A 109695-nucleotide genomic window follows, 5' to 3' on the forward strand; every position below is an offset into this window, starting at 1 on the left:
CACGACGGACGCGTCGCCGCGCTCGGCACGGCCGCAGAGCTCAAGGCTCGCGTCGGCGGCGACACCGTCGAGTTGCACGACGAGCATGGCGCACTGCTGCGCGAGATCGCGACAGACGGGTCCGTGCCCGGCCTGCGGCGAGCGCTCGACGAACTCGACCAGCAGGGCGCCGAGGGCACCGTGACCCTCCGCCGCCCCACCCTCGACGATGTCTTCCTGGCAGTCACGGCATCGGAGCACGCTCCGACCTTCACGAAGGAGAACGCATGACCACCGCAATCGCCGCCGTCGCGGCATCCGCCCCCGCCGTCCGCCCGCCGCTGCGCGGCCTCACCGCGGAGTCCGTCTTCGTCGGCCGGAGCCTTCGCCACTCCCTGCGCGACGGGGAGTCGCTGCTGATGGCGATCTTGCTCCCCGTCATGCTCATGCTCATGTTCACCTGGGTGTTCGGCGGGGCGATCGACCCCTCCGGCGCCTACGTCGACTACGTCGTGCCGGGCATCATCCTGACCTGCGCGGGTTTCGGCGCCTCATCCACCGCCGTGTATGTCGCGAACGACATGCGCACCGGGATCATCGACCGCTTCCGCACCATGCCGGTGCGGTCGGGCGCGGTTCTCACCGGGCATGTGGTCGCGAGCCTGGTGCGCAACCTCGTCGCCACTGCGATCGTGATCGGCGTCGGCGTACTCGTCGGCTTCCGCCCGACCGCGAACTTCGGCGAGTGGGGGCTGATGGCTCTGTTCATCACGCTGTACCTGCTGGCGATCACCTACCTGTTCGCGGCCATCGGGCTCGCGGCAGGCTCGCCGGAGGGCGCCAACGGCTACGGCTTCATCCTGCTGTTCCTGCCGTATCTCTCCAGCGCCTTCGTTCCGGTGGCGAGCATGCCGGACTGGCTGCAGCCGGTGGCCGAGCATCAGCCGATCACGCCGATCGTCGAGACGATCCGGAGCCTGCTGATGGGGACGGATGCCGGAACGCAGCCGATCTGGGCCGTGTTGTGGTGCGTCGGCATCCTCATCGTGGCGGCCGTGTGGGGCGCGTGGCTGTTCCGCCGCAAGGCCGGTCAGCGCTGAGCTGCCCGCGAAGGGTCGGGGTCTGGGCTGCGAGGCTCAGGCCCCGAGGCGCTTGAGGGCTGTGGTGACGACGTGCTTCGCGGATGCCGCGGCACGGCCGACGACCTCGGCGGCATGCGCTGCACCATCCGGCAGAGGGATCAGCGACAGGTCGATATCGGGCGCCTCGTCGCCGAACGCATCGACGAGGAACGGGACCAGCCAGTCGTCGACGACCTCGAGCGGCTCGACCTCGATGCTGTAGAAACGGCGCTGACCGTCCTCGCGGACGCTGACGAGCTCCGCGTCGCGCAGCACCTTGAGGTGCTTCGAGACGGTGGGCTGACTGATGCCGAGTTCGCTGACGATCTGCGAGACGCTGGTGCCGGCATCCCCTTCTGTCGACCGCCGCAGCAGGAGCTGGAGGATGTCGCGCCTCGTGCCGTCTGCGATCACGTCGAAGATGTCCGTCATGAAGTTCAGGGTAGTCGTCCCGCGCCCGGAGTACCATGACGAAGGCTCGGCGTGACCTGCGCGTCGGGCAGTCGCAGATGAGTCCGGGAGGAGCGCGATGTCGAGCATCGGCTGGTCGACCTCGTCGCGCGGGAACACGCGGAACCTCTGGAAGTTCGTACGCCGCTTCATCACGTCGTCGCCGTCGCGCTTCGCGATCCTCATCTTCGCGGCGCTGATCCTGCTGTTCACGGCGCTGTTCTCACTGCCGATCGCATCGGCGGACCGCACCGTGACCCCGCTCAGCGACGCGCTGTTCACGGCGGTGTCCACGATCTGCGTCACCGGTCTCGCCACGGTCGACATGGCGACCCACTGGTCACCGTTCGGGCACGTGCTCGTCTTCCTCGGGGTGAACATCGGGGGCATGGGCGTGCTGACCCTGGCATCGGTACTGGGGTTGGTGATCTCGAAGAAGCTGGGACTTCGGGCGAAGCTGCTCGCGGCCGGGGACAGCAATCCGCTTCGTGCACACGGAGGCGTCGTCAACGAGGGGCAGACCGTGCGCCTCGGTGAGGTCGGACAGCTGCTGACGACCGTGGCGATGTCGCTGATCGTGATCGAGGTCGGCGTGGCCGCGCTGCTCTACCCGGGCCTGCTGATGGCCGGCATCCCCCCGCTTGCCGCGCTCTGGGAGGCGCCGTACTACGCGGCGATGTCGTTCACCAACACCGGCTTCACGCCGAACGCCGGCGGGGTAGCCGAGTTCGCCGACGACTACTTCGTCCTGTCCGTGCTCATGGTGAGCGTGTTTCTGGGGAGCATCGGGTTCCCGGTCATCTACACGCTCCTGAAGCACGTCTGGCACGTGAAGCGCTGGTCGCTGCACTCCAAGCTCACGCTGATCACGACCGCCATCCTGTTCGTTGCCGGTGCGCTGGTGTTCCTCCTCCTCGAATACGACAATCCGAAGACGTTCGGATCGATGGACGCCGTGGACACGACGTTCCAGGCATTCTTCCTGTCTGCGATGACACGATCCGGTGGGTTCAGCGTGGTCGACATCGGCGACTTGAACGGCTCATCGCTGGTGGCGGGGGCGATGCTGATGTTCGTCGGCGGCGGCTCGGCGTCGACTGCGGGCGGCATCAAGGTGACGACGCTCGCCGTGCTTGCGATCGCAGTGTGGTCCGAGGCTCGGGGCCGCCAGTCCGTCGAGGCCTTCGGTCGCCGCATCCCCAGCGATGTTCAGCGCGTCGCCCTCAGCGTCGTCGCCTGGGGCGCGACGATCGTCGCACTGTCGACCATCGTCATCGCGCAGATCACGAAGGCGCCGATCGCCGATGTGCTCTTCGACGTCATCTCGGCGTTCGGCACTGTCGGGCTTTCGACAGGCCTCACCGGGGAGCTGCCTGATTCAGCGACCTACGTCATGGCCCTGACCATCTTCATGGGACGCGTTGGTACAGTGACACTCGCCGCGGCGGTCGCCGCGACGACGAGAACGCAGCTCTACGGGCTGCCCGTCGAAAGGCCGATCGTTGGTTGAAGGTCTCCGCAGCGATGCACCAGTGCTGGTCATCGGACTCGGGCGCTTCGGCGCCGCCTGCGCCGGCGAGCTGGACAGGCTCGACCGCGAGGTGCTCGCGATGGACGAGAATCTCGAGCTCGTGCAGAAGTGGTCGGACCGGGTCACCCACACCGTGCAGGGCGATGCCCGGAACGTCGACGCGCTCAAGCAGATCGGCGCGCAGGACTTTCAGGTCGCCGTCGTCGCGGTCGGCTCGCTCATCGAGGCATCCGTGCTCATCACGGCGAATCTCGTCGACTTGAAGGTGCCGCAGATCTGGGCGAAGGCGGTCTCTCAGTCGCACGGAAAGATCCTCGCCCGCGTCGGGGCCAACCACGTCATCTACCCCGAGCGCGAGGCCGGCGAGCGTGTCGCCCACCTCGTCAGCGGGCGAATGCTGGACTTCATCCGCTTCGACGACGACTTCGTGCTCGCGAAGATGTATCCGCCCAAGTTCATTCGCGGCGTGGGACTGAACGAGTCGGGCGTGCGGTCGAAGTACAAGGTCACGGTCGTGGGAGTGAAGAGTCCCGGCAAGCCGTTCCGTTACGCCGAAGCGGCCACGGTGGTCACCAACCATGACCTCATCATCGTCTCGGGCACTAACAGCGACATCGAGAGGTTCGCGGCGCTCGATCGCTGACTTCGCCGGCTCCGCGCAAGCGAAAACCTGAAAGCTTATTCACATCTGCCGTTCGGGACGATAGAGTCGATCCGGACGCGGCATCGGGGCCGCGTCACGGCATGAAGGATCGGCTGCCATGACGAGCATCCAGGATTCGCTTCTCGACGGCGTCACCACGCGCGTGATCGACACCCCGCGGCTGCGGGTGAATCTCCTGGAGCGCGCGGCGGATGACGCCGACACTCCCCCGGAGCGCACCATCGTCTTCGTGCACGGCAATGTCTCGTCGGCGCTGTTCTGGCAGGAGACGATGCTCGGTCTGCCTGAGGACGTGCGGGCGATCGCGATCGATCTGCGGGGCTTCGGCGACACCGAATCACTGCCGGTGGATGCGACGCGGGGGCTGACGGACTTCAGCGACGACGTGCACGCCACGCTGGATGTGCTGGGTCTTGCGACCGCACATCTGGTCGGGTGGTCGATGGGCGGCGGGGTCGTGATGCAGTACGCGCTCGACCACCCCGTACTCAGCCTGACGCTGCAGGCGCCGGTCTCGCCGTACGGGTTCGGTGGCACGCGTCCGGACGGCTCGCGCCTCACGGACGACGACGCCGGATGCGGCGGCGGCGGCGGGAACCCGGACTTCATCGGGCGGCTGCGTTCCGGCGACATGTCAGCGGATGCGGCGACGTCGCCGCGCAGTGTGTTCCGGGCGAGCTACGTCGCCCCGGGATACACGAGCGACCACGAGGACATCTGGATCGCCTCGATGAACACGACCTCGACCGCTGAGGGCAACTACCCGGGCGACGGCGTTGCGAGTGCGAACTGGCCCGGCTTCGGCGCGGGGGATTCGGGCGTGCTGAATACGATGGCACCCAAGCACTTCAACGTCTCGCGCATCGTCGAGCTCGCGGAGAAGCCGCCGATCCTGTGGGTGCGCGGCACCGAGGACGCGATCGTGTCGGACGCGTCGTTCTTCGACCTCAATCATCTGGGCGCGGTCGGGGCGATACCCGGCTGGCCGGGCGCCGAGGTCGCTCCGGCGCAGCAGATGGTGACGCAGACCCGGAACGTGCTGTCGGCCTATCGGAATGCCGGGGGCTCGGTGACCGAGATCGAGTGGGAGGGCGTCGGACACTCGCCGCACCTCGAGCGCCCTGCGCAGTTCCGCGCCGCGCTGCTCGAGCGGATCGGGTACGCGGGCGCCTGACCCGCTACTTCCCTTCGGCGAGCTCCTTCGCGCGCGCGAGCGCAGCGTCCGTCGCCTCGGCGAACACCGCGTCGAGGTGCGCGCCCTGCAGGACCGCGACCGCCCGCTCAGTCGTGCCCTTCGGGCTCGTCACGCGGCGGCGGAGCTCGGCCGGTTCCTCCCCGGATGCGACCAGCAGCGCGGTCGCGCCGATGAACGTCTGCTCGGCCATGAGCCGGGCGTCCACCTCGTCGAAGCCCTTGCCGATGGCGGCCTTCGTGAGCTCCTCGATGAGCAGGAACACATACGCGGGGCCCGATCCGGAGATCGTGGAGAGCGCGTCGATCTTCTCCTCCGGCACCTCGACCACCGCACCGACGAGTTCGAAGAGCTGCCGCACGAGCGCCAGGTCCTCCGCCGTAGCGGCGACGCCGGCTGCCAGGCCGGTGACGGCCTTCCCTACCGTGGCGGGGGTGTTCGGCATCGAGCGGATGACGCGGACGTCGTCGCCGAGTCCCTCGGCGAAGGTCGCGAGCGTGACGCCCGCGGCGAGGCTGACGACGATGGCATCCTCGCGCAGCGCGGGCGCGATCTCACGGAGCAGGTCGGGGACCATCGCCGGTTTGACTCCGACGAGGACGATGCGGGCGGATGCCGCGGCATCCGTATTCCCGCTGGGGGTGTTCTCCAGGGCGATCGCGGTGACACCCTCGAGGCCGTCGAGGGTCGCGGCCTTCTCCGCCGTGCGATTCGTGGCGACGATGCCACCATCGACATGGATGCCGGAGGCGACCACGCCGTGCAGGATGGCGCCTCCCATGGATCCGGCGCCGAGGAATGCGAGGGACGGAAGCGATTCAGCCATGCGGCAATCCTATGCGCGGCATCCGAAAGCGCCGAGGATGCCTCCTGCGGATAACAGCCGCCGGAACTAGACTCGCGGCATGAGCGGATCTGCCAGCAAACACGACCTCGACCTGATCATGGATGCCGTCCTCGGCTGCTCTGACGTCGAGAAGCTCATCAGCCTCAAGACGTACCAGATCGCAGACGACGAGCTCCTCGTCGCCGTGAAGATCGCCCTTCCGGCGGAGAAGACCGTCCGCGACGTCGCGGACGTCATAGGCGAGATCGAGGAGCAGATCCGCAAGACGGTGACGGCTGCGCGGGCGATCTACATCCAGCCGGACATCTACCGCCCGTCGCTCGATCCCGAGCCCTCGACGGACGTGTTCGTGCTGAAGTCCGAGGACTGAGCCAGCACGCAGAAGACTCAGCGTCGCTGCTCGAAGAACGCGCGAAGCAGGGCGGTCGAGGCATCCTCGGCAACTCCCCCGACGACCTCGGCGCGATAGGGCAGCCGGCGGTCGCGCAGCACGTCGTACATGGAACCGGCGGCGCCCGCCTTCTCGTCCCAGGCGCCGAAGACGACGCGCCCCACGCGCGCCTGCAGGATCGCGCCCGCGCACATGACGCACGGCTCGAGTGTGACGACGAGGGTGTGTCCTTCGAGATTCCATGACCCGATGCATGCCGCGGCCTGCCGGAGCGCGACGATCTCGGCATGGCCGGTCGGGTCGTGGGTCTCCTCGCGGGTGTTGCGCCCCTCCGAGACGATGCCGCCGGAGGCGTCGAGGACGACGGCGCCCACCGGCACCTCCCGCGCCGCGGCCGCTTCTTCGGCGAGCGCGAGAGCGCGGAGCATCCCATCGCTGTCTGCCTGGCGCATGTTCCGAGCGTATCCGGACGCGCGGCGCATTACCCTGTATCTATGCGTGTTCACGTCGCCGACCACCCTCTCATCACTCACAAGCTCACGGTCCTGCGCGACGAGCGCACCCCGTCGCCGGTCTTCCGGCAGCTGACCGAAGAGCTCGTGACCCTGCTCGCCTATGAGGCGACGCGGAACGTCAAGGTCTCGCCGGTCGAGATCCAGACGCCGGTGACGACCACCATGGGCGTGAAGATCTCCGAGCCGCGCCCGATCGTCGTCCCGATCCTGCGGGCAGGATTGGGCATGCTCGAGGGCCTCGTCAAGCTGCTGCCGACGGCGGAGGTCGGCTTCCTCGGCATGGTGCGCGACGAGACCACGTTCGAGCCGACGACCTATGCCGAGCGCCTCCCCGAAGACCTCAGCGACCGCCAGTGCTTCGCGATCGACCCCATGCTCGCCACGGGCGGCTCGCTCGCGGCGGCGATCCAATTCTTCTTCGACCGCGGTGCGAAGGACGTCACCGCGATCTGCCTGCTCGGCACCCCCGAGGGCCTTGAGGCGATCGAGAGGCTCGTGGGCGACCGCGACGTGACGATCGTGCTCGGCGCCCTGGATGAGGGTCTCGACGAAAACCGCTACATCGTGCCTGGTCTCGGCGACGCCGGCGACCGCCTGTACGGCACGGTCTGACCGCGAGGTCTCTGCGGCTACTGCCGCGCCCAGACCCCCAGCTCGTTGCCGCTCGGGTCGGCGAAGTGCAACCGCCGTCCGCCGGGGAACGCGTACGCCTCTTGCACGATCGTGCCGCCGGCGCTGACGATCGCCTGAGCGGTCTCGTCAAGGTCGTCGGAGTAGAGCAGGACGAGGGGGCCGCCGACGGGGCGACCCTCGGGTGAGACCAGCAGCCCGCCGACCTCTTCGCCATCGCCGTCAGGGGACGCGATGCCGGCGTAGTCGGGCCCGTAATCCACGAAGGTCCAGCCGAACGCGGCCTCGTAGAACGCTTTCGCCGCGGCCAGATCCGTCACGGTGAGTTCGGTGTAGTCGAGCGTGTGATGCCGGGGTTTCGATGCCATGACGAAACGCTAACAGCGGGATCAGACATCGACTCGGCCCTCGGGTCTCAGTGGCGGTCGGCACCGACCAGTCGGGCGAAGGCACTCATGCGCGCAACGCCCTCCGGCGTGCGCGGAAGGTCGTCGAGCAGCGCCGGCGAGTAAATCAGGTAGGCGGCGACCTGCGCCCGCGAGATCGCCACATTGAGCCGGTTCTGCAGCAGCAGGAACTCCGGACCGCGCGGCGCATCGCGTCCGCTGGATGCCGCGAGCGTGGTGATCGACACCGCCGCTTCTTTGCCCTGGAAGTTGTCGACCGTTCCCACCGGCACCCCGCCGAATCCTGCCGCGGTGAGAGCGTCGTGGACGAGCTGCTTCTGCGCGTTGTACGGCGCGACCACGATGATGTCGGACTCTGTGAGCGGGCGCGGTGGCGCGCCGGGCTCGGTGAATCCGCGCCCGATCAGGTCGCGCACCAGCCGCACGACCTCGTCGGCCTCCTGGGGTGACTGCGTCGCGTTGCCCCTGTGCCGGAGCGGGACGACATGGAGTCCGGCGTCGACGCCGTCGATCGCGCGGAGCTCGGTGCCGGATGCCGAGGCGAGCTGCCCCGCGTACGCCAGCCGCGACACCGGGCTCGCGACCGCCGGATGCATGCGCCAGCTGCGATCCAGGAAGTAGCCGTATTCGGGCCGGACGACGGCATCGCCGTCCATCACCCAACCGAGCGCCGACGTGTCGACGGGTTCGGGGTGCGCGCCCTGACTGACCTGCGGCAGCTGCTGGGGGTCGCCGAGCAGCAGCAGCCGTTTCGCGCCGGCGGCGACGGCGATGGTGGAGGCGAGTGAGAACTGCCCCGCTTCGTCGATCACGATGAGGTCGAGCCCGCCGCGGTCGACGCGTGCGGTGTTGCTGAAGTCCCATGCGGTGCCGCCGACGACCAACCCCTGGCCCTCGCGCTCGGCGAGGAACGACGCCATCCCGGTCTTCGGGATCGGCGTGTACGTCGGCTCGAGGCCCTTCTCCTTGGGAGACTTCGCGACCTGCCCGGCAGGAACCCCGGCAGCGAGGACGCGCTCGAGCAGCGTCTCGATGATCGCGTGCGACTGCGCCACGACGCCGACGCGGAAGCCGTATTCGTTCACGAGCCGCGCGATCACGTGGGATCCGGTGTAGGTCTTGCCCGTCCCGGGAGGGCCCTGCACGGCGAGGTAACTGTGGTCGAGGTCGCGCACGGCGCGCACGATCGCATCGATCACGTCGCCGTCCGCCGGTGGGAGGCCTGCGCCGGAGATCGTGCGCGGGGGCAGCCTGCGCAGGATGTCGGTGGCGGCGTCCTGCGGGAAGGCCGGGGCGGCCTCGTGCACGGCATCCGCCCACTCGTCTATCGCGCCCTGCAGCGAGACGACCCGCGGCGGGGCGGCGGGGGTGAGGGCGAGCGGGAACTCGTCCCAGGTCTGCCCGCCGGCCGCGTTCTCGGCGATGACGTAGCCGTCGTCGAGAACCTCGACGATCGTCACCGTGCGCGGCACATGCACCGCTCGGGACGGCGCCTCGACGTCGAACGGTGCGGGGAACGGGTACAGCGCGAACGGGCTGCCCCCCTCGCCGAGCGTCGTCCCCGGCGAGATCTCGCCGCGGATCTCGATCTCGCGCGACATGACTCTGCGGCCCTCTTCCACGCTCCAGTCGCGGCGGAGCGCGGACGTCGCCGCATCCACCCGAACGACGTCGCGTGTCTGATCCCACATCGAGACGGGTTCGCGCAGCCGCTGGAAGTGCCCGACCCAGAAGCTCTTCGCCTCCCGCGGGTAGTAGTCGATCGCGGCGGCCGCGACGCGGTGCGCCTCTCCGTCCCCGCCTGCCGCGACGTCCCGCTCCGCATCGGCGAGCAGCGCCACGGAGCGCGGGGACGGCTCGTAGATGAGGTCGTCGGGCTGGTCGGGCGGTGCGGGGTTGACGCCCTTCTCCTTTGCGATCTCGATCAGCCAGTTGCGCAGTCGCCGCGTCGATACGCAGTCGTAGCGGTTGTAGTCCGCGAGGTCGGCCAGCACGGCATCGGCCTCTGCGGCCTCGCCCGCAGCCGCGAGCTGACGCGCCGCGACATACTGCACGATCGAGTCGTCGCCCTTCTGCACGTCACTCGTGCGCACCTCTTCGCCCATGTAGAGCGGCTCGAGCTTCTTGATCGAGTACGAGCGCGACCCGACCCGCACGGTGCGCAGCACGAGCGGATACAGGTCGACGAAGACCCCTTCGCGCAGCAGTCTGTCGACCTCGGCCTCGCGAATGCCGTGGCGCGACGCCATAGCGACCAGGTGCGAGGTCTCGTACGGCGCGTAGTGGTAGATGTGCATGTCGGGATGCGCCGTGCGGCGCGCGTTCACGAAGTCGAGGAACAGCTCGAGCGCACGCTTCTCGTCGGCGAAGGTGTGCGCCCACAGCGGCGTGTACTGGTCGTCGTTGTCGACCCAGCCGAACAGGTAGTCGATGCCCCAGTGCGCGTGACCGTCGGCCGCCGGTTCGGTGTAGAGCGGATCGCCCTCGAAGTCGAAGAAGATGTCGCCGCGGCTCGGCCGCGGGAGGGTGTGGATCGCCTCGGGGTGGTACACGTCGTAGGTCGACTCATCGTCGGCGTCTGCGCGCAGCTGCAGCCGCGCCTGTGCCCGCAGCGACTCGAACGTGTCGATGTTCATCCCCGCAGGAGCCGTCGTCGCCGCGCCCAGGGCGTTGATCGTCTCGATGCCGGCCGCACGGAGCCTGGCCCGTTGCACAGGGCGCATCCGCGCCACCATGAGCAGATCGCGCGCGGCATCCACCTGCTCGGTGCAGGTCGCGCACCGGCCGCAGGCGACGAGGCCGATGTCGCCGCGCTCGTCGCCCCAGGCGAGCGCGACGCCGGCGGCACCTGCCGGGACGTCGCGATCGGCGATCAGGGTGCGCAGGCGCGCGCGGCGCACGTGGAACAGCGGGAGCAGATCGTCGACCTGGTGCGTGCTGATCGTGCCGTCCCCCAGGATGAGATCGACCTCGTCGGACCGCGGAATGCCGAGCCCGTCGAGCTGATCGACATATGCCGCGAGCTGCATGAGGGCCGTTACACGGGCCATTCGTGCGAGTTTGGAGTCCTGCACGCGCCAGCGGCCGTCGTCCTCGCGCAACAGGAAGTCGGCGAATCCGACGAACTCTTCCGTCGCGAATGCGGCCTGGAACAGCAGCTTGGCGTCGGATCGCAGCGCCTTCTGGGTCTCGGCGACGACCGTGGCGAGCGCGTCGGCATCGGCTGAGCTGGCGCGCACGATCTCGTGCACGGCGTTCGCCCCGAGCCGCTCGCGATACGCCACGAGGACCTTCGCCTCGTGCACGTCGCCGAGCTTCGCGGCGCGGGCGAGCGTGGCGTCTTCGGGTTCGACGACCGCGGCAACGCGGCCGAGTTTCGCGTCGATCGCGCGAGCCCACGCGAACTCGCACTCGGCGGCCGCCTTCAGGTCGCTCGCGCTCCAGATGACGCGCTGCGCCTGAGTATCGATCCGCATGTTTCGAGCGTAGCCGGGGGCTCAGACACCGACGCTCGGGGCGGCTTCGACTCGCCTGCAGCTCGCTCACCCCGTTTCGTCTCGCTTCGCTCGCTCAACGACCCATGACAGAGTCCGGCTGGAGCCGCGGGTCGTTGAGCGAGGAGCGCAGCGACGAGTCGAAGCCGCTAACGCCACCAGTCGTCTTCGGGGGTGACGGGCAGCTCGCGCTTGTGCCGAGTCGCAAGGTACTTCTGCTCGATGCGGGCGGCGGCGTCGGCCTCCACCGCCTTGCCCTCGAGGTAGTCGTCGATCTGCTCGTACGCGATCCCGAGCTCGTCCTCGTCGGAGCGTCCGGGCTGGTCGTCGAGCAGGTCGGCGGTCGGCACCTTCATCCACAGCCGGTCCGGCGCGCGCAGAGCGCGCAGCAGCTGCTTTCCCTGGCGCTTGGTGAGTCCGGCCAGCGGCAGGATGTCGGCCGCGCCGTCGCCGAACTTCGTGTAGAACCCTGTGACGGCCTCAGCGGCGTGGTCGGTGCCGATGACGAGGTGCCCGTCGTGACCTGCGAGCGCGTACTGCGTGACCATGCGGATGCGCGCCTTGATGTTGCCGCGGTTGAAGTCCGAGATGGATGCTCCGGCGGCCTGCTCGATGTCCTTCTCGACGCCGTCCACGCCGTTCTGGATGTTCACCTCGACGACCCGGTCGGCGGCAACGAACTCGAGGGCGGCCTTCGCGTCATCCGCATCGTGCTGCACCCGGTACGGCAGGCGGACGCCGATGAAGTCGACCATTCCACCATCCGCGCGCACGCGCTCGACGGCGAGCTGGGCGAGGCGTCCGGCGAGCGTGGAATCCTGCCCGCCCGAGATGCCGAGCACGTATCCCTTCGCACGGCTCTTCTCGAGATAATCGACGAGGAACGTCACGCGACGTTCGATCTCGGCGGCCGGGTCGATCTCGGACTTCACACCGAGCGTCTCTGCGATCTCCTGCTGAAGTGTCATGCCTCCAAGTATCGTCCCGTCGCTGTTACGCAGGTATGACGCAATGGGAATAGCTCCGGAACCGAGCGCCTTGTGGCCAGTGAACCTCTGACGAAAGCGAGAACCATGACCCTCCTCGGCCGCAGTGACCTCGATGTGCTCCCCCTCGCCCTCGGCGGCAACGTGTTCGGCTGGACGGCCGACCGCGACGCCTCGTTCGAGATCCTCGATGCCTTCACTGCGGGCGGAGGGAACTTCATCGACACCGCCGACGGATACAGCGCCTGGGTGCCGGGCAACAGCGGCGGCGAGAGCGAGACGCTCATCGGCGAGTGGCTCGCCTCCCGCAAGCCGTCGGGACTCACGATCGCCACGAAGGTCAGCAGCCACCCGGAGTTCCAGGGGCTGTCGGCGAAGAACATCCGCGCGGCCGCAGAGGCATCGCTGAAGCGCCTCGGCGTCGACACGATCGATCTGTACTACGCGCACTTCGACGATGCCGAGACGCCGCTCGAGGAGACCGTCGCGGCGTTCGGCCAGCTGGTCGCGGACGGTCTCGTCCGGCACACGGCGGTATCGAACTACTCGGCCGACCGCATCCGCTCCTGGATCTCGATCGCGCAGGATGCCGGCATTCCGCTGCCCGTCGCCGTGCAGCCGCACTACAACCTCGTGCACCGCAACGACGTCGAGGAGAGCATCATCCCGGTGGCGGAGGAGTTCGGGATGAGCCTGGTGCCGTACTACGCGCTCGCCAGCGGTTTCCTCACCGGCAAGTACCGGTCGACGGATGCTGCGGGTTCGTCGCCGCGCGCCGGCGGAGCCGCGAAGTACGCCACGCCGCAGGGGCTGAAGATCATCGATGAGCTGGAGCGGGTCGCCGGGGCGCACGGCGCCTCGATCGCGTCCGTGGCCCTGGCGTGGCTGCAGGCCCAGCCGACCGTTGCCGCGCCGATCGCCAGCGCCTCTCGTGTCGGGCAGGTCGCGGATCTGCTCGCGAGCACGACGCTCGAGCTGACCGCGGATGACCTGCAGGCGCTGGATGCCGTGTCGGAGTGGAGCCCGGCGAGGGTCTGAGCCTGGGCTCAGGCTTCGGGCTTCAGGGGAGGCTTCGACTCACCTCCGGCTCGCTCAGCCCGTTTCGTCTACGGCGGCTGCGCCGCCTTCGCTCAACGACCCGCGACCGAAGGCTCATCTATACGCGGGGCGTTGAGCGAGGGCAGCGAGACGAAACGGGTGAGCGCAGGCGCGCAGCGCCGGAGCCGAAACCTTCAGGCCCGGATGCGGCTCGGGCCCGCGGCGGTCTGCTCGACCACGATCTGCGCGGGGATCTGCTCCTGCATCGACTCGACGTGGCTGATGACGCCGACTGTGCGGCCGCCCGAGCGCAGCTCGTCAAGTGTGCGCATGGCGATCTCGAGGGTGTCGGCATCGAGCGAGCCGAAGCCCTCGTCGATGAAGAGCGTGTCGAGCTGGATGCCGCCCGCACGAGCCGTGACGACCTCGGCGAGTCCGAGCGCGAGGGCGAGGGAGCTGAGGAACGTCTCACCGCCGGACAGCGACTGCGCGGGACGTGTCTGTCCGGTGAACGCGTCGAACACGACGATGCCGAGGCCGGACGCGGCGCCCCGCGACGCGAGCGCGTCGGAGTGCCGCAACTGATAGCGCCCCGTCGACATGTCGCTGAGGCGCCGGTTCGCCGCTTCGACGATCTCCTCGAGCTCTGCCGCCAGCACGAACGTCTCGAGGGTCATCTTGTGGGTGTTACCGGCGCGACCGGCGATGGTGTCGGCGAGTCCGCGGAGGACCTCGTGCTCCGCCTGCTGCTCTGCGCTGCGCGCGTGCTCTGACGCGGCGGATTCGATCAGGCTCGCGAGCTGCTCCGTCGCGGATTCGGCGCGCCCCGCGGCATCCAGCGCCGCTCTCCAGGCCGTACGCGCCTCTGCCGCCGCGGACTCGGCGGGGACGAGATCGATCGGCTCCTCCGGCAGAGTGCGCAGCTCGAGGTCGAGCAGCGTGGAGCGCTCCTTCTCACGCCGCACGGCGTGGGCGCTGATGCGCGCCTCGAGCGCTTCCTGCTCAGCCGACGAACGCATCGCCCCGCGCGCCTCCGTGACGCCATCGAAGTCGGATGCCGCCAGCGCGGCATCCTGCTCGTCCTTCGCGGCGGCGTACGACGTCTCGCTGCGCGCACGGTCGGCGAGCGCGGCCGAGAACGCGCGAGCGGCTGCGGACTGCCCGACGACCTCGGCGATCCGCTTCGCGACCGTCTCGAACGTCCCTCTGGCCTCGCCGATCTGCGCAGCCGCCTCTTTCTCCCGCTGCGCGACCAGCGCCAGGGCCTCGCGCGCCGCGGCCAGAGCCGTGGCGGATTCCGCTCGCTTCTCGTCGAGCGCGGCGATGGCGTCGGTGACCTGTGCGACCTCTGCCTCGAGGTTTGCGAGCGCACCAGACGCCTCCGCGGCCCGGGCGTGCGCGTGCACGGCAGCAGCGAGTTCCTCCTCAGCGACCGCGACCGTCCGGCCGTCCGCGACAGCGGCAGCGGCCGCGCGCTCGGCCAGGGCAGTCGCCACCCGCTCCTGCGCGGTCCGCTCGGCGATCTGCGCGGCATCCCGCACGGTCTCGGCCGCGTCGATGTCTTCCGCGGACACCGGGTCGCCGTGCTCGGCGGGCGCCGGATGCTCGGTCGATCCGCACACGGCGCACGGCTGCCCTGCGACCAGCGCGTTCGCGAGTTCCCCGGCGAAGCCGTCCAGCCGCCGTTTCCGCAGCTGTGCGAGCGTCGTCTGAGTCTCGGCCAGCGTCGCGCTCGCGTCGACGAGCACGCGCTCTGCCATCGTCAGCTCGTCATCGACCTTCGCAACTGCGACGGCCGCATCGCGGCGCGATGTCGCGATGGTGAGCGCGCGCGCCAGATCGTCGACGCGGTCGGCGTTGCGCCTGGCGATGTCGCGCTTGTCCGTGAGCTCGGCGAGACGCCTCGGCAGCTCGGCACGCTCGGCTTCGCCCTCGTCGACCAGAGCGGATGCCGCTTCCACCCGCGCACGCGCATCTTCGGCCTCTGCTCGCAGCGCAGGGCCCCCAGCCTCCAGCTCTGCCGCGCGCTCCCAGGCGCCGGCCTCGCGGGTGCGCGCGACGGCCCACGCCTCGAGCGCGCCGGCTGAGAGCTCGTCGAGTTCGACGCCCACGTCGTCCCAGTCGGCGCGCGCGGCGAGCTCAGCCGCCACGGCCGCATCGCGCACCTGTTCGGCACGCGCCGTCGCCGCGAGGGTGGCGCGCAGCGACTCGGCGGCACGCCCCCGCTGCAGGGCGGCCCTGGCCGCGTCTATCTCGGGCTGCTCGGCGTCCAGCCGCGCCATCGCCGTGCGTGCACGATCGCGCTCCTGCTGCGCCTTCTGCTCTTCTCTGACGGCTGTGAGCGCTGCGTCGGCTGCCGCCAGACGCTTCTCGGCGTCGTCTCGATCCGCCCCGCGACGCTCCACCCGGTACTCGGCGCGGGTGAGAGCCGCCCGCAGTGCATCGATGCGCTCCTGCGTCGACGCGGTGACGAGCTCGGCGCCCCGCTCACCCCACAGTTCTGCGGCGGTCACGACACGCTCGGCCTCGCCGAGCCGTGCGTCGACGGTGGCGTGGACGCCGGTGAGGGCGTTCTCGGAGGCGCGGCGGCGTTCGTCGAAGCGCGCCTGCACGTCTTCGAACCGCTCAGTGCCGAACAGCCGACGCAGCAGCCCCTGCCGTTCCTTGCTGTCGGCGAGCAGGAACCGCGCGAACCGGTTCTGCGCGAGCAGGATCACCTGCAGGAACTGCTCCTTGCTCAGCTGCAGGATCTCGTCGAGCTCGTCCGCGACCCGTTTCTCCTTGGCCGCGAGAGTGACCCAATCGCCGCCGCGCGCGTCGAGTGTGTCGAGCTGCACGCCTGAGGCCTGCTTCGTCAGCCCGCCGCCGCGCTTGGCCGGACGCAGGTACTCAGGAGAACGCGTCACCCGGTATCGCCCCGAACCCGTGCTGAACTCGACGACGACCTCGCTCGGATCGTCGGGTTCGCAGTGGTCGCTGCGCAGTCGCTTGTCGCCGCCCTCGTATCGCGGCACGGAACCGTACAGGCCGAAGCAGACGGCATCCAGAATGCTGGACTTGCCAGCGCCGGTGCGCCCGGCGATCAGGAAGATGCCGTCGTCGGCGAACCGGTCGAAGTCGACGGTCTGCCTGCCGAGGAACGGACCGAACCCCTCGATCTCGAGACGGTGAAGGCGCACTAGACGAGGGCCTCCGCGATGACGCGCTCGTCGAGCACCTCGCGGATGAGCTCGCTCTCGCGCTCGCTCGCCCCCTGCCCGGCCCGGACGTGCTCGAGGAACGCCTCGATGCGCTCCGTGTCGGTCACGGCGGACTTCAGCCGCGCCGCATACGAGCGCTCCTCGCCCTCCCCGGTCAGGACAGGAGCGTGCTGCACCATCGCGCAGTGCGGGAAGCGCTCCTTGAGCCGACGCATCGGCTCGGCCTGCGGCAGAGCGTCGGTGTACACGGCGCACACCCAATCGCCGGCATGCGCTGCGACGTTCGAGTCGGCGAGGATCTCATCGAGAGTGCCCGTTAGCGTCACCAGGCGACGCGGCACCGGCAGCGCCAGCCACTCAACGGTCGCAAGCCCCGCGGCATCGAGGTCGACGAGCCAGGAGCCGCGCTCCTTGTGCTGCTCGCCGAAACTGTAGTGCAACGGAGCGCCTGCATAGCGCACGTGCTCGCTGAGCTGTTGCCGACCGTGGATGTGGCCGAGTGCGACGTAGTCGGGCCCCTCGAACACCTCGAGCGGGACGACGTCGAGCCCGCCCTGGCGCACCTCGCGCTCGAGCCCGGCCGTAGTATCCACGCCCGCGGCGAAGCAGTGCGCGATCGCGACCGAACGCCCGTCGTGCGAGGCCATCCCGGCGCGAACCAGGCCCATGGCGTGGGACATGGTCTGCGCCTGCGTGCGCAGGGGCACGCCATCCCAGTGCTGCCGCACGATCGCCGGCTCGAGGTACGGGATGCCGTAGAAGTGAACGGGACCGTCAGCGTCGTGGACAGTGACGGGCTCGCCGATCGAGAGCGGGTCGGTGATCACGTGGATGCCGTCGCGCAGCAGCCGCGCCTGGAACCCGAGCCGCGCCGCGGAGTCGTGGTTGCCGCTGGTGACGATAACGCGGGCGCCGGTGTCGTGGAGCGCCGCGAGCGTGTCACCGAGCAGCGTGTACGCGGACCCGGCCGGAGTCGCGGAGTCGAAGACGTCGCCCGCGACAATCACGACGTCGACCGAATGCTCCTTCACCTGGGCGACGAGCGCACCGAAGACCTCGGCCAGCGCATCCATGGTCGAGTTGCCATGGAAGGTGCGGCCGATGTGCCAGTCGGAGGTGTGCAGGATTCGCATATTCACACCGTACGGACGGCCACCGACATTGCCTCCGAGGCGTGCCGCAGCACGCCTCGGAGGCAGGGTTCAGTGTGCGAGAACCGGCGTCTCGGACTCCGCCGAGCCCTGCGGCAGCAGATCCTCCTTGCGGCCGCGCACCATCGTGGTCGCGATCGCGGAGGCGATCAGCATCCCGATCGCGGCAGCGATGAAGGTGGCGCTGTATCCGTCAGCCAGCACCTCGAGACCGATGCCGCCCTGCGCGTGCCCGCCGACGACCGCGGCGTACACGGCGGTGAACACCGAAAGGCCGATCGAGCCGCCGATCTGCATCGCAGAGTTCGTCACGGCCGATGCGACACCCGCGTCATGCGGCTTCACGCCCGTGAGCGCCACGTTCTGCAGCGGGATGAAGACGAACGCCATGCCGAAGCCCATCACCAGCAGCGCGGGAGCGACCTGCACGAAGTAATTACCGCCCGGGGTGATGAACGACATGTAGAACAGGCCCGCCGCGACCACCAGCGGACCGCCGATCAGCATCGGGCGCGGGCCGATCGAGCTGAGCAGCTTGGTCGCCAGCGGAGCGAGCAGCATGGTGCCCAGCGGCAGCGGCAGGCTGGCGATGCCCGATTCCAGAGCGCCCTGACCGAGCACGATCTGCAGATGGAAGGTGAGGTACAGAGTGGCGCCGATCATGACGCTGCCGGCGACCGCCTGGATGAGGAACGCACCGCCGCGGACCCGATGGGTGACGACGCGCAACGGCAGCAGAGGATTCGAGACCTTCGCCTGCACCCACACGAAGACCGCCAGCAGGACGACACCCAGCGCCAGGAACCCGATGGTGAGCGGGTTGCCCCAGCCCGTCTCGGCGAGACTGAAGCCGTAGACGAGCGAGCCGAGTCCGAGGGTCACCAGCAGCGCGCCCCACAGGTCGTAGCGGTTGTCGCCGCCCGCCTTGCTTTCGGTGAGGAACAGCGCCCCGCCGATCAGGCCCACGGCCACGAAGAACAGGTTGACGAGCAGGCACCAGCGCCAATCGAGGAACTCGGTGAGGAATCCGCCGAGCACGAGACCGACGGCGGCGCCCGCACCCGCGACAGTGCCGAAGACTGCGAAGGCGGTGTTGCGCTCCTTGCCGGACGGGAACAGCGTCGTCAGCAGTGCGAGGGCGGCGGGGGCAAGCATGGCGGCGAAGACGCCCTGCAGGCCGCGGCCGAGGATGAGCTCCCACCCGGCGGTGGCGAGACCGGCGTAGAGCGAGGCGAGACCGAAGCCGATCATGCCGACCATGAAGGTGCGCTTACGGCCCCAGTAGTCGGCGATGCGCCCGCCGAGCAGCAGCAGGGCGCCGAACGCGAGGGCATATGCGGTGACGACCCACTGGCGCAGGTGGTCATCCATATTCAGGGCAACCTGCGCCTGCGGCAGCGCGATGTTGACGATGGTGCCGTCGAGGACGACGACGAGTTGCGTGAGCGAGATGACGAACAGTGCCCACCACTTGGCCGCGGGATGGAAGCGAAGGGGGTGCGAACGCAGGGATGACGACATGGAAAAACCTCCGGTGTCTGGTGAGGATGCCGGAGGTTTCAAGCCTCGGATCAGGCTCCGTTCAAGGGGCTGACCGCCTCAGCGAACGGTGCTGAGCAGACTTCTATTATATCGGATCGATATCGGATGCCGTCGCCGCGAGCGTCAACGACGGCGCAGCAGCCCCGCGTGCTCCGGGTTCTGAGCGAACCACTCCGCGACGTACCAGCACACCGGATCGACCCTGCGCTCGCCGCGGCTCTCGATGTCGGCGACCGCGCCGGCCACCACCTTCGCCGCGTACCCGTGCCCCCGGAAAGTCGGGATCGTGAAGGCTCTGGTGAGGGCGATCGTCTTGCCGTCGTCGCGGTAGTCCAGGGCGCTGACGAGCACTCCGTCGCGCGTGAGGGTGTAGCGCGAAGCATCCTTCTCGTCGGTGACCAGGAACCCGTCGATCATCGTGGAATCCGTCATGCCTCCCACGCTAGGCCACGGCGTCACATCGGGACTCGTTTTGACACGGGGCGACATCGTCAGACATAATCGCCCCCATGACCACCAACGCGCGCCCTTTGTCCGCCCAGGAGGCGAACAGGACTGCCGGGATGATGATGCCCGGCTGCGTTGGCATGTGTTGCCGAATGTGTCGCTGATCACTCAGCCACCCTTCCCGGCTCCGCCCTTCGCCATCTGCGAAGCGTGAGCCCCGAGCACCTACCCCGTGTGCTCGTTCTCGGCCCTCGGGTCATTCACGCAACACATCAGAGCCGTATCGGCTCACCCTTCCAAGGACTTCATCATCATGTCGAACATCGCACTCCTCGAGCGTCCCACTGCCCGCGCCCCTCACCTCCGCCCCGTTCCGCCGATCATCGAGGCCGCCGCGCCCGCCGCGCCTGCCGTTCCGGCTGATCTGCCCGCGACCCGCTCTCCGCGCGGCTTCGCCCTCTACGTCGGGCTCGACGAGATCAAGGCGGCCGAAGCCGGCGTCAGCCTTCCCCTGCTCGTCGACGCTCTGCGCCGCACCCTCGCCGAGCTCGCCCCCGGCGCCGAGACCCACGCCACTGTCGCGCTCGCACCGCACGGCTCCGGCGGACGCGACCTCGACGTCGTGCGCCTCGCCCTGCAGGAGCCGGGTGCGGTCGCCCGCGCCAAGGCCGCCACCGAGACGGAGGAGAAGACCGAGGACTACGGCGTCACGGTCGACATCTCGCGCAAGCGCGTGCTGATCGACGGCGAGTCCGCCGCGTTCACGTACAAGGAGTTCGAGCTGCTGCAGTACCTCGTGCTCCGCGAAGGCCGCACCATCGAGCGCTCCGAACTCGTCGACGCCCTGTGGCAGTCGCCGGAGGACGAGACGCCCGGCGAGCGCACGATCGACGTGCATGTGCGACGCCTGCGCGCCAAGCTCGGCCGCTACGAGGACATCGTGCGCACCGTGCGTGGCGTCGGCTACCGCTTCGACCGCCACGCCGACGTCGTCATCCGCTACGGCCACGGCACGCCTTCGCCCGACCGCTTCTGAGGCAGGCGCGGCTACCTCTGTCGCCGCCAGGGGTCGCAAATGCCCGCCTGAGACGCGAGATGACGACCATTCGCGCCACCTCCCGCCGCCCGCCGAGCCACGCGCACTGGATGCCGCGAGCCACTGTCAGCGGCGCCACGTAGGGTGATCTCATGACCCTGACAGCGGATGCCGCGACCGCCGCCGCGCGCACGGAACCGCTGCACACGGTCTACCGCCCCGCACATCCGCTGCACCTGTTCCGCACGGTCGGCATGCTGATGCGGGGGCCGAAGGACCCGACGATGCTCGTCGACGGATCGACGCTGTGGCGCGCAGCCTGCACGCCCGAAGGCGTCGCAACGCTCGCGCTCAGGCAGAGCAGCGACGGCGCGCACGCGACAGCCTGGGGCACCGGCGCCGACTGGGCGCTCACGCAGCTGCCACGACTGTGCGGTGCCGACGACGATGCGACCGGATTCGACGCGTCGTCATTGACCGCCGCGGGGCATCCGCTGCTCGCAGAGGTCGCACGACGCACGGCCGGCACTCGCCTGACCCGCACCGACCTCGTCTTCGACGCCCTCGCGAGCGCGACGATCGAGCAGAAGGTGACCTCGTACCAGGCGTTCGGCGCGTGGCGCGTGCTCATCAGCCGCTTCGGCGAGCGCGCCCCCGGGCCCACGCCCCGGCCCATGTTCGCCCCTCCTGTCATCGACGGGTGGCGCCGCATCCCGTCGTGGTCCTGGCATCGTGCCGGCGTCGAACCGCCGCAGTCCCGCGCGATCGTGCGCGCCGCCGAACGCGGCCGGCGGATCGCCGACGCGGTCCTCACCGCCGAGACCAGCGACGACCGCGACCGCGTGCTCACCAGCCTCCCGGGAATCGGCGCCTGGACCGCGGCCGAGACCCGCATCCGCGCGCTGGGCGACCCGGATGCCGTCAGCGTCGGCGACTACCACCTCGCCCATCAGGTCGGGTACGCGCTGACCGGCTCTCGCGTCGACGACGACGGGATGCTGGAGTTGCTGTCCCCCTGGGCGGGCCACCGCCAGCGCGTCATCCGCCTCATTCTCGCGAGCGGCGTCGCCGAGCCGCGCCGCGGTCCTCGTCTCGCCCCCGAAGACCACCGTCGCCGCTGAGCGCCGGGCCGTCCCCCTAGGCTGGGGCCATGGCGGCATCCAAGAAGCAGCGCTGGACCTGGCTCGGCGGCACTGTCGTGCTCTTCGTGCTCGGGATCGTGATCGGTCTGATCCTGCAGAACGTCTGGCTCGGGCTCCTGCTCGCCCTGATCGTCTCGGTCGTCTGGCTCATCGCGACCGAGTCACGCAAGGGCGGCAACGCCGGCGTCAACGACGAGTCGCACGGCATCGAGCTCTAGCCGGATCGCGACGCGGTCAGTTGTAGTACAGCGCCAGCCTCTGGCCGTCGATCTCTCGCACGTCGACCGCGGTCCCGTACACCGCCTCGAGAACGTCCGGTTGCATGATCTCGTCGGACGGAGCATCCGCCACCACCCGGCCGTCGCGCATGGCCACGATCCGATCCGCGTAGGTCGCCGCGAAGTTGATGTCGTGCAGCACGACGATCACCCGCTTGCCGAGATCATCGGCCATCCGCCGGACGAGCTTCATGATCTCGGTCATGTGCTTGAGGTCGAGGTTGTTCAGCGGCTCGTCGAGCAGCACGTACTTCGTGTCCTGCGCGAGCACCATCGCGATGAACGCCCGCTGCCGCTGCCCGCCGGAGAGCTCGTCGAGGAATCGTTCGCGGAACGCGCCGAGGTCGAGGTAGTCGATCGCGCGTTCGATGTGCTCGCGGTCGGCGACGGTCAGGCGCCCGCGCGAGTGCGGGAAGCGCCCGAACTCGACGAGGTCGTGCACCGTGAGGCGGGCCGCGATGTGGTTGTCCTGACGGAGCACCGCCAGGATCTTCGCCAGCTCCTGAGATCGCGTCGCCGACACATCCACGTCATCGACGCTCACGGTGCCGGCATTCGGCGCGATGAGGCGTCCGATCAACCCGAACATCGTGGATTTCCCGGCCCCGTTCGGTCCGATCAGCGCGGTCACCCCCTCGTCGCCGAGGGTGATCGTCACGTCGTCGAGGACGGTCTGGTTCTTGTAGCGCTTGGTGGCGCAGTCGAGCACGATCATCGTGCACCCTTTCGAAGGACGAGATAGAGGAAGAACAGGCCGCCGGCGAACTCGATCACCATCGACAGGCTGCCGCCGAAACCGAAGATCTGCTCGAGGATGATCTGCGCGAGCAGCAGGCATCCGACGCCGATGAGGCTCGCCGCCGGCAGCGTCCAGGCATGCCGGAACGTGCCGGCCAGCGAGTAGGCGAGATTCGCGACGATGAGGCCGAAGAAGAGGATGGGTCCGGCCAGAGCAGTGGATGCCGCGACCATGATCGATACGACGGCGAACAGTGCCATCACGGTACGACGGTGATTCACGCCGAGGCCGATGGCGGCGGCATCCCCCAGCGTCAGCACGTCGAGCGTGCGCAGCAGCGGGATCACGGCGCCGACACCCAGCGCGACGAGGATCGCGGTGAACGCCAGGAGGGTCGGGTCCGGACGCGTCAGCGACGCGAACATGGCGTCGGAGAGAATCTGGAAGTCCAGCGGGTCGAGCATCCGCTGCATCCATTCGGTGAACCCGCGGAAGAACGTCCCGAGCACGATCCCGACCAGCAGCATGAGATGGATGCTGCGCCGCTTACCTCCGAACAGCCAGGTGAACAGGACGACACTGAACGCGACCATCACGACGACCTGCACGCTCCAGAGGAGCAGATCGTCCGCCGCCAGGAACGAGTTCGATCCGAAGAAGAACACGATGATCGTCGAGACGAGCATGTAGAAGGCGTCGAAGCCCATGATCGACGGGGTGAGGATGCGGTTCTGCGTGATCGTGTGGAACACCACCGTGGAGACGCCGACGGCAGTGGCGACGACGAGCATCGCGATCACCGTGAGGCTGCGGATCTTCAGGGCGAACGCGAGCGATCCGGGAATGTCGGTGAGCAGATACACCGCGATGAGCACCAGGACGGCAATGGCCAGCACGCCGATCCGCACCTGCGGGGTCGACCAGCGACTGTGCGGGCGCTGCCGTGCCACCGGCGTCCGAGTGAGCGTGTCAGTGGGCATGGCTTCCCGTTCGCAGCAGCAGCCAGAGGAACAGACCCGCACCGACCACGCCCACGATCACCGACAGCGGCATCTCGTAGGGGAAGCGCGCGACGCGAGCGATGAGATCGCAGCCGAGCACGAAGACGGCGCCGAGTCCGGCGACCCAGGGGATGCCGCGTCGCACGTTGTCGCCGATGATCAGGCTGACGACGTTCGGCACGACGAGACCGAGGAAAGGGATGATCCCGGCGGTGACGAGTACAGCGGCGGTGATGATCGCGACGATGACCATGCCGAGGGCTACGACCCTCCGGTAGTCGAGACCGAGGTTCGTCGCGAACTCCTCGCCGAGGCTGATCACGCTGAAACGGTCAGCGGCGAGCCAGGCGACGAGCACCATCACACCGGCGATCCAGAGGAACTCGTACCGACCCTGCATGATTGCCGCGAAGCTCCCCTGCGCCCAGGTGCCCAGCGATTGCAGCAGATCCAGCCGGTAGGCGAAGAACGTGGTGGCGGCTGCGACGACACCGCCGAGCATGATGCCCACCAGCGGCACGAGCACGAGCTGGCGCACCGGCACCGCCCGCACGACTCGCAGGAACACCCAGGTGCCGATGAGACCGAAGACCGCAGCGACGCCCATCTTGCCGATCAGCGCCATCCCAGGCGCGAAGATGATGACCAGGAGCATCCCGAAGGTGGCGAACTCGGTCACCCCTGTCGTGCTCGGCTCGACGAATTTATTGCGCACGAGCATCTGCATGATGAGTCCGGCGATGCCGAGCGATGCACCGGTGAGGAGCACGGCCACGGTGCGCGGGATCCTGCTGGCGACGAACAGGAAGGCCGACATACTGTCCGGACCGCCGCCCAGCAGTGCTGCAGGCGAGACGTCCGAGACGCCGACGAACAGGCTCGTGAGGGCGAGGGCCACGAGGACGACGCCGATGAGCACCCCCACCCAGGTCCGGCGGGGCCGGACCTGGGTGGGGGTGCTCGAAGCCGCTGGGGCGGTGACGGTCATGATGAGACGTGCGAGAAGGCGATCACTCCGCGATCTGCAGGACGTCGTCGATCATGAGCTGGGTCGTCTCGATTCCGCCGTAGACGATGTACCAGGCGGTGGGGTCGAGGTAGACGATCCGGTCGTCCTCGAACGCGCTGGTCTGCTTCACGATGTCGTTGTCGAGCACCTGCGCAGCAGCGGTTCCCTCGGCGGCTTCGCCGGTCGCCGCGTCACGGTCGACGACCCAGAGCGTCGCCGGGTCGTGCTCGAGCAGGAACTCGAACGAGATCGGCTCGCCGTGCGTTGCCGAGGCGATGTCGTCGATCGCAGGCTCCACGCCGAAGACGTCGTAGATGAGTCCACCGCGCACGGCGGCGCTCCCGCCCTCGGCCGGTGCCGGCGATGTGGCCTTGAGCTCGCCGCCGGAGACCATGAGAGCCAGGCCGTCGCCGGCGTCCGCCGTGGCGGCCTTCGCCTCGTCGATGCCGACGGTCAGTTCTTCGAGCGCCGCTTCCGCTTCGTCTTCGGCCCCCAGAAGTTCGCCGAAGAACGTGGTGTTGCGCTCGAGGGTCTCGAGATAGGAACCGGTGATGCCCAGGTCGATCGTCGGCGCGATCTGGCTCAGTTCTTCGTAGAGGCCCGAGGAGCGTCCGCCGATGATGATGAGGTCGGGCTGCTGCGCCTCGATCTCGATGAGGTCGGCCTCGAACAGCGTGCCTGCGTTGAAGGCGTCGTCGGCGAGGTTGTCCTGCAGGTACTCCGGAACCGAATCGAGCGGCGCCCCGGCCACCTCCCCGCCCAAGGCGCCGATCGTGTCGACGCTCGACATCTCGAACGCGACGATCTTGTCCGGGCTCCGAGGCACTTCGACCGTGGTCTCCTCGTACTCGGGCTCTTCGTCCTCGCCGGCGACGTTGCGATCCCAGCTGTAGGTCAGCGTCCCGGGCTCTGCCGGATCCGTCTCGGACTCCGCCTCTGCCGTCGTGGATGTGCAGCCCGCGAGGGCCATGGCCGAGACGAGAACGAGAGCGGCTGGGGCGAAAGCGCGACGTGAGGACATGGATTGCTCCTTTGTGACGTGGACATGAGACCGAACCGATGCAAGCTTAGGTAAGGCTTACCTGACTGTTCGCTACGCAGGCTAGCCTAAGTTCATGACCAACCCGAAATCCTCCTTCTCGTTGGAGCGTCAACGGCTCGACCTCCAGTTCCGCACAGTCACCTTCACCGCCCGGGAGCAGCTCGCCCCGAACTACGTACGCGTGCGACTCGAGGGTGACGACCTGTTCGGCTTCACCTCGCTCGGCAGCGACGACCACATGCGCCTGTTCTTCCCCGATGAGATGCCGGATTCCGTCGAAGAGCTGCGTGCGGCGCCGAGCCGCGAGTACACGCCGCTGGTGTGGGCGGAGAACTGGCTCGAGGTCGAGTTCGCCGTCCACGGCGACGAGGGCGTCGCGGCGCGCTGGGCTGCGACCGCTCCGCTCGGCTCGCAGATCGGCGTCGGCGGTCCTCGCGGCTCGGCAGTGATCACCGGGACACCGGGTTCGTGGTTCCTCGCAGGGGACGAGACGGCGATTCCTGCGATCCGGCGCTTCGCCGCCCTGATCGGTGACCAGCCTGCGCGCGTCGTCGTCGAGGTGCGTGGCTCAGAGGACGAGATCGCGATCGATGCGCCCTCGAAGGCCGAATGGCTGCACCGCGGAAACGCGCCGGCGGGTTCCGCGCTGATCTCGCTCCTCGAGGGCCTGGGCGAATCGGATGCCGTCGGCACTGACCCGTTCGTCTTCATCGCCGCCGAGCAGTCCGTGGTCAAGCCCGGCCGTGCACTGCTCGCGCGCTGGGGCGTCGACACCGACCATGCGACGGTCAAGGGCTACTGGAAGCGCGGCGAAGCCGAGTACCACGCACCGCACTGAGCGGGCGGCCTCGACGATCCCGAGGTCTTCCGCAAGACTGTTCTTCATGCCTGTCTTCGATCATCTCGGCATCACCGTGGACGACCTGCCGCGTGGCATCGCGCAATTCGACCCCGCGATGGCAGCCCTCGCGTTCACCCGCACGGATGCGGAGAACAGCGTCTCCTGGTACCGCGACGACGAGACGGAGCTGATCCTCTTCCCCGCCCGAGAAGCCGGCACCGGGCCGCATCGGCACGGTCGCGTCGGCTGGCAGCACCTCGCCTTCTCGGTCGACTCCAGGGCCGAGGTGGATCGTCTGCACTCGATCGCGATGGATGCCGGGTGGACGGCCGTGCGCGAGCCGAAGGATTATCCGCGATTCTCCGACCGGTACTACGCGTCCTTCGTCGAGGATGACTGCGGCATCCGGATCGAGTTCATGCACAACCCGCCACGCGCGACGGCCGAGGGCTGAGCGTTCACATCACGGCCGGCTGCTGCTCCGCTTCGTTCACCGTCCGGTCTGTGAAGGCCTGCTTGGGCACGAACAGCAGCAGCACCGATGCGGCCAGCGCGGTGACGCCGCACACGATCCAGACGGTGAAGTAGCCCTCCAGGGAGCCGGCTGTGCCCTCCGCTCCCCCGGCCGTCGACGCGACGCCGTGCAGCAGCGCGATGCCGAACACGCACGAGGCGATCGCTCCGCCGACAGTCTTCACGGAGTTCGTGAGTCCGGTCGCAACGCCGGTCTGCGTCTCGGGAGCAGCGGATGCCGCGGCGGCCGGGAGCGCGGCGACGAGGGCGCCCGAGCCGAGGCCGACGATCACCATGTTCGTGATCACCTGCAGGTAGCTGTCGTGGAACGGCAGGAACAGCAGGAACCCGACGGCGACGAACGCCGATGCGCCGATCAGAGTGACCCGCGGGGTCGCGAGCCGGGCGATCACGGGGAACAAAAGGGCGCCGGTGATCATGCCGACCAGATAGATGCCGATGATGAGTGAGGTCGCGAAGCCGGTCGTGCCGAGGCCGTATCCGTACACGTCCGGGTCGGTGCGCGCGAAGGTCGACAACGGCGCCTGCGCACCGAGCACGCTGACGCCGAAGAGACCGGCGGTGAGGAACACGGGCCCGAGCGCCGGCGAGCGGAACATCCGCACGTCGATCAGCGGGTCGCCGTGGCGCAGCTCCCACAGCACGAACGGCACGATCAGCAGCAGCCCGAGAACGACGACCGCCCACGACCACGGATTGACCAGCCCGCCGTCGAGGCGCAGCAGGCTGAGCCCGCCCGTGAAGCAGATCAGCGCGAGCGAGATCAGGACGAGCCCCACGGTGTCGAGCACGCCGCCGGTCTGCTCCGGCGACTCCTTCACCCCGAACAGGATCACGAAGAAGCACACGACGACCAACAGCGCGGGGATGAGCAGTACGATCGTCAGCGGCAGCACATCGATCAGCGCACCGCCAGCCAGCGCGCCGAGGATCGCGCCGGTCTCGAGGGCGGCGACGAGCAGCCCGGCGGCCTTGGCCGTGATCACAGAGCGTCCCTCCAGCCGCCGCGACCGCGACCAGATGAGTGCGATCTCCAGGGGCAGCCACACGACGTAGAAACCCATCAGCGTCCACGCGACCAGGAACACCCAGAACGAATCCGTGAACGGCAGGGCCAGCGCCGCGGCGGCCGTGAGCGCGGTGGAGATCAGCAGCATCCGCTTGTGCCCGATCATGTCGCCCAGCTTCGCGAACGCCGGCACGACGAGCGCCGACAGCATGAGCTGGGTGCCCTCGAACCAGTTCACGTCGGCATCGTGGATCTGCAGGTGCCGAGCGATGTCTGAGAGCATCGGGGTGTAGTAGCCCTGCAGCACGCCACTGGTGAACTCGACGAACGCGAGGAATCCGACGACGGCGGCGAGCGCGCCGAGGGTCGCGGTACGGGGCATCATCGCTCCATTTCGGGTAGTGGCGACGCGCGTCAGGTCAGGTGCCGTAGCAGCGCCCGGTGGAACGTCTCGCCTCGCTCGAGCGTAGCGATCTCGACGCTCTCATCGACGCCATGGATCGCGGCGCGTTGCGCGTTCGACATCTCCAGCGGCGCGAAGCGGTACACGGCGGGCGAGAACCGGTGGAAGTGACGCGAATCCGTGGCCGCCATCATCACGTACGGCACCGGCCGCACCCCGGGGAACGCGTCCGCGAGCGCCCGCCCGAGCAGCGCGAACTGCGCATTGTCGGTGGGTGACTCCGGCGACGGCTCGCTGCCCTCGAGCACGTCGATCGACACGAGCGGATCACGGATCCGGTGGCGCACTCGCGCCACGGCATCCTCGATCGTCTCACCCAGCGCGATGCGCAGGTTGACCGTGGCGGAAGCCTGCGAAGGGATGACGTTCGCCGCCGTCCCTCCGGACTGCATGGTGGGTGCGACCGTGGTGCGCACCATCGCCGCCGGCTCTCCCCCGAGTGCCGCGAAGACCCGTGCGGTGAGGAACGGCACCCGCGCGAGCACCTTCAGCAGCAGCCGCGACGGCCCCTTCGCCTGCTCGGAGAACTGCGCCAGCATCCGGGATATCGCTTTCGGCGTGCGCGGGCGGAACGTGCCGGGGTCGAGGCGGTTCACGGCCCGCGCGACGCGCCGCACCGCGGTGAGCGTGGGCGGCGCGGAGGCGTGCCCGCCGTCGCCGCGCGCGCTGAGCTTCAGCGTCAGCACGCCCTTCTCACCGACGCCGATCATCGCGGCTCGCCCCTGCACGAAGGACAGCGGAGCGTCGACGACCGCACCGCCCTCATCGACGACGAGCCACGGCACGATCCCCCGCTCCTCGAACACGCGCGCGATCTCGACGGCGGCGGCGCCGAACGTCTCCTCGTTGCCTCCGAAGGACAGGTAGACATCGCGGGCGGGGGTGAATCCGGCCGCGAGCAGGTTCTCGACGGCCTCGAGCACGACGAGGAGCGGGCCCTTGTCGTCGAGCGTGCCGCGGCCGTACACCCGGCCATCGGCGATCGCGCCGGAGAACGGCGGATGCGTCCACGGGTCGGACTCGTCGACTGGGACGACGTCGTAGTGCGCCATCAGGACGAGCGGTGCGGCATCCGAGACGCCCTTCCACCGGAACAGGAGCCCGAAGTCGGTGTGCCGCTCGAGCTCGAGGTGCTGATGAGTGAGCGGGTAGAGCTCGGCGATGAGAGCTGCGAAGTCGTCGAACGGCTGCATCCCGCGCTGCTCCAGCTCGGCCGACACGGTCGGCAACTGGATCATCCGCGAGAGGCGCTCGGCGATGCCGGGGCGTGCGACGACGGCGTGCATGGCCTCATGCTAGCTCCCGCGCCGCTCGTTGCCGCACCGCGGAAAGGTGTCGCCATCGCGCCCTGTCATGCACGACACTGAGAGTCGACAGCGAGAAGGAGACCACCAGATGAAGATCGCCATCGCCGGAGGAACAGGGATCGTCGGGGCGCCGACTGTCGAGGCCGTGCGCGCGGCCGGGCACGAGGCCGTGATCCTCACCCGCTCGCTGGGCGTCGATCTCGTCACCGGCCAGGGCCTGGATGCCGCGCTCGACGGCGTCGATGCGGTGATCGACACCGCGAACATCTCGACGCTGAACGCGGATGCCGCCACCCAGTTCTTCACGGCCGCAACGGGCAACCTCATCGCAGCGTCCGATCGCGCCGGCGTCGGTCACATCGTGCTGCTGTCGATCGTCGGGATCGATCGGATCCCGTACGACTACTACGCCGGAAAGATCGCACAGGAGAAGGTGGTGGAGACGTCGCCGGTGCCGTGGACGATCCAGCGCGCGACGCAGTTCCACGAGTTCGCAGCGCAGATGTTCTCGCAGGCGAAGATCGGTCCTCTGCGTCTGGCACCCCGGGCGCGCACGCAGCCAATCGCGGCTACCGAGGTCGGCGCGCGACTCGCCACCGTGGCATCCGAAGCCCCGCAGGGCCGGGCGCGTGACATCGCCGGGCCGCGCGAGGAGGCCCTGGATGCCATGGTCAAGGCCTACGCGAAGGCCATCGGCCATCGCGGCTGGGTGCCGTCGCTCAGCATCCCGACCAAGCAGATGAAGGGCATGCGGGATGGTCTCGCGCTGCCCGGCCCCGATGCCGACCTCGGCACGCAGACGTTCGCGGACTGGGTCGCCACGCAGCATCCCTGACGTCCAGGTCGCGAATTCTGCCGCATACGCCTGCTCAGAGCGGCAGAATTCGCGACTGGAAGAGTGTCCGTATCCCCGAATGCGCGGCCCGAGACGCGAGAGAATGGACGGGTGAGCCTGTTCGCCTTCGCCCCGTCCCGTGGCCCGCGGTGGCAGCTGGGGCTGCAGGCCGCGATCGGCATGGCCGTACCGATCGCAGTGATGACTCTGCTCGGCCACCCGACGCTCGGCTACATCGCGGGCTCCGGCGCGTTCACCGTCCTCTTCGCCGGCGCCGCACCCGTCGTCGAGCGAGCGCGGGTGCTGCCCATCGTCGCGGCCGGGCTCATCGTGAGCGCGTCGCTCGGCGCGTTCGCCGGGGCGAACCTCTGGCTAGTCAGCATCGGCATCGTGATCGTCGCGCTCGTCGCAGCAGCGCTCTCGTTCGGATTCCGGCTCGGCCCGCCGGGGCCGATCTTCTTCGTCCTCGTCTTCGGACTCTCCGCCCAGGTGACCGCGCACGCCGGGATCCTCCCGCTGACCTATTCTGCGGTGATCGCCGCCGGTTGCCTGTTCTCGTACGTCGTCGCGCTCTCGCCGCTGCTCATCCGTCGCGTCCGCTCGCATCCGGCGCGTCCGCTGCGCGAGCTGCTTCCCGGGCCCGCCTTCGACGATGCCTCCCGGATGCTGCTCCTGCGCGTCGCCATCGTGTCGGTCCTCGGAGTCGCGCTCGGCCTCTTCGTCGACCCAGGACGCAGCTACTGGATCGTCGGTGCCGCGATCGCCGTGATCGGCGTCGCCGCCGACCGCCGGGCCGCATTCGAGCGTGGACTGCACCGGATGCTGGGGACGATCCTGGGCGTCGGCGTGTACGCGCTGCTCGCACTGCTGCATCCGTCCGGCCTCTGGATCGCGCTGATCCTCGGCATCATGCAGTTCTCGGTGGAGCTCGTGGTCGTGCGTCACTACGCGCTCGCGCTGATGATCATCACGCCGCTCGTTCTGCTGCTCACCGGCGCCGCGACCGGGCAGATCGGATCGATGGACGTTGCCCTGGAGCGCGTCATCGACACCATCGTCGGCGCCGCCCTTGGCGCAGCATCGGGAGTGCTGCATCCACGAACGAGGGTCTGACCGTTCAGGTCGCGAATTCCGCCGCTTTCGCGCGCTCAGAACGGCAGTCTGTGCGACCCGAGCACTCGGTGTGCGTCCAGGTCGCGACCCGACTCGCGAGAGTCAGACCGGATGCAGTGTCTCGGGCGAGCGGGCGGCGAGGTAGTCAGCGGTGTGCACGATCACGGCGCGCATCGCGGCGGCCGCTCGGGTCGGGTTCACGTCGGTGCGGTGTGCAAGCACGATGGTGCGCTCGAGCTGCGGGTTCGTGAGCCGCACCGAGCGCAGCGTGGGCCGGTCGACAGGCACGGTGGCCGGCACGACCGCCACCCCGATCCCGCGTTCGACGAAGCGGAGCACGGCATCCATCTCGGCCCCCTCGACCACGAGTGACGGCGTGAGACCGGCGGCCTCGAAGGCGGCATCCGTCGATCCGCGCAGGTCGTAGCTCTCGGCGAGCGCGACGAGCGGCAGCGTCGACAGACGCTCCAGGTCGATCGCCGCGTCCGCGATCGGCGGCTGATCGGCGGAGGAGACGACGACCAGCTCCTCGGTGAGCAGCGGCGTGCGCACGAGAGCCGTGCCCGTGACCGGCCGCCCCTCCGACATCGTGACCACGGCCATGTCGACGGCTCCGGCGGCGAGGTGCTCGATCAGCAGGTTCGATCCGCCCTCCACGAGCTGCAGCTCGACGCCCGGGTGGGCATCGTGGAACGCACGCAGAACCTCGGCGATCAGGCTGATGCAGAGCGTCGGTGTCGCGCCGAGACGCACGCGGCCGCGCTGGAGCCCCGCGAGCTCGGCCATCTCGGTGCGGATCGCGTCGGCATCCGTCAGCATGCGTCGCGCACGCGGCAGCAGCGTCTCACCGGCGGCCGTGAGCGAGATGTTGCCCCGAGCGCGGTGGAACAGCTCTGCCCCGAGCTCCTGCTCGAGCGTCGAGATCTGTCGGCTCAGCGACGGCTGAGCCAGATGCAGTTGCTCCGCTGCCCGGGTGAAGTGCCCGAGCTCGGCGACCGTGACGAATCCCCGCAGCTGCTCCAGGTTCATGCCTGCAGTCTATCGTCACAAGGCGAACAATGCATTGGAGTTATCGCGCGGACGTTCTTACCGTGGAGAGATGAGCACTCGCGAACGTCAGATCTCCACCACCGTCCTCGTCATCGGCACCGGCGGCTCGGGCCTCCGTGCCGCGATCGAGGTGGCCGAGCACGGCGTGGACGTCCTCGCAGTCGGCAAGCGGCCGCGCAATGACGCGCACACCTCGCTCGCGGCAGGCGGCATCAACGCCGCGCTCGGCACCATGGATCCGGGCGACAGTTGGCAGCAGCACGCCGCCGACACGATCAAGGAGAGCTACTTCCTCGCCAACCCGCACACCGTCGAGGTCGTCACGCAGGGCGCCGAGCGCGGCATCCGCGATCTGGAGCGCTGGGGCATGGACTTCGCCCGCGAGGACGACGGCCGCATCTCGCAGCGCTTCTTCGGGGCGCACACGTTCCGGCGCACGGCGTTCGCCGGCGACTACACCGGCCTGGAGATCCAGCGCACCCTTGTCCGCCGGGCCGAGCAGCAGGCCGTACCGATCCTCGACGGCGTTTACATCACCCGCCTGCTCGTGCGCGACAACGTCGTGTTCGGCGCGTACGGTTTCGATCAGGCGGACGGCACGCGCTATCTCATCCACGCGGATGCCGTGATCCTCGCCGCCGGCGGACACAACCGCATCTGGCGCCGCACCTCGTCGCGCCGCGACGAGAACACCGGCGACTCGTTCCGCCTGGCCGTCGAGGCGGGCGGGCGTCTGCGCGACCCCGAGCTCGTGCAGTTCCATCCGTCCGGCATCATCGAGCCCGAGAACGCTGCGGGCACGCTGATCTCCGAGGCCGCGCGCGGCGAGGGCGGCATCCTGCGCAATGCCCTCGGCGAGCGCTTCATGTCGGAGTACGACCCCGAGCGCCTGGAGCTCTCCACGCGCGATCGCGTCGCCCTGGCGGCGTACACCGAGATCGCCGAGGGCCGCGGCACCGAGAACGGAGGGGTCTGGCTCGACGTGTCGCACCTGCCGCGCGAGACGATCATGACCCGGCTGCCGCGCGTCTACCAGACGATGATGGAGCTGCAGATGCTCGACATCACCACCGATCCCATTGAGATCGCCCCCACCGCGCACTACTCGATGGGCGGCGTGTGGGTCAGGCCGGACGATCACGGCACCGACGTCGACGGACTCTACGCGATCGGCGAGGCGTCCAGCGGACTGCACGGCGCGAACCGTCTCGGCGGCAACTCGCTGATCGAGCTGCTCGTGTACGGCCGGATCGTCGGTCAGGCGGCGATGGCGCATGCCGCGGGACTTGCGGCACAGAACCGATCGGCGGATGCCGTGGCCGCGGCACGCGCCGAGATCGCCGACCTCCTCGCCGCCGACGGCCGAGAGAACGTCCGCGCGCTGCAGCGCGCGATCCGCAACGTCATGACCGAGCACGCCGGCGTCGTGCGCTCCGAGGAAGGCCTGCGGGCGGGGCTCGCCGAGCTCGACACGATCGAGGATCGGATGCAGGACGTCGGCATCCACCCGGACATCGCCGGCTTCCAGGACCTCGCGCACGCGTTCGACCTGAAGGCGTCTGCCCTGGCCGCCCGCGCGACCCTCGAGGCCGCGCTCGAGCGGCGCGAGACCCGTGGATGCCACAACCGCAGCGATTTCCCGGATGAGGATCCGAACCTGCAGGTGAACCTGGTCTGGTCGCCGACCACGGGAGTGACCCGCGAGGAGATCCCGCCAGTCCCTGCCGAGATCCGCACGCTGATCCGCGACGTCTCGTCCGAGGGCAAGCTCGTGGAGTGAACGTCCCCTGAAACCCGTTGAGGATCGTGGGCTCAGGGCGCACACTGGTTGCATCCGCGCAGTCCGACGAAGGGGCCATCGTGCCGAACCTCAATCCGTACCTGTCTTTCCGCGACACCGCCCGCGAGGCGATGGAGTTCTATCAGAGCGTGCTCGGCGGAGATCTCGTCGTCAGCACGTTCGGCGAGATGCCCGACGGCGGCGTCGCAGAGGGTGAAGGCGAACTCGTCATGCACGCCCAGCTGAATGCACCCGGCGGGCTGGTGCTGATGGCATCCGACACGCCCACCGGCATGGAGTACCAGACGCCGCAGGGGATCTCGGTGTCTCTGAGCGGTGGTTCGGTGGACACCGACTACTTGCGTCGCGCCTGGGACGGCCTCGTCGACGGCGGAACCGCTGTGATACCGCTGGGAGAGGCGCCCTGGGGCGGCGAGTTCGGCATGCTCGTCGACCGCTACGGCATCTCTTGGATGGTCGCGATCGAGGACTCGTTCGCCTGATCGCGCCGACCAGCCCGCCCGGGGCCGGCGATGCGGGATGAGTTCTGTCGGTTCCGAGCGTTTCAGGACCGACAGAATCCATCCAGCATGTCGCTGGTTCAGGCGTCCATCCGCGCGAGCCAGTCGGTGACGAGTGCCTCGACCAGTGCGGGGCGCTCCAGGTGCACGTTGTGCCCGCCGGCATCCAGCACCGCGAACGTGCCACGCGAATAGTGCGCACGAAGCGCGAGTCCGTCCTCGAAACCGGTGACCTGATCCTGCCTCCCGAACACGTGCAGCGACGGCAGATCGAACGGCTCCGGATGCGCCGCCTCGGGCTCGCGGTCGAGGGCGTAGTCGCCGGCGATCCTGGTCAGAAGAGCCTCGTCAGCGGCCCGGCGCGGTGCGGCGACGAGTTCGACGAACGCCCGGGCGGTGTCCGCGGACTGCACCACGGCCACCTCCGCGTAGTCGGCGGCCTCGTCGCCCGCGGCCTGCAGAGCGGCCTCATCCTCGACGAGGATCGTTCGGTCGGGGAGGATCCGATCGGTGGCGTACGGGACGAACGCGCCGACGAGCGTCGCGAGGCCGCGCAGTTGCGCGCGCAGCTCATGGGCGACGTGGCGCGCGAGCATCCCGCCGAACGAGCTGCCGAGAATCGCGAAGGGCTCGTCGCCGAGGTGGTTGCGAAGCTCAGCGACCAGCCCGTCGGCGATCTTCTGGGTGCTGTCCGGCGCATCGTCCGCGACCGGTGGGACCCATGGCAGGTCGATGTAGACGCGTCGCCACCCGGCATCCGCCAGCGCCCGATCGAGCGGAAGGAGGATGCGGTGGTCCACGCCGAATCCGTGCACCAGGACGAGCACCGGGCCCGAGCCGAGGTCGTGAGCGATCATCCGATCACGCTATCGCGCGGCGAGGTCGTCAGCGGGTGACGAGGTCCGCGGCGGTACGGAGGTCATCGACCAGCGCGTCGAACGCCGCCTCCCGATCGGCGGAGTCGCGGACGCGCAGGATGCTCGAGGGGTGCGCAGTGACGACCACCGGCGACACGCATCCGGCGGGCGGCTCGAGGACGGTCCCGCGCACCTCGCCGATCTTGACGGTTCGCCCGAGGACCGCGCGTGCGGCGGTCGCGCCCAGCGCGACGATGACCTCGGGCTGCACGATCTCCGCCTCCGCTTCGAGCCAGGGGTGGCACGCGACGATGTGCCCCACGGCGGGCTTGTCGTGGATGCGACGCTTGCCGCGGCGCTCGAACCGGAAGTGCTTGACGGCGTTGGTCACGTAGAGGTCGTCCTCAAGCAGGTCGGCGGCGCTGGCCGCCTCCATGAGCATCCTGCCTGCGGGGCCGACGAACGGCTCTCCCGTGAGGTCTTCACGATCTCCCGGCTGCTCGCCGATGATCATCATCGGCGCGGTTGCCGCTCCCCTGGAGAACACCACCTGGGTGGCGTCCTCCCACAGCTCGCACCCGCGGCACTCTTCGGCGGCGTGGCGCAGCTCGGACAGATCCGCATGCTCTGGCACCCAGAGCTCGGCGCCCGGCCGCTCGTCGCTCTTCGTCATGCCGTGAGGGTATGCCAGAACCCCTTGACCTCCCATGGCCTTGCGGCCGGGAGGTCAAGGGGTTAGCGGGGCTGGTCCTAGCGCAGCCGCTTCCGGTAGACCGCCACGGCGATGCCGTAGGCGACGATCAGGATGCCGACGAGCCACGCCAGCGCGACCCAGATCTCGCCCCCTACCGGCTGTCCCGCGAACAGCGCCCGGATCGTATTGACGATCGAGGTCACCGGCTGGTGCTCGGCGAACCACGCGACCGGCCCCGGCATGGACTCGGTGGGCACGAATGCCGAGCTGATGAACGGGAGGAAGATGAGCGGGTAGCTGAACGCGCTCGCCCCGTCGACCGTCTTCGCCGACAGGCCCGCGATGACCGCGACCCACGTCAGTGCCAGGGTGAACAGGATCAGGATGCCGGCGACGGCCAGCCACGCGCCGACGGACGCCCCGGTGCGGAATCCCATGAGCAGGGCAACGCCCGTCACGATCGCGACCGAGATCAGATTCGAAACGAGCGAGGTCAGCACATGCGCCCACAGCACGCTGGAACGCGCGATGGGCATGGACTGGAATCGTTCGAAGATTCCGCCCTGCATGTCGAGGAAGAGCCGGTACGCCGTGTACGCGATCCCGGATGCGATCGTTATGAGCAGGATGCCGGGCAGCATGTAGTTGATGTAGGACTCATCGGATCCCGTGTTGATCGCTCCTCCCAGCACGTAGACGAACAACAGCATCAGGGCGATCGGAGTGACCGCCGTGGTGATGATGGTGTCGGGGCTGCGGAGGATGTGACGCAACGACCGGCCGGTGAGGACGCTGGTGTCGCTGAGGACGTGAGTGGTCATTTCAGTTCCCTTCGGTCTCGCCTACGAGCGCGAGGAACACGTCCTCGAGGGAGGGCTGCTTCTCGATGTACTCGACCTCGGCGGACGGGAGAAGCTTCTTGAGGTCGGCGAGCGTGCCGTTCTGGATGATGGTGCCCCTGTGCAGGATCGCAATGCGGTCGGCGAGCTGCTCGGCCTCGTCGAGGTACTGCGTGGTGAGCAGCACGGTGGTGCCTGCATTCGCGAGTTCCTTGACCGTCTGCCACACCTCGATGCGCGCCTGCGGATCAAGGCCCGTGGTGGGCTCGTCGAGGAAGATGATCGGCGGGTTGCCGATCAGGCTCATCGCGATGTCCAGCCGGCGTCGCATGCCCCCTGAATAGGTGCCTGCTCGCCGCGATCCGGCATCCGTCAACGAGAAGCGCGCGAGCATCTCATCCGCGATCGCCCCCGGGTTGTCGAGATGACGCAGCTTGGCCACGAGCACGAGGTTCTCCCGGCCGCTGAGCACTTCGTCGACGGCAGCGAACTGCCCGGTCAGACTGATCGAGCGGCGCACATCGTCAGGCGCCGTCGCGACGTCGAACCCGTGTACGACGGCGGTGCCGGTGTCGGCCTTCAGCAGGGCGGCGAGGATTCGCACCAACGTGGTCTTACCGGCCCCGTTGGAACCGAGGAGGGCGAAGATGCTGCCCGCCTGGACGTCGAAGTCGACGCCGCGCAGCACTTCGAGTTCCTTGAACGACTTCGTGATTCCCTCCACCCGTAGGGCAGGCGCTCGGGTCGTGTCGGTGATCATCTCTGCTCCCCCTTCTCCGCATCGTCGATCGCCTTCGTGAGGCGCTCCCGTTCCTTGTCGATCCAACGCTTGCCCAGGTAGGCGCTGGCGAACGTCTCGCTGAATTCCACCGGATCGTCGCCGACGATCTGGCTCACCGGCGTTCCGTCGACCGCTGCGCGCTCCCAGAGGTCAGCCAAGTCGGTGAACATCGTCGTGAGGGTGTCGCCGTCGGTGACGCCTCCGGAATACATCAGGTACCGATGCATCGCCTTGGCTGCCGTCGCGTAGGGCTCGGGCAGGCCGTCGATGCGTGCCTTGTCCTGCCGGTACTGCTTCTTCTGCTCGAGTGACCCGGTGAGGGCTTCGATCCACTTCGCGGCCATGGTCATTCTCCTTCGTTGCTGTGACGCTCGTTGTTGTGGAGGTGTTCGATGCGCTCGGCGAGGAAGCTCCACGTCTTCCAGAACTCGCCGAGCTGTGTGCGGCCCTGCCTGTTGAGCGAGTACACCTTGCGCGGCGGACCCTTCTCGGACGGGACCTTCTTCACGTCCACGAACCCGCGCTGCTCGATGCGGACGAGCAACGCGTACACGGTGCCCTCGACGAGGTCGGTGAAGCCCTCGTCGCGCAGTCGTGACGTGATCTCGTAGCCGTACGCCGGACGCTCGCCGAGGATCGCGAGCACGATGCCCTCGAGCGTGCCTTTGAGCATCTCGGTCATCTGGCTGGCCATCACTGCCTCCTTCTACTCAGTCTTGTTGAGTACCGGTACAAAGTAACACTGAGTACCAGTACTTGGCAACACCAGGTACCTAGTTCTTCGAGACCATCACTCACACCGGTCGTTCAGGGCACACGGAGGCGGCGCACAGAGTCCGTGATGCAGACTCGTTACCTTGTGCGCTCGACCCGAGGGTGCACGCGCCGCCCCGAAGCGGCTCAGCTACGTCAAAGGATCGTTACGTTCGTCATGCCCGAAACTCAGACTGTCGCCCCTGCCCGTCGCCGCGTCATCGCGCTCACCCTCGTGGCTGGAACCGCCCTCGGCCTGCTCACCACGGCCGGACTCACCACCGCCGCTCCCGCCGCCGCAGACATCTCCGGACGCGTCGCCGTCATCGATCGCGGCGAGCTCCGCACGGAGATGGCGGAAGCGACGACCGCACTCGAGGCGGCCCGCACCGCACTCACGACGGCTGCCACCACCGTCGCGGAAGTCGAGGCGTCCGGCCTCGACGTGGGAGCCGGGGGCGCTGCCATCGACACCACCGCACTGCTCGGGGCGATCGACGCGCTCGCGGATGACGAGGTCACCTCGCTGGTGCGCCCCGACCTGACGGCCGACGCCGTCGCGCAGACCACGACGATCACGGAGCAGACGGCATCGCTGAGCGAGCGCCTGGATGTCGCAGTGGAGAAGAAGAAGGCCGAAGAGGCCGCTGCTGCTCGCATCGCCGCCGTCGCAGCGGCGAACACCCCCGAGGGCGCCCGCGACGTGGCAGCCCGTATCGCCGCCGAGAAGTACGGCTGGGGCGCCGACCAGTTCTCCTGCCTGAACTCGCTGTGGCAGAAGGAGTCGGGCTGGAATTACCAGGCCTACAACCAGAACGGCGGGGCCACCGGCATCCCGCAGGCTCTCCCCGGTGACAAGATGGCCACCTTCGGCTCGGACTGGGCAACCAACGCGAGCACGCAGATCCGCTGGGGCCTGGACTACATCTCGCGCGCATACGGCACACCCTGCTCGGCGTGGGGTCACTCGCAGTCCGTCAACTGGTACTGAGATTTGGTTTCCGCGGGAACAATATTCCTCTGAATGCTGTTCCCCCGGAGTGTGACCTCATCTCCTCGTCCCCCGCTCTCCTCGACCGCACGCTGGATCATCGGCCTGAGCGCCGCCGTGATCATCGCCGGAGTCATGGTGACCTGGTGGGCGATCGCCACGCAGAATCGCGCGGCGGGTGATGCCCCGGCATCCGGCGCCTCCGCCGTGACGTCCGCACCGGTGGAGCCCGGGCCGCCGGCCCCCTCAGACGAGCTGCCGGCCGACACCGGGATGGGTGCCGTCACGATCGCGGCGCGCGACCTCGACACGCTGACCGAGTACTACCGCGACGTGATCGGGCTGACGGTCATCGAGGAGTCTGCCGGCATCGCGGTACTCGGAATCGACGAGCCGCTCATCCGTCTCGAGGCGACGGATGCGGGAGCAGACGACCCGCGCAGCGCAGGGCTGTACCACTCGGCGATCCTGTTCGACGATGCGGCGTCACTGGCGCGCACGCTGGTGAACGTCGCCGAACTGGCACCGGAGTCATACCAGGGCAGCTCAGATCACGCCGTGAGCCTCGCCTTCTACGTCGGCGATCCCGAGGGCAACGGCGTCGAGCTGTACATCGACCGGCCACGTGACGAGTGGCTCTGGGAGGATGGCGAGGTCGTCATGGGCAGCGCGATGCTCGATCCGAATCAGTTCATCGACGAGAACCTGGGCGACGAGGCATCCGGCTCTGCGACCATGGGGCACGTGCACCTGCGCGTGGGTGATCTCGATCAGGCCCGCGCGTTCTACTCCGACGTGCTCGGCTTCGACGTCACGTCCGAGGCTCAGGGCGCGGTGTTCTACTCGGCCGGTGGCTACCACCATCACCTCGCCACGAATACGTGGCAGAGCGCGGGCGCGGGTCAGCGAGCGGAGAGTGCGGGGCTTCGCGGGATCACCGTCGCCGTGCCTGCGGCATCCGATCTCGACGCGCTCGTCACTCGTCTCGCAGATGCCGGCATCGAGCATTCCGCGTCGGACTCCCACGTCGTCACCGCCGACCCGTGGGGCAATGCGGTGCGGTTCGTTCTGAGCTGAGGCGGCGCGTGACGACCCGTTTCGACGCGTGACCGCGCGGAGTATGGTGGCGCCAGGAGGTGGTGCGATATGCGACCGAACGTGGGCGATCGCATCGTGACTCACGGGCGGACGGTGGGTGCCGTCGAGCGGACCGGCGAGGTCATCGAGATCCGAGGTTCCGAGGAGCATCCGCTGCTGGTGGTCCGATACGACGACGGGCACGAGACGATTCTCTCGCCCGGCAGCGACACGGTGATCCGGCACGTGGACTGACGGCCGGGCACTACGATCCGCGGTCGCACCACGATCAGCGGTTCCGGGCGTCTCTCGGCCAGTATCGTGACCGCTATGCCCGCATTCGAGCGTTTCAGAGATCGCCGCGCGGTGATCACCGGCGCCGCATCGGGCATCGGGCTGGAGTTGATGTTCGCGCTTGTGCGTCGGGGAGTTCACGTCGCCGCGTGCGATCTTGACGACGACAGGCTTCAGTCCGCGGTTCGCAGAGCGCAGCGCCTGGCACCAGCGGTGCAGGTTACCGCGCACGTGTGCGACGTGTCCGATCGAGCCGCCGTGAGCGAGTTTCAGCGCGAGGTTGCGCAAGAACATCGCACAGACCACATCCACCTGCTGTTCAACAACGCCGGCGCTGTGGGTGGGATGTCTTTCGTGACCTCACCGCCGGAGGAATGGGAGCGCACCTTCGCGGTGTCATGGTCGGGTACGTACAACTGCACACGACAGTTCCTGCCGATGCTGCTCGCCGCGGATCAGGGCGTGGTCGTGAACACAGCGTCGGTGAATGCGCTCTGGGCAAGTCTCGGGTCTCGCACCCCGCATTCGGCGTACTCGTCGGCGAAGTTCGCGGTGCGCGGGTTCACCGAGTCACTCGTCGTCGATTTTCAGCGGAATGCGCCGCACCTCTCGGCTGTGCTCGTGCTGGCGGGTCATGTGCGAACGAGAATGCCCGCGCCGCCTCGCACGTGGAAGCGCGCATTCGGCGGACTCTTCGCCGACTATGAGCCGGTTTCGCCCGAATCGGCGGCGACCGCGATTCTCGGTGCGGTCGAGCGCGGATCGTGGCGAGTGATCATCGGTGACGACGCCGCCGCGGTCGACGAGCGCGTACGGGCCGATCCCTGGAACGCGTACGACTAGGTCGCGATCGTCCATCCCGAAGAACGTCGTCGAAGATTTCGTTACCCGACCGTTGCATTCGTTACCTCGCCGTTATACAGTGGTCGCACGGTGAATGTTTGCTGTGGCATCCACCGCATGTGATTGCAGGACACTCTTGGTGCAAGGGACAAGGGCCGGCCGGAAGCCTCTCCGACCGGCCCTTCACCATTCCGTTACTCTTGTGTCTCATGACAGACCGCAAGCTCGCGCTCGAAGCGTGGGAGGGCCTGTTCCGCGCGCAACACGAGCTGTTCACGGCCATGAGCGCGGACTTCGAGGGCACCCCGATCACCCAGGCCGAGTACGACGTGCTGCTCACCGTCACGCGGGCCCCTGACATGACCGCGCGGTTGCGCGACGTGACGACGAACATGCTCATCAGCCAGCCCAGCGTCTCTCGTCTCGTCGACCGCATGGTGACCCGCGGGCTGATCAGGAAGAGTGCCGATCCGGAGGACGGGCGCGGCTCGATCCTCACCGCGACGGATGCCGGTGCGCGCAGTTTCCGCGAAGTCGCCACCACGCACAGCCGCTCGATCGTCGAGCACATGTCAGCGCTCGACGAGGATGAGCTGCGCCATCTGCGACGACTGACGGACAAGCTCCGCGCGCACTGATCGCAGCATCCCACCCTGCTCGGTTCATGCCATCTCTGGCATAGTCGGGTGTGCAGACCCGCAGACACGGGCTGCGAGGGAGGGAACACACATGGAGATCGCCGGAGCCGTCGGAATTCTGATCCTCGTCGGCATCGCCGTCGTCGCCCTGATCGTCGTGGGCCTGATCGTGCTGCTGTTCGCACGCAGCTGGATCAAGGTCGCGCGCGCCGATGAGGCGCTGGTCATCTCGGGACGCAAGCAGAGGGTGCAGCGCGCGATCATCAGCGCCGACGGCACCGAGAGCTCCGAGAGCGTCGACTCGCCCGTCACCGTCATCGTGAACGGCAAGTCGCTGGTCAACCCGATCACGCAGCGCCACGAGATCATCTCGCTGCGCTCGCGCCAGGTGTCGCTGAACGCCGAGGCGCAGTCGCTCGACAGCGTGACGCTGAACGTCGACGGCGTCGCGATCGTGAAGATCGGCTCCGACCCGCTGTACGTGCGCCGTGCGGCCGAGCGCTTCGCGTCGCAGGATGCCGCGATCGAACAGTTCACGACCGAGCAGCTCGAGGGTGCGCTCCGCGGCATCGTCGCGACCCTGTCGGTGGTCGAGCTCATGCGCGAGCGCAAGAAATTCTCCGACCAGATCGCGGCGGACGTATCGCACGAACTTGCCGAGCAGGGGCTGATCCTCGACTCGTTCCAGATCAAGGGCATCACGGATGCCGTCGGGTACATCCAGTCGCTCGGAGCGCCCGAGATCCAGTCCAAGCGCCAGGCCGCGGAGATCTCGCAGACCAACGCCGACCGTGCGATCAACCAGAAGAACATCGCCAACCAGGAATCCAACCTGGTCGAGCAGACCGCCCTCGACACGAACACTGCGAATGCCAACGCCGGAATCGGTCGCGCCCGCGCAGAAGCCGAGCAGGCCGAGCATCTCGCGCGCGCCCAGGCCGAGCAGGCCGTCCTGCAGCAGCAGGCCGAGAACCGGCAGGCCCAGCTGGATGCCGACGTCAAGCGCGTCGCCGACGCACAGCGCTACGAAGCGGAGACCCGCGCGCAGGCCGACCTGTACACCCGCGAGCGTGCGGCAGAGGCCGCCGCGATCGAGCAGGTCAAGCAGGCCGAGGCGCGCACCCGCATCGCCGAGCAGCAGGCAGAGGCCGACCGCGCTCGCGCTGCCGGTGAAGCCGCAGCGGCGGAGGCGAAGGCCGCCGGTGAAGCCAACGCTCTGCGCGCACTCGCCGACGCCGAAGCCGAAGCGCGTCGCCTGCGCGCGAATGCTGAAGCCGACGCCATCCGCGCGGAGGGTGAGGCTCGCGCTGCCGCCGTCGAGGCAGAGGCCAAGGCCATCGCATCCAACCAGGAGGCGATCCTGTCCCAGCGCGTCCTCGACGTGCTTCCGACGATGATGGGCGAGTTCGCGAAGGGTTATGCGGCGATCGGCAGCGTCTCGATCGTCGGCGGTTCCGGAGATGACGGTGCGTCGAACGTCGTCGGCGCCGACAACGCCAAAGCGCTCAAGTCGGTCTTCGACAGCGTGAGCTCCGCGACCGGCCTCGACCTCGCCGCGATCATCCAGGGCCAGGCCGTCGGCCGCGGGATCGGTGAGAGCCTCGCCGCGTCGGGGGCGGCATCCGCGCAGGCACCTTCCGAAGCCCCTGCTCAGGCGCAGCAGAAGCGGACGGCCACGAAGACCGCCGATTCGGCGACGCCCCCACCGCCGCCCGCTTCGGCGGAGTGATTCCTCGGCGACGCCGATCGCGAAACTGATCCGCGGTCGGCGTCTCCGTCATGGCGCGTGCGCAGCCGGGTGCCGGAGAGGCTTCGACTCGCTCCGCTCGCTCAGCCCGTTTCGTCTCCGGCGCTGCGCGCCTTCGCTCAACGACCGCAACTCGGACGCCTGCGGGACGCCCCGCGAGCGGAGCGAGACGAAACGGGCTGAGCGCAGTCGCGGAGCGACGAAGTCGAAGCCATGGCTCCGGAACTGATGATGCTCGAGGATGGAAGGGTGAAGAGCGCCCCGTTCGACATCGCCTCCATCGGCTCCGGCCTCGCTTTCGCGGCGGCGCTGGACGACCTCGGCGCTGCGCTCGAGAGCTCGTCCGTCGTCGTCAGCGCCCCGCCGGGCACGGGCAAGACCACGCTCGTGCCGCCCGTCCTCGCCAACCGCACCGGCGGCCGCGTGATCGTCACGCAGCCCCGCAGGGTCGCCGCCCGCGCCGCCGCACGTCGGTTGGCGCAGCTCGACGGCTCTCCGCTCGGCCGCCGCGTCGGGTTCACCGTCCGCGGCGAGCGCCAAGTCGAGTCCGCCACGCGGATCGAGTTCGTCACTGCGGGCGTGCTGCTGCGCCGCCTGCTCGCGGACCCTGGGCTCGACGGCGTCGACGCCGTCATCATCGACGAGGTGCACGAACGCGCCCTCGAGACTGACCTGCTGATCGGACTCCTCGGCGAGGTGCGCGAACTCCGCGACGATCTCGTCATCGTCGCCATGTCCGCCACGCTCGACGCTGAGAAGATCGCCGGCGTGCTGGGGCAGGGCGCCGTGGGCCAGGATGCCGCACCCGCCCCCATCGTCACCCAGACAGTCCCCCAGCATCCGCTCGAGGAGCGCTGGGCACCGAGCTCCGCACCACGACTCGATGAGCGCGGAGTCACCTGGGCTTTCCTCGACCACGTGGCGGATGTCACGGCATCAGCCGGTCTCGACCTGTTCCGCGCCGATCCGGCGGCCGACGTCCTCGTCTTCGCGCCGGGCGCGCGCGAGGTGTCCGAGATCGCTCACCGCGTCCGCCGGCGCGCCGGCGACGTCGACGTCCGTGAACTGCACGGGCAGCTGACCGCGGTCGAGCAGGATGCCGTGATCCGGGGCCGCGGCATCCAGGGACCCCCGCGCATCATCGTCACGACGTCGCTCGCCGAGTCGTCGCTCACCGTTCCCGGCGTGCGCCTCGTCGTCGACACCTGCCTGTCCCGCTATCCGCAACGCGACGCCGCTCGCGGCATGAGCGGTCTCGTCACGGGCCCGACCTCCCGGGCCTCGGCGGTCCAGCGCGCCGGGCGCGCGACGCGCCAGGGCGCGGGGACGGTCATCCGCTGCGTCGACGAGCGCACGTTCGCGGCGGCCCCGTCCCGTCCGGCACCCGAGATCGCGACGACCGATCTGACGGATGCCGCACTGCTGCTCGCGTGCTGGGGCGCTCCGGGCGGGGCGGGTCTGCGGCTTCTCGACCCGATGCCCGCCGACAGCCTGAACGACGCCCTCACCGTGCTGCGCGGACTCGGCGCGATCTACGACGACGGCCGGGCCACGCCCGCCGGGCGGGAACTCGCCCGCGTTCCGACCGATCCTCGCCTCGCCCGCGCGCTCCGCGACGGCGCACCGCTGGTGGGGGCGAGATTCGCCGCCGAAGTCGTCGCGCTCCTGGGCGGAGAGATCCGCATCGCCGACGGCGACCTCGCCGCCGCGCTCGTCGCGATGCGAGATCGCCGGGCGCCCGATTCCCGTCGCTGGGCACAGGAGGTCACCCGCCTCCTGCGTTCGGTGAACTCCGCGGCCCCTCACAGCACCCGGGCGACCACCGACGACATCGGCCTCGTCGTCGCGCTCGCGTTCCCCGAACGGGTCGCCCGGCGCGTGGATCGCTCGGCTCACGGAGCGACCTTCCTGCTGGCATCCGGAACCCGCGCCGGGATCACCGGTCCGCTGGCCGACGCCGAATGGCTGGCCGTGGCGGACGTCTCACGGGCGCAGGGGCGTGCGGCCGGTGGCACCGGGGCCGTCATCCGCGCCGCCGCCACGATCTCCGAGGAACACGTCGAGCAGGCGGCCGGTCATCTCCTCACCGATCGCGTCGAGGCGGACTTCTCGGGCGGACGCGTCGTCGCGCGTCGCGAGCGGCGCATCGGCGCGATCGTGCGGTCGTCCGTCCCGGTGCGCGCGCAGGCCGACGACGGCGGCCGCGACGCCGTGCGCCGAGCGATCGAACAGTACGGCCTCGGCGTCTTCACGTGGTCGGATGCCGCGGACGCCCTTCGATGCCGGCTCGCCCTGCTGCATCGAGAGCTCGGGATGCCGTGGCCCGACGTCTCGGACGGCGCACTGCTCGCCGGCCTCGACACATGGCTCGATCCGGAGCTCGATTCCCTCGCAGGCGGCGCCCCCGCTGCGCGCATCGACCTCGCCCCGGCGCTGCGACGTCTGCTGCCCTGGCCCGCCGCCGCAGACCTCGACGCCCTCGCGCCCGAGCGTCTCGAGGTACCGAGCGGTTCGCGCGTCCGCATCGCCTACCCGCCGCTCGACGATCCAGCGGCACGACCGGTCGTCGCCGTCAAACTGCAGGAGTGCTTCGGGTGGGCGCAGACCCCGCGACTGGTGAACGGACGCGTGCCGGTGCTGTTCCATCTGCTCTCGCCGGCCGGACGCCCGCTGGCCGTCACCGCCGACCTCGCGTCGTTCTGGTCGGGTCCGTATGCGCAGGTGCGCGCGGAGATGCGGGGACGGTACCCGAAGCATCCCTGGCCGGAGGACCCCTGGGATGCCGCGCCGACCCGTCACACGAAGAATCGGGCAGAGCGGGCGTAGGTGGCGCGGGGCTAACGGGTGCGACGGCGCAGGGTGAGAGATGCGAGCAGAAGTGCGCCGACGGCGAAGGCGAGCACGATCAGCAGCGGACCGAACACGTCCCACCCCTCATCCCCCGCGGCGACCGCGTTGATCGTGTCGATCGCGTAACTGAGCGGCAGCCAGTCGGAGATGGCGTACAGCACGTCCGGCATCTGATCGCGCGGCATGAACAGTCCGCCGAGGATGATCTGCGGGAACACCAGCAACGGCATGAACTGCACGGCCTGGAACTCGGTCTGCGCGAAAGCGCTTGCGAGCAGACCGAGTGCGGTGCCGAGAAGGGCGTCGACGATCGCGACGAGTCCGAGCTGCCACAGCGGCCCGTCGACGGACAGCCCGCACACCCAGACGGCGAAGCTCACGGTGACGACCGCCTGCAGCAGCGCCATCAGACCGAACGCCAGCGCGTACCCGAGGATGAAGTCCGGTTTGCCCAGCGGTGTCGTCATCAGCCGCTCGAGCGTCCCGGACCGCCGTTCGCGCAGCGTCGTGATCGACGTGATCAGGAACATCACGATGAACGGGAACAGCGCCAGGATCGCCCCGCCGAACTGGTCGAACACGCCCTCCTGGTCGCTGAACAGCCAGGCGAACAGCCCGACCAGCAGACTCGGTGCGATCAGCATCAGGGCGATCGAGCGGGGGTCGTGCCGCAGTTGCGCCAGCACCCGTCCCGCGGTCGCGAACGTCCGGCGCCCGTTCACTCTCCGGCCTCCTCTTCGGTCTCGCGCGCTTCTCGACGCGACCGGCGGGTCTCGCCGTTCGGCGATGCGGATGCCGTGCGATCCCGCTCGATCAGGGCGAGGAACGCGGCCTCCGGGTCGGACGTGCCGGTGTCCTCCAGGAGTGCGGACGGGGTCGTGTCGGCGATGATCCGCCCTTCGCGCATCAGCAGCAGCCGATCGCATCGCAGCGCCTCGTCCATCACGTGGCTCGACACGACCATCGTCACGCCGCGATCGGCAAGGCCACGGAACAGCTGCCACAGCTCGGAGCGCAGTACCGGATCGAGGCCGACGGTGGGCTCGTCGAGCACGATCAGCTCCGGGGAGCCGATCAGCGCCATCCCGAGCGAAACCCGGATGCTCTGTCCGCCGCTCACGGAATCGACCAGCTGCCCGGCCTGACCCCGCAGCCCGACCTCGTCGATCACGCGGTCGACGTCCCCCTTCGGCGCCTTCAGGAGCGACGCGACGTAGGCGAGGTTCTGCCGAACGCTCAGGTCGCCGTAGACCGCCGCACCCTGCGTACCGTAGGCGACGCGATGCCGGAGCTGCCGCGATCCCCCCGGCTCGCCGAGAACCATGACGTCACCGGAAGTGATCTTCTGCACGCCGACGATCGAGCGCATGAGCGTGGTCTTGCCGCATCCGGACGGCCCGAGAAGGCCGGTGATCTGCCCTCGCGGGATCGTGAGGTCGACCCCGTCGAAGACCCGCACCGCGCCGCGGCGCACATGCAGGTCAGCGATCTCGACCGCCGGGTTATTCATCATGTGATGAATATTGCACCCGTGACGCCCAGGGGTCAAGGGGATGTGCGGTTCAGTCGAACAGGTAGCGCTGGACCGTCGGCCCGACCCGCGCCACGAGCTCGTCCACCGATGCCCCCGTCAGCGCGGGGAGCTTCACGATGTACCGGGCGATGATGAGCCCGGCGATCTGCGATGCGACGAGCGAGGCGCGCAGCTCGGCATCCGGAGCATCGATCTCCGCGGCGATCCGCGGCAGCAGCTCTCGAGACATGAAGCCCGTGACGAGCGGACCGGTCAGCTTTCCGCTGACGACCGTGCGGAGCACCATGACACCGCGCTTTCGTACGTCGGGCCGCTCGAACGACTCCAGCACGAAGCGCACGATGCGCTCCCCCGCGTCGCCCCGCGGCCCGCGGAGGATCGCGGGCACCTCGACGTCGGGGCGGACCGGGAACCCGGCGACCTCGGCGAAAAGATCGGCCTTGGTGCCGAAGTAGTGGTGCACCAGCGCCGAGTCGACCTCCGCCCGCGCCGCGATCGCGCGCATGGTCGCGCCGTCGTAGCCGTGCTCGCCGAACTCGTGCATCGCCGCGGCCTCGATCCGCGCACGGGCGTCGGAGGCGCCGGGGGGCCTGCCGCGCCCGCGTCTGCTCACCATGGGCACAGCCTACGACTCGTCAGCACTCGATGACGTTGACCGCGAGGCCGCCTTCGCTGGTCTCCTTGTACTTCGTCGACATGTCGGCCCCGGTCTGCCGCATCGTCTCGACGACGGCATCCAGCGACACGTAGTGCTCGCCGTCACCGCGCAGTGCGAGGCGTGCGGCGGTCACCGCGGTGGATGCCGCGATCGCATTGCGTTCGATGCACGGGATCTGCACGAGCCCGCCGATGGGATCGCAGGTGAGCCCGAGGTGATGCTCCATGGCGATCTCGGCGGCGTTCTCGATCTGCCGGCTCGTGCCGCCCATCACCGCGGTCAGGCCACCCGCGGCCATGGCACATGCGGAGCCGACCTCGGCCTGGCATCCGCCCTCCGCGCCGGAGATCGATGCATTCGCCTTGAAGAGGGAGCCGAGGGCGGTCGCGGTGAGCAGGAAGCGGCGGATGCCACGGCGGCGGTTCGCCTCGGCGATGTGCGCTTCAAAGTCCTCTTGCGGGTCGTTGAGCGAAGGAGGCGAAGCCTCCGCAGACGAAACGGGCTGAGCGACCGAAGGGAGTCGAAGCCCTTCGCTCCCGCTGAAACCGAGGAGGGCGCTGCCGACCAGCTCGCCGTACGGCGTGACAGCGTTGCCGGAGCCGAGCCCCGAGTCGGCGAGGAACCGCCACCAGTACATCGCGACGGCGGGCAGGATGCCGGCGGCACCGTTCGTGGGGGCGGTGACCACGCGCCCGCCCGCGGCGTTCTCCTCGTTCACGGCGAGCGCGAACGCGCCGAGCCACTCGCCCGGGATCGCGGGAGCTCCCTCCGCCTCGATGGCGTCGAGCTGCTCGCGGATCGCGCCGGCGCGACGCTTGACCTTGAGGATGCCGGGGAGCACCCCGTCGGCATGCAGACCGGCGTCTACGCATCCGGCCATGGCATCCCAGATCGCGTCGAGCCCGGCCGCGACCTCTGCCTCCGACCGCAGGGCCATCTCGTTCTCGCGGGCGATGTCGGCGATCGTGATGCCGCGCTCGTCACACAGCGCGATCAGCGAGGCGGCATCCGTGTAGTCGAGCGGGAAGCCGCCGGCGGCGATCTGCGCGTCTTCGCCGTCGCGGCGGATGAACCCGCCGCCGATCGAGTAGTACGTATCCTCCACGAGAACGCCGCCATCGGCGCCGTGCGCACGGATCGTCATGGCATTCGGATGCCCTGGGAGCCGGGTACGCGGTGCGAACTCGATGTCGTCCTTAGCGAACGGCACGGCGTGCCTGCCTGCGATGAACAGGCGGCCGCCCTTGGGGAACGACGACCATGCGGCGCGGACCTCGTCCGGATCGCATGTCTCAGGCGTCAGGCCGCGAAGCCCTGCGACGACGGCATCAGGTGTGCCGTGCCCGATACCAGTGGCGCCGAGCGATCCGTACAGCGTGCAGGTCACGCGGGCCACGCCGGCCAGGCGTTCGTGAGCGGCGAGTCGCTGCGAGAAGTCGAGAGCTGCCCGCATCGGGCCCACCGTGTGGGAGCTGGATGGCCCCACGCCGATGGAGAACAGATCGAAGGCCGAGACGTACGCAGTCACCCCTCCAGGCTACGCTGGCGCGCGGATCGGAGGCGCGCGGGGCGGAAACGAAACGAGCCCCGTCGCTTTCGCGACGGGGCTCTACTGTCTCAACACAGTGTGCGCCACAAGGGACTCGAACCCCTAACCTTCTGATCCGTAGTCAGATGCTCTATCCATTGAGCTAGTGGCGCATTCTTCGGCTCTGTTTCAGCGAAACGGGCCTCAGCAAGAATACATGACGGAGCGCGCGAACGCGAAACCGGCGATCAGGAGGCCGCCTCGCGCTTACGCTTGGCACGCTGCCGCGATGACAGCGCCTGCAGATCGACGAGGCGGAGCGCCTGCATCCGCGCCTCGCGCATGGTGGCGTAGTCGGGATCCTGCTCGGGGCGCATGCTCTCGACGACCAGCCGCCGGTCGAGGTTGCCGCGCACGTCGGCCCACGCGGCCTGGCGGGCGTCCTCGACGAGCACTCCGAGCTTCTCAGGGTCTTCGGCCATGGCCTTGAGGCGATCGGCGACGCCGGCGTACTGCCTGGCCCTGCGCCGGAGGTTGCGTACATCGCGATCGCGGTAGTCGTGCGTGCCCGCAGGGTCGGAGTAGCGCCCACGAGCGCGCTTGCGCAGCCGGACCATCGCGTCGGCAGCCTGCTCGGACTCGGCCGCCATCGCCAGAAGGGCTTGACGGGCATCATCGACGTACTTGTCGGAGTCGAAGACACCGCCCTTGGCGATCGTTCCGACGAGGATCTGGTTCTTCAGCGTCAAGCGCGCGGCAGCCGTCGCGATCGCGACACCTTCCGCGATGGCATCCGCTGTTCGTCCCACCACGACCTCCTGATCTGATCGTATCGTTCCCCACCGACGCGAGTCTCGGCCAGAATGGAACCAGACAGGTTCTCCCCACCTGCAATGACGCGAGGCATGGACCCGACCGTGCCAGGAGGAGGATGCATGCGACGGCTCACCCTCGCCGGCAGCACCACAGTGATCACGGGTGCCGCCAGCGGCATGGGCGCGGAGATCGCTCGGCAGCTGTCCGCCGCCGGCGCACACCTCGCGCTGCTCGATCACAACGCTGAGGCGCTCGCATCCATCGCGGCCGAGCTGCCCGGCGCGGTCAGCACGCACGTCGTCGACCTGAGCGACGACGTCGCCGCCTTCGCCGCAGTCGCCGACGTGACTGCCGCACATCCCCGGATCAACGCGCTGATCACCTGCGCCGGGTCCTCGATGCTCGGCAGCCTCGAGCAGCTGACGATGGAGGAGATGCGCTGGCTGATCGATGTGAACCTGTGGGGCACCGTGTCCGTCACGAAGGCCCTGCTGCCCGCGCTCAGGGCCGCGCCGGCTGCGCACATCACCCACATGTCCAGCGTCTACGCGCTGGCCGCTCCCGCCGGGCGCATCCCGTACGCGATGAGCAAATTCGCGGTACGCGGCTTCTCCGAGGCTCTGCGCCACGAACTGGAGGGCAGCTCCGTGACGGTCGGCGCGCTCTACCCGGCGGGCGTGCGCACCGGGATCATCCTGCACGGCCGTTACGCCGCCGCGATCGACCCTGCGGTCGCCGCGCGGGCCGCATCGGCGCAGGCCGCGATGTACCACACCGAACCGATGGATGCCGCGGCGCAGATCATCCGCGCCACCGAACGCCGGAAAGCGCGCACGATGATCGGACGCGAAGCGCGACTCGTCGACCTGATCGTGCGCCTGTCGCCGGTCGGGTACTGGCGTGCGATGCGCAGTACGCTGCGCCAGGCGACCGACACCACCACGCCGGTGGCGTGAGATCAGAGGGTCGACGCCGACCCGGCTCCGAAGCGGCGTTCGGCCGCAGCCGCGCCCGCCGCGAGGTGCTCGGCGAGCAGACGGCGCACGAGGTCCGCATCACGGGCCTCGATGGCTTCGAAGAGCTCCCGATGGGAGACGGCCATCGAGTGCGGATCCTGATGCAGCCCGAAGATCCACTTCAGACGAGTCGCGAAGACGCCGGCGAGTTCGGTGAGCACATCATTGCCTGCGAGCACGGCCATGTACGAGTGGAAATCTCCCGCGGCTGCCTGCGATGCGGCCGGGTCGCCGTCGTGCGCTGCCCGCTCTTCGCGCTCCAGCACCCGGCGCAATCCGTCGAGCCCCGCCTCGTCGTGGCGCTCGGCTGCGTACACGAACAGCATGGTCTCGATCGGCGCGCGGACCTCCGCGAAGTCGCGCACGTCATCCAGCGTGTATTCGCGGACGACCGCCCACGTCCGGGGGCGCGCGACGACGATACCCTCCGTGACGAGGGTGCGGATCGCCTCGCGGACGGGAAGTCGCGACACGCTGAGTTGCGCGGCGATGTCGCGTTCCACCAGCCGTGAGCCCGGACGTCTGCGGCCGAGAACGATGTCATCGCGCAGCTGACGTGCCACCCGGGCGGACTCCAACTCCGCAGATCTCTCCCCCATCCGAGCAATTGTGCCACTCATCTGCGCATTGGCACAGGTTTGGTATACCGGGGGCACTTTCCCGGCCTCGCCGCGATCACACGCGTGTCAACCGACCGGCAGGCAGCGTTCCCACCGCGACAGGGCGCCCCCGCGTATGGGCCCACTGGCTCCACGACCCCGGGTAGACCCGGGCCGAGATGCCGGCGTGCTCCAGCGCGAGCGCGGCATGCATCGCCGCGACCCCCGAACCGCAGTACACGGCCACCTCGGTACCGGCATCCACCCCTGCCGTGGCGAAGAGCCGCTGCAGCGCCTCGGGGCGGTGCAAGCGCCCGTCGGCCGCGACCGTCGCCATGGCCGGGAGGTTCACCGCACCGGGGATGTGCCCGCCGATCGGATCGCTGGTGTTGTGGGCGCCGCTGTACTGTTCCGGGGTGCGGACGTCCAGCAGCACGCCGCGTGCGGCGAAACTGTCGACGTCGTCTATGCCGACGGCGTCGGCGGACGCATCGAGCACGAGGGTCACGCCGCCGGGCGGCGGCCGCACATCGCCGTGCTCGAGCGGAAGCTCCTCGGCCGCCCACGACCTGAGGCCGCCGTCGAGCACCCGCACGTCGACCCCGGTACGACGCAGCAGCCACCACAGCCGTGCGGCCGGGACGCTGCGGTTGTCGTCGTAAGCCACGACGACGTCGCCGTCGTCGAGTCCCCAGCCGCGCGCGGCGCGCTGCAGATCGACGAGGGGCGGCAGTGGATGCCGGCCCTCCTGCGGCTGGCCACGATGAGCGAGCTCGTGCTCGAGGTCCACATACACCGCGCCGGGTAGGTGCGCGCGGACGTAGTCCGGACGCCCCTCCGGCCGGTCGAGCCGCCAACGCACGTCGAGCAGCCGCACCGGCGGTCCGGTGCGTTGCTCGGCGACGCGCTGCAGGTGCAGCAGCTGCGCGACGCTGACCAGGTGGCTCATGCCCTCAGCATCCGCATTCGCAGAAGTGTCGTCATCCCGCGATGACACAGATGTTCACGGGGCGACACGCAGGTTCACGGGGCGACACGCAAGGTAACGCGGCGCCCCGTCTCTGTCAGGGGAGCCGGTTCGCGCGGGCGAGGTTCTCCCTGAGCTCGGCGGCGTTCTGGCGGACCACGTAAGCCGGACGATCCCGCTCCACCCGCCATGACTCGCGGAGCGGCCCGACGTTCACGGTGTCGAATCCGAGCTCGTCGTAGAACGAGGTGACGAATTCGACGGCCTCGTCGAAATCGCTCGCAGTCGCGAGGGCTCGGCGATCCTCCGCGCCGGCCGGTGCACCGTCCGTCGTGATCTCACCCGAGCGGATCTGGTTGAACGCCTTCACGACCTTCGAGGTCGGCAGGTGCTCCTGAAGCAGCTCGGAGGTCGTCGTCTCGCCCTTGTCCAGCGCGTCGATGTGCCCGTCCCGCTCGAAGTAGTAGTTGTTGGTGTCGAGCACGATCTTCCCGGCAAGGGGTTCGACCGGCACCTTCGACAGCGCATGCAACGGCACCGTCACCACGACCACGTCGCCGGCCGCGCCCGCTTCCGCCGATGTCGCCGCGCGTGCACGAGGCCCGAGCTCTGCGACGAGATCGCTCAGCGTCTCCGGCCCGCGCGAGTTCGAGATCACGACGTCGTAGCCGTGCGCCACGGCCGCGCGAGCGACCTGGCTGCCGATGTGTCCTGCACCGATGATTCCGAGAGTTGTCATGCGAGGGACAACGTGCCCGGAGCGCGAGTATTCCGTCAGGCGAGCTTGCGCAGAGCGTCTTCAGCGGCGACCCAGGCGAGCATCGCGCACTTGACCCTGGCGACGTAGCGCGAGACGCTGCCGAGCGCCGCGGCATCGCCGAGCAGCTCCTCGTCCGGCTCGATCTTGCCTCGCGAACGCATCGCCTCGCGGAACGACTCGATGCGCTTCTCGATCTCGGGCACGGTCATGCCCTCGACGAGTTCGGCGAACAGCGACGCCGACGCCTGCGAGATCGCGCAGCCATGGCCCTCCCACGCGATCGCCTCGATGGTGCCGTCGGCGCCCGGGTGCACCTGCAGGGTGATCTCGTCGCCGCAGGTGGGGTTCAGCTGATGCGACTGCGCCGCGACCTCGTCGCGCAGGCCGAACCCGTGCGGGGTGCGGGAGTGGTCGAGGATCAGCTCCTGGTACAGGTTCTGCAGGTCACTGGAGGTCATGAGCGCACTCCGAAGAATTCGATCGTGGCGGCGACGCCGTCGAGGAAGGCATCGACCTCGGCCTCGGTCGAGTACAGGTAGGTGCTCGCCCTGGTGGACGAGGTGACGCCGAGCCGACGGTGCAACGGCTGTGCGCAGTGATGGCCCACCCGCACGGCGATGCCGCGGTCGTCGAGGAACTGCCCGACGTCGTGCGAGTGGATGCCGGGGATGTCGAAGCTCGCGAGCCCGACCCGCGGCAGGTCGATGCCGGCGCCGAGAACCCGGACGCCGTCGATCGCGGTGAGCCCGTCGACGAGCCGCTGCCCGAGTGCCGCCTCGTGCGCGGCGATGCGCGGCATCCCGACCCCGCTCAGGTAGTCGATCGCGGCCGCGAGCGCGACGGCCTGCGACACCCGCTGGGTGCCGGCCTCGAAGCGCTGCGGCGGGGGCAGGTACTCGGCCTGGGTCGTCGTCACCGTGGTGATCATGGACCCGCCGGTGAGGAACGGCGGCATGGCTTCGAGCAGCTCGCGGCGACCGTACAGGGCGCCGATGCCGGTGGGTCCGAGCATCTTGTGTCCGGAGAGCACGGCGAAGTCGACGCCGAGCGCATGCACGTCGAGCGGCAGGTGCGGGGCCGACTGGCAGGCGTCCAGCAGCACGAGCGCACCGACCTCGCGGGCTGCGGCGACCAGCTGCTCGATCGGGTTGATGACACCGAGCACGTTCGAGACGTGGGTGACGGCGACGAGCCTGGTCCGATCGCCGATCGGTGCGTCGCCCAAGCGCAGTGCGCCGTCGTCATCGACAGGGATGATGCGCAACGTCGCACCGGTGCGGGCGGCGAGCTCCTGCCACGGGATGAGGTTGGCGTGATGCTCCATCTCGGTGGTGACGATCTCGTCGCCGGGGCCGAGGCGGAAGCGATCGGCGACGGCACCGCCACGCCCGGCGGTGGCGTTCGAGAACGCGTAGGCGACGAGGTTGATCGCCTCGGTGGCGTTGGAGGTCCAGACGATCTCGTCGTCTCCGGCGCCGACGAAGCCGGCGAGCGTGCCGCGGGCGTCCTCGAACACCTCGGTCGCCTCAGCGGCGAGGGTGTGCGCGCCGCGGTGGACAGCGGAGTTCAGCGTCGAGGCGAACTCGCGTTCGGCATCCAGCACCGCGAACGGGCGCTGCGACGTGGCCCCGGAGTCGAGATAGACGAGCGGATGCCCGTTCACCTGCGTGTGCAGGATCGGGAAGTCCTCCCGGAGCCGGACGATGTCGGTCTCAGCGAGAGGAGCGTCTGCGGTCGTGGGCGAGCTCATCCTTCAAGGATCTCACCTGCCGGAGCACCCGGGGCGGCTGGCTCGGGTGAACGGCTCACGCGGGATGCGTTTCGCCGGTTCCGACCGCGCCATAACCGGCGAGATGCATCCAGCATCCGTGCCGCGGAACTCAGGCCGGAGAGTCGTCCGGGTCGAGCGTCTTGAGCATGTCCTTCTCGACCTCGTTGTCGGCGTCGAGTTGCTCCTCGGTCGTGTCGTCCCCGCCCAGCGGCGCGTCGTCGCCGCCTCCTGGCGTGTCACCGCTCCCGGCTCCGGCGACGCTCGCTGCGGTGTCTTCGGGGCGGCTTTCCTCTGCGGGATCCGGTCGATGCTCGTCCATACCCGCACGCTACGCCCGAAACCTCCGGAGCGCCATGCTCACGCGCGGCTCGCACTGGATGCTGTATGCCTTCGGCCGGTATGCGGCACGCAGAACCGGCGAAAGGTATACAGCACCCCGCCAGGCGCGCGGCGCGGGCGTCAGGCGGCGGTGCGCTCGTTCTTGATCAGGATGCCGGCGGCGATGAAGACCAGCGCGGCGACGAACTGCGCACCGACCCACACCCATCCGGTGAAACCGAACGGGTAGACGGGGTTCCAGATCACCGCGATCGCGACGAAGACGACCGTCCACCACCACTGCCGCGCCTGCCAGGCGAACCACGCCACGACGAGCGCGAGGATCGCGACGAGGAACAGGATGATCGTCGCGACGAGGCCCTCGGTGAACAGCGGGGAGAGGAACAGCGCGATCGCGGCGAGAATCCCAGGAGCAAGCGCGTTGCGCTGCGTCTGCGGGGTGGGAGAAGCCATGCGTCCATCTTCCCGCACTTCCAGTTTACCGGTCGGGTGGGGGCTTGCGGCAAGGGCCCCTGCGGGGCGCATACTTGTCGATCGTGCGCAGCGAGACGCGTCCTGCGCACCCGGATCGGAGCCCTCGTGAATCACTCTGCCCCTCTGAACAACCAAGCCCTGAACAGCCGCGCTCTCAGCGCCTTCAACCTCTCTGACACCCTCGCCTTCAAAGCCCGCCCCGACCTGATCACCCGCGACGACGAGCAGTTCGCCGCCATCGCCGACACGCTGCGCAGCAGCACCGCCGACGCATCGGCGCGCCTCGAGCGCACGCTCGCCTCGCCGAGCGGCGTCGGCGGCGCGGCCGTCGAGCGCGACCTCGAGATCCACCGGCTGAACGCCCGCCTCACGATGCTGCGGCGCTACGGGATCGACATGTGCCTCGGTCGCATGGTGACCGAGGCCGGCGAACACATCTACATCGGACGCCTCGGCCTTACCGGCGAAGACGGCCGTCAGCTGCTCGTCGACTGGCGCGCACCCGCCGCGGAGCCGTTCTTCGGCGCGACGCTCGCCGAGCCGATGGGCCTGGTGAGCCGCCGCCGCTACCGCTGGTCGAGCGGGCGGGTCAGCGACTACTGGGACGAGGCGTTCACGGCCGAGGCCCTCGCCGCCGGCGGCGCACTCGACGACCAGTCGTCGTTCATCGCGAGCCTCGGCACCTCGCGCTCCTCGCGCATGCGCGACGTGCTGGCGACCATCCAGGCCGATCAGGATGCCATCATCCGTGCAGGTTCGGAGGGCACGCTCGTCGTCGACGGAGGGCCCGGCACGGGAAAGACCGTGGTCGCCCTCCACCGCGCCGCGTATCTCCTGTACTCCGACTCGCGGATCTCGCGCGGCAGCGGCGGCGGCGTGCTCGTCGTGGGCCCGCACCCGCCCTATCTCGCCTACGTCGACGACGTGCTGCCGAGCCTCGGCGAGGACCGCGTGCAGACCTGCACCCTGCGCGACCTCGTGCCGGAGGGTCGCGATGCGCCGGCTGAGACGGATCCCGCGGTCGCACGACTCAAGACCTCAGCGCGGCTGATCGACGCGGTCGGAACGGCGGTGCGCCTCTATGAGCAGCCGCCCGAGCGCGGCACCGTCGTCGAGACGCCGTGGACGGATCTGCGCGTGCGGGAGATCGACTGGGAAGAGGCGTTCGAGACCGACACCGGCGCCGCCCACAACGAGGCCCGCGACGAGATCTGGGATGCGCTGCTCGACATCGTGCTCGATCGGTTCGCCGGGCAGATCCCCCGCGCGCAGCTGCACCGCGCTCTCGCCCAGAGCGAAGCTCTCACCCAGACGTTCAACCGCGCCTGGCCGCTGCTCGACCCTGCCGGACTCGTCGCCGCTCTCTGGAGCAACCCCGGTTTCCTCAGGCGGTGCGCTCCGTGGCTGACAGCCGAGGAGGTGAGGATGCTGCAGCGCGAGGATGCCGCGGTGTGGACAGCATCCGATCTGCCGCTCCTGGACGCCGCCCGTCGCGCCGTCGGCGACCCGAACACCGGACGGATCCGCCGCGAACGCGAGCATGCGCGTGCCGCCGAACGGGAGTACCGAGCGAGCGTCGCGGACTACCTGATGGAGTCGTCCGACGACGACCTCGGACTCATGTCGATGCTCCGCGGGGATGACGTGCTGAACAGCCTGGACGACCAGGACGCCCTGCCCGCCTTCGCCCGCGACTCACTCGCCGGTCCGTTCGCGCACATCATCGTCGACGAGGCGCAGGAGCTCACCGACGCGGAGTGGCGGATGCTGCTGAGCCGCTGCCCGTCCCGCAGCTTCACCGTGGTCGGCGACCGCGCACAGGCCAGGCACGGCTTCACGCAGACGTGGGAGGAGCGCCTCGTCGATGCCGGGCTTCGAGACGTCCGGCTGGCCTCCCTCACGGTCAACTACCGCACGCCGGAGGAGGTCATGGCCGAAGCCGCCCCGGCGATCCGCGCCGCGCTGCCCGACGCCAATGTGCCGGCGTCGGTGCGCTCGAGCGGCATCCCGGTACGGTACGCCCCCACCGCCGAACGCGACACGATCGTCGACGAATGGCTCGCCGCGAACGACGAGGGCACGGCGTGCGTCATCGGCGATGCGACCTACGCGGCGAACGAGCGGGTCCGCTCGCTGACGCCGGAAACGGCGAAGGGTCTCGAATTCGACCTGGTGGTACTGGTGCATCCGGATTCGTTCGGGGCCGGCATCGAGGGAGCCGTCGACCGCTACGTCGCGATGACGCGGTCGACGCGCGAACTGGTCGTCCTCACCTGAGCAATCACGTCCGCAGGGCGGCGCCCGTCACTCGGGGGGCGGAAAGTGCGGGATCTGCCTGGGCCGATCGGCACGCGAGGGCGCACCGGCGGCGTCGGCTGCGTCCAGATCGGCCAGCAGCTCGTCAAGAGAGCGGTAGCGGGACCTGGTCGGGCACGGGCTGCGCAGCCAGAGCACATCGTAGGTTCCGGTCTCGTTCTTGTCGACGTAGGCGACGAGGCGGGAGGCATCCGTCTCGGTGAGCGCGCCGTCGCAGATCCGCCAGGCGGTGCGGGCGATCGGGATGACCTCCCAGACCGATGCCGGTCGCGGAGGCTCCGGGGCTGTCATGGTCATAGCGCCTTCCCCCCGGTCACCGCGAGAACAGTCCCCGAGGTGTACGACGACTCGCCGGACGCCAGATACACATAGGCGCCGGCGAGCTCGGCGGGCTGACCCGCGCGACCCAGTGGAGTGTCCTTGCCGAACTTGCGGACCTTCTCCTCGTCCCATCCCGTCCCGGGAATCAGCGGCGTCCAGATCGGGCCAGGCGCGACGGCGTTCACGCGGATGCCGCGCGGGCCGCCTTCCTCGGCGAGCGCTTTCACGAAGCCGACCTGCGCGGCCTTCGTCATGGCGTAGTCGATCAGGCCCGGCGAGGGGTTGAAGGACTGGATGGATGCGGTGACGATGATGCTCGCACCGGCCTCGAGCATCGGGAACGCGGCGCGCGCCGAGAACAGCAGCCCCTCGAGGTTCGTCTGGAACACCCGTCGCATCTCGTCGGTGCGCAGATTCGCGAATCCATCGATGTCGTGCTGGTAGCCGGCGTTGAGGACGAGGATGTCGAGGCCGCCGAGTCCGTCGCGCGTCTTCTGCACGGCTTCGGTCGCGAAGTCCTCGTTGCGCAGGTCGCCGGCGAGGCTGAGCCCCGTTCGCCCGGCATCCCGCACCAGGTCGAGAGTCGTGTCGGCGTCCGCCTGCTCCTCGGCCATGTGGGCGATCGCGACGTCCGCGCCTTCGCGTGCGAAGGCGATCGATACAGCGCGGCCGATGCCGGAATCGCCGCCGGTGATCAGCGCCCTGCGACCCTCGAGACGGCCATGGCCGACGTAGCTCGACTCTCCGTGGTCGGGCTCAGGATGCATGTCTTCCGTCTGACCCGGCTGGCTCTGCGTCTGTCCGGGGAACTGGTCGTCATGATGTGCGTGCCGCGGATCGGCGCTGCTGTCGTTCATGCTGATCGCTCCTTTGAGGGAAAGGGGTCGAGGGTGTGAGAACACCTTGCTCTCGACGCGCCCCGCGCCCAAGGGGGTTGACACTTCGCGCGTTTGCGCGCATCACGCATGCGCGATGCCCCGGGCCTAGTGTCGTGCGGGAATCCTGTCAACGGGGGCGGACTCCTGGCGGCGGTGTCGCAGACTGGGCGCACGCCGACCGAAGGGACACTCGATGAGCGATGTGACGATCCTGGCTCCGTCGCCGACATTGACGGTGACCGTCGAGGACCATCCGCAGGGGTCCGAGATCCACGTGCACGCCGGCGGGCAGGGGGTGTGGCAGGCGCGGATGCTGCGGCGGCTCCAGGTACCCGTGACCATGTGCTGCGTGCTGACCGGAGAGGTGGGCAGAGCTCTTCAGCACCTGCTCGAGGACGAGGACATCACGGTGCATGCACTGACGCGGGACGGGCGCGGTTCCGCCTACATCCATGACCGCCGCGGCGGTGAACGCATCGTGATCGACGAGGAGAGGGGCGACCCGATCGGCCGTCACGATGTCGACGATCTCTACAGTGCGATGCTGAGCAGCAGCGAGCACTCGCAGGTCGTCGTCCTGAGCGGTCCCGCCGGCGAGGAGACCATTCCGGCTGACTTCTACCGGCGCCTGGCGATCGACCTGCGCGCGGCAGGCAAGACGGTGGTCGCGGACCTCGCGGGCGAGCGGCTGCGGGCCGTCGTCGAGGGCGGCGTGGATCTTCTGAAGGTCAGCCACGAGGAGCTGAAGGCGGACGGACTCCTGACCGAGACGACCGACGACGAGATCCTCACGGCGATGCAGCGCCTGCGTGCGGACGGCGCGGGCGCGGTGATCGTGACGCGAGCGGCGGATCCGCTACTGCTCGCGGATGGAGAAGGTGTGCTCGAGATCGCCCCTCCGCCATTCGAGGAGAACGAGACCCGTGGTGCGGGAGATTCGCTGACGGCCGGCGTGATCGCCGGTCTCGTGCGGGAGGAGCGGCTGCGCGACGCCATCACGCTGGGTGCGGCGGCCGGCGCCCTGAACGTCACCCGTCACGGTCTCGGAACCGGGGATGCCGACCTGATCGGCAGCCTCCGTGAGAAGGTCGTCGTCCGGGAAGTGCCTCGAACGGATGCCGAGAGCCGAGAACCCGAAGGACGCATCAGCCCCGACGGGCTCGCTGCCATCGCCGGTCCGGAGGAGGACTCATGACCCGCGTGCTGATCACGAACGACGACGGCATCGAGGCACCGGGCCTCTGCGTCCTCGCACAGGCAGCCGTGAGCGCCGGCTTCGACGTCACCGTCGCCGCGCCCGCCGCGCAGTCCAGCGGGTCGAGCGCCTCGATAATGGCCACGGAGTCCGACGGACGCATCGCGGTCGAGCGGCGCACCCTTCCCGAGCTGCCCGAGGTCGAGGCGTTCGCCGTGCAGGGCGGGCCGGGTCTCATCGCCCTGATCGCCGCACGAGGGGCGTTCGGCGATCCCGCCGAGGTCGTGCTGTCCGGCGTCAACCACGGCGCCAACGTCGGCCGCGCGATCCTGCACTCCGGCACTGTCGGCGCCGCACTCACCGGTGCGCTGAACGGTGCGTGGGCGATGGCGGTGTCGCTCGACGTGGGTATGAACCCGGAACGGTTCCACTGGCGCACAGGGGCGGATGCCGCGATCGCCCTGGTGCCCGAGCTCATGGCTCGCGACACGGGCACCGTGATGAACGTGAACGTCCCGAACAGCGAGCACCCCAGGGGCGTCCGCGAGTCGACGCTCGCGCCCTTCGGCATCGTCCAGATGGCCGTTGCCGAGAGCGACGACAGCTACGTGCGGCTCGCCGTCGAGGAGCTGCCGAACGTTCCCACTCCGGACAGCGACGCCGCCCATCTGGCGGACGGGTGGATCACCGTCACCGGGATCGAGTCCGTCACCGAGCGAAGGCTCGACCTCGCGCTGGACTGACCGTCAGCCGTGAACGTCCGGCGAGCCGGGCTCGTCGGCGGCTTCGGCCGGCTCCGGGACGAGATACAGGCCGGTGGGCGCGTTCGCAGTGAAAGCGAGGGCGTCGACCCAAGCCCGGTTGATCGACGGCTGGCGGCCGCCGTAGTACTTGTAGACGATCGAGCTTCCGGGGTGCACCCACACGGTCGTGCGGCCGCCTCCGACGCTGGCATCCTCCCGCCAGCTGAACGCGAACGGCTCTCCGCGGCGCAGCTTCGCGCTGATGACGAGCTGCAGGTGCGTCAGAGCGCGGTCTTCGATCTCGACCTTGACGCCGCCTTCGTAGATGAACTTGCCCATGATCTGTAGCGTAGTGCCATGGGCCTGATGTTCTATGGCGGCACGAACGACGCGATCTGGATCGAGGATCGCGCCCTCGCGCACCTCAAAGTGGTCATCGCGACGAAACTGCGCCGCAACGAGAGCTTCACGCTCTCATGGCGCCATCCTGACGGTTCCGGCCGTTCTACGATCTGGCTGCATCCGGCGATTCCGCTGCGCTTCGTGTTCGACGAACCGGAGCCGCCGCCCCTGTCGTCGGAGTGGGTCACGGCGATGGCGAACTCGGCGAATTCCAGCGGCGGAATCTCGCTGGTGCCGGAGCAGGTGGACCCCGGCGGCTCTGCACAGCCCTGAGCGCGGGTCAACCCCCTCGTGACGAGATCGCCGCCGTCCTAGCGTGAAGGCACCGAGCGAGGAGGACAGCGCATATGAATTCTCACGATGAACGACAGCCGCATCAGCCGACGACCACCCACGCCGAGTGGGGCGCGGGCAATCCGCATCTGACGATCACGCGCGACGACGACCGGTTCGTGTTCAACCTCACCGCGGATGCCGTGCGCATCGGCGCCGCAGAGGGCAATGAGCTGCAACTGCCGGAGACCGACCCGGTACACGCCGAGATCATGCACGATGATCAGGACGAGTACGTGCTGACACTGCACGGGGCGGGCGAGATGAACGCCGTCCCCAGCGCCGCCGAGACAGGAGCGAGCGGCCGTTCGGAGATCCTTCGCACCGGGGCCCGGTTCACGGCGGGTCCGTGGACGCTGGTCTTCGGCCGGGAGGAGTTCGCCGACCATGGCCGCCCGTACGGGGGCCGCACGGGCGGCGAATTGTCCGACCAGCCCCCGCAGCCCCAGCGCCCCGACTATTCGGAGGGCGCGCATCGCGACTCCGATGACGCGCGCGCACCGGAGGGCGCAGGCGACGAGGTCAGGGACGGCTGAGGATCACCGGCGGACTCTGCCGGGCACGCGATCGACTGTCAAGGCCCCTTACGACGACCGGGCCTGCACCTATCGTCATCGCATCCGCACTCGAGGAAGGGACCAGGACCATGACCATCACCCGTGACATCATGACGCCGGCACCGCGGTGCATCGGCGAGAACGACTCGCTGAGCATCGCGGCATCCGTCATGTCCGAGTTGGACGTGGGCGCGCTCCCGATCTGCGGGGAGGATCGACGGCTCAAGGGGATGCTCACCGACCGCGACATCGTCGTGAAGGCCGTCGCCTATGGCCTCGATCCCGAGAGCACGCCGTCACGCACCCTCGCGGCCGGAAAGCCCATCACCGTCGATGCGGGCGACGACATCGGCATCGCCGTCGATCGGATGCGCGAGCACCAGATCCGGCGGCTGCCGGTGATCGAGGACCATCAGCTGGTGGGGATCATCAGCCAGGCGGACATCGCACTCGCGCTCAGTGCCGAGACCACGGGCGCGACTGTGGAGGAGATCTCTCGACAGGGAGTCTCATGAGCCTGTCGGAGGCGCGGACGACGGACGATGTGGCGGCGGTCGGCGCGATCGCACGACGGAGTGGTCTGCGCATCGCAGTCGTCGAATCGCTCACCTCGGGCGGCCTGGCCCACGCTGTCGGGGCAGGCCCCGACGCGTCCGAATGGTTCGTGGGCGGGATCGTCGCTTACATGACAGAGGTCAAAGAGGTGCTCCTCGGCGTCGCCGCAGGCACCGACCCGACCTCGCCCGAGTGCGCCGCGCAGCTGGCAGCCGGCGGGCGCGAGCTGTTCGCCGCCGATGTCTGCGTCGCCACGACCGGTGTGGGTGGTCCGGACTCCGAGGGCGGGCACCCACCGGGGACGGTGTACCTGGGCTGGGCGACCGAGGGCGCGCAGGGACACAGGCTCATCGAGCTGAGCGGATCTCCCGAGGACGTGATGGCCGCGACGGTCGCGTCGGCGATCGATCTGATCCTCACCACCGTGCAGACCGCAGTGCGGACGGCCGACCTGGGATGAAGGAAGAAAGACGGACAACGAGAAGAAGGAGCAGATCATGCCTCGTGGCGCGAACTCACGACTGAAGGACCCGGAACTCTACGAGGAGCTGCGCGATGACGGCGCTTCCAAGGAGAAGGCAGCACGCATCTCGAACGCCACCGGCGGAACGAAGAAGGGGCGCTCAGAGGTCGGTCGTCGCGGCGGGAAGTCGGGCGACTACGAGGACTGGACCGTCGACGAACTGCGTGGGCGCGCCAAGGAGCTCGGCCTCAGCGGGTACTCCGGGAAGCGCAAGGCCGATCTGATCAAGCAGCTCCGCGAGCACTGAGCAGCGGCCCGCCGCGAACCCTCAGCGCCGCGGGAGCACCGTGAGCACGCGGGCGACGTGCTCGCGGAACTCGTTCATGTAAGCGCGAAGGAACTCCTCCGTCTCGTGCTTCGTGATGGTGCCGTCCTCCTGGAACACCTCTTCCGTGAAGTGGATGTACGCCTCTGGTGCCGTCATCTGACGCGCGTTGCAGAACACCAGGACGGCTCGAAGGCTCTGCTGCGCGACGGCCGTGCCGATGACGCCGATCGAGGCGCCGATGACCGCGGCCGGCAGGTGGTCGAACGAGTTCTGACCCCAGGGACGCGACGCCCAGTCGATCGCGTTCTTCAGCGCACCGGGGATCGACCGGTTGTATTCCGGCGTGACGAACAGCACGGCGTCGCTGGACTCGATCGCGGTCTTGAGCTCGCGGGCTTCGGCCGGATAGTCGGCGTCGTGGTCCGGGCTGTACAGCGGCAGGTTGCCGATGGGGATCTCGGTGAACTCGAGGTCATCGGGTGCGACGCGGATGAGCGCTTTCGACAGCACGCGATTGATCGAGGTGGACGAAAGGCTCCCGACGAAGTATCCGACCTTGTACGACATGGCTTCTCCTCACACTTGGGTGGCGAAGAGACCAGTGTGCTCCGCGAACAGCGCAGACGTAACCCCCTTGCGGCCGGGCCGGTCGCGTCCGGGTGGTCTTTGTCAGATGGATTGTCAAGGGTGCTCCCCTGCGCTTCTTCCTGCGCGAGGATCGGCGCCAGCGACGGAAGGGGAGACGAGATGCCGGAGAGCAGTGAGGCGAAAGGTGCCATGCGCATCGCGTTCTGGTCCTGGATGGTGATCATCGTGGGCGGGCTCGCGCTCATGATCGTTCTGCCCCTGGCGGGGAGGTGACCGCCATGCGTCGATTCCTCCGCAGCGGCAGCCTCAGTTTCGCCTTCCTGATCATCTTCGTGCTCGCCCTCGTCGGTCAGTCCCTCGCCGGCCACGCGTACAACAACGAAGAGCTCGCACAGCACGGCCAGCCGCCCGTCGGCTACCTCGACTTCGTGACGTCCTCGGACTTCCTCGTCGACGTCGCCGAGAACTGGCAGTCCGAGTTCCTGCAGTTCTTCCTCTTCATCCTGGCGACGATCTGGCTGATCCAGCGAGGATCGCCCGAGTCGAAGAAGGCGGGCGACGAAGGTGTCGGCACCGATGAGGAGCAGCATGTGCGCTCGCACGCCAGGTCCGATTCGCCGCTCTGGGCCAAAGCCGACGGCATCCGGCTCTGGATCTACTCCAACTCCCTTCTGCTCGTGATGGGTGCCGTATTCCTGTTCTCCTGGCTGGCGCAGTCCCTTGCGGGTCAGGTGGTGGCGAACGAGCAGAACGCCCAGCACGGACTGCCTGCGCTGTCGTGGGGCGACTACGTGCTGTCCCCCGAGTTCTGGAACCGCACGCTGCAGAACTGGCAGTCGGAGTTCCTCGCGGTCGGCGCGATGGTCGCCTTCTCGATCTACCTCCGCCAGCGCGGATCCAGCGAGTCGAAGCCGGTCGGGATGCCGCACCACATGAGCAGCGTGGAATCGGAGTAGGTGTCAGGCCTGGTCGCTCGCGTCGGCGTCATCCGCCCATCGCAGTGCGGCCACCGGCTCGCGAACCGGTCGGTCGTCTCTGGGCGCATCGTCGGCGACGGTTTCTTCTTCCTCGATCAGGACGCGCGCGTCGGTGAGTACGGCCGCACGCGCCAGCGCTTCGGCCACGGAGACCGTCGCGAGGACGGTGGTGCCGAGCCGTTCGGACTCATCCGCGGCGAGCCACGGCGGCCCGTCGAGTGCGAGGAGCGTGCGCTCGTCGTCGAGCATCCGCGCATCGAGCAGCAGTGTCTCCACGCGTGCCTGCTGAAGTGCGGCCACGACATCCGCGATGCCCTCCGCGCCTCCGCTGCCGCTGTCCACCGCCGCGCGATCGCGGACCTCGCCGATGGCGGCGCTCATGCGCTCACGGATCGCGTCGGCGAGCGCCGCGTCGAGTTCGGCGGAGTCCGCGCCGTCGGCGCGCGTGTGCGCGTCCACTTCGACCACGAGAGCCCGTTCTGTGTCGGTCAGCGCCTCGCCGAGAAGCTGACGTGCCCGTACATCGCCGGCGATCGCCACGAAGGCAGGATGCTGTTCCCTGATGAGAGCGCTGACCGCTGAGGCGACATCGTCCTGGTTGTGCTTCCAGACGTTCTCGGCGTACCGGTGATATTTGGCGTGCGCCATTCCCCCTGCCTGAACCTTGGTGATGTCGACTGTGTCGCCCTCGATCTCGGTATGGTCGTCGCTGCGCCCATGGCCGGATGTCTCCAGCCGGATGTCGGCACCATCGCGGCTGGTCTCCACCACGAGGTAGCGGGTGGTGGCGCTCAGGTGGCGCAGCAGCGGCAGGATCGACGGCACGGGTCCGTGGGCCATCCGTTCCGGACCGATCCGGGCCCCGATGAAGCCTTCGTCCAGTTCGACGACGCCCGTCCTTGCGAGCACGACGCGCGCGGATGGGCTCGGGAGTCCGTTCCGGCTCTCGAGCGCAGACTCGATGGCCTCGGCATCCTCGGGCGGCGCACCCGCCTGGGCGAGTCGCTCGCGCACGGAACGGCGAAGCGCCTCCTCCTCCACCTGCGGAAGCACACCCGGACCGTCCGCATAGGCGCAGGTCCAGGGGCCTGAACGGCCGAGAAGATCGACAAGACGTTGGTCACTCATGTCCGCTCCCCTCGTCTGCGTCGGCTCGGGCGTCAGCGGCCCGCTCATCCGACTCCGTGGCGTGCTCACCCGGCTCCTCGTTGCGGAAGGCGCGCTCCGTCGACGCGTCGTCGGTGTCGTCGGGCAGCGGTTCGGTCTCGCGGAAAGGCTCGGCGTGCGGGCTCCCGTGTCCCTGCACCATCCCTCGCGTCTCCTGCTCCATCTGGTCGTCCAGCTGCGGGCCGTGCTTGCTGTTTCCTCGCTGAGATTCAGACATGTCGGTCTCCTCCTCTTCGCTCGTCACTCGTCCTGCGCTGCGGCTTCGCCGTCGTCGGTCTCGGGCTCCTCGTCCTGCGCCGGTTCGGCGTCGAAGTCGGTGCTCTCCTTTGCCGGCAACGTCTCCTCAGGAATGAAGGGCCGTTCCTCATCGGGAATCGCACGTGGTTCGGACATGATGCCTCCTCTGCTCGTCGCGAACCCTCAGTCTCATCGCCACGGCTGATTCACGGTCGGGGGTTGACATCGCCGCGACGATCATCGACATCCCCGATTCTCGAGATTCCTATGACATGACGAACAGGGAGGTCTACCGTTTCAGTCATGGGCATACTCTTCTACGACAGTTCAGGGAGCCCGATCCATATCGAGGACCGGACCCTCGCCCACCTGAAAGTCGTGATCGCGACCCGGTTGCGCAGGCATGAGAGCTTCACCCTGTCGTGGCAGCATCCGGAAGGCGAGCCCGGCGGTCGCTCGACGATCTGGCTGCATCCGTCGATTCCGCTCCGGTTCGTGTTCGACGAACCCGAGCCTCCGCCCCTCAATGCGAAGTGGATCGAGGCGCTGATGAACTCGGTGAGCTCCACCGGCGGTATCTACCTCGTCGACGAGGTCGAACCACCCGCATAGCGTCAGAGTTCGACGCGCAGCGTCTCCGGCTCGTTCTCGGCGATCTCGGGATGCCGCATCAGATTCACGATGGCGGCGATCAGGCCGCCCCACACCGTGACCATGGCGATGATCATGAAGGCGATCGCTGCAGCGGTCATGCTCCTGCTCCCTTCGACGAGGATGCCGATGGCACACGGATCGCGCCGGTCTCGGCATCCGGCTCGTAACTCTCCTCGACCAGGAAGTCGTCGTACTCCGGGTCGTCCTTCGCATGCGAGCGGCCGCTCCACGGGATGAGCGAGAGCACGACCGCGAGGATCACGAGGGCGATCACCATGCCCCAGCCGAAGATCGACAGGAACCAGTCGGGGTAGCCCTCGTAGGGCGTGTTGATCTTCGTGATCAGCTCACTGATGAAGAGGTAGCCGAGCACGATCGGGGCGAGCAGCCCCACCAGCAGCTTCCAGATCAGGCCGACGCGGAAGCTCGAGCGGCGGTTGAGGTGCTCCTGCAGGACGGGCAGCTTGTGCAGAACCCACGAGACCGCGATCACGGCGACCAGCGCGACCGCCATGATGCCGAAGGCGTTGACGAAGGCATCCGTGGTGTCGAGCACGGCGAGCGCGGTCGTCGTCGAGAAGAACGCCATCGAGATGACGGCCAGCGGAATCGTCACGATGAGGGTCGCGCGCACGCGTCCCCAGCCGAGCTTGTCCTGGATGGCGGCGACGATCACCTCGAGGATGGAGATCATCGAGGTGAGGCCGGCGAAGGTCAGCGCACCGAAGAAGAGGACGCCGATGATCGGGCCGCCCGCTGCCTGCGAGACGATCGTGGGGAACGCCACGAATGCGAGACCGATGCCGGCGGATGCCACGTCGGAGACCTGCGCGGACTGGGCCTGCGCCATGAAGCCGAGCGCCGCGAACACGCCGATGCCGGCGAGGATCTCGAAGCCCGAGTTCGCGAATCCGACGACGAGACCGGATCCGGTGAGGTCGGTCTTGCGCTTGAGGTACGACGAGTAGGTGACCATGATGCCGAAGGCCACCGACAGCGAGAAGAAGATGTGCCCGTACGCCGCGGCCCAGACCCCTGGGTCGGCGAGCGCCGCCCAGTTCGGGGTGAAGAAGGCGTTCAGTCCGTCCATGGCGCCGGGGAGGAACAGCGACTGGACGACCAGGACGACGAACATCAGGGTCAGCAGGGGCAGCAGCACCATGTTGGCGGCGCCGATGCCGCGCTTGACGCCGAGCCCCATGATCACGATCGTCACGCCCCAGACGACGAGCAGCGGGATGCCGACCTGCGGGACGAACTCCAACGAGATGCCTCCGGCGACGTCGCCCATCTGCAGGAACTCGCCGAAGAAGAAGTCGTTCTCGTTCCCGGCACCCCAGGAGAGCTGGGCCGAGAACCAGGTGTACATCGCCGCCCACGCGATGATGACGGCGTAGTACACGGAGATGACGACGCAGATGAGCACCTGCCACCAGCCAAGAGGTTCGGCGGCGCGGTGCATGCGGCGAAAGGCGAGAGGCGCGGACCCGCGGAAGCGGTGGCCGATCGCGTAGTCGAAGAACAGCAGCGGGATGCCGGCGGTCAGCAGCGCGCACAGGTACGGGATGAGGAAGGCGCCACCACCGCCCTCGTAGGCGACGTACGGGAATCGCCAGATGTTGCCGAGGCCGACGGCGGAGCCGATGGCCGAGAGGATGAAGACGTTGCGCGATCCGAATGCCTCGCGCTTGTGAGGCTGCGTCACTGCGGTGCTCATGACAGCTGACCCTACCCCAGCGGCCGTGTCGCGGTCAGTCCTCGTGGTTCTTCGACTTGCCGTCGATCCCGTCGAGGAGCTCCTTCAGCGACTTCTCTATCGTGTCGTGCTTGTACTGGCCCGCACGGCTCTCCCCCGAGATCACGGCGCACCGGTGGAGCGTGCGGAAGTCACCGTACGGAAAGTGATAGCGCCCCTTCGTGTCCTCGCCCATCTCGGTGTCCTCGCCGAGGTGCCATTTCGCGAATTCGGCGAGACCGTGCTCGGAGATGAAGTCGTTCTCCTGGTCGGTCGTCGGGGCGTGCTCGCTCCAGTCATCGCGCTCGTCGTCGGTGAACTCGCCACGGCGCAGCAGGCCGCGCGCGTGCGTCAGTGCGGAATCGTTCAGCTGCATTGTCATGCCTGCACGAAACCCGAGCGAGAGTCGCTCGTGGAGGCCGTTGACAGCTGTGCACGTCGGGAGTAGCGCGCTAACTCCGCGCGGTGAAGATCCAGTCCGCGACAGCGGGGATGTCGACGCCGTGTTCGCGCGTGTGGCGACGCGCGGCCTCGCGTGCCGCCACGAACTGGGCGCGAGCATCGGCGGCGCGCTCCGAAAGACCGGGCACGCGGTCGATCGCGTCGATCGCGAGGCGGTAGCGGTCGATGTCGTTGAGCATCAGCATGTCGAACGGCGTCGTGGTGGTGCCGCGTTCGCGATAGCCGTGCACGTGCAGGTTCTCGTGTCCGTTCCGTTTGTATGCGAGCCGGTGGATCAGTGCCGGATAGCCGTGATAGGCGAAGATGACCGGGCGATCGGTCGTGAACAGCGCGTCGAAGGCGGCGTCCTCGAGGCCCGTCGGGTGCTGCTCAGGCGACTGCAGCGTCGTGAGATCGACGACGTTGACGACGCGAACCCGCAGGTCGGGGATGCCGTCGCGCAGCAGCTCGGCGGCCGCGATGACCTCCTGCGTCGGCACGTCCCCGGCTGCGGCGAGCACGACGTCGGGAGTTTCGTCTGCGCGCACGTTCCCTGCCCACGGCAGTGCTCCGATGCCGCGCTCGACGTGCGTGCGAGCATCGTCGAGGCCCAGCCACTGCGGCGCGGGCTTCTTTCCTGCCACGACCACGTTGATGCGGTCGGTGGCGTCGAGGCACTGCGCCATTGTGACCAGCAGCGTGTTCGCGTCGAACGGCAGATACACCCGCACGATGTCGACGCTCTTGTTCAGCGCGAGATCGATGAACCCGGGATCCTGGTGCGTGAAGCCGTTGTGGTCCTGCTGCCAGACGTGGCTCGACAGCAGATACGTGAATGCGGGGAGGGGTTCGCGCCACGGCACTTCCGCGCAGGCCTCCAGCCATTTCGCGTGCTGGTTGAACATCGAGTCGATGATGTGGATGAAGGCCTCGTACGAGGTGAAGATGCCGTGTCGTCCCGTGAGGGTGTACCCCTCGAGCCATCCCTGGCACAGATGCTCACTGAGCACCTCCATCACCCGGCCGTGCGGGGCGAGATGCTCGTCCACCGGCTCGACGGCGGCGTTCCACTGCTTCTCGGTCGCCTCGAGAACGCGTGGAGCCAGCCGATTGGACTCGACCTCGTCAGGGCTGAAGATGCGAAACGTCTCGGGGTTGCGGCCGATGAGATCGACGAGCCATCCGCCGAGCACCTCGGTCGCGCCGGCGTCGGATCCGCCGGGTGCGTCGACCTCCACGGCGTGGGCATCGGCTCCGGGGACATCCAGTTCTCGACGAATCCCGCTTGCCTGCGGGATCGCGCTCATCCGTCGCGCACCCTGCGGGCCCCAGCCTGCCGTGGCCGCGCGTGGGGCTCCGGCCTCGTCGAACAGCTCGGCCGGTCGATACGAGCGCAGCCAGTCCTCCAGCATCCTGAGGTGGTCCTCATCACCGTGCACGTCGCCGAGGGGCACCTGATGGGAGCGCCACGTCCCCTCGACAGGCGCGCCGTCGACCTCTTCGGGTCCGCTCCATCCCTTCGGGGATCGCAGCACGATCATCGGCCAGGGCACGCGCGAGCCGTCGGCTGCGACTTTGCGCACACGGTCGATGCCGTCGAATGCGCGATCGAGTGCCGCGGCGAAGCGCTCGTGCGCTGCGGCCGAAGGATCGGAGGCATCGATGGTGACGAAGATCGGGTCGTACCCGTATCCCGTCATCAGCGCCGCCAGCTCGCGCTCGGGGATTCGGGCGAGTAGCGTCGGGTTCGCGATCTTCCAGCCGTTCAGGTGCAGGATCGGCAGCACCATGCCGTCGCGCCGTGGATCGAGGAACCTGTTGCCGTGCCAGGCGGTGGCCAGCGGCCCGGTCTCCGCTTCGCCGTCTCCGACCACGCAGACGACGGTGAGGTCGCGATCGTCGAGGACGGCACCGAAGGCGTGCGCCAGGGAATAGCCGAGCTCTCCGCCCTCCTGGATGGATCCGGGTGTCTCCGGTGCGGTGTGGCTCGGCACCCCGCCGGGATACGAGAACTGCCGGAAGAGCTCTCGCATGCCGGTCGCGTTCCGTGGCACGTCCGGATACAACTCGGAGTAGGTGCCGTCGAGCCACGCGTTCGCGTTCATCGCCGGGCCGCCGTGCCCGGGGCCGGCGATGAACAGCACCGGTTCGTCGCGCTCGACGATCACCCGGTTCACGTGTGCGTAGACGAGGTTGAGCCCTGGCACGGTCCCGAAGTGACCGAGCAATCGCGGCTTCACGTCGTCAGCGGCGAGGGGTTGCGAGAGCATCTCATCGCCCTGCAGGTAGATCTGTCCGACACTGAGATAGTTCGCCGCCCGCCACCAGCGGTCGATCCGGTCGAGTGCTTCGTCATCGGCTGCCATGTCCCTCTCGATACGCGTGTTCACCGCGACCTGTCAAGGGCGTCGACGGCGCTTGTGCCGGGCATCCTGTGCGTGCTGGTCCGGCAGACCGCTGTCGCGTAATGTCGCCAGCATGCGCGGAGGATCCGATCGGCCCGGCGATGGCTGACCCGTCTCTGGCCGATGCGGCCGCCGAGTTGTACGTGGTCCCGCCGGGCGAGTTCGTCGCCGAGCGGAACGCGCGCGCCAAGCAGGTGGAGGATCGAGAGCTCGCCGAGCAGATCCGGACGCTGCGGAAGCCGTCGATCGCGGCCTGGGTCGTGAACGTGTTCGCCAGGGAGCGCGCCGACCGGCTCGGACAGGCTCTGCAGCTCGCCGCCGAGCTGCGGGAAGCGCAGGAGGATCTCGATGCGCGCACGCTCTCGAAGCTCGGCCGCGACCGTCGTGCGCTGACGAGTCAGCTCGCGCGCGAGGCGGCGTCGCTCGCATCGTCGGGCGGCGCTCGGATCACGGACTCGACGGTGGAGGCGGTGCAGCAGACGATCACTGCCGCGTTCTTCGACCCGGATGCCGCGACCGCTGTCGCCTCCGGCAGGCTCGTCCGCGAGCTCGAGCCGTCGAGCGAGTTCCCGCTCGACTTCGATGCGACCGTCGGCGGGGGTGCGCCGGAGCGCACTCCCCCACCTTCCCCGCCCGCGGACGAGGTGCGCGAGCGTCGCGAGCGGAAGGAGGCCGAGAAGGCCGTGCACGCGGCCGAGCGCGATCTCGAACGAGCCAAGCGGGAGCAGGCCAAGGCGGACAAGGAGCGCGAAGCCGCGGCATCCCGCGCCGATCGGCTCGAAGCCGAGGTCGAAGAACTCGAGGCCCAGCTCGCGCGTGCGCGGGCGGAGGCGGAGAAGGCGCGCGCGGCCGTCGAGGAGACGACCGGCCGTGCAGCGGAGGCGGCGGAGGGCGTCCGCAGCGCGGAGTCCGCCGTCGAAGAGGCGCGCTCCGCGCTGGAGCGCCGCGGCCGGGCCTGAGTCGGCGCGGCGTCAGGAGCTGCCGACCGTCGATTCCAGCTTCGACATCACCTGGTTGATCGTGAACGACGCCGACTCCTGCCGCGCCGGAAACTCGGCGAGCGTACCGAGCATCTTCGCGACATAGGCCTGCGCGGGAACGAACAGGAACACGTGGTCGAGCACCCAGTCCCAGTACGTGTTCGAAGTGATGTCCGCGCGCTCGAAGGGGTCGGTGCGGAGGTTGAACAGTTTCGGGAAGCGCAGCTCGACGTAGGGCTCCTGCCAGACCCGCAGAGTTCCGATGGCGCGCTGCTCGAGGAACACGAGTTTCCAGTTGTCGAAGCGCAGCGCCGTGAGGTCGCCGTCGTCGGAGACGTAGAAGAAGTGTCTGCGCGGACTGTGCTCGGCGGCACCGGTGATGTAGTCGAGCTGGTTGTGTCCGTCGAGGTGCACCCTGTACTCGGTGCCATGCAGTTCTGTGCCCGTCTTCAGACGCTCGGCGATGTCGGCATCGCCGACTGCGGCCAGCAGTGTCACGAACCAGTCGTTGTGGCTCACGATGCCGTTGAGCGTCGTTCCGGCGGGGATGTGCCCGGGCCAGCGGACCATCGCTGGGACGCGGTATGCGCCCTCCCAGTTGGAGTTCTTCTCGTTGCGGAACGGCGTCATTCCGGCATCCGGCCAGCTGTTCATGTGCGGGCCGTTGTCGGTGGAGTACATGACGATGGTGTCTTCGGCCAGCCCGAGCTCGTCGAGCAGATCCAGCAGGCTTCCCACGACGTCGTCATGATCAAGCATCGTGTCGTGGTACTCCGACTGCCAGCGCCCGGCACGGCCCTTGCTCTCTTCCTTGGTGTGCGTGCGGAAGTGCATGTGGGTCGAGTTGAACCAGACGAAGAAGGGAGTGTCGCTGTCGGCCTGCCGGCGGATGAAGTCCGCCGCCGCGTCGCGGAACTCCTCATCGACCGTCTCCATCCGCTTCTTGGTGAGGGCGCCGGTGTCCTCGATGCGCTGAGTGTCGTCGTCGTTCGCCCAGGAGTGGATGACGCCGCGAGGACGGAACTTCTCGCTGAAACCGGGGAACTCCTCGTCGGTGGGATAGTCGGGATGCTCCGGCTCCTCTTCCGCGTTGAGGTGGTAGAGGTTCCCGAAGAACTCGTCGAAGCCGTGCGCGGTCGGAAGGTGCTCGTCGCGGTCGCCGAGGTGGTTCTTGCCGAACTGTCCCGTGGCGTAGCCGTGATGCTTGAGCGCGTCTGCGATCGTCGGGTCCTCGGGCTGGAGCCCCAGCTTCGCGCCGGGCATCCCGACCTTGGTCAGACCCGTGCGATACGGATTCTGCCCGGTGATGAAGGCGGCGCGGCCCGCGGTGCAGCTCTGCTCGCCGTAGTAGTCGGTGAACTTCGCGCCCTCGGCGGCGATCCGGTCGATGTTCGGTGTCCGGTACCCCATGAGCCCGTCGGAGTACGTGCTCAGATTCGAGATGCCGATGTCGTCGCCCCAGATGATGAGGATGTTGGGCCCTGCAGCCATGAGTGCTCCTTGGTTCGACCGGGGATCGGGGCGGATGCCCTCGGCGGAATCCAAGCAGGGATCAGTGTCGGAGCCCAGCGGTTCTCACTCGGAGCGGGTGAGCCGGAAACCGATGTGCGACATGCCGGTGTCCTCGGCCTGCGGCGACCTGGCCGCGGGCCGGAAGCGCAGGCAGTAGTCGGGCGAGCAGAGGTGCGATCCGCCCTTGAGGACGCGCCGCGGGATGTCGGGGAAGCCCTCCTGGGCGCTGGCGGCCGCGAGGAGGTTGGTCCGCTTGCCGGCATCGACGGGGGTGTCCGACAGCCGCAGGTGCCGCGGGGTGTAGAAGTCGGTCGTCCACTCCCAGACGTTGGCGATCATGTCGTAGAGTCCGTAGCCGTTCGGCGGGTACGAGCCGACCGGGGCCGTGCCGCCGGCGCCCTGATTGTCGTACGGGAAGCGTCCCAGCCACGAGTTGGCCTGAGCGACGCCGCCCGGATAGGCCTCGTCGCCCCAGGCGAACGGTGTTCCCTCCGACCCGCCGCGCGCGGCGTACTCGTGCTCTGCCTCGGTGGGCAGCCGCATCCCCGCCCAGTCGGCGTAGGCGACGGCATCCTCGAAGGCGATGTGCACGACCGGATGCCGCATCCGGTCGTCGATCGATGAGTCGGGCCCGAACGGTCGGCGCCAGAACGCCCCGGCCTGCCAGCGCCACCAGTTGCGCCAGTTGCGCAGATCCGTCGGACCGGGTGTCGGGGTGAACACCATGGAGCCGGGAACGAGATCGGCGGGGTCGGCGCCCGGGAATGCGGCCGGGTCGAGTGGGCGCTCCGCGACCGTCAGGTACCCGGTCGCGTCGACGAACTCGGCATACTGCTCGTTGGTCACCTCATACCGGTCGATGAAGAACGACGAGACCTCCCGTTCGTGGACCGGTCGCTCATCGGGATAGAAGTCTTCGGACCCCATCAGGAAAGTGCCGCCCGGAATGCGGACCATGTCGCGCGTGTTCGTCACAGGACTCAGCGTAGTGTTCCGAGTGGAGGCTCCGAAGGGTGCGGTTCGTCACCGACCTCGGACTGCGCGGCGCGCAGTGCCAGTCGCATTGCCGCGAACACGTCCGCGTAAGCCGGATCCGATGCGACATTGAGCAACTCATCGGGGTCCGCGTCGAGATCGTACAGCTCCCACTCCCCCGGATACGTGAACGTACCGGTCCCCGGCAATCCGAGACCATCGTTGTAGAAGTAGATGAGTTTGTGGTGCGCCGTGCGATAGCCGTAATGCGCCGGCGCGCGATGGAAGACGTCATCGTGCTCCCAGTACCGGTAGTAGAAGCCATCCGGCGTGTCCGAAGCCGCCGTCGTGCCGCGGAGGTCCGGCAGGAAGGTGCGGCCCTGCATCCGCGCTGACGCCTTGACGCCCGCGGCATCCAGAATCGTCCGGGCGAAGTCGACGTTCGTGACGATGCCCTTGTGTCGAATACCAGCGGATATCTGCCGCGGGTAGGACATCACCAACGGCATTCGGATCGATTCCTCGTACATGAAGCGCTTGTCGAACCAGCCGTGATCGCCGAGGAAGAACCCCTGGTCGGAGGCGTACATCACCAGAGTGTCATCGAGTTCGCCGCGCGCGCGAAGCCAGTCGGTGACGCGGCCGACGTTCTCGTCGACGGCCTCGACGCAGCGCAAGTAGTCCTCCATGTAGCGCTGGTACTTCCACAGCGCCTCGTCCTCATAGGACAGTCCGGCGGGCGGCTCGGCTTTCAGGTCTTCGGCATTGAGGTGTTCGGCGATCCGCATCGCGCCGCGGCGTGCCGATGACGTCCGCGTCGAATAGTCGTCTTCCCATGTGCGTGGAACGGCGATCGGCTCACGATAGAGATCCGCGTGCCGTTCGGCAGGCTGCCACGGACGATGCGGCGCCTTGTGCCAGATGAGTACGCACCAGGGCTCATCCCCTTGCAGCGATTCGAGCCATCGCAGAGCGAGATCGGTGATCAGGTCGGTCGCGTATCCCTTCTCGGTCCGCAACCCGCCCGCGGTGAGGAATGTCGGATCGACGTACTCGCCCTGCTCGATCAGCACGTCCCAGTAATCGAACCCCTGAGGGTTGTGCCCGTCGCCGTCACCCATGTGCCATTTGCCGACGATCGCGGTGCGGTACCCCGCGTCCTTCAGCTGCGAAACGAACGACGGCTGCGAAGCATCGATCGGCGTCACCAGGGTCGTCACGCCATTGATGTGACTGTACGTCCCGGTGAGGATCGACGCACGGCTCGGCGAGCACAGCGAGTTCGTCGCGAAGCAGTTCTCCACGAGCGCACCGGCCTCGGCGATCTCATCGATCCGCGGTGTGGTGTTGACCACCGAGCCGTACGCGCCGATCGCGTGAGCGGCGTGATCATCGGTGAGGATCAGCACCACGTTCGGCCGGGTCATGCGAGTGAGGCCTCCCCGCTGGCGCGATACGTCGTCTCGTCGAGGCCCGACTGGGTCGGATCGTAGTCGACCTCCCCTACGTCGTACATCGTCGTCATCCAGTGATAGAAGTTGTCTCCGCGCTCGCGCAGCACGTTGTAGAGCCGCTTCATCATCCGCTGACGCACCGACAGCATCTCCGGGTGGTCGTAGGCGTTAAGAAGCTCGTCGGGATCGGCGTGCAGGTCGTACAGTTCGTTGACGGAATCGGGATTCACGACCAGCTTGTACCGGTCGTCTCGAAGCATCCGCTGCGGGTACGGGAAGTGATGCCCGTGGAACTCACACACGATGTCCTGAGCCCAGTCCGGCTGCTGCTCGCCGCGTGCCATAGGCAGCAGGCTGCGCGAGTCGATCGCGGGCGACGGGTCGATGCCGGCGAGGTCGAGGATGGTCGCCGTCGCATCCAGCAGGCTCACGAACTCCGTGCGCACCTGGCCTGCCTCACCACCCGGCACTCGCAGAATGCCCGGCGTGCGATAGATGTCCTCATACATCGCAGGACCCTTGTCGTGCAGGCGATGCGATCCGGTGAACTCGCCGTGGTCACAGGTGAAGAACACCGCGGTGTCGTCGACGAGGCCGAGCCGCTCGAGCGCGTCCATCACACGACCGATCTGCTCGTCGATGAGTGCCACATAGCCCCAATAGATCGCGATGAGCTTGCGCGTCACCTCGAGCGGCATCGTGTCGAACGTCCAGTGCGCGCTGTAGTTGCGCTGCACCGGCGGCTTGCCCTCGAACGTCTCGGCGATCGATTTCGGAAGCTCGATCTGCTCGGGATCGAACATGTCGAAGTACGCATCGGGAACGATGTACGGCAGATGCGGACCGAAGAAGTTCAACTCGAGGAAGAACGGCTTGCCGTCGCGCTCGCCGTCGGCGGCGTACCGCTCGAGCAGCTCGATCGTGCGTGTGGCCAGGTAGTACTCGAACGTCGCCTCCACCGGCTGGTGAAGCCGGGCAGCCAGAAGGTTGCCCGGCCCACCATTGGGCAGCGTGCCGCGGATGCGATCGCTGATCCGGTACGGCGGAAGGTCGCGCTCGCGCAGGAAGCCGAGGTAATCCTCATTGTCGACGGGATTGTGCCAGCCGGGAAGGTCGGGGCCGTCGAAACCGAAGTCCGCCGCGTTCTTCTCGGTGCCGGCATGCCACTTGCCGACGAGCCCCGTGTTGTAACCGTTCTCTCGCAGCGCCTCGACGAAGGTGAAGCTGCCTTCCTCGAGGTCTTCGAGATACCCGACGTTGCGCTCGTGGTTGGCGAGCACCCTGTGTCGGAACGGCGCCTGCCCGGTAAGCAGGCTCGCCCGTGCCGGCGTGCAGATGGCGGTCGGCGTGTACCAGCGGTCGAACCGCGTGCCTGTGCGCGCCAGTTCATCGAGTACTGGGGTCGCCGCCAGGGCGTTGCCGTAGGCCCCGAGCGTGTCCGCCCGGTGCTGGTCGGTCATGAGGAAGAGGATGTTGCTCGGCATCAGGAACTTACTCGCCAGCCTTCAGGAACAGGTCGCCGGTGTAGAACTCGGAGGGGTCGACGGGAGCCTCGAGCTTGCCGGCCGCCACGAAGTAGTCGACCATCCCCGAAAGCCACGCGTTGACGGTGCCGTCCTCGGTCAGCGTGTCGATCTCGTCGAGCGAGAGCACCTGCACGTTGCCCGCGTCCGCCTTGACCTGCGCCGGGTCGAGGGCCGAGAACTCGGCCGTGAGCTGGATCGCCTCGTCGAGGTTCTCGGCCCTGAACTCGGTGGCGTCGCGCAGTGCCTTGAGCACACGGTCGACCTTCTCCGATTCGTCCGCGACGACGTCGTTGCCCGCGACGAAGACGGTCGGGAACGAAACCGTGTCCTCGAAGTCGCTGTTCTCCGCGAGGGTGACGAGGTCGGGCACCTGCTGCTCGACGGTAGCGAGAGCGGGGTACCAGAATCCGGCGCCGTCCACCTGCTTCGACGAGAGGGCGGCGACGATCGCCGCCGGCTCCATCGCGACAGCGTCGATGTCGTCCTTCGTCATCCCCGCTTCCTCGAGCGCGAGCGTCAGGATCATGTCACCGGAGGTGCCCTCCGGGTACGCGACGGTCTTGCCCTCGAGGTCTTCGATCGAGTCGATGCCGGCCTGGGCGACCACGCGGTCGGCCTGGCCGAGGGTATTGATGGCGACGACCTTCGCCTGACCGGATGCCGGCAGCCACATGGCGCCGGGACCGATGTAGCCGAAGTCCAGGTCGCCGGTGCCGAGCGCCTGGATCTGCAGTGGACCGTTGGTGAACGTCTGGGCGTTGACGTCGAGTCCGTACTTGTCCCAGAGTCCCTGGTCTTCGGCGATGGCCAGCAGGCTCGTGCCGTTGAAGTCGGGGATGTAGCCGAAGTCGACGTCGAGTACGTCGGTGTACTCGCTCTCGACGTCTTCTGACCCGGTGGTCTCGCCGCCGGACGCTGTGCAGCCGGCGGCCGCGAGGAGGACGGCGGTGCCCACGGCGGCGGAGCCGAGGAGCTTTCGGGTGAATCGCATTGCAGTTCCCTTCGGGGTGGGTAGGTGCGTCAGGATGACGCGGTTCCGGCGACGATGCCGGCTTCTTGGTGGTAGACCGAGTGCCATACGCGGTTGCGCAGTTCGGTGAACTCCGGGCTCAGCCGGATGTCTTCCGCGCGCGGGTACGGCAGGTTCACGTCGATGACGTCGTAGATGCGCCCGGGGCGGGCGGCCATCACGATCACGCGGTTTCCGAGGAACACCGCTTCATCGACGTCGTGAGTGATGAACATGACGGTGCGCTTCTCGCTGCTCCAGGTCTCGAGCAGCTGTTCCTGCAGCTTCACCCGAGTGAGCGCGTCCAGAGCCCCGAACGGCTCGTCCATCAGCAGGATCGACGGGTTCACCGCGTACGCCCGCGCGATCGCGCAGCGCTGCTTCATGCCACCGGAGAGCATCTTCGGTAGCGCGTCGGCGAACTGCTCGAGGCCGACCATCCTGATGAAGTGCTCGGCGCGTTCACGCCGTTCGGCCTTGGGAAGGCCTGCCAGCTTGAGACCGAACTCGACATTCTTGCGCACGGTCAGCCAGGGGAACAGCGCGTACTGCTGGAAGATCACTCCGCGCTCCGGGCCCGGCCCGTGCACGCTCTTGCCATCGACGAGCGCTTCACCTGCTGTGGGCTCTTCGAGCCCGGCGAGGATGTTCATCAGTGTCGACTTGCCGCATCCGGAAGGGCCCACCACGGTGACGAACTCGTTGTCGGCGATGTCGAGATCGACCCGTTCGAGTGCGACGAACTCGGTGTCCTTGAGTTCGAAGGTCTTGCGGATGCCGCGGACGGAGATCTTCGCGGGGTTCATCGTGTCGTTCATCGGCGCTCCTGCCATGCGGTGAGCTTCGTCTCGGCCAGAAGAAGAAGTCGATCCATCGCCAGGCCGAGGATGCCGATGATCACGATGTTGACGAAGATCGTCGCGAGGTCGTAGTAGATCTGGGCCTGCTGCATGCGGAATCCGAGGCCGGCCTGCGCGGCGAGCAGCTCTGCGGCCACGAGCGTCGCCCAGGCGGAGCCCAGCCCGACGCGCATGCCGACGAGGATGAACGGCGTCGAGGCCGGCACGATCACCCGCGCGAAGATCGTGCCGTCCTTCGCCCCCAGCACACGCGCCGCGTTGATCAGCGTGCGATCGACGCTGACGACGCCCTGGTAGGTGGAGATCACGCAGGCGAGGAAAGCCGCGAGGAAGATGACGAACACCTTCGGAAGCTCGCCGATGCCCATGAGCACGAGCACCAGCGGCAGCAACGCCAGCGGTGGGATCGTGCGGAAGAACTGGATCCAGGGCTCGAACAGACCGCGCGCCGCGGTGTACCAGCCCATCAGGAAGCCGACCGGGATCGCCGCGGCAGTGCCGAGCAGGAAGCCGGTGAGCACGCGGGCGAGACTTGCGATCACGTCCTCCTGGACGATACCGGCGTTCCACATCTGGATCGACTTCTGCAGCACCTCGGGTGGTGTGGGCAGCTGCAGCCCGCTCTCGGCGAGCGCCCACCAGATGGCGATGCCGCCGACGATGGACACCGCGTTCAGGATGAGCAGCTTCGCGCGCTTGGAGATCCGTCGCCGCGTCCTGCGTCCGGCGTCCGGCCCGGGCAGGGCGACGCCGGTCGTCGCGCTTCCCCCGGCGGCGACGGATCGGGCGGCCGCCTGCTCCATCGAATCGGTCATGTCGATCACCTGCTCCATCGGTCGCCCCGTGGGACTTCTGCTCTGGGTCGTGCGCTCATCGTGCGCTCCTTCGGTGCTGGGGTGCGGGTTCGGCCGGCACGGCGTCGGGGTAGCCGGCCAGCAGTGGGGACTGGTGGAAGATCGCGGCGATGGCACCGAGTGCACCGCCGTTGTCACGCAGCTGCGCGGCGCGCACGATCTGAGGTTGGTCCGAGGGGATGGAGTACAGCTCGAATCGCAACGCCGCTGCGGCCGCCTCGACGAGCGCGGGCGCGACGTGCACGATCTCCCCGGCGATGACGACTTCACGAGGATTGAGCACCATGGCTGCGGCACCGAGGACTCGGCCGATGGTCGAGCCGACCTCGCGGAGCACCGCATCGACGTGGGGGTCGCCCTTGGCCACCGCCGCCTCGAGGTCTTCGAGAGTGTCGATCTGCGCGCCGGCTTCGCGGCACACGCGCATGATCGCGGGGGCGGATGCGACCGTCTCCAGGCATCCGCGCTTGCCGCATCGGCAGGTGGTGCCGGTCGGATCCGCTGTGACATGGCCGAGCTCTCCGGCGAAGCCGCTTGAGCCGGTGGCGAGGCGTCCGGAGACGACCAGTCCGCCGCCGACGCCGTCGGCGAGCCGAAGGTAGAGGAGGTTGTCGACGGCATCCGGTCGGGCAATCGCCTCGGCGAGCGCCGCGAGTCGGGTGTTGTTGTCGATCATCACCGGCGCGGCGAAACGTGCCGCGAAGGCGGCTTCGACGCCCTCGGGCGCGATCCGGCCCTTCCAGTTGACGGCCGGTCGGTTCGAATGCGTGGCGGTGTACGGACCAGGCACGCCGATCCCGACCGCCTGCAGTGCGCCGAAGTGGACTCCGGTCTCCTCGGACAGCTGGTCGATGCGGTCGAAGGCCCGGTTGATGCGATCCGGCCATGCGGTGCCGTCGGCATACCGGGCGACGCCCTGCGCGATCACTTCGTGAGAGGCGTCGGCGACCACGATGTTCACTCGTCGGTGGCCGAAGTCCACGCCGAGGTACTGGCCGGATTCCGGGTCGAGCGCGAGCCGCTCGGCCGGCCGTCCGCTACCGGCGCGGGTCGACGCGTCCGTGTCCGCCACGACGATCGCTCCGCGCTGGAGAAGCTGGGCCGTGATCTCGGAGAGGGTCGTGCGCGAGAGCCCGACGCGCGCTGCGAGGTCGCCACGGCTGAGCGCTCCGTGCGCTCGCAGTGCGGCCAGCACGCGTTCTTCGTGTGTCCGGCGCACGAGTGCGTGGACTCCGGTCGTCATCGACATGAGAGCAAGAATCTCAGGGGCGAATTTTTCCGTCAACACCCCGACAGAAAAATCCGCGTATTTGATCGAACCGCGTCATAACTGCTGCCCCGGCCCGCTCCCACGGACCGGGGAGCAGCGTCACCTGACGGTGACCGTGACCGGCTTGGACGCCGTCTCACCGTGGGCGTTGATGAAGACGACAACCAGCGTGTGCGTGCCCGACGCTATGCCGACGAGATCGATCGCGGCGTGCTGAGCGGCCGGAGTGGCTGCGGTCAGCGAGCCGGACCCGACTTCCGCACCGTCGAGTTCGAATCGGTATGTGGTCGCGTTCGTCCCCCACCACAGGTTTGCGGAGGCGGTGAACTCATCGTCACGATCCCAGTTGTCGTGCGAGACGACCGGCGCCGACGGTGCGGCATCCCGCACGGTCACCGTCGTCGAGGTCGTGCTCGTCGCGCCGTACGGGTTGACCAGCTCGGCGGTGTACTCGTAAGTGCCGTTGTCCTTGTCCTCGACGGGCACGACGACATGCTGCGGTGCGCCCGCTGTCGCATCGAGAGCCTGTTCGTGCACCAGCTCGCCATTCTCGTAGATGCGCACCGATCGGCCCGGCGTGCCCCACCACAGGTCCATCGCGATCTCGTAGACGCCGTCGTGCAGCCCGTGCGAGTGTCCGCTGGTGTTCGACAGCGTCGCATGGCCGGGGGCCCGCGAATCGATCGAGCCCTGCGCGACAGTCAGCAGATCGCCGTTAGGCCCGGAATGCTCCAACCGCACGACACCGGGCAGGGCGGCGTCATCGATCCTCGACGGATCCGCCCAGTGGCCGGCGTTGGGATTGCGGAAGAACGTCGCCCAGACCGTGCCGTCCTCATCCTCGAACATGTTGTTGTGGCCAGCGCCGATCGCGGCCGTGTACCGCGGTGAGTACGGCCCCTCGAAGGAGTCAGCGACGGCAACGATCGCGTCGTACTGGTCTTTGACTCCGCCCGAGTCCGGCAGATACGACCAACGGGGATCATCCGGAGTGCCGGATTTCAGCGCCCACGCGGCATGCATCAGGTAGTACTTGTCGCCGACTTTCGTCACCGTCGCGCCCTCCAGGTAGGGCTCCGGGCTGTACGCCTGCTGATCGAACCTCGGCAGGTTCTTCGGGTTCTCGAGGTTCTCCATGTCCGGCGTCATCTTGGAGTAGAGGTCGTTGTGCAGCACGAGATAGTTCGCATCGCCGTCCTGGAAGAGCCCGCCGTCGATGTGGTAGTACTGCGGATCCGTCGCCCTGACCGGCTCACCCAGCGGGTGATCGATGCTCGCCTCGATATTCCGGTACGGCCCCTCCGGCCCTCCGTCGCTGACGAGCATGAACGTGCCGGTGAGTCTGCTCTGATCGCCCATGGTCGCGGCCAGATACCACTTCCCGTCGATGTAGTGCAGTTCGGGAGCCCAGACGTTACCCGCCTTGGTGGCCGGGTTGTTCGGATTCTTGTATGACTGCCTGCGCCACGACCGTGCGGTCGGGGGTGTTCTCTCCGACGAACTCGGGCGACCAGACCTTGCCCTTGGGCTGGTCGGGGTGGATGCCCTTGGTGTCGACCAGCTTCCACGGCCCCTCCAGAGCAGGAGCGACCCACACGTAGATGCCGTCGTTCCACGGCGCGGCCTTCTTGAGTCCTGGCACTCGGGTTGTTCCGGTCGCGACGTAGATCGTCTCGCCGTCCACCTCGAAGCGGTTCACGTAGGTGTCCCTGATCCACACCTGGCCGCGCTGCTCGTCCTGCGGACGCAGCTCGAGATCGAGGATCATCGAGTTGTGGTCATCTGGCATGAGCTCGAGGCTGCTATCGGCCGTGCCGTAGGGGGCGTCGGGCACGGCGTCCGCCGTCGAGGTCACGGGCGGCGATGGGTCGGCGCTGGCACTCGTCCCGCCTCCCACGAGCATTGCGGCTGTCAGCACTGCGGCAGTGAGCACAGTTGTCGGGGATCGCATCGGATGGTTCTCCTTCATCATCGAAGGCGCCGAATGGGCGCGCGTCAGCGCCGTGCCTGCGGCACGACGAAGATCGGATCCCTGCTGGCGCGCGAGTCGCTCGGACTCGACGCGCAGGAGGATCCTGGGTGTGTCCGACCCATGAAACGGGCAGTGATTTATTCCGTCAAGAGGCCGACGGAAAGAGATCCGGATGCTGTCGGCATCCGCGTTGGCCGACGCTCGGCGATCTTCAGGCTGAGTGCACCGCGGTGACGATCACGACCGCGAGCGAGACGATGCCGATGGCGAGCACCACACCGGCCAGACTCGCGATCATCGTGGCACCGGGCAGCATCCCGCGATCGCCGTCGCGGCCGAGCACGTCGTTCACGGCGCGGTAGCGTCGGCGCGCAGCGAGCCAGAGCGTGGCGGCGATCGCCAGTCCGGCGACGCCACCGAATGCCCAAGCCGGATGGCCGAACGCCACGGGGAGCAGTCGCAGCGCGACGAGCGAGCCCGCACCGAGGGCGAGCGCCGTGCGCCGCCACGCGAGTTCGGTGCGCTCGGGCTGCAGCCCGGGATCGAACAGTGTCATCGCAGCAGGATCGCCAGCAGCAGGAGCACGCCGGCGAGCGTGACGGCGACCCCGAGCACCGCGCCGAGCGGTGACGAGGGCAACGGCTGCGCGAGGCGCATCGCCCGCTCAGCGCTCCCCCAGCCGAACCAGGCCAGCACGGGTGTCACGATGCCTGCGATCACGAGCACGAGGGATGCTGCCAGCCGCAGCCCGGGGTGCAGCTCCAGCCCGAGGAGTTCGAGCGCGACACCACCGGCGAGGAGGGCGAGTGCGGTGCGGATCCAGGCGAGGAAGGTGCGCTCATTCGCCAGGGTGAAGCGCGCATCGGGCTCGGTCCCGTGTGCGTACACCGAGGCGGGGAAGCGTCGACGATCGCTCACAGAGCCACCGTCCGGACCGCTGAGCCACAAGTCATCTTCGCCCTCCGTATCGACGCTGTCTCGATGCTACCGATGCATCACACCGCGCTGACACGCGAGAACCATCTCGAAGCGCGCTCGAGCGCGCACGCGCTGGTACGGTGACGTCGGTGGACGCTGCGTCCCTGGGGCCGGCCGAGCTGGGAAGAACTCGACATGAAGCGAACGTCACGGTGGCATCTGGCGCACCTCGCGATGCTCGCTGCGATCCTCCTGCTCGTCGGCGTGATCTCACCGTCGCTCATCCCCGGAGAACCTGCAGCGGCCGCGACGAACGGCCAGATGGTGTACCCGGCATCGGGCTCGATCGAGTCCAAGGTGGGCGACGGATGCCGCTCGAACCACCGCGACCATGACGGCGTCGACATCTCCGGCCAGGGCGGCACGCCCATCCTCGCCGCATACGACGGCGTCATCAAGACGCGTGCCTCTAACAGCGGCTACGGCTACTACGTCGACATCCAGCACGCGGCGGGGTACGTCACGCGGTACGCCCACATGGCCGCGCAGGCATCCGTCGCCCCGGGTGCGAGAGTGGCGCGCGGCCAGCAGATCGGGGTCGTCGGAAACACCGGCGCGTCGACGGGCGCTCATCTGCACTTCGAGGTGTGGCGGAACGGATCCGTCTACACCGCGATCAATCAGGGCTTCGTCTGCCTGTCCAAGGTCACGCGGGGCAATCCGATCCCCCTGGTCTTTCCCGGTCTCAGCACCTCACCGCTCTCGCCGGTTACTTCGGCCGACTACAACGGCGACGGGAGAGCCGATCTCCTTGCGGTCGCCGGGGACAGCGATCTTCAGTTCCTCGCCGGCAACGGCAAGGGCGGGTTCCTCAAGGCGTCGATCGTCACCGGCGCATGGGGAATCCACCGGCACCTGACCCACACGGATCTCAACGCAGACGGAAGAGCGGACATGCTCGTCGCCCGCAGTGACGGGGTTCTCGAGTACTACGCGGGCAACACCACTGGAGGCTTCGGCGCTTACGGCACACCCGGATCCGGGTGGTATGACCTTCAGCATGTGACCTCGGGCGCCGACTACACCGGCGACGGCATCCAGGATGTGCTCGGCGTCTCAGCGGCCGGCGTGCTCAAGATCTACCGCGGGGACGGCACCGGAGCGCTCCCCGGACCGCACACGGTGGTCGGAAGCGGGTGGAACACGATCCGGTACATCGTCGGCGGCGACTTCAACGGCGACCGACTCGGTGACCTCATGGCCGTCGCCGACAACGGAACCCTCTACTTCTACCCCGGACTCGGCGGCCGCTTCGGGACCAGAGTCTCACTCGGAAGCGGTTGGGGTGCGATCACCGCGCTCACGGGAGGCGTGGACTACAACGGAGACAAGCACCCCGATCTGATCGCTCGCACCACGGCGGGTGAACTCCATCTGTATCCGGGAGACGGGACGGGACGGCTCAAGAGCCGGATCCTCATCGGCTCCGGGTGGGGCGGCTATCTCCAGCTCGAGTGACGCGCCGGAGCGGGGATGGCACGTCGCTGTCTGCACGCGCTCTCTACGATGAGGCCATGACCGCAGTTCGGAAGGGCCCGTCCCTCGTCTTCGCTCTCGCGCTCCTCGCAGGCACGGCCCTCTGCGGGTGCGCCCCGGAAGCCTCGGAATCGTCGCCGACGCCGGCTGCGGAGGAGACCTCGGCGTCCGCCTCTCCCTCGCCGACCGCTGATTCTGTGTCTCCCACACCCGATCCCGTTTCGCCTACTGATTCGCCGGAGACTTCTCCCGCCTTCACCGATAACCAGCTGGCGCAGATCTGCATCGACGTCACCACATCCGTGTACGACGCCGATGTCGTGTTCGACCCCGCGGCTGCCCGCATCGAGAAGCGCACGGTGACGCCGGAATGGCTCGTGCTGGTGCCGGCTCAGACCAACGGCTACGACGGGGAATCCGTGTGCACGATCGGCGGATCTCCGGCTGATCCCGACATCGAGATGTCGTCGGGATCCATCCAGCCGCTGCCGGAGGAACAGATCCAGCGGCTCATCCGCGGCGAGAACGAGGGCGGAGAATGACCGCCGGCCGGGTTCGACGGCGGGTCGCGCGCACGGACGAACGCACCCGTGGTCGACGACAGGATGCCGTAGCTGTGCGACTCTGAACGCATGGTCAACGTCATCGCAACACTGGGCGACATCACGCGGCAGCAGGTCGACGCGATGGTCAACGCCGCGTCGGTTCGAGGCCGCTTTCGCCCTTCGCCGGGACGATGACGGGCTGTTCGAGCCGGACGTATAGCGCGTTCGGCGTCACCGGCCCAGTGTCAATAGCCCGTCGTACCCTTGCCGTCATGCGAACGACCACGCTGAGCTGATCGACCGGTGGCTCTCGGACCCGCAACACGACATTGCACGGGGAATGACGAAGACCCCGACTTCCCAGTGTTTTCTACGGGAGTCGGGGCCTTCGATTTGGCGGTGACGGTGGGATTTGAACCCACGGTAGGGGGTTACCCTACACAACTTTTCGAGAGTTGCACCTTCGGCCGCTCGGACACGTCACCGCGGAAGAGTTTACGCGACGGCGGCCGCTCGCGCGAATCGGCTGCTCACCAGGGCGCGGCGACCTCGGCGTGCGTGCGGAGGACGCCCTCGGTGCTCCCCGCCGGAGCGCGTCCGATCCCGCATTCCGTGGCGACCCCGAACTCGGGCACGACGGCGGATGCCGCGGCGATCCGCCGCGCGGCACCCTCGGCGCCGTCCTCTCGGTGCACGAGTCCGAGGTACAGCTCATCCACCGGCGCGAGACCGGCCAGCGGCGCGAAGTACTCCGCGTCGTCCCGCGCGATCGGCACCGGCAGATGCAGCCACGACAGCGACCGCGACGCCGCGGCGATCACGGCGTTCGCGAAGCGCACCAGCGTCCCGGCATCCGTCGGCTCGATGAAGTGCCGCTCACCCGCGTCGCCGTAACAGAGATGCACGCCCACCTCGACGTCGACCGGCACGGCATCCACGAGCGCGGCGAGCCGCGAGACCAGTCCGTCGAACGGGTCGCCCTCCCACCATGCGTCCATCACCGCGCCGTAACCGGAGGCGTGCTCGATGATGCCCAGCTCGCTGGCCACATCCCACTGGATCGCCAGTTCATCGTGCGGGATCGCGGTCAGGATCTCATTCACCTCAGCCACCAGGGCACCCGCGTACACGGGCTCGATCGCCGCGCGATCGTCGCCGGAGAAGAACGACGACACCACCGCAACCGGCGTCGGCAGCGACACCTGGAAGCGGATGCCGTCCGGCACCGCGCCCTCGTCTCGCAGCCGCGCGAACACGCGGTACGACTCGATCGCGGCATCCGCGTATCCGAGCGGCGGCAGCGTGATCGACGCGGCGTCCACCCCATCGGCGATCCGAAGCGGCCGCGCGTCGAGGCCGGCTTTGAACGGGATCGGCTCCTCGCCCACCCGCTCGATGCCGTCCGCCTGGCCGAGCACGTCGGGCTGGAACATGATCCAGTGGAACCTCTTGCCGACCTCGCCGTCGGGGATGCGCTTGAGGTGGCCGCCGAGAAGAGCGACCGAGGTGCGGATCGTCGTCTCCGCGTCGTCGTAGTTCACGCTGCCCACGAGGAGGGCGCCCTGCGGCTGAGTCATGCTCCCAGGCTAGCCACCGCGACCGCCGCAGAATATCCCCGGCGACACCTTCCGTCATGATCGATCGCGCCTGGTTAGGATGACCTCACGGAGGTTGTCCCATGAGCTTCATCACCTCGCCTGCGCTGGCGGAGACCGGCTACGTCGTCCTCGCCCCGCATACGAGCCCGATCGAGCCCGCCGAGTGGCTCGATCTCGAATACGTCCGCTGGCGCTCCTCCGGAGTGACCCGGTTCGCACCGTTGGCCAGCTACGCCGGCGACATCGACTGCAACGGATTCTGGAACCACACCCCGCCGCGCACCGACAAGGACGGCGTCTGGATCGACACGCAGGTCGCCACCGCACCGACGCTGACCCGTCTCGCCCAGGAACCCGGCACGAACGTCGGACGCTGTCGTGTCATCGAGCTGCAGGCGAACACCTACGCCGACGCGATCTACAACCTGCACCAGGACGACAACAACCGCCTGAACGAGGACGGCACCGGCTGGGTCGTCCGCTCCTTCGTGAACCTCACCGACGACCCGGACTCGCTGCTCATCCTCCGCGAGGATCGCTTCGATCCGGCGACCGAGCTGCGACTGCCGCTTCCCGCCGGCAGCCGCATGGTCGTCGACACGCAGCGCTTCTGGCACGCTGTCTGGCACCGCGGCAACGCCCCGCGCTATTCGCTCATCACCTCGCTGACCTCCGGCCCGGATCTCGACACATACATCTCTGCGCTGCACGGCGACCCGCACGCGGAGAGCGTCGCGCTCGATCCGCAGCTGATCGAGGAGGCCCAGGTCGAACTCCACCGCCGCATCGAAGAGCGACGCCGCGCCTTCGAGGCGCAGGGCATCGTCATGGAGCCGCCGGTCGAGCTGTACTAGCCCGACCTGGACTAGCGGCCGAGCGCGCCGAGCAGCTCCACGAAATGATCGAGGTCTGCGGCCGACCAGGTGCGCAGACGCTCGCCGATGCGACCCTCGTAGCGCGCTCGCGCGATCGCGATGCGCTCCTGCGCGAGATCGGTGGCGACCAGTACGCGCGCGCGCCGGTCCTCGGGGTCCGGCATGCTCTCGACCAGCCCTAGCTCCTCGAGCTGCCGCACCTGACGGCTGACGCCCGACTTGTCGGTCTGCAGGCGCTCGATGATCGCTCCGGCCGAGGTCGCCTTGCCGCTCGCGATCGAGATCAGCACCTGGTAGCCGAGCGGCTGCAGATCGGGATGCACCGTGACCGCGGCTTCACGCCAGCCGATGCGGATCCGTGCGAACAGGCGCCCCAGCTCCTGCTCGACCCGCGTGACGGCGTTCTCGAGATCCTGCCCTTCGCCGATGGGGGTGGACGCGGGGTCGGGAGACGAGGCGCTCATGATCGCCAGTGTACGGCGAAGCCCCGCCGCAGCACGCCTCGCGGGCGAACGCTGCGGCGGGGCATCTCCGGGCGCATCAGACTTCGGCGAGGAGACGGAACACCTTCGAAGCGGCTTGAAACTCCTCGGGCGTCAGTTCGGCGAGGATCTCGCGCAGCCGCTCGGCGTGGCCACCTCTCAGGTCGGCGAGCGTCTCGCACGCGGCAGGCGTCGCAGTGAGCACACGCTGCCGCCCATCGTGATCGTCGGGACGAGACTCGAGAAGGTCGAGATCCTCCAGCATCCGCACCTGACGACTGACCACCGACTTGTCCATCTCGAAACGCTCGGCGAGCTGATGGGCATTCGCGCTGCCCGCCCTGGCGATGAACGTCAGCAGTTTGTAACCGGACGGCTGCAGGTCGGCATGGATCTGCGCCGCGGATTCCTTCCACAGCGACCGGGCCCTGGCGAAGATCAGGTTCAGGTGCCCCTGGAACTCCGCGACCGTGTCATCGACATCAGTCGGCACCGCGCTGTCGACGGCGGCCATGTCAGCGCCCATTCTCGCGATCTTCGCGCTCGAGCACGCTCACCGAGCCCGTGGTCCGCGAAGCGGGATCGCCACCAGCGATGCGGATGCTGCCCGTAGACGTCGACGCTCCCACCTCCGCCTCGGCGACCTCGATGACCGATTCCTCGGCCTGGTCGCGCAGCTGCTCGGCGGCGTTCTTCGTCGACAGCGGCTTGTTCTTGATGAAGGCGATCGCGATGATCCCGAGCACGGCGAGCGGGATCGCGATGATGAACGAGTCCGCGATGCCGTTGCCGTAGGCCGACTCGACGATGGTCCGGATGGTCTCCGGCAGCTCTCCCACCTTGGGGACGTCGCCCGACGAGAGGTGCTGCAGAGCGGTGATCTCCTCCGGCGTGGTCGGGGTGAAGCCCGCAAGCCCGTCGCCGATGTAGGTGCCCACGCTGGTGGACAGCAGCGCACCCATGATCGTCACGCCGATGGTGCCGGCGATCGTGCGGAAGAAGTTGACGTTCGACGAGGCGGCACCCAGCTGCGTCGGCGAGGTGTCGTTCTGCACGATGAGGGTGAGGTTCTGCATCACCATGCCGAGGCCGGCGCCGAGAACGAACATGTAGACCGCCACGAGCGGGAACGGGGTGTCGTAGCGCAGCGTCGCCATGAGCGTGACGCCGATAGTCGCGAGCACGGAGCCCGCCAGCATCCAGCCCTTCCACTTGCCGAACCGGCTCACCAGCTGGCCGATGATGATCGAGGCGCCCATCTGGCCGACGATCATGGGGATCGTCATCAGGCCGGACTCGGTCGGCGTCGCGCCACGGGCGAGCTGGAAGTACTGGGCGAGGAACACCGAGGTGGCGAACATCGAGACGCCGATGGCGATCGAGGCGATGACCGACAGCGTGAAGGTGCGGTTGCGGAACAGCGACATCGGCACGATCGGCTCCTTGACGAAGAACTCGACCACGACGAAGGCGAGGATGGCCGCGACCGCGATGGCGCCCAGCGTCCAGCTCGTCGCCGAATCCCACTCGAACTGGCTGCCGCCCATGGACACCCAGATCAGCAGGGTCGAGACGCCGACGGCGAGCAGGACGATTCCGAAGTAGTCGATCGAGACCTTGGTCCCGCGCTGGGGCTTGGGCAGGTGCAGCGTGAACTGCAGGAGCACGAGGGCGAGGATCGCGAACGGCACGCCGACGAAGAAGTTCGAGCGCCAGCCCCACACATCGGTGAGGAATCCGCCCAGGAGCGGCCCGCCGATCGTGCCGAGCGCCATGATGCCGCCGACGACGCCCATGTACTTGCCCCGCTCACGGGGCGAGATGATGAGGGCCACGGCGATCATGACCAGCGACATCAGACCGCCGACGCCGATGCCCTGGATCACGCGCACGGCGATGAGCATATTCGTGTCGGTCGAGAAGCCGGCGATCACCGTGCCGACGGTGAACAGGATGAGCGAGAGCTGCACGAGGATCTTGCGGTCGACCAGGTCGGCGAGCTTGCCCCAGATGGGCGTGGACACCGCAGTCGCCAGCAGGCTGGCCGTGATGACCCAGGTGTACTGCGACTGCGTGCCGCCGAGGTCGGCGATGATGACCGGCATCGAGGTCGATACGACGGTGCCGGAGAGGACCGCGACGAACATGCCGACGATGAGGCCGGAGATCGCGGTGAAGACCTCGCGAGCCGAGCGCGTGGCCTCGGCTGAGGATGGGGATGCTGTTGTCAAAGTGGGGATGCTCCTGCGTCAGAAAGTTGATCTGAAGCAACCATACGCCTATGGTTGCTGAACGTCAACTGTCATGCTTGAGCAACTATTTAGAGGGCGGTCCGGCCTTCCTCTATTCGAACGACCCGATCGACCGTCCCCTCGGGCGGGGCGACGTGCGAGATGAGCAGTACCGACTGCCCGGTTGCCGCCCCGAGCAGATCGCGCAGCAGAGCATCGGATGCCTCGGGATCGACGCCCGCGGTCGGCTCGTCGAGCACGAGCACGGGGAACCCGCCCAGCAGCGCGCGTGCCAGCGCGAGGCGCTGGGCCTGCCCTCCTGACACGAGTGCGCCACGGTCGCCGACCCGCGCGTCCAGGCCGCCGCGCTCGCGCGCCCATTCGCCCAGGCCCACGCGGTGCAGCGCGTCGAGCAGGTCGTCGTCGCTCGCGGTGTCGCGGGCGAACAGCAGGTTCTGCCGGATGTCCTCGTCGAAGAGCTGCGGATGCTGTTCGCACAGCCCGATCATGCGCCGCAGTGCCGGGCCGCTGAGGGTCGCGGCATCCGTCCCGCCGATCGTGAACTCGCCCTCCGCGCGGAGGAAGCCGACCAGCACCGAGGCCAGCGAACTCTTGCCTGCGCCGCTCGGGCCGGAGACCAGCACGCGCTCGCCCGGCGCGAGGTCCAGCGAGACGCCGCGCAGGGCCGTCGCGCCCCCGGGCCAGGCGGCACGGACGTCGCGGAGGTGCAGGGCCGTTCCGGCAGGGTGCTCGTCGGCGCCGGCATCTGGTCGAAGCTCCTCCGGCACCGACGCCGGCAGCACGTCGACGACGCGCTCGGCGCTGGCGCGCACGCTCCGCCAGGATGCCGCGGCGATCGGCACCGCGCCGAACACCTCGAACACGATCATCGGCACGAGAACGACCACCGCGAGCCACGGCCCGTCGATCGCGCCGGTCGCGAGCCCAGGGGATGCCGCGGCCACCGCCCACGCCGACGCCACACCCGCCAGCACGGACACGACGCCCGCGGCGACCGCCTGCGCGAGCGACGCGCGCGTCACGGTGTGGCGGACGGCCGCGTCAGCACGCTCGATGCGTTCGCGCGCGGCGGGCTCGGCGCCGTATGCGAGGAGGACGTCGAGGCTTCCGAAGTAATCGACGAGGGATGCTGAGAGCTCCGCGCGCTCGTGGGACACCTGTGCCTCAGCGCGTGCGCCGAACACCCATCCGAGGCCGATCGCGATGGTCGCGGCGGCCACGAGGCACACCGCGAGGCTGAGAGCGGCGGGCGGATGGATGAAGGCGATGAAGCCGACCGCCCCGATCGCGACGACACCGGCGACCGCGAGCGGCTGCACGACGCGGAGCGGCAGGTTCTGCAGGTTCTCGACGTCATCGATGAGTGCGGAGAGCACCTGCCCGCGGTCGGTGCGGCCGAGTCCCGCGGGAGACAGGGGTACGAGCCGGCGCACCATGTCCGAGCGGGTGGTGGCGAGCTGACGGAGCGCGGCGTCATGTCCGGACAGACGCTCGAGGTAGCGGAACACGGCTCGCGACACCGCGAAGAACCGGACGCCGACGACCGCCACCGACAGCGGCACGAGGGAGTCGACGATCGACGCGCTGACGATGAGCCAGCCGCTGACCGCGAGCAGCGACACGGCGGCCGCGGCAGAGAAGACACCCCAGATGAGTCCGGGGAGGAACCGGCGAACGGGCGGCTGCGCCAGGCGGAGGACCTCGCGGACGCGGGCGGGGACGGTCATGCGAGCACCCCCAGCGTGACGACACGATCGGCGACGGTGCGCGCCGACCGGCGGTGGGAGACGAGCAGGATCGTGGCGCCGTCGTCGGCGCGTGAGCGCAGGGTCGTCCACAGGCGCTGCTCGGTATCGGCATCCAGTGCACTCGAAGGCTCATCGAGGACGAGAACGCGGACGGAATCCGCGGAGTGGCGGTAGAGGGCGCGGGCGACCGCGACGCGCTGCGCCTGGCCGCCGGACAGCCCGCTCCCCTGTACGCCGAGCTCCTGCGCCGGGTCGAGGTCTTCGGCGCACGCGGCGTCGAGGGCACGGCGGATGCTGTCGTCTTGCGGCTCGGACCCGAGGGCGACGTTGGCGCCGATCGTGCCGCGGATCAGTCCTGGCGCCTGGCCGGCCCAGGCGATCCACTCGGCCGGCGCGAGGGTGCGCACGTCGGTGCCGGCGAAGGCCGCAGTGCCCTCGAACTCCGCGGCACCTCGGAGCGCGGAGATCAGGCTCGACTTTCCGGAGCCGCTGGGGCCCTCGATCAGCGTGATCGTGCCGGGAGTCGCGGTGAAGGAGACCGGCGGGAGATCGCGGACCCGGAGGTGCTCTACGGTCAGGGTGGCGGCTTCGACTCGTCGCTGCGCTCCTCGCTCAACCCGTTTCGTCTCGCTGCGCTCGCTCAACGCCCCGCGGGTGTCGGCCAGGCGGGTTTCAGCTGCGGGTCGTTGAGCGGAGGGGCGCAGCCCCGAAGACGAAACGGGTTGAGCGAGCCGAAGGCGAGTCGAAGCCTCACGCTCCCCCGCCTCATCCAGCACCGCGAACACGTCCTCGGTCGCCGCGACCCCCTCGGTTGCGGCGTGGAACTGCACGCCCACCTGACGGATCGGCAGGAACGCCTCCGGCGCGAGCAGCAGCACGAACAGCCCGACCTCGAGCGACATGTCCCCCGCCAGCAGCCGGAACCCGACCGCGACCGCGATCAGCGCGACCGCGATCGACGACAGCAGCTCCATCGCGAAGCCGGACAGGAACGAGAACCGCAGCACCTTCATGGTCTCGCTGCGGTACCGGTCGGCGGTCGCCTCGATCTGCGATGCGGCCCGCCGTTCGCGGCCGAACAGCCGCAGCGTCGCGAGCCCCTGCACGGTGTCGGCGAATCGCGCCGCCAGGTGCTGCAGCGTCTGCCATTGCTTGCGCTGCACCGTCCGCGTCGCGATGCCGATCAGGATCATGAAGATCGGGATGAGCGGCAGTGTGATCACCGTCGTCAGTCCGCTCGGCCAGTCCTGCCACCACATCACCACGACGATCACCGGCGTCGCGATGACCGTGAGCACCAGCTGCGGCAGGTACTTCGCGAAGTACTGGTCCAGCGCCTCGAGCCCGTGCCCTGCCGTGACCGCGAGCGACGCCTGGTTGCGTGAGGCCAGCCATCCGGGACCCAGGCGGCCGATCGCTCTGATCAGCGCTCCGCGCAGCTGCGTGCCGGTCCTCGCCGCCGCGCTCATGCCGGCGAAGTCGGATGCCGCGATCAGCGCCCCGCGCAGCAGCGCGAGTCCCAGCATCCACACCAGTGACGAGACCACAGAGCGGCCGGCGAGAGCGCCGGTGACGGCATCCGTCAGGAACCAGGCGAAGGCGATCACCACCGCGGTCTGGAGCACGCCGATCGCTGCGGCGAGAACGAAGAATCCTCGCGCAGCGCCGGCGTACTTCAGCAGCCGCGGGTCGACGGGTTTCACGCGTGAACCGGGGCTCCCTCGATCGATGCGCGGGTGACGCGCTTGCGGAAGACCCAGTACGTCCAGCCCTGGTAGAGCAGTACGAGCGGCAGGGCGACCAGGGCCGTCCACGTCATGATCTGCAATGTGTACTCCGTGCTCGACGCGTTCTCGATCGTGAGGCTGAACGCCGGGTCGATCGTCGAGGGCAGCACGTTCGGGAAGAGTGCGGCGAACAGCGTCACCACGGCGAACAGCGTCGTCGCGGCGCCGAAGAAGAACGCCCAGCCCTCTCGTTCGCGCAGGTTCGACGCGATCGACAGCACCAGCGCCACGGCGGCGAGCGCCGCGAGCACCAGAACGACAAGCGAGAAATGCGCCACGACGGTCCAGAGCAAGAACACTGCGGCGACAGCGAGGGTGATGAGGCCCGCACGGAATGCGAGACGACGCGCATCCGATCGCAGCTGGCCGTCGGTCTTCAGTGCGACGAACGTGACGCCGTGCGTGAAGAACAGCAGCAGGGTGGTCGCGCCACCCAGCAGTGCGTACGGGTTCAGCAGATCGAACACCGTGCCGACGTAGACGTGGCGCTCGTCGAGTGCGACGCCCTGGATGATGTTCGCAAATGCGACGCCCCACAAGAACGCGGGCACGGCCGAGCCGATGATGATCATCCGGTCGAAGCCGGCCTTCCACTTCTCTGTCTTGCCCTGATGGCGGTACTCGAACGAGACGCCGCGCAGGATGAGGGTGAGCAGGATCAGCAGCAGCGGCAGGTAGAAGCCGCTGAACAGCGATGCGTACCACTCGGGGAACGACGCGAACAAGCAGGCGCCGGCGACGATGAGCCAGGTCTCGTTGAGGTCCCAGACCGGGCCGATCGTGTTGATGATCTGCCTGCGCGAGACGTCGTCCTTGTTCTTGCCGACGCCGGCGAGGAACGGCAGTGACATGCCGACTCCGAAGTCGAACCCGTCGAGCACGAAGTAGCCGACGAACAGGAAGGCGATGATTCCGAACCAGAGTGTGGCGAGATCCACGATGTCCGTCCTTTCTCAGTACACGACCGACGGCAGCTGGGCCGTCTCGTCTTCGGGCTGCTCTGCGGTGTCCGGCCCCTTCTGAGCGGCCCTCACGATCAGGCGGATCTCGACCACCGCGAGCGCGGCGTAGATCGCCGTGAACGCGATGAGGGAGATGAGTACCTCCAGGCCGGACGTGCCGGGCGAGACGCCGTCGCGGGTGCTCATCAGGCCGAACACGATCCAGGGCTGGCGTCCCATCTCGGTGAACACCCATCCGACGATGTTCGCGAACAGGGCGAGGGGGAACGACCAGATGGCGACCTTCCACATCCACTTGGCGACCGGCTTCTTGGCGTTCTTGCGCGTCACCCAGAGGCCGACGAGGGCGATGAAGGCGTGCAGCATGCCCAGGCCGATCATCCAACGGAACGACCAGTAGGTGATCCACAGGACCGGGGCGAAGTTGTCGATGCCTAGGTCGGCGAACTGCACGGCGTACTCGGCGTTGAGGTCGTTGATGCCGTGCACGCAAGCGTCGAGCGTGTGCGTCGACAGCAGCGAGAGCAGATACGGCACACGGATCGAGAACAGTTCCGACGAGCCATCAGGAGTGCCGAGCGTGAACAGGCTGAACGAGGCATCCGCCCCGCACACCGTGTCGAACGTCGCCTCGGCCGCCGCCATCTTCATCGGCTGCGCGGCGTACATGGCCAGCCCCAGCTGGTCACCGGTGAGCGCGACGCCGGCGGTGGAGAAGAGCATCGCCCACAGCCCGAACTTCAGCGACACGCGCATGGTGTCGAGGTGCTGGCCGCGATAGAGATGCCAGGCCGAGACCGAGATGATGACACCGGCGGCGAACATGAACGCGCCGAAGATCGTGTGCGGGAACGCGGCGAGTGCGACCGGGTTCGTCAGCAGCGCCCAGATGTCTACGAGCTCGGCCCGGTTGGTGGCGGGGTTGTACTCGTAGCCGACCGGGTTCTGCATGAAGGCATTGGCGGCGATGATGAAGTACGCCGACAGGATGCTGCCGATCGCGACGAACCAGATGCTCATCAGGTGCAGCTTCTTGGGCAGCTTGTCCCAGCCGAAGATCCACACCCCGATGAATGTCGCCTCGAAGAAGAACGCCAGCAGCCCCTCGAAGGCGAGCGGGGCGCCGAACACGTCGCCGACGAAGCGGGAGTAGTCCGACCAGTTCATGCCGAACTGGAACTCCTGCACGATGCCGGTCACGACGCCCATGGCGAAGTTGATCAGGAAGATCTTGCCGAAGAACCGCGTCAGGTGCAGGTAGTGGATCTTCGCGGTGCGCACCCACGCGGTCTGGAAGATCGCGCTCGCGAGCGCCATGCCGATCGTGAGCGGCACGAACAGGTAGTGGTAGATCGTCGTCAGACCGAACTGCCACCTGGCGAGGGCAAGCGGATCAAGCCACTCCATCACGAGACTCCCTTTCTCGAGCGGCCGTCAGGCCGCGGAATCCGTCAGCTGGACGACGCACTCCTCAGGCAGCGCGGGGTCGCGCACGAAGTCGGCGACGAGCGGGCCTCCGGCCTGGGTGAGCACCCCCTGCATGAGACCGAGGTGCACCTGGCACAGCACCGGGCGGTCCTCCGGCCGTGCCGCGGCGTGCGGGCACGGCGTGAGGTCTACGGTGAGCTGCACGTCGTCGATGACGGGCTCGAATCCACTCTCCTCGAGGTGCTCGACGAGGTCGTCGAGCTGATAGGTGGCCTGTCGGCCGAGATCGGATGCCGTCGCAGGCAGCGCCCGGCGCATGAGGTCACCGCGGCGCGCTGCTGCCGTGACCTTGTCGCGGGCCACAGGGCTGGACGCCTCGGGCGTTCCGTCGGCGGCGCTGTAGAGCGTGCGCGGACGGCCACGGGTGGTGCGGTGCTCGGTGGTCTGGATGACGTACCCGCCGTCGACGAGGCGCTGCAGGTGCTCGCGCACCGTGTTCTGGTGGAGGCCGGTGGCCTCGCAGATCTCGGCGATCGTCCGGTGGGACCGCGACTGCACCAGGTGCAGGATCTGCACCCGGGAGAAAGTCGAGATTGGCCCGCAGACGAGCCCGCCGTTGGCCATGTCTCCATTATTTCGAGTCCCTGATCAGGCGGCGAATCATGGGCCGTGAATAATCGGTTTCGGCGATAGGGATGTCGGATGCCGTCGATAGCCTTGCTACATGGCTACCCGTCGACCCGCTCCTCCCGCCTTCGTCTGCACCGAATGCGGGTGGACGACATCCAAGTGGGTCGGCCGGTGCGGGGAGTGCCAGCAGTGGGGCACGGTGCAGGAGCAGGCGGCGAAGACCGGCATCGTCCGGCAGGTGAACGCGATCGCCCCCGGCGCCGATCGTGCCGCGCGACCGATCACGCAGATCACCACCGCCGAGACGCCGAGGCGCACCAGCGGTGTCGGCGAGTTCGACCGCGTGCTGGGCGGCGGCATCGTGCCGGGGGCTGCCATCCTGCTCAGCGGCGAGCCGGGCGTCGGCAAGTCGACGCTGCTGCTCGAGGTGGCGGCCCAGGCAGCTCGCGGCGGGCGTCGCGTGCTTTACGCGAGCGCCGAGGAATCGCAGGCCCAGGTGCGGCTGCGGGCCGAGCGCACCGGTGCTCTGCACGACGAGCTGTATCTGGCGAGCGAGACCGACCTCGCGACGATCCTCGGACACATCGACGAGGTGAAGCCGGAGCTCGTGATCGTCGATTCGGTGCAGACCGTGGCATCCTCGCTGTCCGACGGCGCGGCCGGTCAGCCCAGCCAGGTGCGCGAGGTCGCCGCGACGCTCATCCGGGTGGCGAAGGAGCGGCATCTGCCGATCATCGTCGTCGGGCACGTCACGAAGGACGGGCAGGTGGCCGGCCCTCGCATCCTCGAGCACCTCGTCGACGTAGTCTGCCACTTCGAGGGCGACCGGCAGACCGCGCTGCGGTTCATCCGGGCGCTGAAGAACAGGTTCGGGCCGACCGATGAGGTCGGCTGCTTCGAGATGACCGGCGACGGCATCGCCGAGGTGCCAGACCCGTCGGGGCTCTTCCTCGGCCACGGCTCGACAGAGCCGGGCACGTGCGTGGCGATCGCCATGGAGGGGCGCCGCGCCCTGCCCGTCGAGGTGCAGGCGCTGACGGTCGATACGGCGGCGCCGAATCCGCGCCGGGTGGTGTCGGGATTGGATGCCGCGCGGGTCGCGATGGTGCTGGCGATCCTCGAGAAGCGCGGCGGCATCGCCACCTCGAAGCTGGATGTCTACGTGTCGACGGTCGGCGGCGTGCGGTTCACCGAACCGGCGGCCGACCTGGCGATCGCCATCGCCGTAGCAGGGGCCATCACGGGCGTCTCGGTGCCGCGGACCGTCGCCGCTGTCGGCGAGTTGTCGCTCGCCGGTGAGATCCGGCCGGTGACGCAGGCCGGTCAGCGACGCAACGAGGCGGCGCGTCTCGGCTACACGCAGGTCGTCGACGAGCGATCCGAGAAGCTGGCGGATGCGCTGGCCGCTGTGAAGACTCGCGTCCCTCGCAGATCGCAGCCCGCCCCGCGCCGGCGCGAGGACGACATCCCGCCGTTCTGAGGTGACGAAGGGCTAAGCCAGAGCCTTCAGCAGCTCGTCCGGTGACGCCTGCATCGGGTGCGGGCCGGCGATGTCCAGGAACACCGTCGTGATCGTCTCCCGGTGGTTCGTGAGGAACTGCCGCAGCCACTCGGGCGAGTAGATCCCGACTCCCGGCGGCAGGTTCGCGGGCTTGTTCTTCGCGTCGCTGAACAGCAGCAGGGCGACGTCGCCGGTGTTCGGGTCGCGGAACGTCCATACCTCGCCGCCGTCCAGCGGATTGTCGCGCGCACCGGCGCGCAGCAGCGGCACGACGGTGTTGCCGTGACGAAGCGCCAGGGCGACGGCGGCGATGTCCTGCTTCTCCAGTGCCCGTGCGAGCGCGTCGGAGCGGAACTCCTCGGGGGCGGGCTTGTCTGCGGACTTCGACTTCTTCGCTGCCATGGCTTCAAGCATAAATGGGGCCCTCTCGAGTCATCCATTGGGGACTGGAGTACTCGAAAGGGCCCTCTACTCTCGATCGGTGGATGTCGAAGCGCTGGGGACGCTGAATACGACGCCACTGGGGATGGCTGCACCGATGTATCCCGAGAGTCGTTCAATGGTATCCCAAAGAGCCGGAACGTGTCAGCCCTGTCGGGATCAACCTCACCTCAGTACAGCAGGATCTGCCGGGAATTCGCGGAACTGAAGCCTCCGATCGAGACGGCGACGTGATACGACGCGCCGCCGCCCGGAGCGCGCGGACGGTTCTCCTGGTCGCACGTGCCGACGTCCGAGCGTGTCCGGTCCCAGACGACGGGTTCGGCGCTCGTCACGGTCTGTCCGGCCTCGATCGTCACCACCATGTTGCTCGGGTTCTCCTGGCAATCGGTCGAGCGCCACCACTCGTCCTCGCCACTGGTCACGGTGAGCACCTGTGTCGCCGACCCGACGTCCAGAGTGCATGAGGCCACCCCCTTATTCGACAGCGAGATCGACAGCTGCGGCGACACGCCGGCCGCATACGTCTCCGCGTCGGTGACTGCTTCGACGACGACGTCGGTGGCACGGCACGGGGCGGGGGCCGAGGCTTCGGTCGAATCGGGTGACGGGCTCTCCTCGCCGGTCTCCTCCGGTGTGGGAGACGTCGTGGACGTGCTCGTCGCGGTGCTCGTCGGCGATGCGGTCGGCCCAGACGCCGCATCCGCCCACGGCTGCGCGATCAGCAGCCACACTCCGACGCCGATCGCGGCGAGCACCACGATCAGACCGGTGAAGACGACGAGGCGCCTCCGCCGGTAGACCGCCTTGCTCGGACGGGCCATCACAGGCTCTTCAGCATCCGGGTGTTGCCGAGGGTGTTCGGCTTGACGTGCGCGAGATCGAGGAACTCGGCGACGCCCTCGTCGGGGCTGCGCAGCAGCTGCGAGTACACGTCGGGATCGACGACCTGCTCGCCGATCGGCGCGAACCCGCGGCGGGTGAAGAAGTCCACCTCGAAGGTGAGGCAGAACAGCCGGGTGAGTCCGAGTTCTCTCGCGCGCGCTTCCAGCTGCTCGACGATCGCGCGGCCGACACCGTGTCGCAGCCGGTCGTCGCGCACGATGAGCGTGCGCACCTCGCCGAGGTCCTCCCACATCACGTGCAGGGCGCCGCAGCCGATGAGCTGCCCGTCCTGCTCCGCGACGAAGAACTCCTGCACGGCACCGTAGAGCACCGCGAGATCCTTGCCCAGCAGGATGCGTCGCTCGACCAGCGGCGCCAGCAGGTGATGGATGCCGAGGATGTCGGCACTGCGGGCCGGGCGGACGGTGTAGTTCACCCCTCAACCCTAGAACCGCCGTTCGGGGAAATCCTGTATTCTCGCTAGTTGCCTGAGGCAACCATCGTCGTACAATGGAGCCATGAGCACGGCACGGTCGGCATCCGAATCGACGCTGCTGGCATCCCTCACCCACCTGATGGCGCGGTGGGGATCGACCGGCGTACAGGTGGGCGTCGCCGCCGATGCCGGTGTCGTGATCGACCCGGCCGACATCCCTGCCGTCTACATGCTCGGGCTCGAGGGTCCGTCCCGCGTGAGCGATCTCGCCGCGGCTCTGCACCTCAGCCGCCCCACGATGAGCAAGCAGCTGTCCCGACTGGAGCGCGCCGGCCTCATCGAGCGCGGCGTCGACCCGGCCGATGGCCGGGCGGCCATCATCCGCCTCTCCCCCGCGGGCGACGACGCGCATCGCCGGCTCGTCGGCCGCGGCGTGGCCATGCTGCACGATGCGACCGCGGACTGGGACGACGACGAGGCTGCGCGCTTCGCCGCGCAACTGGCCCGGCTCGTCGATCGGCTCAGCGGGCCCGGCGCGACGGCATCCGCGCCCGGCGGCTCCAAGGCGACGGCCTCCGGCGCCCCCATCCAGACCCCCGGTGGCGCACCCGCCCCCGGCCCCAGCCGACCGCACCCCCGGTCGCGAAACGGAGGAACACCATGACACGCACCTATGTCGTGACCGGATCCGCATCCGGAATCGGCGCCACCACGGCGCAGCTGCTGCGCGACCGCGGCGACCGCGTCATCGGAATCGATCTGCGAAATGCGGAGGTCGAGGCCGATCTGTCCATGCCGCAGGGCCGCATCGACGCCGCGGCCCAGGCGATCGAGCTCGCCGGCGGCACGATCGACGCCGTGATCGCCTGCGCCGGCATCTCGGCGCCCATCCCGAAGACGATCTCGGTGAACTACTTCGGCGTAACCGAGCTGCTCGAGAACCTGCGCCCGGCACTGACGAAGTCCGAAGCGCCGCGCGTCGCCGTCGTCTCCTCAATGGCGTCGCTGCAGCAGAACTCGCCTGAGATGGTCGAGGCCGCGCTCGCGGGCGATGAGGCGACCGCTCTCTCGATCGCGGAGCAGTACGCTGCCGCGGGCGGCATGGCCGGCTACATCGTGTATCCGTCGTCGAAGCGTGCGCTTTCACGCTGGGTGCGCCGCCAGTCGATCACGCCTGAGTGGGCGGGTGCCGGCATCCCGCTGAACGCCGTGGCCCCCGGCACGGTGGTGACACCGATGACTCAGGAGCTGCTCTCGACCGTGGAGCAGCGCTCGATGGTCGACGCCAATGTGCCCATGCCGCTGAACTACCACCAGCCGCCGGAGTCGATCGCGAACCTGCTGATCTGGCTGACCAGCGTCGAGAACACCCACCTCGCCGGACAGGTGATCTATGACGACGGCGGGGCCGACGCCTCGCTGCGCGGCGACGACATCTGGTCCTGGAACGACTGAACCGAACGCGAACGGGCGGATGCCGAAGCATCCGCCCGTTCGTCGTACCTGCGGCTACTCGCCCGAGGCTGCCGTGAGGTCAGGGGTCGCGGTGATCGCACCGCCCGAGGTGTTGACGCCGACCGCGACCTTCTCGCCGCGTGCGGTGGTCTCGAACAGGAACTTGCCGTCCTCAGCATCCACCTTCACGTGGTCGCCGGAGTTCAGCTCGCCGTGCAGGATCTTCTCGGACAGCTGGTCCTCGATCTCGCGCTGCATCGCACGACGCAGCGGACGAGCGCCGAGCGCCGGGTCGAAACCGATCTCGATGAGCCGCTCCTTGGCCGTCTGCGTCAGCTCCACCGTCATGTCGCGGTCGAGCAGACGGTCGCCGAGGCGCTTGACGAACAGATCCACGATCTGAACCAGCTCCTCCTTCGACAGCTGCGGGAAGACGATGACATCGTCGACGCGGTTGAGGAACTCGGGCTTGAAGTGGCGCTTGAGCTCTTCGTCGACCTTGCCCTTCATCCGCTCGTAGCTGGTCTGCGCGTTGCCCTCGATCTGGAAGCCCACGGGGCCTCCGGCGATCGCGGACGAGCCGAGGTTCGTGGTCATGATGATGACCGTGTTCTTGAAGTCCACGATCCGGCCCTGGCCGTCGGTGAGGCGACCCTCTTCGAGGATCTGCAGCAGCGAGTTGAAGATGTCTGGGTGGGCCTTCTCGATCTCGTCGAAGAGCACCACGCTGAACGGCTTGCGCCGCACCTTCTCGGTGAGCTGGCCGCCCTCTTCGAAGCCGACGAACCCGGGAGGGGCGCCGAACAGACGCGAGACGGTGTGCTTCTCGCCGAACTCGCTCATGTCGAGCGAGATGAGGGCGTTCTCGTCGTCGAACAGGAACTCCGCGAGCGCCTTGGCGAGCTCGGTCTTTCCGACGCCGGTCGGGCCGGCGAAGATGAACGAGCCCGATGGGCGCTTCGGGTCCTTGAGGCCGGCGCGCTGGCGGCGGATCGTGCGGGAGAGAGCCGCGATGGCCTCCTCCTGACCGACGACGCGCTGGTGCAGCGCCTTCTCCATGAAGACGAGGCGGCTCGACTCCTCTTCGGTGAGCTTGAACACCGGGATGCCGGTGGCCTGTGCGAGCACCTCGGCGATCAGGCCCTCATCGACCACTGCCTGGGTCGCGACGTCACCGGAGCGCCACTGCTTCTCGAGGCGCAGGCGCTCGGCGAGCAGACTCTTCTCCTCGTCGCGCAGGGCCGCTGCCTTCTCGAAGTCCTGCTCCTCGGATGCCGCTTCCTTCTGAGTGCGGACATCGGCGATCTTGTCGTCGAACTCGCGCAGCTCAGGCGGGCTGGACAGGATGCTGAGACGCAGACGCGCGCCGGCCTCGTCGATCAGGTCGATGGCCTTGTCCGGCAGGAAGCGGTCGGAGACGTAGCGGTCGGCGAGGTTGGCGGCCGCGACGATCGCACCGTCCGTGATCTGCACCTTGTGGTGCGCCTCGTAGCGGTCGCGCAGACCCTTCAGGATGTTGATCGCGTGCGGGAGGCTCGGCTCGTTGACCTGCACCGGCTGGAAGCGGCGCTCGAGCGCGGCGTCCTTCTCAAAGTGCTTGCGGTACTCGTCGAGCGTCGTCGCGCCGATCGTCTGCAGCTCGCCGCGTGCGAGCAGCGGCTTGAGGATGCTGGCGGCGTCGATCGCGCCCTCGGCGGCGCCGGCACCCACGAGGGTGTGGATCTCGTCGATGAAGACGATGATGTCGCCGCGAGTCCGGATCTCCTTGGTGACCTTCTTCAGGCGCTCCTCGAAGTCACCGCGGTAGCGGGAACCGGCGATGAGCGAGCCGAGGTCGAGCGAGTAGAGCTGCTTGTCCTTCAGCGTCTCGGGCACGTCGCCCTTGACGATGGCCTGCGCGAGGCCCTCGACGACGGCGGTCTTGCCGACGCCGGGCTCACCGATCAGGACCGGGTTGTTCTTGGAACGGCGCGAGAGGATCTGCATGACCCGCTCGGCTTCCTTCTCGCGGCCGATGACCGGGTCGAGCTTGTTGTCGCGCGCGGCCTGGGTGAGGTTGCGGCCGAACTGGTCGAGCACGGCAGACCCGCCCTGGGCGGCCTGGGCGGTGTCGTGCGCCTGCGCGCCGACCGACGCGGGCTCACGGCCCGGGGCGCCGGAGAGCAGCTGGATGACCTGCTGGCGCACCTTGTTGAGGTCGGCGCCGAGCTTGACGAGCACCTGGGCGGCGACGCCCTCGCCCTCGCGGATGAGGCCGAGCAGGATGTGCTCGGTGCCGATGTAGTTGTGGCCGAGCTGCAGGGCCTCACGGAGGCTCAGCTCGAGCACCTTCTTGGCGCGCGGGGTGAAGGGGATGTGGCCGGTGGGCTGCTGCTGGCCCTGGCCGATGATGTCCTGCACCTGCTCGCGCACTGCGTCGAGGGAGATGCCGAGGCTCTCGAGGGCCTTGGCTGCGACGCCTTCGCCCTCGTGGATGAGGCCGAGCAGAATGTGCTCGGTGCCGATGTAGTTGTGGTTGAGCATCTTCGCCTCTTCTTGGGCGAGGACGACCACACGACGGGCTCGGTCGGTGAATCTCTCGAACATTGTCAACTCCTTGGCTCGCACGGGGCGAATGCACTGACGCCAGACGGCTCTTCAGCGCCTGTACATCGAGAGTAACGACCTGTCACCGCGCCCAAGGCCGTGTTCGCCGTCGGCATACCCGGGTCTTGACCTGCTTATCGAGATTCGTTATGTTAACGACCATCGATAACAACGAATGTCGATAAGGAGGGTGTGATGAACAGTCGTGATGGCCGGATGTCGATGACCGAGGGCGTTGTGCTCGGCATGTTCGCAACGGGCGCCGTGAGCATCGGCGTCGCGTCCGCCACAGGAGCGGTGGGTGCGGGGATCGAGATCTTCGGATCACCCGTGCCCGTGCCTCTGCCCGTGCAAGGCGTCGCGATGACGGGGCTCACCGGCGCGGACGGCGTCGCAGCGGCCGAGTACACGCAGTCCGTGGTGTCGCTCGAGACGCTGGATGCCGGCGTTCGCTGGCTTCTGCTGGCGGAAGCCGCGCTGCCGGCGCTTGCGACAGTGATCGTGTGCGCGACCCTGTGGTGGCTCGGCCTGTCGCTGATCCGCCAGCGCGCGTTCCGGCATTCGATGGCCCCGATGCTCGGGACGGCCGCCATCGGCCTGGTCGTCGCCGGGTTGCTGGCGCCGATGTTCGGGGCGTTCGGTCGCGCACAGGTGGTCGAGCAACTTGCCGCGTCGGGTGTCGACACGGGAGATTTCTGGACCTTCCTGTACTCGGCTGACCTCGCCCCGGTCGGCTGGGGCATCGCTTTGGCTCTGGTGGCGACCGCGTTCGAGGTGGGCCAGCGACTGCAGCGTGAGACGGAAGGGCTCGT

Annotated in this window: 114 protein-coding genes and 2 tRNA genes (2 of these 116 running past the window's edge); 43 read left to right on the forward strand and 73 right to left on the reverse strand. The window is 68.4% G+C overall.

All coding sequences use genetic code 11. The annotated features are described in order from the left end of the window. On the forward strand, nucleotides 1–270 hold the final stretch of the coding sequence (locus IM776_RS12780) for an ATP-binding cassette domain-containing protein (RefSeq protein WP_194420467.1). The gene continues 627 nt to the left of window position 1, outside the view; 270 of the gene's 897 nt are visible here — the last part of the coding sequence; its start codon lies off the left edge, out of view; it ends in the stop codon at nucleotides 268–270. Beyond that, entirely contained in the window at nucleotides 267–1079 is an 813-nt protein-coding gene (locus IM776_RS12785) for an ABC transporter permease (RefSeq protein WP_194420468.1), read from the forward strand. Before IM776_RS12780 ends, IM776_RS12785 begins: the two co-directional genes overlap by 4 nt. A 36-nt stretch (nucleotides 1080–1115) precedes the next feature. Here IM776_RS12785 and IM776_RS12790 read toward each other — a convergent pair whose 3' ends face one another. Then, entirely contained in the window at nucleotides 1116–1532 is a 417-nt protein-coding gene (locus IM776_RS12790; RefSeq protein ID WP_194420469.1) for an ArsR/SmtB family transcription factor, read from the reverse strand. Nucleotides 1533–1629: 97 nt separating this feature from the next. On the opposite strand from IM776_RS12790, the gene IM776_RS12795 reads away from it, so the two are divergent. The 3 genes from IM776_RS12795 to IM776_RS12805 all read left to right on the forward strand — a co-directional run bounded on the left by IM776_RS12795 (nucleotide 1630) and on the right by IM776_RS12805 (nucleotide 4919). After that, nucleotides 1630–3060 (forward strand): TrkH family potassium uptake protein, encoded by a 1431-nt coding sequence (locus tag IM776_RS12795; RefSeq protein ID WP_194420470.1) that lies wholly within the window; start codon nucleotides 1630–1632, stop codon nucleotides 3058–3060. Next, nucleotides 3053–3724 carry a potassium channel family protein gene (locus IM776_RS12800; protein ID WP_194420471.1) on the forward strand — a complete coding sequence of 224 codons (672 nt, stop codon included), beginning with the start codon at nucleotides 3053–3055 and terminating at the stop codon, nucleotides 3722–3724. The genes IM776_RS12795 and IM776_RS12800 overlap by 8 nt, the downstream gene beginning before the upstream one ends. A gap of 118 nt (nucleotides 3725–3842) precedes the next feature. Next, the gene (locus IM776_RS12805; protein ID WP_194420472.1) at nucleotides 3843–4919 is read left to right on the forward strand and encodes an alpha/beta hydrolase; all 1077 of its coding nucleotides are present in this window, start codon (nucleotides 3843–3845) and stop codon (nucleotides 4917–4919) included. Between the two features lie 4 nt (nucleotides 4920–4923). Here the strand turns inward: IM776_RS12805 and proC are convergent, their stop codons facing one another. Next, entirely contained in the window at nucleotides 4924–5763 is an 840-nt protein-coding gene (gene proC, locus IM776_RS12810) for a pyrroline-5-carboxylate reductase (RefSeq protein ID WP_194420473.1), read from the reverse strand. Between the two features lie 79 nt (nucleotides 5764–5842). Here proC and IM776_RS12815 point away from each other — a divergent pair, with 79 nt between their 5' ends. Next, complete coding sequence (locus IM776_RS12815) at nucleotides 5843–6154, forward strand: cation transporter dimerization domain-containing protein (RefSeq protein ID WP_194420474.1); 312 nt, start codon at nucleotides 5843–5845, stop codon at nucleotides 6152–6154. A gap of 17 nt (nucleotides 6155–6171) precedes the next feature. On the opposite strand, the gene tadA is transcribed toward IM776_RS12815, so the two are convergent. Further along, the gene (tadA, locus tag IM776_RS12820) at nucleotides 6172–6627 is read right to left on the reverse strand and encodes a tRNA adenosine(34) deaminase TadA (protein ID WP_228479757.1); all 456 of its coding nucleotides are present in this window, start codon (nucleotides 6625–6627) and stop codon (nucleotides 6172–6174) included. Between the two features lie 42 nt (nucleotides 6628–6669). Between tadA and upp the strand changes: the two genes are divergently transcribed. After that, nucleotides 6670–7302 (forward strand): uracil phosphoribosyltransferase, encoded by a 633-nt coding sequence (gene upp / locus IM776_RS12825; RefSeq protein ID WP_194420475.1) that lies wholly within the window; start codon nucleotides 6670–6672, stop codon nucleotides 7300–7302. A 17-nt stretch (nucleotides 7303–7319) separates the two neighbouring features. Here the strand turns inward: upp and IM776_RS12830 are convergent, their stop codons facing one another. From IM776_RS12830 to nadE, 3 genes are all read right to left on the reverse strand, one after another. After that, nucleotides 7320–7688, reverse strand: coding sequence for a VOC family protein (locus tag IM776_RS12830; RefSeq protein ID WP_194420476.1), 369 nt, complete (start codon nucleotides 7686–7688; stop codon nucleotides 7320–7322). Between the two features lie 47 nt (nucleotides 7689–7735). Continuing rightward, nucleotides 7736–11203, reverse strand: a complete 3468-nt coding sequence (locus tag IM776_RS12835) for a TM0106 family RecB-like putative nuclease (protein WP_194420477.1) — start codon at nucleotides 11201–11203, stop codon at nucleotides 7736–7738. 167 nt (nucleotides 11204–11370) lie between these two features. Beyond that, nucleotides 11371–12189, reverse strand: a complete 819-nt coding sequence (gene nadE, locus IM776_RS12840) for an ammonia-dependent NAD(+) synthetase (protein ID WP_194420478.1) — start codon at nucleotides 12187–12189, stop codon at nucleotides 11371–11373. Nucleotides 12190–12294: 105 nt separating this feature from the next. Between nadE and IM776_RS12845 the strand changes: the two genes are divergently transcribed. Continuing rightward, on the forward strand, nucleotides 12295–13245 hold the full coding sequence (locus IM776_RS12845) for an aldo/keto reductase (RefSeq protein WP_194420479.1): 951 nt from the start codon (nucleotides 12295–12297) through the stop codon (nucleotides 13243–13245). Nucleotides 13246–13439: 194 nt separating this feature from the next. Here the strand turns inward: IM776_RS12845 and IM776_RS12850 are convergent, their stop codons facing one another. From IM776_RS12850 to IM776_RS12865, 4 genes are all read right to left on the reverse strand, one after another. Next, complete coding sequence (locus IM776_RS12850; protein ID WP_194420480.1) at nucleotides 13440–16424, reverse strand: AAA family ATPase; 2985 nt, start codon at nucleotides 16422–16424, stop codon at nucleotides 13440–13442. After that, complete coding sequence (locus IM776_RS12855) at nucleotides 16424–17578, reverse strand: exonuclease SbcCD subunit D (RefSeq protein ID WP_194420481.1); 1155 nt, start codon at nucleotides 17576–17578, stop codon at nucleotides 16424–16426. Before IM776_RS12855 ends, IM776_RS12850 begins: the two co-directional genes overlap by 1 nt. Before the next feature lie 69 nt (nucleotides 17579–17647). Then, nucleotides 17648–19117, reverse strand: coding sequence for an MFS transporter (locus IM776_RS12860; RefSeq protein ID WP_194420482.1), 1470 nt, complete (start codon nucleotides 19115–19117; stop codon nucleotides 17648–17650). Nucleotides 19118–19261: 144 nt separating this feature from the next. Beyond that, the gene (locus IM776_RS12865) at nucleotides 19262–19570 is read right to left on the reverse strand and encodes a GNAT family N-acetyltransferase (protein ID WP_194420483.1); all 309 of its coding nucleotides are present in this window, start codon (nucleotides 19568–19570) and stop codon (nucleotides 19262–19264) included. Nucleotides 19571–19898: 328 nt separating this feature from the next. On the opposite strand from IM776_RS12865, the gene IM776_RS12870 reads away from it, so the two are divergent. From IM776_RS12870 to IM776_RS12880, 3 genes are all read left to right on the forward strand, one after another. Further along, complete coding sequence (locus tag IM776_RS12870) at nucleotides 19899–20621, forward strand: winged helix-turn-helix domain-containing protein (RefSeq protein ID WP_194420484.1); 723 nt, start codon at nucleotides 19899–19901, stop codon at nucleotides 20619–20621. 152 nt (nucleotides 20622–20773) lie between these two features. After that, nucleotides 20774–21742 carry a DNA-3-methyladenine glycosylase family protein gene (locus IM776_RS12875; RefSeq protein ID WP_194420485.1) on the forward strand — a complete coding sequence of 323 codons (969 nt, stop codon included), beginning with the start codon at nucleotides 20774–20776 and terminating at the stop codon, nucleotides 21740–21742. Nucleotides 21743–21771: 29 nt separating this feature from the next. After that, nucleotides 21772–21981, forward strand: coding sequence for a hypothetical protein (locus IM776_RS12880; protein ID WP_194420486.1), 210 nt, complete (start codon nucleotides 21772–21774; stop codon nucleotides 21979–21981). A gap of 16 nt (nucleotides 21982–21997) precedes the next feature. Here IM776_RS12880 and IM776_RS12885 read toward each other — a convergent pair whose 3' ends face one another. The 4 genes from IM776_RS12885 to IM776_RS12900 are packed head-to-tail and all read right to left on the reverse strand — an operon-like array spanning nucleotide 21998 to nucleotide 25811. Further along, nucleotides 21998–22756: an iron ABC transporter ATP-binding protein gene (locus tag IM776_RS12885; protein WP_194420487.1), complete on the reverse strand. Its 759-nt coding sequence runs from the start codon at nucleotides 22754–22756 to the stop codon at nucleotides 21998–22000. Continuing rightward, the gene (locus IM776_RS12890) at nucleotides 22753–23760 is read right to left on the reverse strand and encodes an iron chelate uptake ABC transporter family permease subunit (RefSeq protein ID WP_228479758.1); all 1008 of its coding nucleotides are present in this window, start codon (nucleotides 23758–23760) and stop codon (nucleotides 22753–22755) included. Before IM776_RS12890 ends, IM776_RS12885 begins: the two co-directional genes overlap by 4 nt. Further along, nucleotides 23750–24769, reverse strand: coding sequence for an ABC transporter permease (locus tag IM776_RS12895; RefSeq protein ID WP_194420488.1), 1020 nt, complete (start codon nucleotides 24767–24769; stop codon nucleotides 23750–23752). The genes IM776_RS12890 and IM776_RS12895 overlap by 11 nt, the downstream gene beginning before the upstream one ends. A gap of 22 nt (nucleotides 24770–24791) precedes the next feature. Continuing rightward, nucleotides 24792–25811: a siderophore ABC transporter substrate-binding protein gene (locus IM776_RS12900; protein WP_194420489.1), complete on the reverse strand. Its 1020-nt coding sequence runs from the start codon at nucleotides 25809–25811 to the stop codon at nucleotides 24792–24794. A 94-nt stretch (nucleotides 25812–25905) separates the two neighbouring features. Here IM776_RS12900 and IM776_RS12905 point away from each other — a divergent pair, with 94 nt between their 5' ends. Both IM776_RS12905 and IM776_RS12910 read left to right on the forward strand, forming a co-directional pair. Continuing rightward, nucleotides 25906–26670 carry a siderophore-interacting protein gene (locus tag IM776_RS12905; protein ID WP_194420490.1) on the forward strand — a complete coding sequence of 255 codons (765 nt, stop codon included), beginning with the start codon at nucleotides 25906–25908 and terminating at the stop codon, nucleotides 26668–26670. A 46-nt stretch (nucleotides 26671–26716) separates the two neighbouring features. Next, the gene (locus IM776_RS12910) at nucleotides 26717–27127 is read left to right on the forward strand and encodes a VOC family protein (RefSeq protein ID WP_194420491.1); all 411 of its coding nucleotides are present in this window, start codon (nucleotides 26717–26719) and stop codon (nucleotides 27125–27127) included. Between the two features lie 4 nt (nucleotides 27128–27131). Here the strand turns inward: IM776_RS12910 and IM776_RS12915 are convergent, their stop codons facing one another. Together IM776_RS12915 and IM776_RS12920 are read right to left on the reverse strand one after the other, a co-directional pair. Further along, complete coding sequence (locus IM776_RS12915; RefSeq protein ID WP_194420492.1) at nucleotides 27132–28598, reverse strand: MFS transporter; 1467 nt, start codon at nucleotides 28596–28598, stop codon at nucleotides 27132–27134. Nucleotides 28599–28630: 32 nt separating this feature from the next. Further along, a complete protein-coding gene (locus tag IM776_RS12920) occupies nucleotides 28631–29965 on the reverse strand; it encodes a M20/M25/M40 family metallo-hydrolase (protein ID WP_194420493.1) in 1335 nt (444 codons plus the stop codon). A gap of 109 nt (nucleotides 29966–30074) precedes the next feature. On the opposite strand from IM776_RS12920, the gene IM776_RS12925 reads away from it, so the two are divergent. Then, entirely contained in the window at nucleotides 30075–30821 is a 747-nt protein-coding gene (locus IM776_RS12925; RefSeq protein ID WP_194420494.1) for an SDR family oxidoreductase, read from the forward strand. A 111-nt stretch (nucleotides 30822–30932) separates the two neighbouring features. After that, nucleotides 30933–31934, forward strand: coding sequence for an FUSC family protein (locus tag IM776_RS12930; protein WP_194420495.1), 1002 nt, complete (start codon nucleotides 30933–30935; stop codon nucleotides 31932–31934). Between the two features lie 102 nt (nucleotides 31935–32036). Here the strand turns inward: IM776_RS12930 and IM776_RS12935 are convergent, their stop codons facing one another. After that, a complete protein-coding gene (locus IM776_RS12935; RefSeq protein ID WP_194420496.1) occupies nucleotides 32037–32963 on the reverse strand; it encodes a LysR family transcriptional regulator in 927 nt (308 codons plus the stop codon). Nucleotides 32964–33033: 70 nt separating this feature from the next. On the opposite strand from IM776_RS12935, the gene IM776_RS12940 reads away from it, so the two are divergent. Together IM776_RS12940 and IM776_RS12945 are read left to right on the forward strand one after the other, a co-directional pair. After that, nucleotides 33034–34764, forward strand: a complete 1731-nt coding sequence (locus tag IM776_RS12940; RefSeq protein WP_194420497.1) for an L-aspartate oxidase — start codon at nucleotides 33034–33036, stop codon at nucleotides 34762–34764. Nucleotides 34765–34844: 80 nt separating this feature from the next. Beyond that, nucleotides 34845–35267: a VOC family protein gene (locus IM776_RS12945; protein ID WP_194420498.1), complete on the forward strand. Its 423-nt coding sequence runs from the start codon at nucleotides 34845–34847 to the stop codon at nucleotides 35265–35267. 98 nt (nucleotides 35268–35365) lie between these two features. Here the strand turns inward: IM776_RS12945 and IM776_RS12950 are convergent, their stop codons facing one another. The 6 genes from IM776_RS12950 to IM776_RS12975 all read right to left on the reverse strand — a co-directional run bounded on the left by IM776_RS12950 (nucleotide 35366) and on the right by IM776_RS12975 (nucleotide 39150). Next, entirely contained in the window at nucleotides 35366–36142 is a 777-nt protein-coding gene (locus IM776_RS12950) for an alpha/beta fold hydrolase (protein WP_194420499.1), read from the reverse strand. Nucleotides 36143–36170: 28 nt separating this feature from the next. Then, nucleotides 36171–36815 (reverse strand): UdgX family uracil-DNA binding protein, encoded by a 645-nt coding sequence (locus IM776_RS12955; RefSeq protein WP_194420500.1) that lies wholly within the window; start codon nucleotides 36813–36815, stop codon nucleotides 36171–36173. 77 nt (nucleotides 36816–36892) lie between these two features. Next, nucleotides 36893–37657: an ABC transporter permease gene (locus IM776_RS12960; protein WP_194420501.1), complete on the reverse strand. Its 765-nt coding sequence runs from the start codon at nucleotides 37655–37657 to the stop codon at nucleotides 36893–36895. A gap of 1 nt (nucleotide 37658) precedes the next feature. Continuing rightward, complete coding sequence (locus IM776_RS12965; RefSeq protein ID WP_194420502.1) at nucleotides 37659–38435, reverse strand: ABC transporter ATP-binding protein; 777 nt, start codon at nucleotides 38433–38435, stop codon at nucleotides 37659–37661. After that, complete coding sequence (locus IM776_RS12970; RefSeq protein ID WP_194420503.1) at nucleotides 38432–38800, reverse strand: DUF1048 domain-containing protein; 369 nt, start codon at nucleotides 38798–38800, stop codon at nucleotides 38432–38434. Before IM776_RS12970 ends, IM776_RS12965 begins: the two co-directional genes overlap by 4 nt. A gap of 2 nt (nucleotides 38801–38802) precedes the next feature. Beyond that, entirely contained in the window at nucleotides 38803–39150 is a 348-nt protein-coding gene (locus tag IM776_RS12975) for a PadR family transcriptional regulator (protein ID WP_194420504.1), read from the reverse strand. A gap of 237 nt (nucleotides 39151–39387) precedes the next feature. Here IM776_RS12975 and IM776_RS12980 point away from each other — a divergent pair, with 237 nt between their 5' ends. The 7 genes from IM776_RS12980 to hrpB all read left to right on the forward strand — a co-directional run bounded on the left by IM776_RS12980 (nucleotide 39388) and on the right by hrpB (nucleotide 47625). Continuing rightward, nucleotides 39388–40200 carry an aggregation-promoting factor C-terminal-like domain-containing protein gene (locus tag IM776_RS12980; protein ID WP_194420505.1) on the forward strand — a complete coding sequence of 271 codons (813 nt, stop codon included), beginning with the start codon at nucleotides 39388–39390 and terminating at the stop codon, nucleotides 40198–40200. Between the two features lie 51 nt (nucleotides 40201–40251). After that, complete coding sequence (locus IM776_RS12985; protein ID WP_228479759.1) at nucleotides 40252–41277, forward strand: VOC family protein; 1026 nt, start codon at nucleotides 40252–40254, stop codon at nucleotides 41275–41277. A gap of 69 nt (nucleotides 41278–41346) precedes the next feature. Then, nucleotides 41347–41532 (forward strand): DUF1918 domain-containing protein, encoded by a 186-nt coding sequence (locus IM776_RS12990; protein WP_194420506.1) that lies wholly within the window; start codon nucleotides 41347–41349, stop codon nucleotides 41530–41532. A 75-nt stretch (nucleotides 41533–41607) separates the two neighbouring features. Next, nucleotides 41608–42414 (forward strand): SDR family NAD(P)-dependent oxidoreductase, encoded by an 807-nt coding sequence (locus tag IM776_RS12995; protein ID WP_194420507.1) that lies wholly within the window; start codon nucleotides 41608–41610, stop codon nucleotides 42412–42414. A 209-nt stretch (nucleotides 42415–42623) separates the two neighbouring features. Beyond that, nucleotides 42624–43052, forward strand: a complete 429-nt coding sequence (locus IM776_RS13000; RefSeq protein WP_194420508.1) for a MarR family winged helix-turn-helix transcriptional regulator — start codon at nucleotides 42624–42626, stop codon at nucleotides 43050–43052. Between the two features lie 91 nt (nucleotides 43053–43143). Continuing rightward, on the forward strand, nucleotides 43144–44781 hold the full coding sequence (locus IM776_RS13005; RefSeq protein WP_194420509.1) for an SPFH domain-containing protein: 1638 nt from the start codon (nucleotides 43144–43146) through the stop codon (nucleotides 44779–44781). A 246-nt stretch (nucleotides 44782–45027) separates the two neighbouring features. Continuing rightward, nucleotides 45028–47625, forward strand: coding sequence for an ATP-dependent helicase HrpB (gene hrpB / locus IM776_RS13010; protein ID WP_194422648.1), 2598 nt, complete (start codon nucleotides 45028–45030; stop codon nucleotides 47623–47625). 11 nt (nucleotides 47626–47636) lie between these two features. On the opposite strand, the gene IM776_RS13015 is transcribed toward hrpB, so the two are convergent. From IM776_RS13015 to IM776_RS13040, 6 genes are all read right to left on the reverse strand, one after another. After that, complete coding sequence (locus IM776_RS13015; RefSeq protein ID WP_194420510.1) at nucleotides 47637–48371, reverse strand: ABC transporter permease; 735 nt, start codon at nucleotides 48369–48371, stop codon at nucleotides 47637–47639. Then, a complete protein-coding gene (locus IM776_RS13020; protein ID WP_228479760.1) occupies nucleotides 48368–49162 on the reverse strand; it encodes an ABC transporter ATP-binding protein in 795 nt (264 codons plus the stop codon). The genes IM776_RS13015 and IM776_RS13020 overlap by 4 nt, the downstream gene beginning before the upstream one ends. 49 nt (nucleotides 49163–49211) lie before the next feature. Next, nucleotides 49212–49799 carry a TetR/AcrR family transcriptional regulator gene (locus IM776_RS13025; protein WP_194420511.1) on the reverse strand — a complete coding sequence of 196 codons (588 nt, stop codon included), beginning with the start codon at nucleotides 49797–49799 and terminating at the stop codon, nucleotides 49212–49214. A 19-nt stretch (nucleotides 49800–49818) separates the two neighbouring features. After that, nucleotides 49819–51369, reverse strand: a complete 1551-nt coding sequence (locus IM776_RS13030) for an L-serine ammonia-lyase, iron-sulfur-dependent, subunit alpha (RefSeq protein WP_194420512.1) — start codon at nucleotides 51367–51369, stop codon at nucleotides 49819–49821. Between the two features lie 100 nt (nucleotides 51370–51469). Further along, a tRNA-Arg gene (locus tag IM776_RS13035) sits at nucleotides 51470–51542 on the reverse strand. A gap of 75 nt (nucleotides 51543–51617) precedes the next feature. Next, entirely contained in the window at nucleotides 51618–52178 is a 561-nt protein-coding gene (locus IM776_RS13040) for an asparagine synthase (RefSeq protein ID WP_194420513.1), read from the reverse strand. 126 nt (nucleotides 52179–52304) lie between these two features. Between IM776_RS13040 and IM776_RS13045 the strand changes: the two genes are divergently transcribed. After that, complete coding sequence (locus IM776_RS13045) at nucleotides 52305–53141, forward strand: SDR family NAD(P)-dependent oxidoreductase (protein WP_194420514.1); 837 nt, start codon at nucleotides 52305–52307, stop codon at nucleotides 53139–53141. A 2-nt stretch (nucleotides 53142–53143) separates the two neighbouring features. Here the strand turns inward: IM776_RS13045 and IM776_RS13050 are convergent, their stop codons facing one another. The 7 genes from IM776_RS13050 to IM776_RS13080 form a co-directional block, all read right to left on the reverse strand. Then, a complete protein-coding gene (locus IM776_RS13050; protein WP_194420515.1) occupies nucleotides 53144–53800 on the reverse strand; it encodes a GntR family transcriptional regulator in 657 nt (218 codons plus the stop codon). A gap of 76 nt (nucleotides 53801–53876) precedes the next feature. Next, on the reverse strand, nucleotides 53877–54749 hold the full coding sequence (locus IM776_RS13055; RefSeq protein ID WP_194420516.1) for a sulfurtransferase: 873 nt from the start codon (nucleotides 54747–54749) through the stop codon (nucleotides 53877–53879). A 115-nt stretch (nucleotides 54750–54864) separates the two neighbouring features. Continuing rightward, nucleotides 54865–55506: an NADPH-dependent F420 reductase gene (locus IM776_RS13060; protein WP_194420517.1), complete on the reverse strand. Its 642-nt coding sequence runs from the start codon at nucleotides 55504–55506 to the stop codon at nucleotides 54865–54867. Between the two features lie 35 nt (nucleotides 55507–55541). Beyond that, nucleotides 55542–55985: a Fe-S cluster assembly sulfur transfer protein SufU gene (sufU, locus tag IM776_RS13065; RefSeq protein ID WP_194420518.1), complete on the reverse strand. Its 444-nt coding sequence runs from the start codon at nucleotides 55983–55985 to the stop codon at nucleotides 55542–55544. Then, nucleotides 55982–57277, reverse strand: coding sequence for a SufS family cysteine desulfurase (locus IM776_RS13070; protein WP_194420519.1), 1296 nt, complete (start codon nucleotides 57275–57277; stop codon nucleotides 55982–55984). The genes sufU and IM776_RS13070 overlap by 4 nt, the downstream gene beginning before the upstream one ends. A 130-nt stretch (nucleotides 57278–57407) precedes the next feature. Next, complete coding sequence (locus IM776_RS13075) at nucleotides 57408–57617, reverse strand: hypothetical protein (protein WP_194422695.1); 210 nt, start codon at nucleotides 57615–57617, stop codon at nucleotides 57408–57410. A 140-nt stretch (nucleotides 57618–57757) separates the two neighbouring features. Further along, a complete protein-coding gene (locus IM776_RS13080) occupies nucleotides 57758–58090 on the reverse strand; it encodes a DUF6804 family protein (RefSeq protein ID WP_194420520.1) in 333 nt (110 codons plus the stop codon). Nucleotides 58091–58216: 126 nt separating this feature from the next. Between IM776_RS13080 and helR the strand changes: the two genes are divergently transcribed. Next, a complete protein-coding gene (gene helR, locus IM776_RS13085) occupies nucleotides 58217–60388 on the forward strand; it encodes an RNA polymerase recycling motor ATPase HelR (RefSeq protein WP_228479761.1) in 2172 nt (723 codons plus the stop codon). Between the two features lie 27 nt (nucleotides 60389–60415). On the opposite strand, the gene IM776_RS13090 is transcribed toward helR, so the two are convergent. After that, nucleotides 60416–60724 carry a hypothetical protein gene (locus IM776_RS13090; protein ID WP_194420521.1) on the reverse strand — a complete coding sequence of 103 codons (309 nt, stop codon included), beginning with the start codon at nucleotides 60722–60724 and terminating at the stop codon, nucleotides 60416–60418. Further along, a complete protein-coding gene (locus tag IM776_RS13095; protein WP_194420522.1) occupies nucleotides 60721–61605 on the reverse strand; it encodes an SDR family oxidoreductase in 885 nt (294 codons plus the stop codon). The genes IM776_RS13090 and IM776_RS13095 overlap by 4 nt, the downstream gene beginning before the upstream one ends. A gap of 214 nt (nucleotides 61606–61819) precedes the next feature. Between IM776_RS13095 and IM776_RS13100 the strand changes: the two genes are divergently transcribed. Further along, nucleotides 61820–62821, forward strand: coding sequence for a 1-phosphofructokinase family hexose kinase (locus tag IM776_RS13100; protein WP_194420523.1), 1002 nt, complete (start codon nucleotides 61820–61822; stop codon nucleotides 62819–62821). Further along, entirely contained in the window at nucleotides 62818–63564 is a 747-nt protein-coding gene (gene surE / locus IM776_RS13105) for a 5'/3'-nucleotidase SurE (protein ID WP_194420524.1), read from the forward strand. The genes IM776_RS13100 and surE overlap by 4 nt, the downstream gene beginning before the upstream one ends. 3 nt (nucleotides 63565–63567) lie before the next feature. On the opposite strand, the gene IM776_RS13110 is transcribed toward surE, so the two are convergent. Continuing rightward, the gene (locus IM776_RS13110; protein ID WP_194420525.1) at nucleotides 63568–63903 is read right to left on the reverse strand and encodes a DUF7882 family protein; all 336 of its coding nucleotides are present in this window, start codon (nucleotides 63901–63903) and stop codon (nucleotides 63568–63570) included. An 18-nt stretch (nucleotides 63904–63921) separates the two neighbouring features. Here IM776_RS13110 and IM776_RS13115 point away from each other — a divergent pair, with 18 nt between their 5' ends. The 5 genes from IM776_RS13115 (at nucleotide 63922) to IM776_RS13135 (ending at nucleotide 66181) form a co-directional block, all read left to right on the forward strand. After that, nucleotides 63922–64239, forward strand: a complete 318-nt coding sequence (locus IM776_RS13115; RefSeq protein ID WP_194420526.1) for a DUF7882 family protein — start codon at nucleotides 63922–63924, stop codon at nucleotides 64237–64239. A 74-nt stretch (nucleotides 64240–64313) separates the two neighbouring features. Further along, nucleotides 64314–64835 (forward strand): hypothetical protein, encoded by a 522-nt coding sequence (locus IM776_RS13120; protein ID WP_194420527.1) that lies wholly within the window; start codon nucleotides 64314–64316, stop codon nucleotides 64833–64835. 110 nt (nucleotides 64836–64945) lie between these two features. Beyond that, nucleotides 64946–65371, forward strand: a complete 426-nt coding sequence (locus tag IM776_RS13125; protein WP_194420528.1) for a CBS domain-containing protein — start codon at nucleotides 64946–64948, stop codon at nucleotides 65369–65371. Further along, on the forward strand, nucleotides 65368–65871 hold the full coding sequence (locus tag IM776_RS13130) for a CinA family protein (RefSeq protein ID WP_194420529.1): 504 nt from the start codon (nucleotides 65368–65370) through the stop codon (nucleotides 65869–65871). Before IM776_RS13125 ends, IM776_RS13130 begins: the two co-directional genes overlap by 4 nt. A 37-nt stretch (nucleotides 65872–65908) precedes the next feature. Continuing rightward, a complete protein-coding gene (locus IM776_RS13135) occupies nucleotides 65909–66181 on the forward strand; it encodes a DUF7218 family protein (RefSeq protein WP_194420530.1) in 273 nt (90 codons plus the stop codon). Nucleotides 66182–66202: 21 nt separating this feature from the next. Here the strand turns inward: IM776_RS13135 and IM776_RS13140 are convergent, their stop codons facing one another. Next, complete coding sequence (locus IM776_RS13140; protein WP_194420531.1) at nucleotides 66203–66769, reverse strand: NADPH-dependent FMN reductase; 567 nt, start codon at nucleotides 66767–66769, stop codon at nucleotides 66203–66205. 299 nt (nucleotides 66770–67068) lie between these two features. Here IM776_RS13140 and IM776_RS13145 point away from each other — a divergent pair, with 299 nt between their 5' ends. Continuing rightward, a complete protein-coding gene (locus tag IM776_RS13145) occupies nucleotides 67069–67746 on the forward strand; it encodes a DUF6766 family protein (RefSeq protein ID WP_194420532.1) in 678 nt (225 codons plus the stop codon). Between the two features lie 3 nt (nucleotides 67747–67749). On the opposite strand, the gene IM776_RS13150 is transcribed toward IM776_RS13145, so the two are convergent. Genes IM776_RS13150 through IM776_RS13160 form a run of 3 tightly spaced genes read right to left on the reverse strand, consistent with a single transcriptional unit; the run spans nucleotide 67750 to nucleotide 69327 of the window. Beyond that, on the reverse strand, nucleotides 67750–68895 hold the full coding sequence (locus IM776_RS13150; RefSeq protein WP_194420533.1) for a baeRF2 domain-containing protein: 1146 nt from the start codon (nucleotides 68893–68895) through the stop codon (nucleotides 67750–67752). Next, nucleotides 68888–69151 (reverse strand): hypothetical protein, encoded by a 264-nt coding sequence (locus IM776_RS13155; protein ID WP_194420534.1) that lies wholly within the window; start codon nucleotides 69149–69151, stop codon nucleotides 68888–68890. The genes IM776_RS13150 and IM776_RS13155 overlap by 8 nt, the downstream gene beginning before the upstream one ends. Nucleotides 69152–69174: 23 nt before the next feature. Continuing rightward, nucleotides 69175–69327: a hypothetical protein gene (locus tag IM776_RS13160; RefSeq protein ID WP_194420535.1), complete on the reverse strand. Its 153-nt coding sequence runs from the start codon at nucleotides 69325–69327 to the stop codon at nucleotides 69175–69177. A gap of 147 nt (nucleotides 69328–69474) precedes the next feature. Here IM776_RS13160 and IM776_RS13165 point away from each other — a divergent pair, with 147 nt between their 5' ends. Next, nucleotides 69475–69783, forward strand: coding sequence for a DUF7882 family protein (locus IM776_RS13165; protein ID WP_194420536.1), 309 nt, complete (start codon nucleotides 69475–69477; stop codon nucleotides 69781–69783). Nucleotides 69784–69785: 2 nt separating this feature from the next. Here IM776_RS13165 and IM776_RS13170 read toward each other — a convergent pair whose 3' ends face one another. The 4 genes from IM776_RS13170 to IM776_RS13185 all read right to left on the reverse strand — a co-directional run bounded on the left by IM776_RS13170 (nucleotide 69786) and on the right by IM776_RS13185 (nucleotide 74367). Next, a complete protein-coding gene (locus IM776_RS13170) occupies nucleotides 69786–69923 on the reverse strand; it encodes a methionine/alanine import family NSS transporter small subunit (RefSeq protein ID WP_194420537.1) in 138 nt (45 codons plus the stop codon). Continuing rightward, nucleotides 69920–71542: a sodium-dependent transporter gene (locus IM776_RS13175; protein ID WP_194420538.1), complete on the reverse strand. Its 1623-nt coding sequence runs from the start codon at nucleotides 71540–71542 to the stop codon at nucleotides 69920–69922. The genes IM776_RS13170 and IM776_RS13175 overlap by 4 nt, the downstream gene beginning before the upstream one ends. Before the next feature lie 34 nt (nucleotides 71543–71576). After that, nucleotides 71577–71942, reverse strand: coding sequence for a hypothetical protein (locus tag IM776_RS13180; RefSeq protein WP_194420539.1), 366 nt, complete (start codon nucleotides 71940–71942; stop codon nucleotides 71577–71579). 70 nt (nucleotides 71943–72012) lie between these two features. Beyond that, complete coding sequence (locus IM776_RS13185; protein WP_194420540.1) at nucleotides 72013–74367, reverse strand: phosphoketolase family protein; 2355 nt, start codon at nucleotides 74365–74367, stop codon at nucleotides 72013–72015. Nucleotides 74368–74507: 140 nt separating this feature from the next. Here IM776_RS13185 and IM776_RS13190 point away from each other — a divergent pair, with 140 nt between their 5' ends. Further along, complete coding sequence (locus IM776_RS13190) at nucleotides 74508–75365, forward strand: transposase (RefSeq protein ID WP_194420541.1); 858 nt, start codon at nucleotides 74508–74510, stop codon at nucleotides 75363–75365. A gap of 12 nt (nucleotides 75366–75377) precedes the next feature. Here IM776_RS13190 and IM776_RS13195 read toward each other — a convergent pair whose 3' ends face one another. From IM776_RS13195 to IM776_RS13245, 12 genes are all read right to left on the reverse strand, one after another. After that, complete coding sequence (locus IM776_RS13195; RefSeq protein WP_194420542.1) at nucleotides 75378–76877, reverse strand: arylsulfatase; 1500 nt, start codon at nucleotides 76875–76877, stop codon at nucleotides 75378–75380. Nucleotides 76878–76961: 84 nt separating this feature from the next. Continuing rightward, the gene (locus IM776_RS13200) at nucleotides 76962–77855 is read right to left on the reverse strand and encodes a formylglycine-generating enzyme family protein (RefSeq protein WP_194422651.1); all 894 of its coding nucleotides are present in this window, start codon (nucleotides 77853–77855) and stop codon (nucleotides 76962–76964) included. Between the two features lie 23 nt (nucleotides 77856–77878). Beyond that, nucleotides 77879–79300, reverse strand: a complete 1422-nt coding sequence (locus tag IM776_RS13205) for a sulfatase family protein (RefSeq protein WP_194420543.1) — start codon at nucleotides 79298–79300, stop codon at nucleotides 77879–77881. Next, nucleotides 79297–80811, reverse strand: a complete 1515-nt coding sequence (locus tag IM776_RS13210; RefSeq protein ID WP_194420544.1) for a sulfatase family protein — start codon at nucleotides 80809–80811, stop codon at nucleotides 79297–79299. The genes IM776_RS13205 and IM776_RS13210 overlap by 4 nt, the downstream gene beginning before the upstream one ends. A gap of 7 nt (nucleotides 80812–80818) precedes the next feature. After that, nucleotides 80819–81844 carry an aliphatic sulfonate ABC transporter substrate-binding protein gene (locus IM776_RS13215; protein ID WP_194420545.1) on the reverse strand — a complete coding sequence of 342 codons (1026 nt, stop codon included), beginning with the start codon at nucleotides 81842–81844 and terminating at the stop codon, nucleotides 80819–80821. A 29-nt stretch (nucleotides 81845–81873) separates the two neighbouring features. After that, a complete protein-coding gene (locus tag IM776_RS13220) occupies nucleotides 81874–82680 on the reverse strand; it encodes an ABC transporter ATP-binding protein (RefSeq protein ID WP_228479762.1) in 807 nt (268 codons plus the stop codon). Further along, on the reverse strand, nucleotides 82677–83537 hold the full coding sequence (locus IM776_RS13225) for an ABC transporter permease (RefSeq protein WP_228479763.1): 861 nt from the start codon (nucleotides 83535–83537) through the stop codon (nucleotides 82677–82679). The genes IM776_RS13220 and IM776_RS13225 overlap by 4 nt, the downstream gene beginning before the upstream one ends. 55 nt (nucleotides 83538–83592) lie before the next feature. Beyond that, nucleotides 83593–84825, reverse strand: a complete 1233-nt coding sequence (locus IM776_RS13230; RefSeq protein WP_228479764.1) for an ROK family transcriptional regulator — start codon at nucleotides 84823–84825, stop codon at nucleotides 83593–83595. Between the two features lie 120 nt (nucleotides 84826–84945). Then, complete coding sequence (locus IM776_RS13235; protein WP_228479992.1) at nucleotides 84946–86244, reverse strand: family 43 glycosylhydrolase; 1299 nt, start codon at nucleotides 86242–86244, stop codon at nucleotides 84946–84948. A gap of 16 nt (nucleotides 86245–86260) precedes the next feature. After that, nucleotides 86261–86797, reverse strand: a complete 537-nt coding sequence (locus IM776_RS15895; protein ID WP_228479765.1) for a glycoside hydrolase family protein — start codon at nucleotides 86795–86797, stop codon at nucleotides 86261–86263. 232 nt (nucleotides 86798–87029) lie between these two features. Beyond that, nucleotides 87030–87374, reverse strand: coding sequence for a DUF202 domain-containing protein (locus IM776_RS13240; protein ID WP_194420547.1), 345 nt, complete (start codon nucleotides 87372–87374; stop codon nucleotides 87030–87032). Continuing rightward, complete coding sequence (locus IM776_RS13245; protein ID WP_194420548.1) at nucleotides 87371–87736, reverse strand: YidH family protein; 366 nt, start codon at nucleotides 87734–87736, stop codon at nucleotides 87371–87373. The genes IM776_RS13240 and IM776_RS13245 overlap by 4 nt, the downstream gene beginning before the upstream one ends. 195 nt (nucleotides 87737–87931) lie before the next feature. Here IM776_RS13245 and IM776_RS13250 point away from each other — a divergent pair, with 195 nt between their 5' ends. Both IM776_RS13250 and IM776_RS13255 read left to right on the forward strand, forming a co-directional pair. Then, entirely contained in the window at nucleotides 87932–89254 is a 1323-nt protein-coding gene (locus IM776_RS13250) for a VCBS repeat domain-containing M23 family metallopeptidase (protein ID WP_194420549.1), read from the forward strand. Between the two features lie 56 nt (nucleotides 89255–89310). Beyond that, complete coding sequence (locus IM776_RS13255; RefSeq protein WP_194420550.1) at nucleotides 89311–89814, forward strand: hypothetical protein; 504 nt, start codon at nucleotides 89311–89313, stop codon at nucleotides 89812–89814. Between the two features lie 397 nt (nucleotides 89815–90211). Here IM776_RS13255 and IM776_RS13260 read toward each other — a convergent pair. Further along, nucleotides 90212–90302 (reverse strand) — tRNA-Ser (locus IM776_RS13260). 45 nt (nucleotides 90303–90347) lie between these two features. Next, nucleotides 90348–91394 (reverse strand): hypothetical protein, encoded by a 1047-nt coding sequence (locus tag IM776_RS13265; protein ID WP_194420551.1) that lies wholly within the window; start codon nucleotides 91392–91394, stop codon nucleotides 90348–90350. A gap of 101 nt (nucleotides 91395–91495) precedes the next feature. Here IM776_RS13265 and IM776_RS13270 point away from each other — a divergent pair, with 101 nt between their 5' ends. Beyond that, on the forward strand, nucleotides 91496–92269 hold the full coding sequence (locus IM776_RS13270; protein WP_194420552.1) for a hypothetical protein: 774 nt from the start codon (nucleotides 91496–91498) through the stop codon (nucleotides 92267–92269). Nucleotides 92270–92280: 11 nt separating this feature from the next. On the opposite strand, the gene IM776_RS13275 is transcribed toward IM776_RS13270, so the two are convergent. The 8 genes from IM776_RS13275 to IM776_RS13310 form a co-directional block, all read right to left on the reverse strand. Continuing rightward, nucleotides 92281–92754, reverse strand: coding sequence for a MarR family winged helix-turn-helix transcriptional regulator (locus IM776_RS13275; RefSeq protein ID WP_194420553.1), 474 nt, complete (start codon nucleotides 92752–92754; stop codon nucleotides 92281–92283). 76 nt (nucleotides 92755–92830) lie between these two features. Next, nucleotides 92831–93298 carry a MarR family winged helix-turn-helix transcriptional regulator gene (locus IM776_RS13280; RefSeq protein WP_228479766.1) on the reverse strand — a complete coding sequence of 156 codons (468 nt, stop codon included), beginning with the start codon at nucleotides 93296–93298 and terminating at the stop codon, nucleotides 92831–92833. Next, the gene (locus IM776_RS13285) at nucleotides 93288–95012 is read right to left on the reverse strand and encodes an MDR family MFS transporter (protein WP_422730951.1); all 1725 of its coding nucleotides are present in this window, start codon (nucleotides 95010–95012) and stop codon (nucleotides 93288–93290) included. The genes IM776_RS13280 and IM776_RS13285 overlap by 11 nt, the downstream gene beginning before the upstream one ends. A gap of 80 nt (nucleotides 95013–95092) precedes the next feature. Further along, a complete protein-coding gene (gene cydC / locus IM776_RS13290; protein ID WP_194420555.1) occupies nucleotides 95093–96751 on the reverse strand; it encodes a thiol reductant ABC exporter subunit CydC in 1659 nt (552 codons plus the stop codon). Then, nucleotides 96748–98475 carry a thiol reductant ABC exporter subunit CydD gene (gene cydD, locus IM776_RS13295; protein WP_194420556.1) on the reverse strand — a complete coding sequence of 576 codons (1728 nt, stop codon included), beginning with the start codon at nucleotides 98473–98475 and terminating at the stop codon, nucleotides 96748–96750. Before cydD ends, cydC begins: the two co-directional genes overlap by 4 nt. Next, nucleotides 98472–99497 carry a cytochrome d ubiquinol oxidase subunit II gene (cydB, locus tag IM776_RS13300; protein WP_194420557.1) on the reverse strand — a complete coding sequence of 342 codons (1026 nt, stop codon included), beginning with the start codon at nucleotides 99495–99497 and terminating at the stop codon, nucleotides 98472–98474. The genes cydD and cydB overlap by 4 nt, the downstream gene beginning before the upstream one ends. Nucleotides 99498–99512: 15 nt before the next feature. Further along, nucleotides 99513–100928 (reverse strand): cytochrome ubiquinol oxidase subunit I, encoded by a 1416-nt coding sequence (locus IM776_RS13305; RefSeq protein ID WP_194422655.1) that lies wholly within the window; start codon nucleotides 100926–100928, stop codon nucleotides 99513–99515. A 27-nt stretch (nucleotides 100929–100955) separates the two neighbouring features. After that, nucleotides 100956–101573, reverse strand: a complete 618-nt coding sequence (locus IM776_RS13310; RefSeq protein ID WP_194420558.1) for a helix-turn-helix transcriptional regulator — start codon at nucleotides 101571–101573, stop codon at nucleotides 100956–100958. A gap of 100 nt (nucleotides 101574–101673) precedes the next feature. On the opposite strand from IM776_RS13310, the gene radA reads away from it, so the two are divergent. Then, nucleotides 101674–103059, forward strand: coding sequence for a DNA repair protein RadA (gene radA / locus IM776_RS13315; RefSeq protein WP_194420559.1), 1386 nt, complete (start codon nucleotides 101674–101676; stop codon nucleotides 103057–103059). 12 nt (nucleotides 103060–103071) lie between these two features. Here the strand turns inward: radA and IM776_RS13320 are convergent, their stop codons facing one another. From IM776_RS13320 to IM776_RS13330, 3 genes are all read right to left on the reverse strand, one after another. Then, nucleotides 103072–103482: a dehydrogenase gene (locus tag IM776_RS13320; RefSeq protein WP_194420560.1), complete on the reverse strand. Its 411-nt coding sequence runs from the start codon at nucleotides 103480–103482 to the stop codon at nucleotides 103072–103074. Nucleotides 103483–103691: 209 nt separating this feature from the next. Next, entirely contained in the window at nucleotides 103692–104345 is a 654-nt protein-coding gene (locus IM776_RS13325) for a hypothetical protein (RefSeq protein ID WP_194420561.1), read from the reverse strand. Then, entirely contained in the window at nucleotides 104345–104842 is a 498-nt protein-coding gene (locus IM776_RS13330; RefSeq protein WP_194420562.1) for an amino-acid N-acetyltransferase, read from the reverse strand. The genes IM776_RS13325 and IM776_RS13330 overlap by 1 nt, the downstream gene beginning before the upstream one ends. Nucleotides 104843–104924: 82 nt before the next feature. Between IM776_RS13330 and IM776_RS13335 the strand changes: the two genes are divergently transcribed. Beyond that, nucleotides 104925–105506 carry a MarR family winged helix-turn-helix transcriptional regulator gene (locus IM776_RS13335; protein ID WP_194420563.1) on the forward strand — a complete coding sequence of 194 codons (582 nt, stop codon included), beginning with the start codon at nucleotides 104925–104927 and terminating at the stop codon, nucleotides 105504–105506. After that, nucleotides 105503–106297 carry an SDR family oxidoreductase gene (locus IM776_RS13340; RefSeq protein WP_194420564.1) on the forward strand — a complete coding sequence of 265 codons (795 nt, stop codon included), beginning with the start codon at nucleotides 105503–105505 and terminating at the stop codon, nucleotides 106295–106297. The genes IM776_RS13335 and IM776_RS13340 overlap by 4 nt, the downstream gene beginning before the upstream one ends. A gap of 54 nt (nucleotides 106298–106351) precedes the next feature. Here the strand turns inward: IM776_RS13340 and IM776_RS13345 are convergent, their stop codons facing one another. Then, nucleotides 106352–108883, reverse strand: coding sequence for an ATP-dependent Clp protease ATP-binding subunit (locus tag IM776_RS13345; RefSeq protein WP_194420565.1), 2532 nt, complete (start codon nucleotides 108881–108883; stop codon nucleotides 106352–106354). Between the two features lie 195 nt (nucleotides 108884–109078). Between IM776_RS13345 and IM776_RS13350 the strand changes: the two genes are divergently transcribed. Beyond that, a protein-coding gene (locus IM776_RS13350) for a hypothetical protein (RefSeq protein ID WP_194420566.1) crosses the window boundary here: on the forward strand, nucleotides 109079–109695 show its 5' portion. Its footprint extends 4 nt past the window's final position; 617 of the gene's 621 nt are visible here — the first part of the coding sequence; the start codon lies at nucleotides 109079–109081; its stop codon lies beyond the right edge, outside the window.

It is taken from the genome of Microbacterium abyssi (genome assembly GCF_015277895.1).
GTDB classification, from domain to species: Bacteria; Actinomycetota; Actinomycetes; order Actinomycetales; family Microbacteriaceae; genus Microbacterium; species Microbacterium abyssi.

Bases quoted from the DNA above. Each gene is read 5' to 3' on its own strand.
- IM776_RS13125 (WP_194420528.1), top strand. From the start codon at position 64,946: ATGACCATCACCCGTGACATCATGACGCCGGCACCGCGGTGCATCGGC.
- nadE (WP_194420478.1), bottom strand. From the start codon at position 12,189: ATGACACTTCAGCAGGAGATCGCAGAGACGCTCGGTGTGAAGTCCGAG.
- IM776_RS12955 (WP_194420500.1), bottom strand. From the start codon at position 36,815: ATGACGAAGAGCGACGAGCGGCCGGGCGCCGAGCTCTGGGTGCCAGAG.
- IM776_RS13130 (WP_194420529.1), top strand. From the start codon at position 65,368: ATGAGCCTGTCGGAGGCGCGGACGACGGACGATGTGGCGGCGGTCGGC.
- IM776_RS12875 (WP_194420485.1), top strand. From the start codon at position 20,774: ATGACCCTGACAGCGGATGCCGCGACCGCCGCCGCGCGCACGGAACCG.
- sufU (WP_194420518.1), bottom strand. From the start codon at position 55,985: ATGACCTCCAGTGACCTGCAGAACCTGTACCAGGAGCTGATCCTCGAC.
- IM776_RS13190 (WP_194420541.1), top strand. From the start codon at position 74,508: ATGGCTGACCCGTCTCTGGCCGATGCGGCCGCCGAGTTGTACGTGGTC.
- IM776_RS13215 (WP_194420545.1), bottom strand. From the start codon at position 81,844: ATGCGATTCACCCGAAAGCTCCTCGGCTCCGCCGCCGTGGGCACCGCC.
- IM776_RS12790 (WP_194420469.1), bottom strand. From the start codon at position 1,532: ATGACGGACATCTTCGACGTGATCGCAGACGGCACGAGGCGCGACATC.
- IM776_RS13050 (WP_194420515.1), bottom strand. From the start codon at position 53,800: ATGGGGGAGAGATCTGCGGAGTTGGAGTCCGCCCGGGTGGCACGTCAG.
- IM776_RS13020 (WP_228479760.1), bottom strand. From the start codon at position 49,162: ATGATGAATAACCCGGCGGTCGAGATCGCTGACCTGCATGTGCGCCGC.
- IM776_RS13240 (WP_194420547.1), bottom strand. From the start codon at position 87,374: ATGACACTGTTCGATCCCGGGCTGCAGCCCGAGCGCACCGAACTCGCG.
- IM776_RS13180 (WP_194420539.1), bottom strand. From the start codon at position 71,942: ATGACAATGCAGCTGAACGATTCCGCACTGACGCACGCGCGCGGCCTG.
- IM776_RS12925 (WP_194420494.1), top strand. From the start codon at position 30,075: ATGAAGATCGCCATCGCCGGAGGAACAGGGATCGTCGGGGCGCCGACT.
- IM776_RS12890 (WP_228479758.1), bottom strand. From the start codon at position 23,760: ATGCCCACTGACACGCTCACTCGGACGCCGGTGGCACGGCAGCGCCCG.
- IM776_RS12785 (WP_194420468.1), top strand. From the start codon at position 267: ATGACCACCGCAATCGCCGCCGTCGCGGCATCCGCCCCCGCCGTCCGC.
- IM776_RS13075 (WP_194422695.1), bottom strand. From the start codon at position 57,617: ATGGACGAGCATCGACCGGATCCCGCAGAGGAAAGCCGCCCCGAAGAC.
- IM776_RS13070 (WP_194420519.1), bottom strand. From the start codon at position 57,277: ATGAGCTCGCCCACGACCGCAGACGCTCCTCTCGCTGAGACCGACATC.
- IM776_RS12915 (WP_194420492.1), bottom strand. From the start codon at position 28,598: ATGCCCCGTACCGCGACCCTCGGCGCGCTCGCCGCCGTCGTCGGATTC.
- IM776_RS13170 (WP_194420537.1), bottom strand. From the start codon at position 69,923: ATGACCGCTGCAGCGATCGCCTTCATGATCATCGCCATGGTCACGGTG.
- IM776_RS12940 (WP_194420497.1), top strand. From the start codon at position 33,034: ATGAGCACTCGCGAACGTCAGATCTCCACCACCGTCCTCGTCATCGGC.
- IM776_RS13305 (WP_194422655.1), bottom strand. From the start codon at position 100,928: ATGGAGTGGCTTGATCCGCTTGCCCTCGCCAGGTGGCAGTTCGGTCTG.
- surE (WP_194420524.1), top strand. From the start codon at position 62,818: ATGACCCGCGTGCTGATCACGAACGACGACGGCATCGAGGCACCGGGC.
- IM776_RS13340 (WP_194420564.1), top strand. From the start codon at position 105,503: ATGACACGCACCTATGTCGTGACCGGATCCGCATCCGGAATCGGCGCC.
- IM776_RS12855 (WP_194420481.1), bottom strand. From the start codon at position 17,578: ATGCGAATCCTGCACACCTCCGACTGGCACATCGGCCGCACCTTCCAT.
- IM776_RS12885 (WP_194420487.1), bottom strand. From the start codon at position 22,756: ATGATCGTGCTCGACTGCGCCACCAAGCGCTACAAGAACCAGACCGTC.
- IM776_RS12880 (WP_194420486.1), top strand. From the start codon at position 21,772: ATGGCGGCATCCAAGAAGCAGCGCTGGACCTGGCTCGGCGGCACTGTC.
- IM776_RS13230 (WP_228479764.1), bottom strand. From the start codon at position 84,825: ATGTCGATGACGACCGGAGTCCACGCACTCGTGCGCCGGACACACGAA.
- IM776_RS13140 (WP_194420531.1), bottom strand. From the start codon at position 66,769: ATGTCGTACAAGGTCGGATACTTCGTCGGGAGCCTTTCGTCCACCTCG.
- IM776_RS12870 (WP_194420484.1), top strand. From the start codon at position 19,899: ATGTCGAACATCGCACTCCTCGAGCGTCCCACTGCCCGCGCCCCTCAC.
- IM776_RS12815 (WP_194420474.1), top strand. From the start codon at position 5,843: ATGAGCGGATCTGCCAGCAAACACGACCTCGACCTGATCATGGATGCC.
- IM776_RS13165 (WP_194420536.1), top strand. From the start codon at position 69,475: ATGGGCATACTCTTCTACGACAGTTCAGGGAGCCCGATCCATATCGAG.
- IM776_RS13345 (WP_194420565.1), bottom strand. From the start codon at position 108,883: ATGTTCGAGAGATTCACCGACCGAGCCCGTCGTGTGGTCGTCCTCGCC.
- IM776_RS13200 (WP_194422651.1), bottom strand. From the start codon at position 77,855: ATGGTCCGCATTCCGGGCGGCACTTTCCTGATGGGGTCCGAAGACTTC.
- IM776_RS13095 (WP_194420522.1), bottom strand. From the start codon at position 61,605: ATGAACGACAGCAGCGCCGATCCGCGGCACGCACATCATGACGACCAG.
- IM776_RS13100 (WP_194420523.1), top strand. From the start codon at position 61,820: ATGAGCGATGTGACGATCCTGGCTCCGTCGCCGACATTGACGGTGACC.
- IM776_RS13120 (WP_194420527.1), top strand. From the start codon at position 64,314: ATGAATTCTCACGATGAACGACAGCCGCATCAGCCGACGACCACCCAC.
- IM776_RS12965 (WP_194420502.1), bottom strand. From the start codon at position 38,435: ATGATCACCGACACGACCCGAGCGCCTGCCCTACGGGTGGAGGGAATC.
- IM776_RS12830 (WP_194420476.1), bottom strand. From the start codon at position 7,688: ATGGCATCGAAACCCCGGCATCACACGCTCGACTACACCGAACTCACC.
- IM776_RS13080 (WP_194420520.1), bottom strand. From the start codon at position 58,090: ATGGCTTCTCCCACCCCGCAGACGCAGCGCAACGCGCTTGCTCCTGGG.
- IM776_RS12980 (WP_194420505.1), top strand. From the start codon at position 39,388: ATGCCCGAAACTCAGACTGTCGCCCCTGCCCGTCGCCGCGTCATCGCG.
- IM776_RS12910 (WP_194420491.1), top strand. From the start codon at position 26,717: ATGCCTGTCTTCGATCATCTCGGCATCACCGTGGACGACCTGCCGCGT.
- cydC (WP_194420555.1), bottom strand. From the start codon at position 96,751: ATGACCGTCCCCGCCCGCGTCCGCGAGGTCCTCCGCCTGGCGCAGCCG.
- IM776_RS13270 (WP_194420552.1), top strand. From the start codon at position 91,496: ATGAGCTTCATCACCTCGCCTGCGCTGGCGGAGACCGGCTACGTCGTC.
- IM776_RS13275 (WP_194420553.1), bottom strand. From the start codon at position 92,754: ATGAGCGCCTCGTCTCCCGACCCCGCGTCCACCCCCATCGGCGAAGGG.
- IM776_RS13055 (WP_194420516.1), bottom strand. From the start codon at position 54,749: ATGAGCCACCTGGTCAGCGTCGCGCAGCTGCTGCACCTGCAGCGCGTC.
- IM776_RS13185 (WP_194420540.1), bottom strand. From the start codon at position 74,367: ATGGCAGCCGATGACGAAGCACTCGACCGGATCGACCGCTGGTGGCGG.
- IM776_RS13000 (WP_194420508.1), top strand. From the start codon at position 42,624: ATGACAGACCGCAAGCTCGCGCTCGAAGCGTGGGAGGGCCTGTTCCGC.
- IM776_RS13060 (WP_194420517.1), bottom strand. From the start codon at position 55,506: ATGACAACTCTCGGAATCATCGGTGCAGGACACATCGGCAGCCAGGTC.
- IM776_RS12860 (WP_194420482.1), bottom strand. From the start codon at position 19,117: ATGTCGTCATCCCTGCGTTCGCACCCCCTTCGCTTCCATCCCGCGGCC.
- proC (WP_194420473.1), bottom strand. From the start codon at position 5,763: ATGGCTGAATCGCTTCCGTCCCTCGCATTCCTCGGCGCCGGATCCATG.
- IM776_RS12935 (WP_194420496.1), bottom strand. From the start codon at position 32,963: ATGAACCTGGAGCAGCTGCGGGGATTCGTCACGGTCGCCGAGCTCGGG.
- IM776_RS13090 (WP_194420521.1), bottom strand. From the start codon at position 60,724: ATGACCATGACAGCCCCGGAGCCTCCGCGACCGGCATCGGTCTGGGAG.
- upp (WP_194420475.1), top strand. From the start codon at position 6,670: ATGCGTGTTCACGTCGCCGACCACCCTCTCATCACTCACAAGCTCACG.
- IM776_RS13155 (WP_194420534.1), bottom strand. From the start codon at position 69,151: ATGTCTGAATCTCAGCGAGGAAACAGCAAGCACGGCCCGCAGCTGGAC.
- IM776_RS13320 (WP_194420560.1), bottom strand. From the start codon at position 103,482: ATGGCAGCGAAGAAGTCGAAGTCCGCAGACAAGCCCGCCCCCGAGGAG.
- IM776_RS13310 (WP_194420558.1), bottom strand. From the start codon at position 101,573: ATGGCCAACGGCGGGCTCGTCTGCGGGCCAATCTCGACTTTCTCCCGG.
- IM776_RS13025 (WP_194420511.1), bottom strand. From the start codon at position 49,799: ATGGTGAGCAGACGCGGGCGCGGCAGGCCCCCCGGCGCCTCCGACGCC.
- IM776_RS12960 (WP_194420501.1), bottom strand. From the start codon at position 37,657: ATGACCACTCACGTCCTCAGCGACACCAGCGTCCTCACCGGCCGGTCG.
- IM776_RS12865 (WP_194420483.1), bottom strand. From the start codon at position 19,570: ATGACGGATTCCACGATGATCGACGGGTTCCTGGTCACCGACGAGAAG.
- IM776_RS12900 (WP_194420489.1), bottom strand. From the start codon at position 25,811: ATGTCCTCACGTCGCGCTTTCGCCCCAGCCGCTCTCGTTCTCGTCTCG.
- IM776_RS12845 (WP_194420479.1), top strand. From the start codon at position 12,295: ATGACCCTCCTCGGCCGCAGTGACCTCGATGTGCTCCCCCTCGCCCTC.
- IM776_RS13255 (WP_194420550.1), top strand. From the start codon at position 89,311: ATGACCGCAGTTCGGAAGGGCCCGTCCCTCGTCTTCGCTCTCGCGCTC.
- IM776_RS13110 (WP_194420525.1), bottom strand. From the start codon at position 63,903: ATGGGCAAGTTCATCTACGAAGGCGGCGTCAAGGTCGAGATCGAAGAC.
- IM776_RS13280 (WP_228479766.1), bottom strand. From the start codon at position 93,298: ATGGGCGCTGACATGGCCGCCGTCGACAGCGCGGTGCCGACTGATGTC.
- IM776_RS13005 (WP_194420509.1), top strand. From the start codon at position 43,144: ATGGAGATCGCCGGAGCCGTCGGAATTCTGATCCTCGTCGGCATCGCC.
- IM776_RS13325 (WP_194420561.1), bottom strand. From the start codon at position 104,345: ATGGCCCGTCCGAGCAAGGCGGTCTACCGGCGGAGGCGCCTCGTCGTC.
- IM776_RS13115 (WP_194420526.1), top strand. From the start codon at position 63,922: ATGGGCCTGATGTTCTATGGCGGCACGAACGACGCGATCTGGATCGAG.
- IM776_RS13160 (WP_194420535.1), bottom strand. From the start codon at position 69,327: ATGTCCGAACCACGTGCGATTCCCGATGAGGAACGGCCCTTCATTCCT.
- IM776_RS15895 (WP_228479765.1), bottom strand. From the start codon at position 86,797: ATGCGATCCCCGACAACTGTGCTCACTGCCGCAGTGCTGACAGCCGCA.
- IM776_RS12970 (WP_194420503.1), bottom strand. From the start codon at position 38,800: ATGGCCGCGAAGTGGATCGAAGCCCTCACCGGGTCACTCGAGCAGAAG.
- IM776_RS13335 (WP_194420563.1), top strand. From the start codon at position 104,925: ATGAGCACGGCACGGTCGGCATCCGAATCGACGCTGCTGGCATCCCTC.
- IM776_RS13135 (WP_194420530.1), top strand. From the start codon at position 65,909: ATGCCTCGTGGCGCGAACTCACGACTGAAGGACCCGGAACTCTACGAG.
- hrpB (WP_194422648.1), top strand. From the start codon at position 45,028: ATGATGCTCGAGGATGGAAGGGTGAAGAGCGCCCCGTTCGACATCGCC.
- IM776_RS13145 (WP_194420532.1), top strand. From the start codon at position 67,069: ATGCGTCGATTCCTCCGCAGCGGCAGCCTCAGTTTCGCCTTCCTGATC.
- IM776_RS13220 (WP_228479762.1), bottom strand. From the start codon at position 82,680: ATGAACGACACGATGAACCCCGCGAAGATCTCCGTCCGCGGCATCCGC.
- IM776_RS12835 (WP_194420477.1), bottom strand. From the start codon at position 11,203: ATGCGGATCGATACTCAGGCGCAGCGCGTCATCTGGAGCGCGAGCGAC.
- IM776_RS13175 (WP_194420538.1), bottom strand. From the start codon at position 71,542: ATGAGCACCGCAGTGACGCAGCCTCACAAGCGCGAGGCATTCGGATCG.
- IM776_RS12950 (WP_194420499.1), bottom strand. From the start codon at position 36,142: ATGATCGCTCACGACCTCGGCTCGGGCCCGGTGCTCGTCCTGGTGCAC.
- IM776_RS13205 (WP_194420543.1), bottom strand. From the start codon at position 79,300: ATGACCCGGCCGAACGTGGTGCTGATCCTCACCGATGATCACGCCGCT.
- IM776_RS13265 (WP_194420551.1), bottom strand. From the start codon at position 91,394: ATGACTCAGCCGCAGGGCGCCCTCCTCGTGGGCAGCGTGAACTACGAC.
- IM776_RS13150 (WP_194420533.1), bottom strand. From the start codon at position 68,895: ATGAGTGACCAACGTCTTGTCGATCTTCTCGGCCGTTCAGGCCCCTGG.
- IM776_RS12805 (WP_194420472.1), top strand. From the start codon at position 3,843: ATGACGAGCATCCAGGATTCGCTTCTCGACGGCGTCACCACGCGCGTG.
- IM776_RS13250 (WP_194420549.1), top strand. From the start codon at position 87,932: ATGAAGCGAACGTCACGGTGGCATCTGGCGCACCTCGCGATGCTCGCT.
- IM776_RS12895 (WP_194420488.1), bottom strand. From the start codon at position 24,769: ATGACCGTCACCGCCCCAGCGGCTTCGAGCACCCCCACCCAGGTCCGG.
- IM776_RS12990 (WP_194420506.1), top strand. From the start codon at position 41,347: ATGCGACCGAACGTGGGCGATCGCATCGTGACTCACGGGCGGACGGTG.
- IM776_RS12920 (WP_194420493.1), bottom strand. From the start codon at position 29,965: ATGCACGCCGTCGTCGCACGCCCCGGCATCGCCGAGCGCCTCTCGCGG.
- IM776_RS12905 (WP_194420490.1), top strand. From the start codon at position 25,906: ATGACCAACCCGAAATCCTCCTTCTCGTTGGAGCGTCAACGGCTCGAC.
- radA (WP_194420559.1), top strand. From the start codon at position 101,674: ATGGCTACCCGTCGACCCGCTCCTCCCGCCTTCGTCTGCACCGAATGC.
- IM776_RS13045 (WP_194420514.1), top strand. From the start codon at position 52,305: ATGCGACGGCTCACCCTCGCCGGCAGCACCACAGTGATCACGGGTGCC.
- IM776_RS13225 (WP_228479763.1), bottom strand. From the start codon at position 83,537: ATGACCGATTCGATGGAGCAGGCGGCCGCCCGATCCGTCGCCGCCGGG.
- tadA (WP_228479757.1), bottom strand. From the start codon at position 6,627: ATGCGCCAGGCAGACAGCGATGGGATGCTCCGCGCTCTCGCGCTCGCC.
- IM776_RS13195 (WP_194420542.1), bottom strand. From the start codon at position 76,877: ATGGCTGCAGGGCCCAACATCCTCATCATCTGGGGCGACGACATCGGC.
- IM776_RS12795 (WP_194420470.1), top strand. From the start codon at position 1,630: ATGTCGAGCATCGGCTGGTCGACCTCGTCGCGCGGGAACACGCGGAAC.
- IM776_RS12995 (WP_194420507.1), top strand. From the start codon at position 41,608: ATGCCCGCATTCGAGCGTTTCAGAGATCGCCGCGCGGTGATCACCGGC.
- IM776_RS12975 (WP_194420504.1), bottom strand. From the start codon at position 39,150: ATGGCCAGCCAGATGACCGAGATGCTCAAAGGCACGCTCGAGGGCATC.
- IM776_RS13210 (WP_194420544.1), bottom strand. From the start codon at position 80,811: ATGCCGAGCAACATCCTCTTCCTCATGACCGACCAGCACCGGGCGGAC.